At 65.4% G+C, this 114,040-nt stretch carries 119 protein-coding genes and 1 pseudogene (1 of these 120 cut by a window edge); 78 read left to right on the top strand and 42 right to left on the bottom strand.

Going from position 1 to position 114,040, the window contains the following annotated elements:
* Window positions 1-555 precede the first annotated feature (555 nt).
* A complete protein-coding gene (locus ACQP2U_RS42065; RefSeq protein WP_433716858.1) occupies window positions 556-2,196 on the top strand; it encodes a hypothetical protein in 1,641 nt (546 codons plus the stop codon).
* A 567-nt stretch (window positions 2,197-2,763) separates the two neighbouring features.
* Here the strand turns inward: ACQP2U_RS42065 and ACQP2U_RS42070 are convergent.
* From ACQP2U_RS42070 to ACQP2U_RS42115, 10 genes are all read right to left on the bottom strand, one after another.
* The gene (locus ACQP2U_RS42070) at window positions 2,764-4,884 is read right to left on the bottom strand and encodes an FtsK/SpoIIIE domain-containing protein (protein ID WP_433716860.1); all 2,121 of its coding nucleotides are present in this window, start codon (window positions 4,882-4,884) and stop codon (window positions 2,764-2,766) included.
* Between the two features lie 925 nt (window positions 4,885-5,809).
* Window positions 5,810-7,246 carry an FtsK/SpoIIIE domain-containing protein gene (locus tag ACQP2U_RS42075; protein ID WP_433716862.1) on the bottom strand — a complete coding sequence of 479 codons (1,437 nt, stop codon included), beginning with the start codon at window positions 7,244-7,246 and terminating at the stop codon, window positions 5,810-5,812.
* A gap of 231 nt (window positions 7,247-7,477) precedes the next feature.
* Window positions 7,478-7,978, bottom strand: a complete 501-nt coding sequence (locus tag ACQP2U_RS42080) for a hypothetical protein (protein ID WP_433716864.1) — start codon at window positions 7,976-7,978, stop codon at window positions 7,478-7,480.
* 59 nt (window positions 7,979-8,037) lie between these two features.
* Window positions 8,038-8,550: a hypothetical protein gene (locus ACQP2U_RS42085; RefSeq protein ID WP_433716866.1), complete on the bottom strand. Its 513-nt coding sequence runs from the start codon at window positions 8,548-8,550 to the stop codon at window positions 8,038-8,040.
* A 28-nt stretch (window positions 8,551-8,578) separates the two neighbouring features.
* Window positions 8,579-9,052, bottom strand: a complete 474-nt coding sequence (locus ACQP2U_RS42090; protein ID WP_433716868.1) for a hypothetical protein — start codon at window positions 9,050-9,052, stop codon at window positions 8,579-8,581.
* 59 nt (window positions 9,053-9,111) lie between these two features.
* Complete coding sequence (locus ACQP2U_RS42095; RefSeq protein WP_433716870.1) at window positions 9,112-9,315, bottom strand: hypothetical protein; 204 nt, start codon at window positions 9,313-9,315, stop codon at window positions 9,112-9,114.
* Between the two features lie 41 nt (window positions 9,316-9,356).
* Window positions 9,357-10,307, bottom strand: a complete 951-nt coding sequence (locus ACQP2U_RS42100) for a hypothetical protein (protein ID WP_433716872.1) — start codon at window positions 10,305-10,307, stop codon at window positions 9,357-9,359.
* Between the two features lie 81 nt (window positions 10,308-10,388).
* Window positions 10,389-10,736: a hypothetical protein gene (locus ACQP2U_RS42105; RefSeq protein ID WP_433716874.1), complete on the bottom strand. Its 348-nt coding sequence runs from the start codon at window positions 10,734-10,736 to the stop codon at window positions 10,389-10,391.
* Between the two features lie 89 nt (window positions 10,737-10,825).
* A complete protein-coding gene (locus ACQP2U_RS42110; RefSeq protein ID WP_433716875.1) occupies window positions 10,826-11,302 on the bottom strand; it encodes a hypothetical protein in 477 nt (158 codons plus the stop codon).
* Window positions 11,303-11,356: 54 nt separating this feature from the next.
* Window positions 11,357-11,905: a hypothetical protein gene (locus ACQP2U_RS42115; protein ID WP_433716877.1), complete on the bottom strand. Its 549-nt coding sequence runs from the start codon at window positions 11,903-11,905 to the stop codon at window positions 11,357-11,359.
* 117 nt (window positions 11,906-12,022) lie between these two features.
* Here ACQP2U_RS42115 and ACQP2U_RS42120 point away from each other — a divergent pair, with 117 nt between their 5' ends.
* The gene (locus ACQP2U_RS42120) at window positions 12,023-12,598 is read left to right on the top strand and encodes a hypothetical protein (protein WP_433716879.1); all 576 of its coding nucleotides are present in this window, start codon (window positions 12,023-12,025) and stop codon (window positions 12,596-12,598) included.
* Between the two features lie 566 nt (window positions 12,599-13,164).
* Here ACQP2U_RS42120 and ACQP2U_RS42125 read toward each other — a convergent pair.
* Window positions 13,165-13,437: a hypothetical protein gene (locus ACQP2U_RS42125; RefSeq protein WP_433716881.1), complete on the bottom strand. Its 273-nt coding sequence runs from the start codon at window positions 13,435-13,437 to the stop codon at window positions 13,165-13,167.
* Window positions 13,438-13,552: 115 nt separating this feature from the next.
* On the opposite strand from ACQP2U_RS42125, the gene ACQP2U_RS42130 reads away from it, so the two are divergent.
* The 3 genes from ACQP2U_RS42130 (at window position 13,553) to ACQP2U_RS42140 (ending at window position 14,699) form a co-directional block, all read left to right on the top strand.
* Window positions 13,553-13,816, top strand: a complete 264-nt coding sequence (locus tag ACQP2U_RS42130; protein WP_433716883.1) for a hypothetical protein — start codon at window positions 13,553-13,555, stop codon at window positions 13,814-13,816.
* 146 nt (window positions 13,817-13,962) lie between these two features.
* On the top strand, window positions 13,963-14,286 hold the full coding sequence (locus tag ACQP2U_RS42135) for a hypothetical protein (protein ID WP_433716885.1): 324 nt from the start codon (window positions 13,963-13,965) through the stop codon (window positions 14,284-14,286).
* Complete coding sequence (locus tag ACQP2U_RS42140; protein WP_433716887.1) at window positions 14,283-14,699, top strand: hypothetical protein; 417 nt, start codon at window positions 14,283-14,285, stop codon at window positions 14,697-14,699. The genes ACQP2U_RS42135 and ACQP2U_RS42140 overlap by 4 nt, the downstream gene beginning before the upstream one ends.
* Before the next feature lie 156 nt (window positions 14,700-14,855).
* Here the strand turns inward: ACQP2U_RS42140 and ACQP2U_RS42145 are convergent, their stop codons facing one another.
* Entirely contained in the window at window positions 14,856-16,052 is a 1,197-nt protein-coding gene (locus tag ACQP2U_RS42145) for a hypothetical protein (protein WP_433716888.1), read from the bottom strand.
* Window positions 16,053-16,811: 759 nt separating this feature from the next.
* Between ACQP2U_RS42145 and ACQP2U_RS42150 the strand changes: the two genes are divergently transcribed.
* The 22 genes from ACQP2U_RS42150 (at window position 16,812) to ACQP2U_RS42255 (ending at window position 29,535) form a co-directional block, all read left to right on the top strand.
* Window positions 16,812-17,345, top strand: a complete 534-nt coding sequence (locus ACQP2U_RS42150; protein WP_433716890.1) for a hypothetical protein — start codon at window positions 16,812-16,814, stop codon at window positions 17,343-17,345.
* 94 nt (window positions 17,346-17,439) lie between these two features.
* Window positions 17,440-18,162, top strand: coding sequence for a hypothetical protein (locus ACQP2U_RS42155; protein ID WP_433716892.1), 723 nt, complete (start codon window positions 17,440-17,442; stop codon window positions 18,160-18,162).
* Window positions 18,163-18,305: 143 nt separating this feature from the next.
* Window positions 18,306-18,950 carry a hypothetical protein gene (locus ACQP2U_RS42160; protein ID WP_433716894.1) on the top strand — a complete coding sequence of 215 codons (645 nt, stop codon included), beginning with the start codon at window positions 18,306-18,308 and terminating at the stop codon, window positions 18,948-18,950.
* A gap of 454 nt (window positions 18,951-19,404) precedes the next feature.
* Entirely contained in the window at window positions 19,405-19,599 is a 195-nt protein-coding gene (locus tag ACQP2U_RS42165; protein ID WP_433716896.1) for a hypothetical protein, read from the top strand.
* 53 nt (window positions 19,600-19,652) lie between these two features.
* On the top strand, window positions 19,653-20,597 hold the full coding sequence (locus tag ACQP2U_RS42170) for a phosphoadenosine phosphosulfate reductase family protein (protein ID WP_433716898.1): 945 nt from the start codon (window positions 19,653-19,655) through the stop codon (window positions 20,595-20,597).
* Between the two features lie 180 nt (window positions 20,598-20,777).
* Window positions 20,778-21,377, top strand: coding sequence for a hypothetical protein (locus ACQP2U_RS42175; protein ID WP_433716900.1), 600 nt, complete (start codon window positions 20,778-20,780; stop codon window positions 21,375-21,377).
* A 122-nt stretch (window positions 21,378-21,499) separates the two neighbouring features.
* Window positions 21,500-21,733: a hypothetical protein gene (locus ACQP2U_RS42180; protein ID WP_433716902.1), complete on the top strand. Its 234-nt coding sequence runs from the start codon at window positions 21,500-21,502 to the stop codon at window positions 21,731-21,733.
* 58 nt (window positions 21,734-21,791) lie between these two features.
* A complete protein-coding gene (locus ACQP2U_RS42185; RefSeq protein ID WP_433716904.1) occupies window positions 21,792-22,367 on the top strand; it encodes a hypothetical protein in 576 nt (191 codons plus the stop codon).
* Between the two features lie 112 nt (window positions 22,368-22,479).
* A complete protein-coding gene (locus ACQP2U_RS42190) occupies window positions 22,480-23,094 on the top strand; it encodes a hypothetical protein (RefSeq protein ID WP_433716906.1) in 615 nt (204 codons plus the stop codon).
* A 183-nt stretch (window positions 23,095-23,277) separates the two neighbouring features.
* Window positions 23,278-23,481 (top strand): hypothetical protein, encoded by a 204-nt coding sequence (locus ACQP2U_RS42195; RefSeq protein WP_433716908.1) that lies wholly within the window; start codon window positions 23,278-23,280, stop codon window positions 23,479-23,481.
* Between the two features lie 700 nt (window positions 23,482-24,181).
* Window positions 24,182-24,364: a hypothetical protein gene (locus ACQP2U_RS42200; protein WP_433716910.1), complete on the top strand. Its 183-nt coding sequence runs from the start codon at window positions 24,182-24,184 to the stop codon at window positions 24,362-24,364.
* Between the two features lie 40 nt (window positions 24,365-24,404).
* Window positions 24,405-24,674 carry a hypothetical protein gene (locus ACQP2U_RS42205; RefSeq protein WP_433716912.1) on the top strand — a complete coding sequence of 90 codons (270 nt, stop codon included), beginning with the start codon at window positions 24,405-24,407 and terminating at the stop codon, window positions 24,672-24,674.
* Between the two features lie 70 nt (window positions 24,675-24,744).
* Window positions 24,745-24,960 carry a hypothetical protein gene (locus tag ACQP2U_RS42210; RefSeq protein ID WP_433716914.1) on the top strand — a complete coding sequence of 72 codons (216 nt, stop codon included), beginning with the start codon at window positions 24,745-24,747 and terminating at the stop codon, window positions 24,958-24,960.
* 71 nt (window positions 24,961-25,031) lie between these two features.
* Window positions 25,032-25,259, top strand: a complete 228-nt coding sequence (locus ACQP2U_RS42215) for a hypothetical protein (protein WP_433716916.1) — start codon at window positions 25,032-25,034, stop codon at window positions 25,257-25,259.
* Window positions 25,260-25,351: 92 nt separating this feature from the next.
* Window positions 25,352-25,648 carry a hypothetical protein gene (locus ACQP2U_RS42220; RefSeq protein ID WP_433716918.1) on the top strand — a complete coding sequence of 99 codons (297 nt, stop codon included), beginning with the start codon at window positions 25,352-25,354 and terminating at the stop codon, window positions 25,646-25,648.
* A gap of 71 nt (window positions 25,649-25,719) precedes the next feature.
* Window positions 25,720-25,989 (top strand): hypothetical protein, encoded by a 270-nt coding sequence (locus ACQP2U_RS42225; RefSeq protein WP_433716920.1) that lies wholly within the window; start codon window positions 25,720-25,722, stop codon window positions 25,987-25,989.
* Complete coding sequence (locus ACQP2U_RS42230; RefSeq protein WP_433717413.1) at window positions 25,989-26,654, top strand: DUF6349 family protein; 666 nt, start codon at window positions 25,989-25,991, stop codon at window positions 26,652-26,654. Before ACQP2U_RS42225 ends, ACQP2U_RS42230 begins: the two co-directional genes overlap by 1 nt.
* Window positions 26,655-26,804: 150 nt before the next feature.
* Entirely contained in the window at window positions 26,805-26,978 is a 174-nt protein-coding gene (locus ACQP2U_RS42235; protein ID WP_433716923.1) for a hypothetical protein, read from the top strand.
* A 174-nt stretch (window positions 26,979-27,152) separates the two neighbouring features.
* Window positions 27,153-27,734 (top strand): hypothetical protein, encoded by a 582-nt coding sequence (locus ACQP2U_RS42240; protein ID WP_433716925.1) that lies wholly within the window; start codon window positions 27,153-27,155, stop codon window positions 27,732-27,734.
* A 42-nt stretch (window positions 27,735-27,776) separates the two neighbouring features.
* Window positions 27,777-28,286: a hypothetical protein gene (locus ACQP2U_RS42245; RefSeq protein ID WP_433716927.1), complete on the top strand. Its 510-nt coding sequence runs from the start codon at window positions 27,777-27,779 to the stop codon at window positions 28,284-28,286.
* Window positions 28,287-28,840: 554 nt separating this feature from the next.
* Window positions 28,841-29,245, top strand: a complete 405-nt coding sequence (locus ACQP2U_RS42250) for a hypothetical protein (protein WP_433716929.1) — start codon at window positions 28,841-28,843, stop codon at window positions 29,243-29,245.
* Window positions 29,246-29,346: 101 nt separating this feature from the next.
* Complete coding sequence (locus ACQP2U_RS42255; protein ID WP_433716931.1) at window positions 29,347-29,535, top strand: hypothetical protein; 189 nt, start codon at window positions 29,347-29,349, stop codon at window positions 29,533-29,535.
* Between the two features lie 884 nt (window positions 29,536-30,419).
* Here the strand turns inward: ACQP2U_RS42255 and ACQP2U_RS42260 are convergent.
* Window positions 30,420-31,793, bottom strand: a complete 1,374-nt coding sequence (locus ACQP2U_RS42260) for a hypothetical protein (RefSeq protein WP_433716933.1) — start codon at window positions 31,791-31,793, stop codon at window positions 30,420-30,422.
* Between the two features lie 425 nt (window positions 31,794-32,218).
* Here ACQP2U_RS42260 and ACQP2U_RS42265 point away from each other — a divergent pair, with 425 nt between their 5' ends.
* Together ACQP2U_RS42265 and ACQP2U_RS42270 are read left to right on the top strand one after the other, a co-directional pair.
* On the top strand, window positions 32,219-32,491 hold the full coding sequence (locus ACQP2U_RS42265; RefSeq protein WP_433716935.1) for a hypothetical protein: 273 nt from the start codon (window positions 32,219-32,221) through the stop codon (window positions 32,489-32,491).
* A 676-nt stretch (window positions 32,492-33,167) separates the two neighbouring features.
* Window positions 33,168-34,196 (top strand): hypothetical protein, encoded by a 1,029-nt coding sequence (locus ACQP2U_RS42270; RefSeq protein ID WP_433716937.1) that lies wholly within the window; start codon window positions 33,168-33,170, stop codon window positions 34,194-34,196.
* 587 nt (window positions 34,197-34,783) lie between these two features.
* Here the strand turns inward: ACQP2U_RS42270 and ACQP2U_RS42275 are convergent.
* From ACQP2U_RS42275 to ACQP2U_RS42300, 6 genes are all read right to left on the bottom strand, one after another.
* Complete coding sequence (locus ACQP2U_RS42275; RefSeq protein WP_433716939.1) at window positions 34,784-35,308, bottom strand: hypothetical protein; 525 nt, start codon at window positions 35,306-35,308, stop codon at window positions 34,784-34,786.
* A 544-nt stretch (window positions 35,309-35,852) separates the two neighbouring features.
* On the bottom strand, window positions 35,853-37,160 hold the full coding sequence (locus tag ACQP2U_RS42280; protein WP_433716940.1) for a hypothetical protein: 1,308 nt from the start codon (window positions 37,158-37,160) through the stop codon (window positions 35,853-35,855).
* A 1,195-nt stretch (window positions 37,161-38,355) separates the two neighbouring features.
* A complete protein-coding gene (locus tag ACQP2U_RS42285) occupies window positions 38,356-38,496 on the bottom strand; it encodes a hypothetical protein (protein WP_433716942.1) in 141 nt (46 codons plus the stop codon).
* A gap of 863 nt (window positions 38,497-39,359) precedes the next feature.
* Window positions 39,360-39,587, bottom strand: a complete 228-nt coding sequence (locus ACQP2U_RS42290; RefSeq protein ID WP_433716944.1) for a hypothetical protein — start codon at window positions 39,585-39,587, stop codon at window positions 39,360-39,362.
* 72 nt (window positions 39,588-39,659) lie between these two features.
* Window positions 39,660-39,911 (bottom strand): hypothetical protein, encoded by a 252-nt coding sequence (locus ACQP2U_RS42295; RefSeq protein WP_433716946.1) that lies wholly within the window; start codon window positions 39,909-39,911, stop codon window positions 39,660-39,662.
* 258 nt (window positions 39,912-40,169) lie between these two features.
* Window positions 40,170-40,436 (bottom strand): hypothetical protein, encoded by a 267-nt coding sequence (locus ACQP2U_RS42300; RefSeq protein WP_433716948.1) that lies wholly within the window; start codon window positions 40,434-40,436, stop codon window positions 40,170-40,172.
* Between the two features lie 97 nt (window positions 40,437-40,533).
* Here ACQP2U_RS42300 and ACQP2U_RS42305 point away from each other — a divergent pair, with 97 nt between their 5' ends.
* The 4 genes from ACQP2U_RS42305 (at window position 40,534) to ACQP2U_RS42320 (ending at window position 42,744) form a co-directional block, all read left to right on the top strand.
* On the top strand, window positions 40,534-41,112 hold the full coding sequence (locus ACQP2U_RS42305) for a hypothetical protein (RefSeq protein WP_433716950.1): 579 nt from the start codon (window positions 40,534-40,536) through the stop codon (window positions 41,110-41,112).
* A gap of 441 nt (window positions 41,113-41,553) precedes the next feature.
* The gene (locus tag ACQP2U_RS42310; protein WP_433716952.1) at window positions 41,554-41,721 is read left to right on the top strand and encodes a CopG family transcriptional regulator; all 168 of its coding nucleotides are present in this window, start codon (window positions 41,554-41,556) and stop codon (window positions 41,719-41,721) included.
* 229 nt (window positions 41,722-41,950) lie between these two features.
* On the top strand, window positions 41,951-42,544 hold the full coding sequence (locus ACQP2U_RS42315; protein WP_433716954.1) for a hypothetical protein: 594 nt from the start codon (window positions 41,951-41,953) through the stop codon (window positions 42,542-42,544).
* Window positions 42,545-42,549: 5 nt separating this feature from the next.
* Window positions 42,550-42,744, top strand: coding sequence for a hypothetical protein (locus tag ACQP2U_RS42320; RefSeq protein ID WP_433716956.1), 195 nt, complete (start codon window positions 42,550-42,552; stop codon window positions 42,742-42,744).
* Window positions 42,745-42,898: 154 nt separating this feature from the next.
* Here ACQP2U_RS42320 and ACQP2U_RS42325 read toward each other — a convergent pair whose 3' ends face one another.
* Together ACQP2U_RS42325 and ACQP2U_RS42330 are read right to left on the bottom strand one after the other, a co-directional pair.
* A complete protein-coding gene (locus ACQP2U_RS42325; protein WP_433716958.1) occupies window positions 42,899-43,324 on the bottom strand; it encodes a hypothetical protein in 426 nt (141 codons plus the stop codon).
* A gap of 16 nt (window positions 43,325-43,340) precedes the next feature.
* Entirely contained in the window at window positions 43,341-43,871 is a 531-nt protein-coding gene (locus ACQP2U_RS42330; protein ID WP_433716960.1) for a hypothetical protein, read from the bottom strand.
* Between the two features lie 639 nt (window positions 43,872-44,510).
* On the opposite strand from ACQP2U_RS42330, the gene ACQP2U_RS42335 reads away from it, so the two are divergent.
* Together ACQP2U_RS42335 and ACQP2U_RS42340 are read left to right on the top strand one after the other, a co-directional pair.
* Window positions 44,511-45,257, top strand: coding sequence for a GNAT family N-acetyltransferase (locus ACQP2U_RS42335; RefSeq protein ID WP_433716962.1), 747 nt, complete (start codon window positions 44,511-44,513; stop codon window positions 45,255-45,257).
* Between the two features lie 258 nt (window positions 45,258-45,515).
* Complete coding sequence (locus tag ACQP2U_RS42340; RefSeq protein WP_433716964.1) at window positions 45,516-45,911, top strand: hypothetical protein; 396 nt, start codon at window positions 45,516-45,518, stop codon at window positions 45,909-45,911.
* 115 nt (window positions 45,912-46,026) lie between these two features.
* Here the strand turns inward: ACQP2U_RS42340 and ACQP2U_RS42345 are convergent, their stop codons facing one another.
* A complete protein-coding gene (locus tag ACQP2U_RS42345) occupies window positions 46,027-46,515 on the bottom strand; it encodes a diadenosine tetraphosphate hydrolase (protein ID WP_433716966.1) in 489 nt (162 codons plus the stop codon).
* Window positions 46,516-46,558: 43 nt separating this feature from the next.
* On the opposite strand from ACQP2U_RS42345, the gene ACQP2U_RS42350 reads away from it, so the two are divergent.
* The 6 genes from ACQP2U_RS42350 (at window position 46,559) to ACQP2U_RS42375 (ending at window position 54,355) form a co-directional block, all read left to right on the top strand.
* Window positions 46,559-47,212: a type IV toxin-antitoxin system AbiEi family antitoxin domain-containing protein gene (locus tag ACQP2U_RS42350; protein WP_433716968.1), complete on the top strand. Its 654-nt coding sequence runs from the start codon at window positions 46,559-46,561 to the stop codon at window positions 47,210-47,212.
* Window positions 47,213-47,215: 3 nt separating this feature from the next.
* Complete coding sequence (locus ACQP2U_RS42355) at window positions 47,216-48,529, top strand: hypothetical protein (RefSeq protein WP_433716970.1); 1,314 nt, start codon at window positions 47,216-47,218, stop codon at window positions 48,527-48,529.
* A 209-nt stretch (window positions 48,530-48,738) separates the two neighbouring features.
* A complete protein-coding gene (locus tag ACQP2U_RS42360; protein WP_433716972.1) occupies window positions 48,739-49,113 on the top strand; it encodes a hypothetical protein in 375 nt (124 codons plus the stop codon).
* Window positions 49,114-51,128: 2,015 nt separating this feature from the next.
* Complete coding sequence (locus ACQP2U_RS42365) at window positions 51,129-51,839, top strand: hypothetical protein (protein ID WP_433716974.1); 711 nt, start codon at window positions 51,129-51,131, stop codon at window positions 51,837-51,839.
* Window positions 51,840-51,908: 69 nt separating this feature from the next.
* Window positions 51,909-52,352, top strand: coding sequence for a hypothetical protein (locus ACQP2U_RS42370; protein WP_433716976.1), 444 nt, complete (start codon window positions 51,909-51,911; stop codon window positions 52,350-52,352).
* A gap of 659 nt (window positions 52,353-53,011) precedes the next feature.
* On the top strand, window positions 53,012-54,355 hold the full coding sequence (locus tag ACQP2U_RS42375; protein WP_433716978.1) for a protein kinase domain-containing protein: 1,344 nt from the start codon (window positions 53,012-53,014) through the stop codon (window positions 54,353-54,355).
* An 81-nt stretch (window positions 54,356-54,436) separates the two neighbouring features.
* Here ACQP2U_RS42375 and ACQP2U_RS42380 read toward each other — a convergent pair whose 3' ends face one another.
* The 3 genes from ACQP2U_RS42380 to ACQP2U_RS42390 all read right to left on the bottom strand — a co-directional run bounded on the left by ACQP2U_RS42380 (window position 54,437) and on the right by ACQP2U_RS42390 (window position 58,610).
* On the bottom strand, window positions 54,437-57,061 hold the full coding sequence (locus ACQP2U_RS42380) for an SEL1-like repeat protein (protein WP_433716980.1): 2,625 nt from the start codon (window positions 57,059-57,061) through the stop codon (window positions 54,437-54,439).
* 17 nt (window positions 57,062-57,078) lie between these two features.
* Window positions 57,079-57,231 carry a hypothetical protein gene (locus ACQP2U_RS42385; RefSeq protein WP_433716982.1) on the bottom strand — a complete coding sequence of 51 codons (153 nt, stop codon included), beginning with the start codon at window positions 57,229-57,231 and terminating at the stop codon, window positions 57,079-57,081.
* A 419-nt stretch (window positions 57,232-57,650) separates the two neighbouring features.
* A complete protein-coding gene (locus ACQP2U_RS42390; protein ID WP_433716984.1) occupies window positions 57,651-58,610 on the bottom strand; it encodes a hypothetical protein in 960 nt (319 codons plus the stop codon).
* 971 nt (window positions 58,611-59,581) lie between these two features.
* Between ACQP2U_RS42390 and ACQP2U_RS42395 the strand changes: the two genes are divergently transcribed.
* The 8 genes from ACQP2U_RS42395 to ACQP2U_RS42430 all read left to right on the top strand — a co-directional run bounded on the left by ACQP2U_RS42395 (window position 59,582) and on the right by ACQP2U_RS42430 (window position 67,525).
* On the top strand, window positions 59,582-60,487 hold the full coding sequence (locus ACQP2U_RS42395; RefSeq protein WP_433716986.1) for a hypothetical protein: 906 nt from the start codon (window positions 59,582-59,584) through the stop codon (window positions 60,485-60,487).
* Between the two features lie 64 nt (window positions 60,488-60,551).
* Entirely contained in the window at window positions 60,552-60,728 is a 177-nt protein-coding gene (locus tag ACQP2U_RS42400; protein WP_433716987.1) for a hypothetical protein, read from the top strand.
* 141 nt (window positions 60,729-60,869) lie between these two features.
* On the top strand, window positions 60,870-61,145 hold the full coding sequence (locus ACQP2U_RS42405) for a hypothetical protein (protein ID WP_433716989.1): 276 nt from the start codon (window positions 60,870-60,872) through the stop codon (window positions 61,143-61,145).
* A complete protein-coding gene (locus ACQP2U_RS42410; protein WP_433716991.1) occupies window positions 61,142-61,858 on the top strand; it encodes a hypothetical protein in 717 nt (238 codons plus the stop codon). Before ACQP2U_RS42405 ends, ACQP2U_RS42410 begins: the two co-directional genes overlap by 4 nt.
* A 411-nt stretch (window positions 61,859-62,269) precedes the next feature.
* On the top strand, window positions 62,270-63,628 hold the full coding sequence (locus ACQP2U_RS42415; protein WP_433716993.1) for an RNA-guided endonuclease InsQ/TnpB family protein: 1,359 nt from the start codon (window positions 62,270-62,272) through the stop codon (window positions 63,626-63,628).
* A gap of 210 nt (window positions 63,629-63,838) precedes the next feature.
* Window positions 63,839-64,684: a hypothetical protein gene (locus ACQP2U_RS42420; protein WP_433716995.1), complete on the top strand. Its 846-nt coding sequence runs from the start codon at window positions 63,839-63,841 to the stop codon at window positions 64,682-64,684.
* A 442-nt stretch (window positions 64,685-65,126) separates the two neighbouring features.
* Window positions 65,127-66,197 carry a hypothetical protein gene (locus ACQP2U_RS42425; protein WP_433716997.1) on the top strand — a complete coding sequence of 357 codons (1,071 nt, stop codon included), beginning with the start codon at window positions 65,127-65,129 and terminating at the stop codon, window positions 66,195-66,197.
* A gap of 572 nt (window positions 66,198-66,769) precedes the next feature.
* Window positions 66,770-67,525, top strand: a complete 756-nt coding sequence (locus tag ACQP2U_RS42430; RefSeq protein WP_433716999.1) for a hypothetical protein — start codon at window positions 66,770-66,772, stop codon at window positions 67,523-67,525.
* A 271-nt stretch (window positions 67,526-67,796) separates the two neighbouring features.
* On the opposite strand, the gene ACQP2U_RS42435 is transcribed toward ACQP2U_RS42430, so the two are convergent.
* Window positions 67,797-68,207 (bottom strand): hypothetical protein, encoded by a 411-nt coding sequence (locus ACQP2U_RS42435; RefSeq protein WP_433717001.1) that lies wholly within the window; start codon window positions 68,205-68,207, stop codon window positions 67,797-67,799.
* A gap of 235 nt (window positions 68,208-68,442) precedes the next feature.
* Between ACQP2U_RS42435 and ACQP2U_RS42440 the strand changes: the two genes are divergently transcribed.
* From ACQP2U_RS42440 to ACQP2U_RS42450, 3 genes are all read left to right on the top strand, one after another.
* Window positions 68,443-68,988 carry a hypothetical protein gene (locus ACQP2U_RS42440; RefSeq protein ID WP_433717003.1) on the top strand — a complete coding sequence of 182 codons (546 nt, stop codon included), beginning with the start codon at window positions 68,443-68,445 and terminating at the stop codon, window positions 68,986-68,988.
* Window positions 68,989-69,047: 59 nt separating this feature from the next.
* Window positions 69,048-69,368, top strand: coding sequence for a hypothetical protein (locus ACQP2U_RS42445; protein ID WP_433717005.1), 321 nt, complete (start codon window positions 69,048-69,050; stop codon window positions 69,366-69,368).
* 449 nt (window positions 69,369-69,817) lie between these two features.
* On the top strand, window positions 69,818-70,243 hold the full coding sequence (locus ACQP2U_RS42450) for a hypothetical protein (protein ID WP_433717007.1): 426 nt from the start codon (window positions 69,818-69,820) through the stop codon (window positions 70,241-70,243).
* Window positions 70,244-70,300: 57 nt separating this feature from the next.
* Here ACQP2U_RS42450 and ACQP2U_RS42455 read toward each other — a convergent pair whose 3' ends face one another.
* Window positions 70,301-70,849, bottom strand: coding sequence for a hypothetical protein (locus ACQP2U_RS42455; RefSeq protein ID WP_433717009.1), 549 nt, complete (start codon window positions 70,847-70,849; stop codon window positions 70,301-70,303).
* A 488-nt stretch (window positions 70,850-71,337) separates the two neighbouring features.
* Here ACQP2U_RS42455 and ACQP2U_RS42460 point away from each other — a divergent pair, with 488 nt between their 5' ends.
* From ACQP2U_RS42460 to ACQP2U_RS42520, 13 genes and pseudogenes are all read left to right on the top strand, one after another.
* On the top strand, window positions 71,338-72,276 hold the full coding sequence (locus ACQP2U_RS42460) for a hypothetical protein (RefSeq protein WP_433717011.1): 939 nt from the start codon (window positions 71,338-71,340) through the stop codon (window positions 72,274-72,276).
* A 501-nt stretch (window positions 72,277-72,777) separates the two neighbouring features.
* Entirely contained in the window at window positions 72,778-73,956 is a 1,179-nt protein-coding gene (locus ACQP2U_RS42465; protein ID WP_433717013.1) for a hypothetical protein, read from the top strand.
* A gap of 195 nt (window positions 73,957-74,151) precedes the next feature.
* Window positions 74,152-75,324 (top strand): hypothetical protein, encoded by a 1,173-nt coding sequence (locus ACQP2U_RS42470; RefSeq protein ID WP_433717015.1) that lies wholly within the window; start codon window positions 74,152-74,154, stop codon window positions 75,322-75,324.
* Between the two features lie 276 nt (window positions 75,325-75,600).
* Window positions 75,601-76,776 carry a hypothetical protein gene (locus tag ACQP2U_RS42475; RefSeq protein ID WP_433717017.1) on the top strand — a complete coding sequence of 392 codons (1,176 nt, stop codon included), beginning with the start codon at window positions 75,601-75,603 and terminating at the stop codon, window positions 76,774-76,776.
* 288 nt (window positions 76,777-77,064) lie between these two features.
* Complete coding sequence (locus ACQP2U_RS42480) at window positions 77,065-78,141, top strand: hypothetical protein (protein WP_433717019.1); 1,077 nt, start codon at window positions 77,065-77,067, stop codon at window positions 78,139-78,141.
* 27 nt (window positions 78,142-78,168) lie between these two features.
* Window positions 78,169-78,558 carry a hypothetical protein gene (locus tag ACQP2U_RS42485; RefSeq protein WP_433717021.1) on the top strand — a complete coding sequence of 130 codons (390 nt, stop codon included), beginning with the start codon at window positions 78,169-78,171 and terminating at the stop codon, window positions 78,556-78,558.
* A gap of 446 nt (window positions 78,559-79,004) precedes the next feature.
* On the top strand, window positions 79,005-79,904 hold the full coding sequence (locus tag ACQP2U_RS42490) for a hypothetical protein (RefSeq protein WP_433717023.1): 900 nt from the start codon (window positions 79,005-79,007) through the stop codon (window positions 79,902-79,904).
* Window positions 79,905-80,723: 819 nt separating this feature from the next.
* On the top strand, window positions 80,724-81,986 hold the full coding sequence (locus ACQP2U_RS42495; protein WP_433717025.1) for a hypothetical protein: 1,263 nt from the start codon (window positions 80,724-80,726) through the stop codon (window positions 81,984-81,986).
* Window positions 81,987-82,139: 153 nt separating this feature from the next.
* Window positions 82,140-84,023: pseudogene (gene dnaG, locus ACQP2U_RS42500) on the top strand (DNA primase); the annotation flags it as partial.
* A gap of 383 nt (window positions 84,024-84,406) precedes the next feature.
* Window positions 84,407-84,712 carry a hypothetical protein gene (locus tag ACQP2U_RS42505; protein WP_433717027.1) on the top strand — a complete coding sequence of 102 codons (306 nt, stop codon included), beginning with the start codon at window positions 84,407-84,409 and terminating at the stop codon, window positions 84,710-84,712.
* A gap of 104 nt (window positions 84,713-84,816) precedes the next feature.
* Window positions 84,817-85,743 (top strand): hypothetical protein, encoded by a 927-nt coding sequence (locus ACQP2U_RS42510; RefSeq protein ID WP_433717028.1) that lies wholly within the window; start codon window positions 84,817-84,819, stop codon window positions 85,741-85,743.
* 52 nt (window positions 85,744-85,795) lie between these two features.
* Window positions 85,796-86,536: a hypothetical protein gene (locus ACQP2U_RS42515; protein ID WP_433717030.1), complete on the top strand. Its 741-nt coding sequence runs from the start codon at window positions 85,796-85,798 to the stop codon at window positions 86,534-86,536.
* Window positions 86,537-86,834: 298 nt separating this feature from the next.
* Window positions 86,835-87,629, top strand: a complete 795-nt coding sequence (locus ACQP2U_RS42520; RefSeq protein ID WP_433717032.1) for a hypothetical protein — start codon at window positions 86,835-86,837, stop codon at window positions 87,627-87,629.
* 90 nt (window positions 87,630-87,719) lie between these two features.
* On the opposite strand, the gene ACQP2U_RS42525 is transcribed toward ACQP2U_RS42520, so the two are convergent.
* Together ACQP2U_RS42525 and ACQP2U_RS42530 are read right to left on the bottom strand one after the other, a co-directional pair.
* Window positions 87,720-88,058, bottom strand: a complete 339-nt coding sequence (locus ACQP2U_RS42525; protein ID WP_433717034.1) for a DUF6907 domain-containing protein — start codon at window positions 88,056-88,058, stop codon at window positions 87,720-87,722.
* Window positions 88,059-88,172: 114 nt separating this feature from the next.
* On the bottom strand, window positions 88,173-89,783 hold the full coding sequence (locus ACQP2U_RS42530) for a hypothetical protein (protein ID WP_433717036.1): 1,611 nt from the start codon (window positions 89,781-89,783) through the stop codon (window positions 88,173-88,175).
* Between the two features lie 300 nt (window positions 89,784-90,083).
* Here ACQP2U_RS42530 and ACQP2U_RS42535 point away from each other — a divergent pair, with 300 nt between their 5' ends.
* Both ACQP2U_RS42535 and ACQP2U_RS42540 read left to right on the top strand, forming a co-directional pair.
* A complete protein-coding gene (locus ACQP2U_RS42535) occupies window positions 90,084-90,422 on the top strand; it encodes a DUF6247 family protein (RefSeq protein WP_433717038.1) in 339 nt (112 codons plus the stop codon).
* Window positions 90,423-90,428: 6 nt separating this feature from the next.
* On the top strand, window positions 90,429-90,683 hold the full coding sequence (locus tag ACQP2U_RS42540; RefSeq protein WP_433717040.1) for a hypothetical protein: 255 nt from the start codon (window positions 90,429-90,431) through the stop codon (window positions 90,681-90,683).
* Window positions 90,684-90,866: 183 nt separating this feature from the next.
* Here ACQP2U_RS42540 and ACQP2U_RS42545 read toward each other — a convergent pair whose 3' ends face one another.
* The gene (locus ACQP2U_RS42545; RefSeq protein WP_433717042.1) at window positions 90,867-91,073 is read right to left on the bottom strand and encodes a hypothetical protein; all 207 of its coding nucleotides are present in this window, start codon (window positions 91,071-91,073) and stop codon (window positions 90,867-90,869) included.
* A gap of 287 nt (window positions 91,074-91,360) precedes the next feature.
* On the opposite strand from ACQP2U_RS42545, the gene ACQP2U_RS42550 reads away from it, so the two are divergent.
* The 5 genes from ACQP2U_RS42550 (at window position 91,361) to ACQP2U_RS42570 (ending at window position 95,977) form a co-directional block, all read left to right on the top strand.
* Window positions 91,361-93,607 carry a hypothetical protein gene (locus ACQP2U_RS42550; protein WP_433717044.1) on the top strand — a complete coding sequence of 749 codons (2,247 nt, stop codon included), beginning with the start codon at window positions 91,361-91,363 and terminating at the stop codon, window positions 93,605-93,607.
* 79 nt (window positions 93,608-93,686) lie between these two features.
* Window positions 93,687-93,854: a hypothetical protein gene (locus ACQP2U_RS42555; protein ID WP_433717046.1), complete on the top strand. Its 168-nt coding sequence runs from the start codon at window positions 93,687-93,689 to the stop codon at window positions 93,852-93,854.
* 238 nt (window positions 93,855-94,092) lie between these two features.
* Window positions 94,093-94,581: a hypothetical protein gene (locus ACQP2U_RS42560; RefSeq protein WP_433717048.1), complete on the top strand. Its 489-nt coding sequence runs from the start codon at window positions 94,093-94,095 to the stop codon at window positions 94,579-94,581.
* Between the two features lie 32 nt (window positions 94,582-94,613).
* On the top strand, window positions 94,614-95,429 hold the full coding sequence (locus ACQP2U_RS42565; protein ID WP_433717050.1) for a transposase: 816 nt from the start codon (window positions 94,614-94,616) through the stop codon (window positions 95,427-95,429).
* A 140-nt stretch (window positions 95,430-95,569) separates the two neighbouring features.
* Window positions 95,570-95,977, top strand: coding sequence for a hypothetical protein (locus tag ACQP2U_RS42570; protein WP_433717052.1), 408 nt, complete (start codon window positions 95,570-95,572; stop codon window positions 95,975-95,977).
* 139 nt (window positions 95,978-96,116) lie between these two features.
* Here the strand turns inward: ACQP2U_RS42570 and mobF are convergent, their stop codons facing one another.
* Complete coding sequence (gene mobF, locus ACQP2U_RS42575; RefSeq protein WP_433717054.1) at window positions 96,117-97,691, bottom strand: MobF family relaxase; 1,575 nt, start codon at window positions 97,689-97,691, stop codon at window positions 96,117-96,119.
* 257 nt (window positions 97,692-97,948) lie between these two features.
* Between mobF and ACQP2U_RS42580 the strand changes: the two genes are divergently transcribed.
* The gene (locus ACQP2U_RS42580; protein WP_433717056.1) at window positions 97,949-99,016 is read left to right on the top strand and encodes a hypothetical protein; all 1,068 of its coding nucleotides are present in this window, start codon (window positions 97,949-97,951) and stop codon (window positions 99,014-99,016) included.
* 201 nt (window positions 99,017-99,217) lie between these two features.
* On the opposite strand, the gene ACQP2U_RS42585 is transcribed toward ACQP2U_RS42580, so the two are convergent.
* The 4 genes from ACQP2U_RS42585 to ACQP2U_RS42600 form a co-directional block, all read right to left on the bottom strand.
* Window positions 99,218-99,751 (bottom strand): hypothetical protein, encoded by a 534-nt coding sequence (locus ACQP2U_RS42585; protein WP_433717058.1) that lies wholly within the window; start codon window positions 99,749-99,751, stop codon window positions 99,218-99,220.
* A gap of 123 nt (window positions 99,752-99,874) precedes the next feature.
* A complete protein-coding gene (locus ACQP2U_RS42590) occupies window positions 99,875-100,297 on the bottom strand; it encodes a hypothetical protein (RefSeq protein WP_433717060.1) in 423 nt (140 codons plus the stop codon).
* Between the two features lie 157 nt (window positions 100,298-100,454).
* Window positions 100,455-101,612, bottom strand: a complete 1,158-nt coding sequence (locus ACQP2U_RS42595) for a hypothetical protein (RefSeq protein WP_433717061.1) — start codon at window positions 101,610-101,612, stop codon at window positions 100,455-100,457.
* On the bottom strand, window positions 101,599-102,741 hold the full coding sequence (locus ACQP2U_RS42600) for a hypothetical protein (protein WP_433717063.1): 1,143 nt from the start codon (window positions 102,739-102,741) through the stop codon (window positions 101,599-101,601). The genes ACQP2U_RS42595 and ACQP2U_RS42600 overlap by 14 nt, the downstream gene beginning before the upstream one ends.
* 354 nt (window positions 102,742-103,095) lie before the next feature.
* Here ACQP2U_RS42600 and ACQP2U_RS42605 point away from each other — a divergent pair, with 354 nt between their 5' ends.
* A complete protein-coding gene (locus ACQP2U_RS42605) occupies window positions 103,096-103,554 on the top strand; it encodes a hypothetical protein (RefSeq protein WP_433717064.1) in 459 nt (152 codons plus the stop codon).
* Between the two features lie 544 nt (window positions 103,555-104,098).
* Window positions 104,099-106,582, top strand: coding sequence for a hypothetical protein (locus tag ACQP2U_RS42610; RefSeq protein WP_433717067.1), 2,484 nt, complete (start codon window positions 104,099-104,101; stop codon window positions 106,580-106,582).
* 6 nt (window positions 106,583-106,588) lie between these two features.
* Here the strand turns inward: ACQP2U_RS42610 and ACQP2U_RS42615 are convergent, their stop codons facing one another.
* The gene (locus ACQP2U_RS42615; protein ID WP_433717069.1) at window positions 106,589-107,452 is read right to left on the bottom strand and encodes a hypothetical protein; all 864 of its coding nucleotides are present in this window, start codon (window positions 107,450-107,452) and stop codon (window positions 106,589-106,591) included.
* A gap of 107 nt (window positions 107,453-107,559) precedes the next feature.
* Window positions 107,560-107,745 (bottom strand): hypothetical protein, encoded by a 186-nt coding sequence (locus tag ACQP2U_RS42620; RefSeq protein WP_433717071.1) that lies wholly within the window; start codon window positions 107,743-107,745, stop codon window positions 107,560-107,562.
* A 636-nt stretch (window positions 107,746-108,381) separates the two neighbouring features.
* Here ACQP2U_RS42620 and ACQP2U_RS42625 point away from each other — a divergent pair.
* Window positions 108,382-108,573, top strand: coding sequence for a hypothetical protein (locus ACQP2U_RS42625; protein WP_433717073.1), 192 nt, complete (start codon window positions 108,382-108,384; stop codon window positions 108,571-108,573).
* Window positions 108,574-108,747: 174 nt separating this feature from the next.
* Here the strand turns inward: ACQP2U_RS42625 and ACQP2U_RS42630 are convergent, their stop codons facing one another.
* Both ACQP2U_RS42630 and ACQP2U_RS42635 read right to left on the bottom strand, forming a co-directional pair.
* Entirely contained in the window at window positions 108,748-108,984 is a 237-nt protein-coding gene (locus ACQP2U_RS42630) for a hypothetical protein (RefSeq protein ID WP_433717075.1), read from the bottom strand.
* 325 nt (window positions 108,985-109,309) lie between these two features.
* A complete protein-coding gene (locus ACQP2U_RS42635) occupies window positions 109,310-109,747 on the bottom strand; it encodes a hypothetical protein (protein ID WP_433717077.1) in 438 nt (145 codons plus the stop codon).
* Between the two features lie 248 nt (window positions 109,748-109,995).
* Between ACQP2U_RS42635 and ACQP2U_RS42640 the strand changes: the two genes are divergently transcribed.
* On the top strand, window positions 109,996-111,234 hold the full coding sequence (locus ACQP2U_RS42640) for an IS110 family transposase (protein ID WP_433717079.1): 1,239 nt from the start codon (window positions 109,996-109,998) through the stop codon (window positions 111,232-111,234).
* A gap of 44 nt (window positions 111,235-111,278) precedes the next feature.
* On the opposite strand, the gene ACQP2U_RS42645 is transcribed toward ACQP2U_RS42640, so the two are convergent.
* Together ACQP2U_RS42645 and ACQP2U_RS42650 are read right to left on the bottom strand one after the other, a co-directional pair.
* A complete protein-coding gene (locus ACQP2U_RS42645; protein WP_433717081.1) occupies window positions 111,279-111,524 on the bottom strand; it encodes a hypothetical protein in 246 nt (81 codons plus the stop codon).
* Window positions 111,525-111,553: 29 nt separating this feature from the next.
* Complete coding sequence (locus ACQP2U_RS42650; protein ID WP_433717083.1) at window positions 111,554-112,129, bottom strand: HD domain-containing protein; 576 nt, start codon at window positions 112,127-112,129, stop codon at window positions 111,554-111,556.
* A gap of 270 nt (window positions 112,130-112,399) precedes the next feature.
* On the opposite strand from ACQP2U_RS42650, the gene ACQP2U_RS42655 reads away from it, so the two are divergent.
* Window positions 112,400-113,749 (top strand): hypothetical protein, encoded by a 1,350-nt coding sequence (locus tag ACQP2U_RS42655; protein WP_433717085.1) that lies wholly within the window; start codon window positions 112,400-112,402, stop codon window positions 113,747-113,749.
* A gap of 225 nt (window positions 113,750-113,974) precedes the next feature.
* Here ACQP2U_RS42655 and ACQP2U_RS42660 read toward each other — a convergent pair whose 3' ends face one another.
* On the bottom strand, window positions 113,975-114,040 hold the end of the coding sequence (locus ACQP2U_RS42660) for a hypothetical protein (protein WP_433717087.1). 867 nt of this gene lie beyond the right edge of the window; only the last 66 of its 933 coding nucleotides appear in the window; the start codon falls outside the window, past its right edge; the stop codon is at window positions 113,975-113,977.

Here is a 114,040-nt window from a genome sequence, read left to right on the forward strand (position 1 = left end):
GGGACATGAGGATGATGGGGTGAGGGCTTTCGGTCGGGGGGTCATGGTGAGGAACCTACCCTCTCGGGGGCGCTTTCGTCAATTACCCCCGCTGACCTGGGGGTTTTCTGCGCTTTCGGCGGCTTTCCGGTCCTTCTGGGCTGCTTGGCTGCTGTTCATACTCCTCAGTCTACACCCATTATCCTCAGCTATCAACCTATTCTCCTCAGCTTTCTCCATTTTTCCTCGGCTCAGGTATTGAGGAGAGAGGTGCTTTCACGGTATATTTAGAGGAGAGAGAGAAACACAATAGTCCGTTGATGAGGAGAAAGGAGTACGGCGGTGGATTTGCCAGTGCAGGTGGACTTGCCGGATTGGGTGGTCGAAGCGGTACGGCTCGGAGCGACGCGGAAAGGCGGGCCTCGGGTCCCGGTGGGGGAGGTGGTGTCCTTCTGCCGCTGGCCGCTGTCGCTGACCGTGCAGCGGGCACAAGCGGGGGACACGCTGGGGTCCATCGCGGCGGCGGCATACCCGGTGCCGTGCATGGCCTGCCGGTCTGAGCATCGGATCGACGTGTTGGCGATCGAGGCGCGGCAGCACGGGGACGAGGATCCGCGGGTGAAGCTGGACAAGGTGGCGTGCTCGGTCTGCGGCACCGTGGGCCTGTGGCCGCCGATCACGACACGGCCGGCGCAGGAACTGGAGTGGGCGAACAAGAAGTTGTGGAGCTCCTACGGGGCCGATGCGCCGCTGCCGAAGGGGGAAGTGGTGCTCGTGCCGCAGCTGTGCGGGTGCGAGGTGAAACAGCTTCAAACCCACGGCCCTCAGCCAACCTATGACGGTGACCCGCACAAGGCGAAGAATTCGGACCGCTGGCGAGACAAGCTGGTGAGCAACGCCTGGGAAGAGCTGTCGAACGCCCGCGCGGGTGTTGTTGCTGAGAGCACCGAAGACTCAGGCTATGATGCTCTGGGCACGTCCGAAAATGCAGGTGATGACGTGTCGGATATCGGCGCGCCTGAAAATGCTGATATCTCCGAGATAGCTGATGATGCCGTCGAGGTGGTTGAGCCTGTGGCGGCCCCTGCGGAAAGTCCCGTGGAGAAGACCGTTGCGGCGGCCACGCCGTCACCCACGCGCTTCCCCCCGCCTGCGGCGCGGCGGGTGCGGCTGGATCGCGAGACGGCGGTAGCGGCGGCGTCGGTGGAGTTAGCGGCGGAGCTCGCCGTGCCGGAGTCGGCGCCTGTGCCCGTCGGCGGCGATGATCCGTTGGCGCCGATGCGGGCTGCTCTGGCGGCGATGGCGGCGGCGGTGGGGCAGGCCTCGCGGCAGGCCACCGTTGCTCTCGAAGGTTTCGAAGAGACCGATGCGGCGGTGGCGAAGCGGCTTGCCGACCTCGAGTCTCGTTGCACGGCTGCGGAATCGGAGGTGGCGCAGCTGCGCGCCAGCTTGGCCGAGGCCGAGCGGCGGATCAAGCAGGCCGAGCAGGACCGTTTCGAGGCCCAGGGTGCTGAGAAGGCGCTGGCGAAGCAGTTGGAGAGGTACACCGCGGTACAGCACGCTCCTGGCGCGGGTAGGCGGCCTGCCCGGGTGCGGCTGACCCCGGCGCAGCTGTCCATGCTCGGGGATCTGCATCCCGAGGCCCGCGGTCGCCTGTCGGTGACGGTTGTGGTGATCGACGCCGAGGCGGAGGAGTTCGACTGGTACATCGGGGGAAAGCGCGTGGGCGACGGCGTGGTCAAGACCTTGGAATCGTTGTTGCGGCACAAGTTCATCGCCTTCGGTAGGGCCAACCGCGAGGGTTTCGCGCCGGTGAAGATCACCGAGGCGGGTCTGCGGGCCTACAGCGCACGGGCCGAGCAGCCCGTGAAGGTCGAGGCGGGGGAACATGGCGGTGAGGCCGTAGCCGATTCGAAGGGCACCGCGCGGCAATTCAAGCGCGATCAGTACCGGCTGCTCGAGGATATCCGCGCCGATCGCGTCTCAGTGCTGAGTGCGCGCGGCCCCGACGGGGAACTCGGGGCGGGGCTTCGGTTCCGCAACACCGATCAGGATCTGTCGAAAGCCCAGACCAAGTTCGTTCGGGACGCCTTCGACGCGGGACTCGTGGGCTGGTCGTTCTCCGATCCGCAGACAAAGGAGGTCGCCGAAGGCGCGTCCACCCCGGTCCGGCTGACCGACTCCGGAGCCGCTGCGCTCGATCAACAGGCCGCATAGGAGCGCCCAAACGTCCCATACACACACGAAATAGGCTCGACCCCATAGTGATTCAAGGGCGGACCTATTTCGTGTGTTTGCTGGCCTACGTGCGGGGCCGCTTTCGATGAACGGTGACCAGCGCTCCAGGGCCGCAGAGCTTCGGTGTGCTGCTCGATATCCCGCTCGGCCTGGCAGTCGGGCCATCATCAGCTGTGCGGCGTCGCGGTTGTCGTCGGCCGATCCGAGGCGGGAGAGGAACCGCTCACACATCTCGTGCCCGATGCGCGCCTGGTGCGGGCGAGCTGCTGCAGGGCCGAAGCATGGCCACCGAGACCGAGGATGATCTGGCCCAACGCTTCCTGGGGTGGGTGTCGGGTGGTGGCAGTTGGCCACTGATGGCGCCGCTGTCGGGGTGGTCGGTCACGTGAGCGCGGTGGTCGAGTAGGGCTCGGCGGCACCGCGTGAGGGAGCACCGATTCTCCTCATGTGGTGCCCGCTTTTTCCCCTCGAACGAAAGTGCCAACGGAACGTCACGCAACGCTACGAAACATATTTGCTGGTAATGGCTTCGAGCGCTCGCGTCAGTCAGTCCTCGGTCGGTTGTTTGCGGTTCTTGTGGCGGTGGTGGATCTGGCGGCATCTCGGCGAGCAGAACTTCCCGGGACGGCCGGTGTGGGCTTGGGGGACCGGGTTGTTGCAGTCCGGTGCAAGGCAGTAGCGGACGCCGCGGAAGTCGTCGAGCAGCAAGATGTTGCCGCTGGCGTGCTGTTCGCTGGCCCGTTCGCGTGGTGCGGATGCCGGCGCGGTGCGGGGTTTGGGCGGCGTGCTGGTGGGCTTGGAGGAGGTTGCGGGGGTTTCAGCGGTGTCGGTGTCCTCGTCGTCTTGGTAGGGCAGGTCGCGTTCGGGTTTGCGGACGGCCAGGATCGCGTCGGCGATGTCGAAGCAGGCCTGGGTGGGCAGGAACAACCCGCGCATCCGGACGAAGTCGGATTGGCTGGCCAGCAGACCGATCGCCACGCCCTGGGGGACGGACAGTTTGAGGACTTCCTCGGCGTAGACGGCGGGGGCAGTGGGGAGCAGGACCCGGAAGTCCTGGGCGTCGTTCACGGCGTGGCTGACCCTGTTGGTCAGCTGGGAGCGTACGGCGGTGGGCAGGTTGTCCTCGGAGACCTTCTGCAGGGAAACGATCAAGACGATGCCGTATTTGAGGGCGATGGCGGCCACTTTGCCCAGCAGGTCGCCGAACCGTGAGTGCTTGCGGAACAGGGCGGCCTCGTCGATGGCGAGCACCCACAGCGGCAGGTCCTCGGAGAAGTCGGTGATCTTGTCGATTTTCTTTTGGTGGAAGATTCGCTTGCGGCGCTCGATCTCGTCGAGCACGTCCAGGAGGATTTCGCAGGCGGCGTCGCCGTCGTTTTCCTCGCACACCCGGTGCAGCAAGCGGTACCAGGGCGGGGTGGCGGCGCCGTTGGGGTCGATCATCAGCACCTTGGTGTCGCGCATCAGCATGGCCCGGGCGACGAGGTTGTTGAGCAGGATCGACTTGCCGGATCGGGTGCGGCCGCCGATGACGATGTGTCCGTGCTTGGAGAGGTTGAAGGTGACCATCTCGCCTTGGTCGCTGACGGCCAGGTCGAAGTCGTCGTGGCAGCTCAGCGAGTTGGGTGCCACGACGGGCCGGTATCGGGTGGTCACCGACCCGTCGGCGTCGAGCACCTCGTGGACCGAGATCAGCGGGCACCAGGCCAGCACGGCGATCGGGTCGACCACGCGCAGTTCCAAGATGAGTTGGTTTCCGTCGCGGGACTTCACCCGTACCGCGGGGACGTCGAGGGCGGGGGCGATCTTGTCGGCTTTGCTGGCGAAGTCGTTGGCCGAGCAGTTGTCGGGGATCGTCAGGCGCACGCAGGCGCCGACAGGGACCGTCCACACACCGGAGTCGGGTATGCCGTTGTGTTCTCCGGGCAGCACGGTGGGCCAGGAGCCGGGGTCGCCGGTGCGGTGGTTGGGTTCTCTGCCCAGCCCGAGCCGCGTCCACAGTTCGCAGGCGCTCCAGGTCTCGGCGATCCGGCCCAGCCCGGTGTGCAGGCGTTCGGGGAAGGGTTGCAGCCATTGCTGCCATTGCGGGGTGGTGAGGGGGTCGCGGGTGACGAGGTCGAGTACGAGGAGGCGGCCGGTGACGCGGACGATGCGCACGACGTCGACGCCGAGGTGGTTGGCGAGTTCGGGGAGTTTGCTGACGTAGGCGGCGGGATTGGCGAAGTTGCTGGGCATGAGCAGGTAGACCCGGCTGCCGTAGCTGGTTTCTTCGACTCCGCTGGAGCAGGTTTCGGTGTCGAGGGTGGGGTGGTTGCCGGGTTCGCCGAGGCCGAGTTCGCCCCAGATGTCGGCGGCCTGGATCGGGTTGTGCAGGAGATCGGCGGCGCAGCGTGCGACCTGGTCGGTGATGGTGGCCGAGTCTCGTTCCCAGATGGCGTCTCGCTCGGCCTGCTCGGCCTCCTGCCGGGCCAGGGTGCGGCGGGCGGTCTTCTTGCGGTGGAGAACGACCTGAACGGCCAAGGCGATAGCGCCGGCGAGGATGGCCACGACGACAGCGCCGTGGAAGAACTGCCAGAGGGGGTGGATGAAGAACAGCCAGAACGCGACGGGGATGCAGGCGATGCCGACGATGGCGACGTGTTCGATGCCGATGCTTTTGGGGTTCATTGGTGTGGGGTGGTGTCGGCGCGCTACGAACGCGGTGGCTGCGGGGACGGCTTCATGAGGGGTGGACTATCGGGTGTCGGGCAGGACGAAAAGACGATTGCGCTAGCATGCTCGCATTCTAGCGTTCTAGCACTCTTTGATGCGCGGTCAGGCTTTTCGACCCCACTTCCGCGCGGTCGCCAGCGCAGCAGATCCCCCCATCTCTCGCCGTTCCTCCTGGCGAATCCGCGAGCCCCACACACCTTTTGCACCATTTCGACCGGGGTCGGATGGGGTCGATGCGGGGTCGATCGCAACCGCCTCGCGGGGGTCGGGGGTTCGTGGCGGTCACCTCCGGGGGCCGACACCCAGGACGTGGCGACGTACCCCGGGGGCCACCCCGTCGGCCCCGGGGTACGGACGGGGGTCGACGAGGGCCGACCCCCGTCGACCCTGGCGGCGGCGGGGTGACGGTTGGGGCCGGTGGCGCGGACCGGGCAGGGCCGTGCGCAGGGCGGTTCCGGTGGTTGTGTGGGTCCGCGGGCGATGGCCTCGCGCCAGGTCTTCGTGGAAGTTGGTTCATTCGACGTCGTTCTCTCCGTGTTGGCGTTTTCGTACGCTGCGGCCCTCATCCCCGTCCTTCGTTCTCTTCGGCGGCGCCAACCGAATGCCAGCCACTGGCCCTGCTCCCCTCCCTCGAGGGCCGAACTCCACCAGCCCTACACACCTTTTGCACCATTTCCGGTCGGACTATCGGGAATGCGGCCCCCTCCGGGGTCGAGGGGGCCGGGGTCGGCCGCTCGGGGGTCGGGGTCGGCCGCTCGGGGGTCGGGGCCGGGTCGGTGGGGGTCGTCCCTGGGAATGCTCGGGGGTCGGGGCCGGGGTCGGGCCAGCTATCCGAGGGTCGACCCCTGGCGGCCCGCTCGACCCCGGGAGGTACGTCGGCTCAATGCGGAGGGGCGGCGGGGAGGGCGAGGGGGGTCGCAGTGGTGGGGTCGGCGGAGGGGCGGCTGGACTCGGCCCCACCGACCCCGGCGTCCCCCGCGGGGTCGGTGGGGCCGCCGGGGTCGGTGGGGTCGGGAGGGTCGGCGGGGTCGGACCCTGCCGAGGGGGCCAGTTCGGGGGCGGGGGTGAGGGGCACCCGGAGTTGGATGTAGCCGCCTGCGGGGGTCGTCATGGTGGCCATGTCGATGTGGCGGAATCCGGCGGGGTTGGCGGCGGGGTGGCTGCGGATCTTGGCGCCGAGCGCGTTGGTGACCTGCTCGGGGTCGCAGGCGAGGGAGATCGTCACGGTCAGGTGATCACGCAGGTCTTTGGGCAGGGTCTCGCCGGTGGTGAGCACGACTGCGATGCCGACCCGGGGGCCGTTGATGAGCAGATCGAGGACCGCGTCTCTGTTCTCCCGTGCCAGTGCGGTGCGGGCGCGAGCGGCGGCGCTGCGGCCCTGGGCGGGGGCGAGGAAGGTGGAGTAGCCGTCGATGACGACGATCCACATCGGCCAGTCGACGGTGGGGCCTTGCTCCCAGTAGTCGGGGGTCCCCAGTCCGATCTGGGGGTAGCCGATGGCGGCCGCGCGCTGACGGCGCTGTGCGGCCAGGCCGGTGAGCAGTTTGTTGGCGGCGGCCAGGTCGTCACCGACCAGCTTGGTGCAGCGGTCGGCCAGACTCCGGTATCCGCCGGTGCGGGGGTCGGGCGTCGAGCCGTCGAGGACGAAGAACTCGAGATCGGGGTGGGGGGCCAGGTGAGTGAGCAGATTGCGGACGAAGGTGGTGCGGCCGGAGCCGGTGCGGCCGTGGACGCGCAGGCCGGGGGTGGTGGCGAAGTCGATTTCGACGGGGCGCGCGAAGGTGTCGGTGCCACACCAGGCACGGGTCGGGTCGGGGTCGATATCGGCCGGGTCGAGCGCGGCGGGGATGCTCACCTGCAGGCGCAGCTCCCAGTAGCCGTCCTGCGTGCGTTCGAACAGCACCTGCGGGACATTCCAGGCGCGGGCCAGGCTCGGCAGGAGCAGGGTGGTGAACTTCCTCTCGCTGATTCCGGGTGGCGGGTCCAGGACGACGGTGACGCCCCAGGGGTCGGCGTGGGTGGCGACGATGCGGGGAATCCGGAAGCGGCGACCGAGCAGCGTCTCGACCAGGGTCGCTTCGATGATCTTGACCGACAGCTTGCTGTTTCTTGCCAGGTGCGGCCAGGTGCGGCGCACATGGGCGGCCAGGCGTTCGTGGCGGCGGCGGTCGCGGCCGCGGGCGGTCCATACCCGCCAGCCCAGACCCCAGTAGCTGGCGAGGGTGTAGGCGAGGAACCCGCCGATCAGGGCGGCGAGCGCGGTGAGGATCAGCCGGGTCTGCGGCGAAAGCGTCGGCAGGAGGTTGATGGTGGTCATCGCGTGCTCCGGTCAGGCTTGAGGGAGGTCGGGCGGGCTACTTCCAGCCTAGCCTTACGCGACATAGTTTCATAGATTTTCGCGAAACTATGTCGCATAACGTTCAGGTTCCCGGCCCCGCCGCACGATTCACATCTGTTGCGCGCCATAGCGTTCCAGCCGAGGACCGGAGCACCGCTCAGCGCGAGACCTCAGTCTCGAGGCCTCGCCTACGCCGGCGCCGCAGCCGGCTCACGCCGTCGTTGTCGCGCACCGGTGGTGCTCGATGATCGCGAGCGTCATGGCGGCCAGCTGGACCGCGTCGCGGGCGACCAGCCCGTACAACCAGGAGTCCAGGGCCAGGCAGCCCTGCAGGCTGTCGGCATCGGGATAGTGCTCGATGGCCAGATGAGTGCGGTGGTCACCGATCGGCCATGCGGGGCGGTGCTCGACACCGACGTGGACCTTGAACACCCCGCCCCCGTCGGCCTGCCACAGCGTGGAGGTGCTGCTGGCTTGCGGTGGCCGGGGCGCCAGGTCGCCTGGGCGGTTCGCCAGGAACGCCACCGCGGGTATCGCGGCCGCCAGCTCGGCGCGGAACGCGGCCGACAGTTCGCTCGCGACCTGGAAGTGCTCATCGCTCGAGGTGCCCCCGGGTGGCGCCCAGCTGCGATCGGTCTTCATCCGCTCGTAGTCACCGTCAGCGCCGGTGCCGTCGAAGCGCCATTGCGGTTCCCGCATCTGCATCCGCATCACGGCCTCCTCTCACATCGTGTGGTGGAACTTTTTCTTCGAGATATCGTCGGCGTCCATCACTTCTGCGAAGGAACTCCCGCATCGTCGAGTGCCTCCCGCATCACAGTGTCGATGTCGCGTTCGCGGTACCGCAGCGCTTCCTCGTCGACCTGTTCGCCGCGGCCGGGGCCGATCCAGCCATCGAGGCCTGCCGCGTTGCCCGCGTCCCATGCTCGACCGAGTGATTCCTCGAGCGCGGCGGCGTGCAGCGCCGCGACCCGGCGGGCGCCGGTTTCGTCGTAGACGGTCAACACTCGCCAATCGCCTGGCAAGGCCGGTAAGTCGTTGCGGGCAGAGGCCCGATCGGGCCACGGCGCACCGTCGTAGGCGATCATCCAACCCCCATCGCGATAGCGTTCTGCGACGATGAAACCGACGGGCAACCGCCGCGCCGATGCTTCCAGCTCGGTGACCCGAGCACGCAGGGCGATCACCTCTTGGGCGAGTGGTCGAGACCAGGTTCCGGGCGTCTCGGCGATGCTGCGCAACTCGGCGTCGGTGAGGCGGTGGAACTCGTCAGGGGTGGACATGACTTCTCCTTCCAGGGGAAATGGGGGATCAGGCGCGTTCCACGCGCACGACGAGGTAGCTGTCGATGTCGAGCTGGCTGAGACCGGTCATCCGCCAGCCGTGCTGTTCGAGGACCTCGGCGGGGTCGACGCCGAAGCGGTCCAGCGGGTTGGAGTGCAGCGTGTACGTGGCGACTGGCGGCCCAGTGTGGCCGTCGGCGGTGATCACGATGTCGGCGATCTGGGCCGGGCTGTCGTCGGGGTCGAGGGAGTCGTCGGTGACGATGCGGGCGGTGAACGTCGCGCCGGCGGCGAGGACGGGCCTCGGCGGTGCGGTCACCCGTGTCTTCTCCAGCGCGATGAGCAGCAGATCGACCAGGCAGGTCGGCATCGGGTCGGCGAAGTCCCCGCTCAGGGCCATGATGCCGTCGGCGCGCAGGTGGATCCGGCCCTCGGCCAGTGCGGAGCGAGCGATGACGACGCAGTTGCCGTTCTCGTCCTGGCTGGTGGTCACGTCGATCACGTCGAGTCCTTTCGAAAAATAAAAGCGGGAAACCGGTCAGCCAGCCGAGCCTCGGCGGCTCACCAGTAGCCGACCACGGGCACCCGGTGCGCCACCGGGCCGTACCAGGAACGCACCACCAGCCAGCGCATGCCATCGCGGCCGGTGATCACCCGGTGCCGGCCGAGGCGGGGCACCTCCACCGTGATCTTGCGGGGCTCGCCGAATCGGGACTGGCCGTGAACGAACCGCCGTCGCCCCTGTCGAATCCGTGTCTCGTGCATCCGTCGAATCTGACTCGCGCGCATGATGTTTCACCTTCATCTCAGTGCTGTTGGTCGTGGCGGCCGGGGTGGGTGGTGGGCAGCTGGTGCCAGATCACGCCTGCGGTGTGGAAGGTGCTGCGGTGGGAGTGGACGTGCAACACCGGGTTCAGGTCCGCGTCGCGGGCTTCGCGGGTGCAGGCCTGGTGTACCTCGCTGGTGAAATCCCCGGGTACCAGGTAGATCCCCTCTCGGGTGTCGCCGGTGGCCGCGATCAGGTACCGCATGCGCGGGTCGGTGATCTGCTCGAGGTTCTGTCCTGCCGCGATACGCGGGCCCAGGACCCGGTCGCGGGTGTCGTCCCAGTCGCGTACCACGTGGTCCTGGCAGCCGGTGAGATCGAGGTGGAAGGTGTGCCCGCCGGGGTGGTCGGCGCTGGTGGGGAGGTGGTCGATCAGCATCCAGCCGTTGCCCGAGCGCAGCACCATCGCCAGCCAGCGGTTGTCGCGGGTGCGGTCGACCGCGGCGGCGGCATAGTGGATGAGTTCCAGATGGTGCGGGTAGGCGCGGTCGGTGAGGCGCTGTCGGCGGGCCAGGCCCAGCGCGCCGGTGTAGAGCGCGTCGGCGTCGAGACCGTCGCGGGTGGGGCCGGGTTCGGCGGCGAACTCCGCGGCCCGCTCGCGGGCGAGTGCGCGTGCGGCCGTGGCGGATTCGGATCCGGTGGCGATCGCGGTGGCGGCCTCGCGTAGCGGCGCGGCGACGGGACCGGTCAGCGCGAGTTCGAGGTGCAAGGGCAGCTGCCGCATCCCCCAGGCCAGCACGGAATCGTGGAGCTGCTGCTGGGCGGACGTATCGCCGCCGGTGAGCTCACCGGCGGCGGTCAGGACGGCCGCCGACGCGGCCGGGCGGGCGTCGATCGGGCCGTAGAACGCGGCGGTGGCGCGCTCACGCAGCTGCTCCACCAGGGCCCGATGGGTGGCGAAAGCGCGGGTGATGGCGTCGGAGTCGGTCATGAGGTGAAGGTCTCCCTGATCGGTTCGGCAGTGGTGTGGCGGTCGGGCGGGTTCGGGCACGGCGGCGACGAGGGCCACCGTTTAGGGCAGACGATCACAGATCTCGTCGTGGCGGGCGGCGGCCGCGGCGGCGTCGGCGTCGCTGGGGTCGCGCACCACCTGGTCGCGGGGGTCCCAGGCGGTGCTGTGCCAGGTGAACTGTCCGGTGTTCCTGGTGGTGTCGCGGGGGTGCCATTCGACGGTGACGACCCACCGCCACACCGGATGGTCAGCGATGGCGAGCACCGTGTAGTCCTCATCCCAGTAGAAGTCGTGGTAGCGCCCACCCACCCGGCGCGGACCGAGCTCATCGGCATCGACTCGGGTGAGTGAAGTCGGTGGCGGGGCGCCAGTGCCTGTTCCGGATTCGTCGTCGGCTCTGGTGGTCATGTGAGCAATCTCCGTCGTATCGGCTGGTCGGGGTATACGGCGTGGCCCTGCATGGCGGAGGTGCTGGTCCGGTTGTGCCGCACCAGGGTTCAGCGGCTCAGGTGCTGGCGCTGTGATGCGCGAGCGGCATGGAAGGCGGCGGCGAACTCTGTGGCGATGCCCTCGGCGACCTGTTCCTCGGTGATGCGCTCGGCGTCGCCCTCGAGGGTGTAGATGCCGACATACCAGGGGCCCGCGACAGCGTTGCTGTTCTCCTCGACACGGCCGATCAGGCAGTGGTCCCCATTGGTCGCGTGCAGGTAGTGCCCGTCATCGACGCGCGCACGCAGCCCGCTGCACCCGTCGTGCCACACGATTTCGGAGTCCAAGCCCTGCTCGCGCAGAAACGTCATCTCCGGCTGGTAGCGGTCGGTGAGCTCGGCCAACGAGGCAGCTCGACGCAGCACGCTGCTGCGCAGACCAGGCCGATCGGCGCGCCGTTGCGCACGGCGGGTGCGGCGGCGCGCGCGGACCCGCACCGGGCGATCAGGGTGTTCCGCGCCGGTGTTGGAGTTGATGCCGGTCATGAATGGTGGTCCTTCCCAGGCGATTTCGGGATCGACGTCAGTGCGCGGGCGCGGCTACAGGTCCATCCGCCATGAGCTGTGGCCGCCGCTCGAGTCGTGACCGAGGGCCAGGTTCACACCGCCACCGTTGCCGTTGTGCCCGCTGCCCAGGTCGAGGTGGACCGGTGCCGCTGCCGTGCAGAACATCCAGCACCCCGGCGTCGACGGCGCGCCGGTGCCCTCCGGATCGACCGCCTCGGAATGGGCGGGATCGGTAGCGCGGGGAGAAGCGAAGGAGTGATCGGTGCAGAACATCGCGCACTTGCCGGACGTCCCCGCCGTCCCCGCCGTCCCCGCCGTCCCCGCAGTCGCCGTCGGCGCTTCGACGCCAGCGGTGGCGGTGGCGGCGGTGGCGGCGGCAGCGGCGCTGGCGGCGGCCGGGGTGCGGTCGCTGGTCAGCACCAGCACGCCGAGCACGCCCACGGCTATCGCGGCCAGCAGCAGCCACACCCCGAGGAACCGCAGTCGCGCCGGGCGACGAGGGGCGCGCCCAGGCCGGTTACGGCGCGTGCGGGTCGTGGTGCGGGACTGGGTGCGGTTGCGGGATCCGTTGCGGCGGTTCATGTTTCCTCGACTCCACGTTATGGGTAATAGTTTCGTGAATTACTACGAAACTATCATTCATAGTCGGTATGCGCCATAGTTTCGAAGGATTTTGCAAAACCTTGTACTATGTTCCGCATGCCCGACACCGCCTCCCTCCTGCGCGACGCCGGAGACCTCGACCGCCTCGCCGAGGCTTACGGCGAAGCGGTCCGCGCGCTGCGCGACGACCTCGCCGTGCAGGCGATCCGCGAAGGCACACTCAGCCGCGCCGAGATCGAGCAACTCGGGAACTTCGCCTACCCCCAGGTCCTGCGCGAGCTCGCCCGCCGCGAAATCGACCCCGAGCTCAGCGCCCCTCGGGGACCCCGCGAGCACCACTACTCCCGCCGCCCCAAGGTCCACGACCTCGCCACCCAGGTCGTGGCCAGCATCGACGCCGGCACCCTGCCCCCCGGCACCTCCCTCACCGCCGAAGACCTCGTCACCCTCTACGGGGTCCGATCCAGGACCGCGGACGCCGCGCTGCGCGCCCTGCACATTGCCGGACGCATCACCGACCCCGAAAACGAGACGCCCGCCGAAGTCCTGCCCACCACCCCCACCCCCGACTCCCCCCTGACCGAACAGGTCCGCGCCGCGCTCGCCGAACTCGACGCCCACCTCGATACCCAGGCCAGCCGCGTCGCCGAGATGCGCGCCCACCTCGGCTGAGGCGACCCCTCCCCCACCCCTCCCGATTCGGCTTCGACACGACGAAGCCGGACGCGGGAAGACGCCCCAGCGAGGGGTGCAGGTCGGCGAGTTCGACGATCAGAGCGGCCCTCCGGCCATCTTCAGATCAGTCGCGGCGGCTCAAGACGGGGATCGCGCCACCACACAGAGGGCGCCTCCGGGTGCTTCGAGTTCGGCGATGGTCATTTTCTGGAACCCCCTCTTGTGCAACGCTATTCAGCTGAGTTCTTCGCCGTTCTCGGCAACGCAACCGTCGGCGCACGGCCTAGTCGGTTCCAGGTGAGGGCGGCGGTGATCGCGGCCAGGCGAGCGACGCGGACAGCGAAAGCGATGAGCTCGGCTTCCGGCTCGAGGCCACCGAAGCGCGTGGCCAGCCCTATGCCATCGCGGCGGAGTACCCCGGACGCCCTCGTCACCGGAGAAGAACGTCAGGAGCTCGTCAACAAGGGCGGCCCGGGCAGAACCAGCGTGATGTCCATGGAGGTTCCCTTGGGAGAAGATCGCCGGTGCGGCCCCGCGAGTGCCCGGTACCGGCGGGGGTGGGATTAGTCGAGTTGGGCGAGCGCGTCGGCGATCTCGGCCAGGCGGCGGGCGCGGCGGGCCACTTCGGTGTACTCGTCGGCCCCTTTTCGATTGCTTCCGCTGCACTTGGCGATGCCCTTTCCAGCGAAGATGGCGGCGCTGGCGCGACCGATCACCGCGATACCCAGGCTGAGGAACGAACCCCGGCGTTTGGTGGGGTTGTACGGGGTGCGGTCCTGGAAGAACTCGGCGAACTCCGTGAGCAGTTCGTCGCGGTTGGTGTCGGCGTGCGCCATGATCCTGGCTGCAGACCAACCTACATGTATGCGACATAATTTCGTGAAGCTCTAGGAAACTATGTCGCATATAGGGTAGACTGATCTGCAGAAGCAATCGAGAAGGGGTTCCGAAATGACCATGATGTCGAACATGGACCGCCACGCGCAGCTCGCCGAACTCACCGGCCTCGTCCTGGATTCCGACCCCGCCGGCCTCTCCGACACCTGGCCCTCGCTGACCCGCGCCGGCATGCCGGTGATCAACGGCAATGGCAGCGACCCAGCTCGCAACGCCGAGCTGGCCCGCGTCGCCCGCCACGTCGCCGAGACCGAGGACAACGCCACGCTGGCCCGCGTCGCTCACCGCATCGCCGAGATCACCGAAGCGCTCGGTTGACCTGATCCCACCCCGAATAGGCCCCGCGATCACGGTGCCACCGGACTCACGCCGGTGGCACCGTCGCCATTTTTGCACCAGCGCGGAAGTTCGCTCACGGAGTCACGCTCTCGCGCTCGGCGCGCCATACCCGATACGATTCTGGTATGGCGAAGAAGACGCGGAAGATTACGGTCAGCGTTCCCGAGACCGTGGCATCCACGTTGGAGCAGTGGCGCGCGGACGGGCGCATCACCTCCGTGAGCGAGTACGTCAGCGACCAGGTGCAGGCCGGTATGGACCGCGACGCCTCACTGCGCGCCGTCGAGACCGTCCACGGCGGCGCCGCCGGGCCGAAACGGCCCCCGCTGGAGATCATCAACCACGGCCGCGCGCTGCAAGGACTCACACCACTGACCGAAGCCCAGGCCGACACGATCAGCGCCCAGGCCTGGGCCACCGCGCCTGAAACGCGGTCGGGCGCTGCGTGAACCAACCCGTGCCCGCGGTGTCGGGAATCGTGTTCGACACCGCCGCCGTACTCGGCTGGATCCACAACAACCCATATCCACAGGGCATTTTCTGGTCCATCGTCGAGCACGGCGGGACCGTCCTGGTGCCGGCCGCGGTGCTCGCCGCCGCCGAAGCCACCGACCGTGACCGCGATGCCCTGGCCGTGCTGCTCGACGCCCCGCACACCATGATCTCGATCCTGGACCGGACCACCGCCGCCGATCTCGGCGCGCTGCTGCGCCGACGCGGGCACCAGGACAACGCGGACGCGCTGGTCAGCGCTGCGCACGCGGTCACCGAGGCCACCGCCCGAGGCTGGTACGTGCTCACCGATCGCGCCGAGCTGCTGGCCGGTCTCGATCCCGAGGTGCTGCTCGACACCTTGCCGTGAGAGACCGATGCGCGGGGACGGCGCTTCCGTCATGGCCGAGATCCTCACGCGCGCACGGAATCCGGGGTCGGCAAGGCTCTCCCGCGACTGGTCGGCGCGATGGCGGGCCCACAGGGGTGGTGAACCGGATTTCACCCGGTCGTGTCGGCGCGCCTATCAGCTCACCAACACCGATTTGGCCACCTCGACAGGATGGCAGTCCGGGCAGCGGTAGGAGCGCGGTCGACCGTTTTCGCCGATCTCGGTGATCCACCTGTTGTCCGCGTCGCAGGCACCGCACCACGGGATCGAATCCCGTTGTCCCCCAACCTGTTCCTGAGCTGCGGAAACGGCGTGAGCAGTGAGGGGGATATCGCGCAGGACGTTACGCAGCACTCCCATGACATTGCCGATGTTGGCGGGCCCGCCGAAGGTGTCGACTTGTGTGCTGAACCGGGTGCGGATCGCGGCGGCCATGGCCTCGCAGGTCCATCCGCCCTCGTCCAGGCGTTTGTTCAGGGCGGCCGCTTCACCGCGGATCACGCTGTTGTCCACCAGCAGCACACCACCGGCCCCCGGCCACGGCAACGCCAACCCCGCCAGCAGCTGCTCAGCGGCACTCGCCTGCGGTCCCGCCGAGGCGGTGACATGGGCCGAAACCCCTGTCCAGCGCGGGTTTTTCCTGGTCGAAGCAATACCAGCAGGCAGGCAAGCAGTCGCTGTCGTGGCACGCCCGCGCGGTGCGTGCGCGTGCTGTCTGTTTGTTCTCTTCGCTGTCACTACTGATTCGGTCGTCGATCCGACGTGTTCGGTTACGTCGAATCGACGTGTTCGATTACGTGGATTCGACGTGTTCGGCTGCGGCGGTACCGGATCCGGCGCCGCGACCGGATCGGCGTAGCTGGTGGTGACCTGCGGTTGCTCGGTGAAGTCCACCAGCGGGCGGGCCGCGGCGGCTTCGGCCCGGCGCGCGGCCTGGCGGGCGGTGCGCTCGCGGGCGGTGCTGCGACCGGGAACGATCCAGCGTGAGGTGGTGTGCACCTGTCCCGACTCGTCCACGCCCGGCGCGGTCTTCTCGATCTGGTGAGCGCGCAGCCGGGCGACGTTGAGCCGGTAGCGGTTCGAGCTGCCCGGGCGGCGCTGACTGGTGATCCACCCCTTCTGCACGAGCAGCGTGGTGGTGTTGATGACCGCCGACTCGCTCATCCCGGTTTCGATCATCATCAACTCGACCCCGGGCCAAGCAGTGTCGCCGGAGGCTTCGCTGGCGTAACCAGCGATGCACCGCAGCACCGACTTGGCGGCGCACCAGCGCGTCGCCGCGATATCGACCAGATGCACACGCTTGACCAATGTTTCGTGGAGGTGGCTCACGCCCTGTTCCCTTTCGGTCGGGCCCAGAGCCGGGAGAGGCGACACGGTCGTGACACGCGTGCGGCGAGGGAGAGAGCTCGTCAGATGTCGGCCCTATCCGCTATCGTCATACACGTACATCACACCAGCTGTGTGGTGTCACCCAGCTTCTGGGGATACAACCCGCCCTCTCACATCGTTTGCCCGCGATGAGGGGGTGGGTTTCGTCTTTCTCGGTCACTCGCGCCGGCGCGCTCCACACACCCGGAACAGGGGCGTGAACCGTCGGCAGCCACACTCGCCGCAGCCGGTGACACGGCGGCCCGGAACCTCCGCTACCTGCTGCGATCTGCTGGCGTGCTCACACAGTAACGCCGATTCAACGCCCCCAGCAACCATCGAAAAACCTTCTCCCACACCAGAAAACACCCCTTTTCGCGAACGACGTTCGCGCGAGCACACACCGCTGCACGCATCACGCATGTACACGATCCTCGGCACCGGCGCAGCAAGTCGGCCGGTGCCATCACCGATGGGCGGAGCCGACCTCACGAGCCGTCACAGCGCGGCGCACCGGACCACGCCGACCGGAAGGTCGTGGCGCGCAACAGATGTGAACCATCAGGGGCGACGGCAGCCACCCGAGCGATATGCGACATAGTTTTGTGAATTACTGTGAAACTATGTCGCTAATAGGTAGGCTGTGGGCACCCGCCCAGCGGGCCGGGCGAGCCACCCGCTCTCACGCGCCACCACAACCCACCCCAGACAGGAGCCCTGATGAACGGCACCGCCTCCACCGATTTCATGACGTACTCCCTCCCCGACGGCGACAAGCCCTACCTGCGAATCAGCTTCGGCCGCAACGACACCGGCACCGTCACCGTCGACATGACCACCCCTCCCCTCGCCAGGGACGAGCCGGTGCGGATCACGCTGAACGGCGCGATGATCGCCGAACGCAACATCTCTGCTGCCCGCAAGCCCTGCGACTGCCCCGAGGACTCGGAATCGCTCGTCGGCGACGTGCACGTCCCCCACCGCCAGAACTGTCTGCACGGGGAACCACGCCAATACATGTGGCAGTACGAGGGCACGCTGTATGCCGGCAACCTCGCCGACTACGCCCGCCACTGGGAAAGCCTGGATCCCGAAGCCAAGCACGCGCTCACGCGCACCGGCGACGAACTGCGCACCTGGAGCCCCGACAGGTATCGGCTGACCATCACCAGCGACATGCACGACGACTACTGGTTCCGCCGCCTGTCGACGGGCGACGAATGGATCATCGTCGACGTCGACGGCCGCGGCTGATCCCGCCACCGCACGCGTCCCGAGTCCGTGTCAGGGCGCGCGCGGCAGACACCTCGCCAACACCGACCCCATCCAGCTTCGCGAAAGGACCGCTATGACCAGCGACATCGATTGCCAGACAGTCGATTCCGAAGTAGTCGACGTGCACGACAAAGAGCTGCAATCCATGCGCTATATCTGGCGCTCCGGTGGCAAGACCGCCGACACGGCGGCAGCTGAGCTGCGCGAGGTCGCCCGGACACTGAACCGGCTGCGCAGCCTGCCCCTGCCGCCCCTGCCGTCCTCCGACCCCACCGAATGGGTCGAAGAACGTGTGCCCGACTTTCCGTTCACCACCGACACTGTGGACCAGATGTTCGGAACACTCATCGGCCACGTCCAGCTGATGGCCTACCGCTATGAGGAGCAAGGGCGCGAGATCACCCAGTCCCTGGCCGAGCTGGACAAACCATTCCAAGCCCCGGCCGAGCTGCGCGGATGCATGCACGACGACTACACCTCCGAGAAGGTCTATTCGGTCCTCAGCCGACTCAGCGCTGTGTCCGGACTCCGGATCGTGTGCGTCTGGGACCTTCTCGACACCTACGGCTACAGCGGCGAGAGCGCCTTCTACATCCAAGCCAACAACGGCGAAGCGCTGCACTATCTCGCAGACCAGCCGTGGGAATGGCTGCACTCCCCCGCCGACGATCCCGACACCCCCGCCAGCCCGGGCGAGCCCGCAACCTGGGCCGGAGCCGTGGTCCCCGGGTTGACCTACACCGACCTCACCGGCGGTCACGACCTCCACAACTTCGCTGTTCACGACAACACATAACCCCTGGGCGCGCTGGCGGCGACACGTCATCGAGTTCACGACGTGCACAACAGAATTCGTGTGCCCGAACTACTCGCCGACACCGCTGCTGCCGCCGCCTTCGACTATCCAGGCCCCTCCGATTCGCCCGGCAGGAGAAGTTCATGGCGACCGCCTTGACCACCCAACAGCTGACCCGACTGCGCGAGGACGCCGACCGGCAGAACTGCCGGTTCGTCGACCCGGCCCAGCTGCAGCGGGTCACCGAGTTCACAAGCAGGAACTGGGCCTGGGCCAGCGCGGTGCTCGGCGCACCCTTCACCGGGACCAGGGCGTTGACCGGGTACGAACTGGTCCTGCTGGACCTGGCCGCGGCCGCCGAACCCGAACCGCCCGCCGCGCCGCGCCCTGCGCCCACCCGGTCGCCCCGCGAAGAAGCCGCCGCCGCGCACGCCCGAGCAGTCCACGACGCCTGGATGGCGCTGGTCGCCCAGCTCCCCGTGCCGGTGAAGGTCGCCTACAACTACTCCGGACCGCTGCACCTCGAGAACTACGTCTCCGGCGCCGACCACATTCTTCCTACCCGACCGGTGAGTGTGGGCCGTCTGCACCGCAGCGAGCACTCCTCGCTGTGCTGTACGCCTTCGCGGTCGAGGAAGCTGCTCTTCGAGCTGCCCGACCCTCCAGACCAGCGCACTCCCACCTGCAAGGCCTGCATCCGCACCGCCTACCGGATCGTCGGAGCCACCCCCGACCCGGCGCTGCTGACCGCGCCCTCCAAACAGGTCACCAGCCGCCGCATCCGGTGATCCCCCCACGGCTCCCCGTGGGGTGCGCACGCCGTCGATTTCCCGGATGCCGTGCGTGACAAGAGCTTCCGGATCCGGGTGATGACCGCTCAGGAGTCCGAGCACCTGGACGTGATGGCATGCACCGTGTGCTGCGACGGTGCTGTCATCCATCTCTTTGCGCGGCAACCGAGTTATTTCGGGGCACTCGCGCTTTCGGCCGACTCCGGCCCGATCCGGCTTGAGCCGTCACCGCGTGCGGCACTGCACGGCGTCGACCGGAAGTCATTGGCGCGCAACAGATGTGACCCGTCAGGGAGACGGCAGGCACACCAGACTTTTCGCGACATAGTTTCACGAAAGTCTATGAAACTATGTCGCATATAGGTAGGCTGGAGGTACGGCCCCGCAGCGGGCCGGGCACGCCACCCACTCCGGCGTGACCGTCAAATCCCCACTCTCGGAAGGGATTCCGATGACCAAGACAGCCACCTGCCGCAGCAAGACCTACGACGAGGGCCTGCCGTGGCGTTGCGACCGCGCCCACAAGCACCCCGGGCGGCATCAAGTCCATGCCCCGCGCTCGAGCAGGGTGCTCAAGTCGTGGCCGAGGAAGGGGATCAAGCGCCGCCAGGACGGCCCCGATCCCGGCGCCGGCGACCGCGACTGAAACCTTGCCGCGCGACACGCGAAGCACGACGACCCCGAAACCTGGATAGGCCGATGACCCAACTGCTTTTGGATCTGCCCGACGTCACCGCTCTGACGCCCCCGACCCCCGACCTGCGCGACTACGAGATCATCCTGGTCAACTCCTCCGGCGGCAAGGATTCCCAGGCGTCCTTCGAACTCACCATGCGCGCCGCACGAGCCGCCAGGGTCGCCGACCGCGTCGTATGCGTGCATGCAGACCTCGGGGAAATGGAATGGTCGGGGGTGGCGGCACTCGCGGCCGAACATGCCGAGCACTACCGTGTCCCGTTCATCAAGGTCCGCCGCAACGGCCCCGATTTCCTGGCCGCCATCGCCGCACGCGGTATGTTCCCGGATTCCCGAAATCGTTACTGCACTTCGGATTTCAAGCGCAGCCCGATTCGGAGGGTGATGACCGCACTCACCGCCGACGCGCGCAGCCGGTCCGGCCGCGACCAGGTCCGGCTGCTCAATGTCCTGGGCTTGCGCGCCCAGGAGTCCCCCGCGCGCCGGCGCCTGGCGGCCTTCGCCCACGACGGCAGCCCCACCTGTCCCTGCGTGCCGTGCCGGCGCAAGGCCGCCGCGCGCGCCGAGCTGAAAGCCCGCAAGGAAAAGATCCCCGCCGGTCTCACCGGCGGATACGGCGCGTCCAACGGCCGCCGCCACGTCGATACCTGGCTTCCGGTGCACCACGTGAGCACCGACGGAATTTGGGAACTGATCGCCGAGGCCGGGACCCGCCCGCACCCCGCCTACGGCTGGGGTCTTCCCCGGCTCAGCTGCTCGTTCTGTGTGTTGGCCTCACGATCAGCGCTCGTGCTCTCAGCCCAGCTGCGGCCCGATCTGGCCGCGCGCATCGCGACGCTGGAAACCACGATCGGACACCGCTTCCAGCACAAACTGTCGATGGCCGAGGTGATCGCCCTGGCCGAGCGCCAGCCGCGGGTCGAGATGGTCGAGGACTGGGCCGCGTGAGCACACCCTCGAGGACGTCGACCGAACCCTCACCCGTGTCGCAGACCTTGGGCGTACCGGTGAGGACACACCGAGTTGACCGCGCACACAACAGCATTCGCGTGCTCGAACTACGCGCCGACACCCCCGCCCCACCACCGGCAACCCTTTGCCGATCCTTCGAGTATCCAGGACGTTTCGATGAGCTTGCGCTGTCCGACCCACCGAACCGCCACCCCGCCGCGCCCGCGGCGCTCGTTCGATCCCGCCACCGGTTCCGGTAGGCCGTGCAAGGGGTGCGGGTCGCCGGAAGGCAGCGACGCCGAGCGCCGCGCCCACCATTGCCCCTGCTGCGGTGAGTATTTCGCCGACGGGTGCCTGCGGCCCGGCACCACCGCATGGTGCACCCATTGCGGCATCTACGACCCCGCCACCGGCGGATTCACCCCACCGCCGGACCCGCTGGCCGACCTGCTGGCGGGCACTCTGGCCCCCGACACCCGCCGCGACGCCTGGATCCGCGCCGTGCAGCTGTTCGGGATCGACGTGGGATATCACCTGCACCGCAACGACACCCACTCCGTTCCGCGCGGGCACGTCGCCTGGACCATCGCGGCCGGTCGGCGCGCCCTGCCGCTGCGCTACCTGCCCGCGACCGGCCAGTTCGACGCCGGATCCGCCTGCCCGCGCTGCCCACGCGGAATGGTGTGGACCCCCGTCACCACCCGCACCGAACTGCTCACCATCCACCAGCACGGCCCCGGCCCCAACGCCACCGGCTGCTCGCGCTGCCGCACCTGATATTCCAGGCTGGCGGCCTTCGACCGAACACTGCTGCCCGGCAAGGACATTCACACCCCCGCACCTCTGCCTCACAGCGAGGTACCGGAAGCATCCCGCCCGAACAGGAGAACCCCAAAGACATGGACACCCCGACCGACACACCGCAGGCATGGCGCGAGTTGCTGGCCGCGCTCACCCTGCTCAGCCGCCACCCCGCCAACCCCGCCAGCCCGCTCTACTGCACGCACGACACCCTCCACGTCTGCGCCGACGACACCGCCTTCACCCCACACGAGATCGACCAACTCGAGCAGTGGGGATTCCACGTCCACAGCGACGGCGGCTTCTACTCCTTCCAATTCGGGTCCGCCTGAACACCACCGCAACACCGTCCGCCACCCGCGGCATGAACACGAAAGAGGCCACCCCGCCATGAGTTGCCCCTACACCTACGAAGCCGAAATCCAGTTCCCCGCCCCCGCAGGCGATTACGACCCCCTACAGCGAGTGGCACGACTGATGCTGACCGAGAAGCTGCTGAATCAGTCATCATCCATCGACGACCTCGACCGAACCGCTCTCGCCCACACGGTGGCCGCCACGGTGGCCCGAGCAATCACCGACGACGCGCCCAGCGACTTCCGCGACTGGGATGACGACGGGGAGGAAGAGCGCCCCGGCGCCTGCGGCGCATGGATCACTCCCCGAGACGACGGCACCTTATACCTGCGCATCCAGACCGAACCGCTGTGGGACTACCCGAAGGTATTCGACCTGCTCGAAAAGGCAGGCTGCCACGGCACCATCCTCAGCGAAGGCGACGACGGCCCCGGCGCGCAGACACTGCAACCCCCCACCGATCTGCCCGCCCTCGACCAACGCCTGCGCACCGCACTCGACCGCCACGACACTGCGGCCCTCGCCGCGATCTGCGACGACATCGCCGCCGCCGCAGCCCCACTGCTCGCGCACCTCCTCCACACCCACCTCACCACGACCACCCTGTGACACCCGGGCGTGGTTCACACACCGGCAGTGCGAGCCGCGGCCCCACTTCCCCTCGAACCGGGCAACACTCGACCTGTTGTTCTCCGGCCCCGATCGACCGAAAGGCCCCCTCATGCCCAACCGAGACCACTACATCGGCGCCGCCACCACCGTCGCGGCCGCCACCGCCGTGCTGGCCGTCCTGGCCGCCCTCGACGAGCTCTACCATCGGCCCCCGATCCGAGCCGCCCTGACCCGCGCCCGCCTCTCGAGCAGCGAACGCGTCGAATACGACCGCCTCACACGCGAACTCGCCGACCACCACGACCGCAGCGCCGACCAGATCGCCGACTGGCGGCGCAAATACCGCGCCGGCTACGACCCGGCCCTGATCCCCGACAGCCCCGACCAGCTCGAAGACTTCACCATCGACGCCCTGGTCCAAGCACTGCACCACAGCCGCGCACAACGCGCGAACGCCTCCCGCACCCTCGACACCGACGCCTACGAACGCTGGGACGCCCACTGCGACGCCCTCGACGACGAAGCCCGACACCGCCGCTACGACTGGCGCGCCGTCCACCGGCTGCCCGCCCTGACCCGCACCCGCCTCGACCACGCCCTCACCCTCGATGCCCACCACAAGCCCCCTCACCCCCGCTACAACCCCACCCCACACACACCCGAGACGACCGGCGACACTAATTCCATTGCGGCACAACTGAAGTCCATACCGAAGTCCATGTAGCCGACACCTACCCCAGCATGACCGAGGTGAACCGGACTCCGCGACGGCCCCGCAGGCCGCGCGGGTGACACCCCGGCGAGCGCGACCTGGCCCGCCTCGCGATCGCTGGGGCCTGTTCGACCGACAAGGACACTCAACTGTTCGTGACCGATGCCGTCGCAACGACAACGCACCCGGGCCCCGATGACACGCGCAGCTGTTTTTCGTCCAGCAGCTCGAGCAGATCTCCCCCGCCTCGAGCTGCTTGAATCACACCCCGACGAGCCGTCCACGTACTACGTGCGCGACGCCCTGGACAAGGCCGCGAAGGCTCTAGTCCACACCCAGCAGCTCAGCGATCTGCTCGCCGTCGCGGTAGGCGGCGTCACCGAGTGGCGAAACCGCTGAATACCACAAGTGGCTGGTCGGAGGTACCGGCCCTGCCGATGTCTGGCTCCCGCGTAGCCCCTACGACGACGAGATGTAGATCCGCTCAGACAGGGCAGCGGCCCAAGAGTCGGCAAGGTGCCGCCGCCAAAGTGCCCGATTCGGGCCGATGGCTCGTGGGCACGCTCAACGCCCGAAAGCGCCCGCGACGTAGGCAGTTTCAATGTCGACCAACACCTGCGCAACGCCCCTGGATCGCTCACCGGTGACGGCACCTGTGGGGAAAGCGGTTGTGGCCGACGATGGTTCATCGGATAGAGGGGCGCGGCTACTCCCCACGCCCAACCCGTCCACGCCCAGCCCTTCCAGGGCCAGGCCGGCTTCCAGCGCCGGGTCGACAACCGATGGCCGAGAGGCCGGAACCTGCATCGCAGGCGATGCGCGAGAGCCACTGAAGCCGCGGGTGGCGGCCTGCAACGCACTCAGATCTACCTCACCCGCCGCAAACCCCTCTACCGAGCTCCCGGATGCCGACGCGGCCAGCTGACCGCGATGACGCTCGCGATCATCCAGAACCCATTCGATGCGTGACACCAGCGCAGCGAGGGGACCGGACGGCAACCACCCAATATGCGACATAGTTTCGTGAAAATCTATGAAACTATGTCGCATATTGGGTAGGCTGGGAGACAGCAGAGATTCGCTCAGAAAGGGCCCCGACATGGACACCAACACGCCCCACAAGGACGCCGCTCACCACGCCACCACCATCACCTCCTTCACAGCCCTGATCACGGCCCTGATCGTGATCACCAACGGCGAGCACCTGCCCATCGTGCAGACGACCATCGCCCTCCCGGCGCTCTGGATCACCTGCTACGTGGTCGACCGGTGGCTCTTCTGAGCCCCACCCGGCAACCCGGAACCTCCTCGAGGAGATACAGATGACCGCCACCACCACCCGCAAAGAACTCACCGAGAGCATCGGGCAGCACGACACCGCCGCCCTCGCCACTGCCCTCCAAGCATTCGCAGACCTCGACACGATCGGCGAACTCGACGAGGCCGAGCGACTCGTTCGCAACGTCATCATCGAAACCCTGTACGACCGTCACCCCGAGATCGTTGCGGCGTACGACATTTGGATCGATGACCTCGAGAGTGAGGACACCGCCAGCGACGTCGTCATCCGCGCTGCCCGCCAGCTGCCCTAGTCGTTTGCCTCGCGCCCGGACCACCCGGGCGCGGTGTTGACCACTAGACCACTCACGCAAGGAGATTCAGATGATGATCGGCGACTACACCTCGATGGCCGAGGTCGACGGGCAGTACCGCTCCCCGCTGACGTTCACCCCCGGCGTCGACTTCGATCCCTACGACCCGGAAGAAGTCGAGATCGTCATGGAGGCGTCCGAGTGGAGCGTGGCGGCGCGGATGCGTCATCTCGAAGCCGAGAATGCCCGGCTCCGCGCGGAGCTCGCAGAACTCGACGAGGACTAGTCATTTGTGTCGCGCCCACCCTGTGGGCGCGGTACTGACCACTAGAACCCAAACTCCGACAGGAGAATCCGATGGGTGACGAGCCCCACGAGTACTGGCAACACCTGAGCCCCGACGAGGTCGAACCAGGCAATTGGCTTGTCGAGATCGACGGGTACCGGGTGCGCGGCGGAATGATGGAAGTCCGCGAGGTCCGCAACCCGCGACCCGAGACGTGGGAATTCATGCCTACGCGCAAGACGCGATCATCTCGATTCGCCTACTCGGGTCAGGCCGTCAAGGTGTCTCGAACGCTGTAACCATCCCCCATCCCCCATCGCGCCCGCGCCGAGTTCGATTCCAGCGTGGGACACCGACCGCCACAACCACTTCCATCGAATGGAGACTACGAATGTCCTACGACTACCGGACCGAACACACACTGTCTGTGTCGCTCAACGATCAGGCGATCTACTCGAACACGTCGATGGGTTCACCCGACACGTTCCAACTCGAAACCGAGATTCACTACGCACTCATCTACGCGCGCATCCTCAACCCGAACATTCCCGCTGACACCCCAGTCGCAGTCGAGTCGAGAACCGTCTACGGCCGGATCGTTCGTGACCGGAAACTTTCCGCCCACCATCCACACAACGACTACCTGATTCCGGAAGTGCTCGCCAGGCACGGCAAACCCGCTGCGTAGCGGCAACCGATTTCACCGACCTCGAAACCCCCAGACCAGCAAGGGGCCCCGCCCCAAAGACAAGGGCGGTCATGCTCGACACCACCCCACCGCAGCATTGCCTCGTCACCGGCATCAACGACTCCGGCAACGTCCGCACCGACTCTTCGCAGGGAGACACCCTCTCCGACAACGGATTGCGCGCGGTGCTGACCGAACGTGTCCTGCGCGTCGAGACACTCCAGCTTCCGGACCGGACCGAAGAACACCTCGAGCACTGCCGCTGCACCAGCCAGCGCATCTGGTGGCCGTGCCGAGTGAGTGAGCACTGGCACCACACCATGACAGGCCTGCCGCAGTGATGGAGCAGATCGACATCTTCGACGAGCTGAAACGAATCGACGACCAGCGCCGGGCCGCCCAGATCGCCGCACACGGCCTGCCACGGCTCTACGCCAGCCCCGCCCGAGGGCTGCAGGCCAGAGCCGCCGAATACACCGACTGGATAGCGCGCTACGGCCGCTTCGGCTGCACCTATCGCGCACGAGCCTGGAGCGTCACGGTCGGCGACCCGGACCAGCCGACCAAGCACTGCCAAGCCACTGTCCTGAGCGCTGACCTGCGCTGCGTGTGCTATTCGCCGTGCCACTGCGTCGGCGCGCTGGTCTACCGCGGCGCATGCAGCCGATGCACATGGGAAGGCCCCACCACCACCAACCGCGAAACCGCGGTCCTCGCCGCCCTCGACCACGCCTGCCCCGGCTGGCGCAACGACCCATCTGTCGTCCCGGACCCAGGCGACCACACCGCGCACGCCCATCACCAATGGGCCGCATCCATCATCAGCCAACTCGGTGACCGGCCGAACGGATGGCCGATCACCACCCTGCGCACCAGCCTCGGCACCCGCGCCGTGCCAGGCCGCTCCCCCTGGGGCGGCTACGACATCGACGCCCGCACCCTCACCACCGCAGCCGCCACCCCCAACCAGCCGCCACAATCCTGTGCAGGCCTGCTGGGCGGCTGACCCGAACAGTGTTGAACCAACTGTGCTGTCTCATGAGGTTGGTTCCGCCTGCCGGGTCGGCAGAGCGTCTGAAGCTGGATACCGAACCTTCAGCTACCGAAAGGAATTCACACCATGATCGTTGGACCGAGCGAGAGGGACCTTGTGGAAATGCGCACTGCGATGCAGGGCGTCATCGACTTCGTTCCCAGCGACGACGAGTTGCGCAGGATCTGGTCCGACCAGCAGTTGATAGCGCTCGCACACGCCTGGGGCTGGTCTGACACAGAGGTCCGTGAGCAACTGGCCGCTGCGCTGGAGAAGAACCACACGGCAAATTCCTGAATCACACAATCACGACCGCCGCCCCGGCATCGGCCAACCGGTATCGGCCTCGCCGTCTCGGTCGGGGGCGCTGAACCCGATCAGCTGGGCCCTCGAATAACCAACCTCATGAGATAACACAACTAACAGTCACGCTCGACCACAGTGCTGACCCAATCGAAGGAGATGGCCCACGTGTCCGAGGCGCCACACACGAACACACGCAGCGACGAGCACAGCCGCCGCCTCGTAGGCCAGTGCCTGCACATCGCCGAGATCTACGACGAGGAGATCTCCTCCCACGATGCCGATGGGTACCGAATCGGTGGGGTCAACCCCTTCGGCCACCAAACCGAATCCGGCCTGTACCTGGAGATCTCCTACAACATGCCATCAAAACTGTGGACCCCGTGGGGCTATTGGCGCTTCGCTGGCACATGTGCAGTCGACGACGCACGATGCGAGAGGTTCCTGTCGCGGTTTTCGCTGCGTGTACACGAACAAGGCCGAGACATCCGGGACATCCGGCACCCTGGGGCCCATCTCGGGTACTTCGGCCCGGTCTACGCGATCCTGGACATCGAAGGCGATCCCGTCGAGACGCCAGGCCCAGTCCACTTCGAAGGAGTCGGCTTCGGTGAGAACCGTTCCGGGCAGGCCGAAGCGAACCAGGCCGCATGGGCCCGCTTCGGTGGCCCGCACACGCAGCTGACTCCCACCGGCCGCATCGGGTACCTCGGCCCTGGACGATCCATCCCGCTCACGGGCACGCAATAACCCCACCGGCCCGCACCCGCCACACACCCAAGGAGCACGACCATGAACGCCCCGCTGGACACCACCTCTCTCTTCACCGACACACCCGCCCTTACCGGGCCCGTGGTCACCTACGATCCCGCCCGCCTGACAGCGTGGCTCGACATCACCCCCGACCCCGACGCTCGGCCCGGCGCGACCTACCGCACCCTGCTCGGCCTCGACAACGACCTGCGCGTCTTCGAACTGCTCGACCGCCACATCGTCACCGACATGCTCGGCTGGATCAGCGACGACAACGACGACGGCGGCCGCGACGGTCTCACCGTCACCGGATGGGAACCCAAACCGGGAGTCACCATCTACCTCTATGCCACCTACGGCCGACGCGACCACCGCGATGGAGCCGACGGCCTGATATTCCACGCTGTCATCCCCGGCGGCCCCACCCTTGTAGACCGCCTCGACGCCAGGCACCTGCACGACACCGGCGCGGTCGGCGAGACCGCGCTGCACCTGCTGCTCACCCGCCTCGCCCACACCCTCAACACCTGCCACGACCGGCCATGGTGAGCACCCCTCAACACCCCTCAACACCCCCGCCCCCTTTGACATGAGGCCATGATGACCGCACCACACCCCTCTGTCGTCGGCGATATCTCCGAACGCGCCGCCCGCTATCTCGACCACACCGGTGACGGTTGGCAGCAGGTCACCACCGGCGGCGGGTGCGCGCTGATCGGACCGCCCGGATCCGGGAAAACGCAGCTCGCCGACGCCTACGCGCGCCGGTGGATCACCGGCGCACCCTCTACATCAACCTCGAACACATCCTCGAAACAGGCCGCGGGGCGTACCCCGCTGCCCCTGCGGCACAACACAATTCAATCCACCCCGTCGGCACCACGCCCTGCGCCCGCATGTCGAATCCGAAGTCATGATGACCTATCACTGCGGCGGCCTGGACGGCCACACCAGCGCCGGAGAACTCAGCACCAGGGTGCCGCGCGGAGTGCTGCAGATCAGCGCCACGCGATCAACGAGGCAGCAGGTCGCGCATCGACGGTGGCCGACCATGTCGGAGTACACCACTAGGGTCGAGCAAAGACAGCGATCAGGAGAAACCCATGCCCGCAGCTTCGGATCTGTACCTGTTCCTCGCCACCGGCATCGGACGCGCCATTACCTATCTCGAACGCCGCCGCGCCGACGAGAACGAACCAGACGAAACCCGAGCCTGGATCCCTCCACTCGTTGACGGCGAGATCGACCCGAACCCGATCACACTCGACCTGAGACCTTACGACCTCGCGCGACTGCTGTCGCCCACCTTCGCCGCCCGAGGCGGCCTCGTCCCCGGCACCAAACCCCACGAGGCGGGAGCCCTGGCACTGGCTGGTCTGATCCGGACCGCCGAACTCACCTCCGGGCCCACTGAACGCCGTGATCTGCGGCTCGCCTGGATCGACACCGAACTCCGATCCGCAGGATCCTCACTCGAGCAGGCGCGAAAGCTACTCGGCCGCAAGTAGACTCAGGGCAACGGCGCGCTACCTGCCATGGTTGGCGGCATCCACCCGAAACTGCTCACCGACCTTCTCGGCCCAGCACCGAAGCAGACAAAGGACACACCGTGACCGACCTGAGCGCCCTCGACGCCCGCCTGCACACCGCCATCACCAACAGCGACGAAACCCAGCGCGCCGAAATAGTCGACGCGGTCGAACTCGTCGGCCTGCCCGCAACCGCGCAAACCCTGCGCCACCGCAGCACCACAGAACTCAGGACGCTGCTGGACACCATGGGCCACCCTCTGCCCTGACGCGATCCGATCGCGTGGCGCAGGCATGAGCGCGATCTGCTGAAGGACCGCGTATGCCGCCGCTGTTCGCCTGGCGCGTGCTGGCCTACGACCTGGAGCCACTGCGGATACATGCGCCTCACCTCCACCGCCCGCCCGCGCCGACGGATTGTCCATCGACAGCGCTGAGGCATGATTGCCGCCATGGCGGCGCGCCGCCGCAGGCTTCACCGTCGCGACCCGCGACACCACGCCGTTCGGGGCGGCCGCAGTGCCATCATCGACCCGTGGCAGAGGGAAGGATTCCAACTATGAGCCCTACACAAGCGTGGTTGATCTGGGTCTTGCTCGCTCTCGGTGTCATCTTCCTGATCATTTCCGTCGTGAGACTGCTGATCGGAGCAGATTGGGGCTACCCCCGTTTGTTACGAGCCTCGCTCGTTGTCAGCGTGGCGCAGGTCGCGTCATGTATCGCCATCATGGCGACCTCAGCCTAAGTGCGTCCAGACAGCGAAACTTCCATGGTCACTCCGTTTCCGACGCTGAGCACAGTCCCGGCCCGATAGTGGGAATGACGATGTCCGACACAGCGCAGTAGTGGAAATCCGATCAGCACCTCCGGCGAACCGGTGACAACGCGGCCGAGTCGGGGCCTGGCTGGAACAGAACTCGATGGGAGCCCCGCTGCCCTGCCCCCAGGCCCACCACGCATCCGCCGAACCGGTTCGACCAGCCTCACGGAATCCGCCAGGGGCTGGTGCAGCCGAAGACAACGCGCTGCGCGGCGAACTGATCCTGCAGATCGCCGCCGTAGCCGATGCCGAGCGCGGCGAAGGGACAACCTGGAATGCTCCCAGACCCTACCGACAGACCGGGTCGTACCGAATTCGGTTGCGACGCAGCGGTTATGACTGTGGATTGCTGGGGCGGGTTTTCCTCTTGGTGCACGACCGGGACCAGCGGCGGTGATGCTCGGCCGCAGCGGTGTAGGCGTGGCGCGCTGTGAGGCGTCCGGTGAGCAGCCCCCTACCCAGTTCGCGTGCAGTGGTTGCGTTCTCGGCGCGCTGGCCGGGGTCGTCGAGGGTCCATGTCGGCGGGTAGCGGTGGCCCTCGGTGAAGGCGGCGTTGCCGATGATCCGCTGCGCGAACGCTTCCCGCACGCTGGTGGCCGCGGGCCGCTGCCCGTCCAGCCGCGGACGCATATCGGCGTACTCGTCGATGAACGCCAGCGCTTGCGATGTCGAACGCACCTGGACACCGGATTGCTGCAGAGCTCGACCGAGGATCCGGGTCGGGCTGTAACGGGCCGACATCAGATCTTCGACCGCCAGATCAATGGTGGCAGTGACCGATTCGGGTCGGGCCAGCACCGCCAAGTCGATCCCGGCTACGGCCTGCACGACCGTGTCGACATCGTGGGCGCCGCTCTGGGTGCGGGTGCGTTCGTCGAACCCGGTGCCCGCCACAATCCGGTGCACTCGCGCCGCGGTGTCGGGGTCGATATCCAAGGCCAGCGCGTGCGCGGCGGCCAGGTCCGCCGAGCGCAGTTCGTCATAGCTGGTCGGGTTGTTACTGCAGCGCCCATGCCCGTACACCACATCGCTGTAAACCTCTGCGGCCATCGCCGCGAGATGGTCGGCCGGGGTGGCACGCAGCGTGCGCAGATGCTGGTGCAGCCGCACCAGATCCGCCAGCACACCACCAGCGTGGTGATAGGTCGCGGCCACCTGGTAGGCGGGCAGCTCGACGGTGCCGATGATCTGGCCGACACGTCCGCGGCGAGGGTCGCCGTAGAGAGTCGACAACGTCAGCAACCCGTTCGCAGCCAACGCCAGCGCGTGGCCCGCCCCTGGGGCCTGGGCCACGCCGTCGGGCAGCGTCGCAGCCAGCGCCGCGTTCTCCCACGCCGCAACATAGCGAGGCAACGGGCCCGCTGCCGGGTCATGCAGGCGTTCCCGGATCCGCGCCGCCAGCCTCGCGGCGTGGTCGTCGTCGCTGTCGAGGATCTGGGCGTAGACCATGGGCAGCGCGGCCACACCCACATCACCGGGCAACTTCCACGCCCTGGCGGTGAGTTCGGTGTGCGACAGCCTGCCCCAGCCCATCTCGACCGACACCTCATCGCGCACCAGCCGGGACCCGGCGCGCACCCAACCAGGGTCCGTGCGCAGGTACCGGTAGGCGTCCTCACCGACCGATACCGCGATCGGCATGCTGGCGCGGCCGCCGAGTGCCGCGTCGATGGCCGCGGATCCGATCAGCACCGCATCGCGGGTCACCAAAGCACCGAGCCGTCGCGCGACGAGGCAAGATAAATCGTTGTCCACCAACAGAATTCGCCTCCGGAATGATGGGAATCGCTGAGAACCACGCCCGACCTTACGCAGCGATCCGCCCCACGACTGCGTATAAATACCGGTTCACGACAATCAGATTCGATCTCCGACGGCGTATCCGGACCCAACGAGCAGATCCTCATCGCCAACACCGGATCAGGATGCGAGTCCACACCGACAGTGGAAGTGCTCACCCCCGACGGCAACACCCGCAGAACCGACCTGTCCGCCGCCACACCCCGCGACGACGAATTCCCCGTCGGCGTCGGCATCCGCGACCTGTGGTACGGGCCCGACAACCACTTCTACGCCTCCATCGCCTCCTGGAAATGCACCAAAAAACCAACGGAGACAACCTGGTTCGAGGAATGCAGACACCGGTCACACCAGTATCGCTGTGGCGGCTGGAACCCGACACACTCACCTGGTCCGACCAGCACGCCCCACCAGCACGCATGACCCGGTTCATCGGCAACCAAGCCATGCTGTCGCTAGCCGTGCCCGACTGCATCGGCATCCACCCCTACATCGGCATCAACACCGACTACTGCCTGACCGGTCCCCTCTACAAAACCACTGACCAACAAAGAACCCAACTCGCCGACAAAGTCATCGAGATCTACACCGAACCACTCAACTAGACACGCCACCAGCGGCAGCGCGCACCAACAGCGCGACCGCTCGAAGCGGTGAAACCGCAACAGCCTGTAAGGATCTCACAGCCGAAGCCGGTCACACCGCATCCTGGGCGGTCTTCAACCGGTCGGCGACGTAGTCATAGAGCCGCCACACCGATTCCGACAACAGATCCTGATCAGCCGCAACACACCGTCACCAGCGACGATCGACCGTCGACGGCTGTCTCACGTCTCCCCGAACCGCCCCTCTGGCGGAGTTCTGGCAAACGCCGTGAGCACGTCATCGACTGTCGGGTTTCACACCACGAGTGCGAAACCCGCACGAAGCCCCGTCTCGGCGCGGCTACCCTCGCGCGCAGGAGGCCACCATCATGCCTGACCCCGATGTTGTGATCTGCTCTGCCGCAGCCAATTCTGTGCACCGGCCCCGTCTCGGCACCGTCACCGGACGCGTCGCCGTGCAGGATGCTACCCGCCACGGACGCCACGATGGCGGGCTCACCGCCACCAGCACAGACGCTCTCACGGTCACGATTCGGCCGTGCGTCTTCGCGGCCGCGGATCTTTCCGGTTCCGAATGTGGATTTTTACCTGGCTCTCCCACCCCGGCCGTGCGAACGTCGCCATGGGTCAACGAATCCCCCACCACACTGCACCTGTACTCGATCGGAGAGAGCCTGTGACCACTCCCCGCCCCTTGCTTGCGGTCGCCGTCATCGCCTGGAAAGACAAAACCTCGGGCGAAATCGACCCCGACGCCACCGCACAATTCGGCAGTTTCGAGCGCGCCGACCAATACTTCGGCCTTCTGGTCGGTGACTACCCACCTCCGGGCGCAGTGGAACTGCGATTCGCGCCCCCTCACGACCCCTCGCTCCGGTACGAAGTCACCGCGGACAGGCCCACGAGCGAAATCGACCATCACGCCACCGCCCGATTCGCTGTCCCCGAACGCGCCAACCAATACCGCAGACTCCTGATCCGCTCCGGCGACTACACCCGGTATGCAGTACCACCGATTGAATACCTGCCCCCGCCCGCCCCGGGAGCCACCACCAGCGCCATCAGCGCCGAGGTACGCGACGCGCTCGACGCGGCCGCCGCGTGCGCTCCGGCCCAGCGCAATCCCGTACCAGGCGCCGCCGGAAAGCCGGGGACATCGGCCACACCCACCGACAGCGCCTCGTCGAATATGGCACGCAAAGAGCCGTCGAGCACGACCGACGACATCGCGGAGTTCCGCACCGCCAACCTCGTGGTGGGAACAGCTCACGCCAATCGGGTGGTCGAGGGCGATCTCTACGCCGACCGCGACTACACCGGCGGTGCCCCCGCACCATTCCCGCTGCCCGACGCGGAAGCCATCATGAGCGCTGCCACTGCCGAGGTACGCGCCGCGCTCGCCGCCGCTGCCGCGGGCGCGCCGAGCCTGGGTGCCCACGCACACAGCACCGCCGAGAAGCCGAGGGCATCGGCCACACCGGCCGACAGCACCTTGTCGAACACGGCGTACGAAGAGCCGACGAGCACAACCGGGCACCACATCAAATTCGAACAGGGAGGAACTGTCTACACCGTCCACGCTCAAAATATGATCCCCGGCGATGCCGTCGGCGAAACCCTGACCGGCCGACACGACTACTCCCGCCCCAACCCCGAGCCATCCCCGCCGCCTGCTGCACCTGCGGCCGGCGACCTCGGACTGTAGAAGGCAACGTAGCCGCTGGCAACACCGCTACAGACTCGAGGCGTCCACACATTCATGCGAGATCCCCGACCGTGAACTACCGGGACGCGGTCAAATCAATTGAGATCCAACAGATTTCGTAAAAGACGCGCCGTCACGCATCGTCGGCCAGCGCGGGAAACCATGCTTCGCCATCAGCAGTAGCGTTGCCGGACCGACGGGCAGGTCGCCAAGGTCGATAGGCCGCGTGCGGCCCCACCATTTGACAGATCATCCCGACCGTCCCTTCCCACGTCTCGCAACAGCAACTGGTTGGCCGGATCGTCGCAGACGGCCCCAGCCCCAGCGAAGGTGAGCTCGTTCTCGGTTGCGAGTTGGCGAAACAGACCTGCCGGTCCTATTTACATAAGGGCCGTCCAACACGTATCCGGCGAGGGTGGTGACAACCGAGAAGCCACGGCGTGCGAGTTGTTCGACCCACCCGCGGCACAGCCCCGATCACCATGACCTACTCGTCGACCTCGTGCCACAGGTCCAGCCCAAGCACAACCGGGCGGTGGCGGGCACGCAGACACGACAAACCAGCCCGGCTGCGGTGGTGAGCGTTATTACGTGCCAATCCACATCGGGGTGCCCACGCAGATCACGTCCACATCACCTGTGCCAGGAAGCACGGCATGGACCGTCGCACCGAAATCGGCTGCCGTGTAATCGTTTTCCGGTGTACGTCCCGCGACGCTCATCGCCAGTTCCGCAACCTGGTGGGCGACCTCGATGTCGGCGAGTTCGAATGCCGCGGCCTCTTCGGTCTCGTCCTGGTCGACAGCCAGCAGTTGCAGCGCGCGCCGCGCAGAGTCACTCAAAGTAGCTGGAATCGCTACCGGCACCTCGATATCGGGGTCGGGTCCATTACTGGCCGAACCCCACAAACACCACGCCACACGCCTGGACCCCGCCCACCCGACACCCAGCACCAACAACAGCCGCGGATCGTCGAACACCTCGAAAGTGAACCGTGCCACGCCCTGAACCGGGCCCGGTGTTCCAGGCCCATGCGTCGACCAGCCCGCCAAGAACTCCTCGGCGGAGGGAAACTTCGCCGTCAACTGCTCGATCACCGCGTCTCGATCCACACCGATCATTCTCCGCCATCACCGAACACCTGCGGATCCTTCATTGACGCCCACAGGTTCGCCTGCGTCGATCAAGGGGACGGTAGCGGCGCCGACCGGGTGTCGGCGTCCTCGATCACCGCCCGACCGAAGACCACCGAAAAGCCCTGCGCAACACACGAATGTAAACCTGATACTTGGGGCGGGCGATCGCCACGACGTGCCAATCCTGATGGCATTCAAGGACTTGCCCGAACACCGCGACCGGCAACACCGACTCACACCACAATCGGCAAGGCCCATCATGGCGGTTCGACACACCACGGCAGCGCCGCGGTGACCTCATCGGTCGACAACGCCCGGCCCGCACCGTCCAGGACCGACAACACGGTCTCACGCAACCGAAACCGGGCTCGACGCGGGCCCATAGCCCCGTAGACGACACCACCCGCGAGCTGATCGCCGCCGACATCGCCGCCGACATCGCCGACGGGATGCTACCGCTGTGGCCAGGACTACCTGCCCGACAGCCCGAACAGTGCCGATCCCGGGTACAACGCACCTCTCACTCTATGAGTGCCTCACCGTAGTGGCGGTGGAAGAGGGTCAGCACGTCGAAGGTAATGGTTTTGCCCGAAAGGTCTGCGCAGTCGGTGTCTACGGTGGCGTGGCGCAGGTCCTGGATCTTGACGTCGGTGACGTTGACCGTGGGATCGTCGAAACCAAAGGTCACCTTGCCGGGTTCGAGGTCGGCGTCGTTGAGAACTTCGACCTCGAGACGGCTCCCTGTTGCTCTCGCAGTCGCATTCGGTAGCGGCAGCGGCATGTCCCACGTTTCGATGAAGACCTCGCCGGAGCGTGGTCGCCCGACCGCGTCGGCTTCCACAACGAGGTAGTCCATGCTGACCACGTTCGGTGTCAGGCCACTGCTGTAGCACTCCGACGCCGAGAAGTCGGAGACCAGGGGCATCTCGTGGTTGAGTAGTTGCGCTTCCGGGAAGTGCCCTCCACCGGCGGAGGAATTACTGGAGAACAGCTTTCCGTCCGTCGTGCTGACCACCATGATGAGTCCGTGGCCATCGCTGACGCCGTTGCCGAAGGTGTTGCCACTGCCCAAAGTACTGGGGAAGACTTCCAGATCGGTCTTGCCCAACTCGCCGGCCACTCTGATGGCTTCGACCATGATGTCGGACGCGACGACGTAGTTCAGCGCTAGAGCTTCACCTTCGCCCTGGAGCCCGATGGGCATGTGGAACGAGCCGCCCTTGTCCACAATCGGCTTCTGGTAGCCGGGGCACGGAACGAAGCCCTGTTCGAGCGCTGAGGTGAGGTCAATCGGCTGTGGTGGGGTGAAGGACCTGCCACCGTCGTTCGACGTCGACAGCGCTGGGATGAGCTGCCCGTCTCGGATGAGGTCCACACGGCAGACGACGTCGTTGTTGGAGATCCCGAACGAGGCTCCTCCGATCGTGTCCTCAGCCACAAGGATCTGTTCGGCTCCGGCGTCTGAGCCCTCGACGCGTCGCACGTAGATGCGGCCGGTGTCGCGGCACTTGTAGCCGAGGACTCCGAATGGTGGCTCCTCGGTCTGCACGAGTCCGATCGGCACCTGGCTGTAGGCAAAAAACGGAAAGTCGATGTTCTTTCCTTGTGTCTCGATTCGATGCCCGTCATGCCAGATTTCGCCTCGGCCGTTCGGGCGGGTCACCCAGGTGGGGCAGACCCGTCCCGTGTACTTGTTCAGGGTGAGGTGGGCGCGCCAGATAGCGCCCTCGGCGAGGGTCTGACGTCCAAGCTGCGGTTCAGAGGCAGCCGGGAGCAGGTAGCTGTGTAGGACCAGCCGATGGCGCTCGACACTAGCTGCCCAGGTCATGCGTCGCACGTCGTCGCGGAGGATGAGGACTTGCGGCCCTGTGAAGTACCGGGTGCTTTCTGTCGACCGGGAGATCCTTCGACCGCCGTGGACGTCGCCTTCAGGTCGCCAATGGCGCGGGAGGATCTCGCGGGGAAGTGGCTGGCCGTCGAAGTAGCTGTCGGATAGGGACCGGCTCGGCGAGGTCCGCCAATGGCCGTGTCGTTGTGTCATTTCGTTCTGCTCAGCACGAGTTACGAAGCGCATTGCGTCCTCCGATTACCTTGGGTAGTCAGGGATCTCGTCGACTATTGGACTAGTCGCCACACCACCCACGGCGTTTGTTGTGGGCGCGACTAGCGCTCTTTCGCGTGGCCGTAGCCCAGAAAGTATCACACGCGATTTGTGTTCGAAGGGACACTTTGAACGAAACCTCGATACTTCGTGAGGCTAGTTAAGACCGCTAATTGCCGGGCCATTCGATGAACACAACAAAACGACTTCGAAATGCGGGAAGGAATGCCAGGGACAAGTTCGGTGAGGTTGTCGATCGTTTGGACCGGCGCACCGCCGAGAAGAACCGGTCAGTGTGTCCAACGCCGTCGAATACCCTGTTCGTCGAAGGCTGATGCGAAACAGCTTCCGAATGCTGACGACGAGCGGCCGGAATTGCATTGGCCACGAAAGGAATTCCGCCGATTAGCGGTCCCTGACTGAGCCAGCGCTGCCAGCACTGCCAGCCGTGGACTTGATGCTGATCGTGCCCCGTCAGGGTCTTGTCGGTCTGGAGGTGTCTCGGCGCGGATCGCAGGCACGTTGGATGATCGGGACACCGACGAGGTCAATGACCCCGACAACCATCCCAATCATTGCGGGGACGGTTTTCCCCTGGGATAAGCAGGGCGGTGCCAGTAATCCAGCCTGTCGCCGACGCGATAAGTGCCGAAAGCTTCGGAAATTCGCGACTTACGGTGAGGATCACCAGTAAGGAGAAGACCACGAGCAGCAGCGCTCGCTCGCACCGCTCGCGCTTCATCTCATTCCGTGTCCGCACCATCATGGCCTGGGCTGGCTTGTTTCGCAGTGTGAGCCCGTTCTTTGTTTGAATCATCTACAGTCCCGTACCCAGCCACGTCGCGCCGACCACGAAATCAATGGCCGGGCCGGTCGGCGACGCCCGCTATACGCGCGCAGCGTGACCGTCGGCCGGTCAGGCTCACCGCTGCTCACCCCCGTCCTGGTCGATCGCGGCGCGCAGGATCTTGTCGACCTGCTCGAGGCAGTACTGACGGTCGCGTTCGTCGGGGCCCGCGTCCTCGGCGAATGCGCGGTCGATGCGGGCCAGCGCGGTGAGCACCGCGACACGAAACGGGTCGGCCCTGCCGGGGTCGGGCGGGGCGGGGCGGGGCGGTGGTCGACAGTGGTCGCGACGACCGAGAGCCGGAAATGGTTGCCGCTCAACGGATCCAGCATCACCGGGTACCGCTTCCCCTCGGCGTTGCCCAGAGCATCCGGGGCGACATCATCGACGGTCAGCTCGATCGACCCACCCAGCTTGAGCAGCACCGCCACCAGCATGTCGTGACCGAAATCCGGGTCATAGTCCTGAGGGCGCATCTCGCGATATCCCCTCTGTCGTGCTGTCATGGATCGAGCGGACCAGGGCTGCGCGCCGCGCGCGCCCTCGGTCCCGCAGAGGTTCGAAATCGGAACGGTTTTCACCACTGGCCATACATGCAGACCGGACCGCTCCCGCGGTTGCGGTGTTTGCCCGAGGCCAAATGCTTCCCGAGCCAGCGCCGTGAGCGCGCCCGGGCTTCGTCCCGCTCACGCATCCGCTCGAAACCCTCATGGCGGGCCCGGGGTGCCCAGCTGACGTTCAGCGGCGCGTTCGCCACAGCGAGCGCAGTTCTCGACCGCACGGCGCGGCTGGGCAGATAGCGGTCAACGCCAACATCCCTACCCCCAGCCCTGCTCACCGTTCGCCCCTGCGACACCACCCCCGGTCCGCTGAGCGGACCATGCAACAGTTCTCAGTGCTGAACGGTCCGTCGAGACCGGCGCGCGCCGGGGCATCGCTGATCATGGTGTGACACTTCGGTTTTCCATGTCCACGCCGCCGAGAGTTCCCGTGGCCGTTCGAAACGGCCCACTCACGGACCGGTGAGTGGGCCGTTTCGGCGGCCTGTGGTACCGGGCCGCGCGCGGGGTGCTGCGGGATCAGTCGAGAACCGAGCCGTGGCCGAACAGATCCAGCGCGCGGGCCATCTCCGGATCGGGCCGGCGGCGTGCGGTGTCAGCCAGCGTGCGATAACGGGCTCGGTGACGGTCGGACGAGGCGATCCACAGGTCGCGATAGGCGGGATCGGTCTCAGCGTTGCCGCGATGGCGCACCGAAACGGCCGCGCAGCGGCTGATCTCGCTGGCCAGGGATATCGCGTCGTGCATGGCGTTCTCCTTGATGGTGAATGGTGAATGGTGACGGTCAACGGTGTGGACGCGGGGGCTTTCCTCCCCCGACTATCGCCGCCGCGCCGTACGGGCGCGGCGCTGCTGCTCGTATTCGGCGAGGGTGATGCGCCGTCCGGTCAGGAGCTCATGGGCATGATCGCCCCAGACCTGGCAGCCATGGCAGGTGGCGCGATCATCGCCGTGCATGCCGAGGTCCTCGAGGTCGTCATCGAGTTCCAGCGCGCGCCGCAGATCGCCGCGCGCGAGCGCGTCGTCACGGCGTTCGAGCAGAAGTTCCAGTCGATTCGTCGAAGAGGTCATCGCAGTGCTCTTTTCGGTGTGGGGCTGATCGATATCGGCGTGGCCGATCCGGCGGCGACGAAACAGCGGCACTCAATGCGCGCAAGCCGTGAGCGGACAGGCAGCGCCGGTGGTGATGCTGGGGCGGCCCCATCCGCCGGTGGCGGACCAGGCACGCGGACAGGGATCACCTGCCGCCCGGGTGATGAGTCCGGACCCCGTTCGTCCTCTCCCGGGACTCGAACCCGGTGTGTCTGCCCGCAGAGAGCCGGTAGGCCGCTACGCGCCCTGTTCGGCGTCGCGGATCTCGGGGGCGAAATAGGTGCAGAAGTCCTCCCAGCCCTGCGGCCACATCCGCAGCGTGGCGCGCACGACCTGCTCGTCGGAGAAGGCCTCGACCTTCGCGATGAGCTCCTCGTTGTCGGCCGGTGCCATATCGGCACACGCCCACAGATACTCACGAGCCGTGCCGAGCTGCGCTGCGCTCGGCGTGATCGGCGAACCGGTACGAGGGTCGCCGACATGGGCGGTGGGCTGAATGGTCATAATCCCCTCCCGAACACAGTGGGTTGTCGGACACCACTGTAGCAACTACAGTGGTGTCCGACAACCCACTGTGTTTATTCTTTACGGAAGGAGCCCGATGGCGACAGCGAAGCGAGCCGACATCGCCCTGGTCGGCCCGACCGGCGCGCTGGAAATCCTCAAACCCCGAGTGCCGCAACGCAAGATCCCCGCACTGCTGGCCAGCGGACTACTCGGCCCCCGCTACCACCACAGCGCGGGCCTGCTCGTCGAACGCGACCAGGTCGAACGCGCCGCCGCACTGCCCGACACCGACATCACCCACCTGCACACACAAGTCGGGCAGGTGTTCGTGACCCGCCAAACCTGCCGCACCCCCGTCACCGGCGACCCCACACGACAATGGATGGGAGTCGACGTATTCGCCCCGCTGCCCGAACAACTCGCCGCGACCGAGGCCTGGTACACAATCGGCGCCCAAACCCGCGCCGCGATGCGCGCACGCATCCACCACAACGGATTCATCCCCCTGGTCTCCACCGTGTCCGGACTCGTCGGCCTGTGCCGCGACATCATCGAGGTCCCCACCGAACCCGGACTCGTCCGCTTCACCACCCGCCCCGCCGGAACCTGGTCGGACCTGGTCACCAACCACTGGCTACCCACCCGCCAAGGCGGCCCCTGGACCTGGACATAACCACCCCCAAACCCCCACCACGACAACCCAATTCCACCACTGATCTCACCGACAGCCTCGACGCCGCCTCGCTCTGCAACCCGCACACTCCCACCGCGGCACTACCCACAGCCCCCGACCACACCACACCAGCGACCGCCCCCACCCACGACACAAACACCACAGCACTAGTCGACAAGCCGGAACCGGACACAGGCTCCGACAGATGAAACCCCACACCACAACAAAATTCAAGCGGGCCAACACCGAGAATCCGTGAACGGAACCGCCCCAGCATGAACCTCATCAACGTGACCGACGAAGACGAAAAGTGCCGCCGCGTGTGAAGTGATGATTCCCCAAACACCCACCACCCACCGCCCGCACCGACCCCAAGCGACAGCCAGGCCAACACCACACCGCGCGCACCCCCGCAAACCGCAACAAACAAGGACGTTCCAGATGCCAACTCCAAGAGTCCAAACCGTCGCTCACCTGCCCGCAGACATAGACGAAGCACTCACCGAATACTCCCACCGCAGCGGCACAACACGCAGCGACATCATCACCGCCGCACTACGCCAATACCTGACCGACAAAACCCGCACCACAGACACCCCACGCACGTAAACCACCGCTACGCAGACCACCGCCACCGCCGAGCCGATCGAACCAGAAACGCCCACACACAACCGTCACGCCGGTTCCCGCCCACGTGGCCGCCGCCGCACACACCAGCGGTGTGAGTCCACGACGCCCACGTTCCTGAACGGACATAGCTTGTGACTGCTTCACCCCCTTCTGGACGGCACCTGCACCCATCCGCTGGAACCCCGACAAGCGCACCTGGGAGCCCCGTATGAACACCCGCGACACCTGGGGCTGTGTGACAGCCGCGATGACCGCCCGCACCCCGATCCCTCACCTGATCGACAACTATCTCGCCCGTACCGGGTGGGCCAAATCGAGCAAAAACGGTTGGACGACAACGCAATACGGCTCGACTGCCTGGCTGCCCGCCATTCCACCTGACGCCGCGGCCGAAATACCGGCACTGCCGCCAGGCACCCTCAACGGGCTCGTGCAACGCCAGCTCGCCCAGCTCGACATCGAGCGGGACAACACCGTGATCGACGTGCTGCTCCGGCTGGAATTACTCGAGGGGCGATCCTGGACCGCTATATGGACCGACATCGCCGGGCCGAGCGATGTCCCGAACCCGGCCCCGCCCACGCTGGCCGAGCAGGCCGCGCGGATCGCCGCAGATCTCAACGACCTGGACGCCTACATCGAAAAGCACAACAGCATCACCGGCCAGTGGTGGCCATCAGTCGCCGTCAACATCGATGCGGACACTGTTATCACCGCCTACCCCACACGCCGATCCGACGTGCCGCTGCGCTGCGCCCAGGGGATTGCTGGAGCATCGACGTCCGATACGCGCCCATGCTAGAGACAATGATCGGAGGGCACCGCGCAGCCCACACCCCGACCGCACTCACCGCGACGATCCTGCGCGCTCTACTCGACCACACCACCGCACTCACCGCAGCCACAGCTGCACACCCCTCCAACACCCTCTCAACCACCGTCGCCACCACCAGCAGCATCGACAGCGTCCCCACCAGCGCAGGTTTGGGCCACGGCCTCTGAACAACGGCACTCGCCGCCCACACCCCGACAACCACCATCAACTCGACCGGCACGACGACCGGCTGACGAGGTGACCCGCGTGCGGATGCTCCAGGCCCGTAACCAGTTCCACGCCGAGGTGTTCGAGATGTTCGGCCCCGCCCGGAATCCGGGATCACCCGACAGGAATGCGACCGTGGTGCACTGCGTGGAACCCGCCAGCAGCCAGGTATCCGTCCAGCTGGGCGGAGGTTCCGGACCATGCGCGCTCGCCGACGACGAGAACTCCCCACCCGGCCTGTGCCGCGTCCGCGAACTCCGGGCTGCTCGGTATCTCGGTGCTCCACTCGCCGATGCGCAGTCGAACCCAGCCGCCGGCAACCGTCACCGACGCAAGGCCGGGGGTTTGCGGGGGTGCGCCATCAGCACCCACGGCGAGGCCGAGGACAGACGCTAGCCGCCGCATGTCCGCCTCGAGCCCACCTTGCAGCGGATACAGCAGGACGAAGGGGACTTCGCCCTCGGGCGTCTGTCCGGCCCAGCCTGTCATGCCGATCAAGCGGTCGGTGTCGAGTCCCAGCCACCAATTCAGGTTTTCCATGGGCGGAGAACCTCCTTTACTGCTCGCGGGCGAAGAAACGGTTGTTCGCCACGCGGAGCACGCTATCGGGAAACCGGTCGATACCGGCCTGGTCGCGCCATCGGCCGCGTTCATCGGGTGTTGCCCATGCGGTGATCATGGCGTTGAAATTCTTGTCGCGGAAGGTGATCCACGACTGGGCTGTTGTCTGACTCAGCAGCATCTCCCGCACCGGAGCGACGAGCTCTCCCCCCTCGGGGTGGTGCGGATTACCGGCGGCCACCTCTGCAACCACGTCCAGCAGCGCCAGGGCGCGGGCGCGGAGGCTGGCCGCCCACGGGACCTGTTTCTCGGTGCCGGTCAGTGCGGGCCACTCCGCCGCGTCAGCAGCAGCGAGCGCGGCAGCGTTGGCGCCGTCGCGTTCGGTCTTCTGGTCGCGGGCGAAGCAGGCGTTACAGATCTGCTGTTCGAGCTGCTTGGCTTTCCAGTCGCGCTGAGATCGGTTGTCGCCGTGTACATGTTGGGGGACTTCGTGTGTGCAGGAGTGGGTGATGGTGTACCAAGTCATTGCGGAGGAATCCTCTCCGTCGGGGCTCCGGCCGGTGCTGACATCACCTGCCGGGGCCATTTCGGTTTCGGGGCAGACAGGGTGCGAGGGTTCATGGTGCATAGGCAGGAGCCATGGACGCATCCTGAATAACCCCGCAGCGGCGGGGAATCCCCGCATAGGCAGGGCCGAATGCTCACCTCGAGGTGAGCGATCCCCGCGTATGCGGGGAACAACACCGCCGACCTTACCGTGTCACCCGGCGATCCGTCTCCGAACCCGCGAGCCGCCGGGGCGATGAAAACTACCAACACAGTGACGAATCCTCATCCAGCCCCATCGATACCCCGAATACGGATTTGACCCAAAGGTTCTGGACGGCGATCGAGTGGTTCGACCGGTTCGGGGCAGCCTTCGAACAGGACGACACCGCGTGGAAGCGCGATCAGGCCGAGTTCAGGAAGGCGCCCCGAAACTCGGTACTGGACAGCCGCTCATCCAGGCCGATTCGACTGCGTCGGTCTGACGAGCTTCGAGGTGTCGGCACGTGGGGGTCCAGTGACGCGAAAAGCCCCACCTCACAACGATTTCCACGGGCAGCCCGCGTGCGACCCGGTAGCGTTCAGGAGTACAGTTCGCATCCGGCAAAGGGGTTGTGCGGTGCCGAAGTCCAAGGGGCGTAAGCCGAAGAAGTCCGTATCACCGCGTCGCGCTACGCGCCGCCGGGCGTCGGCACTGGGCGAGGTCGCTGTCGGGCCGTACCGCGTGAGACCCGCCCGGACCACGGAGGAATTGCGCGGGTTCGAACGGTGGGCGGCGATGGCGGGCGCGGGCGGGCCGAAAGTCACGGAGAATCTCGTCCACGCCCACGCTGACCGGTTTCTCGGTGAAGGCCTTCGCGATCCCGACAGCAGCCATCGGATGATGATGTCGGCGGTGACCGGCGGCGATCTCGACGCAGTGGCGTGGGCCCGGACCACAGCCCTGGTCGCCACCCTGGATGGACAGGTGGTCGGCGGCACGCTCGTCGGGCCCGCTTCGCAGTTCATCGCCGACCTCGCCGAAAAACACAACCTCGACACCACCGCAGTCATGCAGGCCCTGCTGTTCACCTCCAAACTGCACCTGGTCGCCGTCGACGAAGACCACCGCCGGCACGGCCTCGGGCGGGCCTTCGTAAACGCCGCGACCTCAGCCGCCTACCGGGGCGGAGTGGAGATCCTCTACGGCCAATTCCTCACCGAAGACCCCGGACTCGCCGAGTTCTACCGACAACTGGGTTTCATCCTGAAGGCACCCGCCGAACCGCTGAACTTCGCACAATGGCTAGGCGGATTCCCCGGCGGACCAGCACCACTAGCCAACGAGACATTCTTCTACCGCATCCTGACCACCGAGAAACACTAAGACGCAAGCCTCAACGGCAGCCACACCGCCCGACCGGGCCAGTCGACACCCCGCAGGTGCACCCCAGCCTCAATCGCGCCAAACAGCCAGCGCGGGACCCGACCGCTCGGAGATCGGATCGACCCCGCGGGGTGACACACCGCCCGTGCGGATGCTCGGCCGCGAGGCCCAAGTGATGGGCGACGATGACACCGGCGCATCGCCGTACGCGGAAACCAGTACGCCGCAGTCGTGTCCCCTGTTCCCCGAGGATCCACCATGCCCCACAGCAGTTCACCGCCCCACCCAGGCTCCGAGGAGCCCGCACCCGCCAGCTTCCGCGCCTGGACCCACGAGCTGAGCGTCGACGACCAAGGCGAGTACGGGCTCATACCCGCCATTGACGGCACCCGCGACGACGGCCGAAACTTCCACGTGCACGCCTACGAGGACGGCCACGGCGGGCTGGTCCTAAGCCTCTACGCCGATCCCGATGTCGCGGTCGAAGTCGTCGTCGACAGCGACAGCGCGCCAATCGACATCGACCTCCCGGCCCTGCGTGCCGCCCGCAGCGGACAACGACCACCCCAACACCAACCGACCCGTGCGGTCGAATCACCTACTCCCGCAACCTATCCGGGCTCCGACGCGACCGTGACCACCCCAACACCATGACGATGTTCGGGGGGCCTCACTCATGCAGAAGACCCGCGTTCGGTCCGACTCCGCCGAAGCCAGGGGCCATTGCCTACCCGACAGGTGACGCCGGAACAGCATGCCTCAGGCCGGCCTACTGCGCGAGGATCTCGCGCAACGCAGTGGCAATGGCGTCCCGCAGGTTGTCGTGTCTGGGGCCGAGCTGGTGCTCGGGTGCCTGACGATCCCGGCCGTAGAGGTGGACCGGGCCGATACGCAGGTGATCGGGTTCCCACTGGTAGCGAGCGTGGATATGTCCGTGCAGATGCGGCCACAGGTTCCCGAGGACCTCGTAGTTGATGCGCCAGAAAGCGGGATCCGCGGCGCGGCAGGCACGCTCGACCGCCTCCCCGAGCAGCACCATGTCGTGCATGAACGTCATGCGGTCCGGGCGTGGTAGGTCGGTGAGTTGATCGGCTGTGCCGTCGTGCATCAGCACGCAGTACCCGGGCAGATGTTGGGTGCCGCCGATGACGGCCCATCCACTGCGCATCCTGCATAGCACCGTTGGGTTGGTCCCTTGCCGGGCCGCTCCGATCGGATCGGTGCGGAAGTCGATGGTTGCGGAGCCGGTGTCGGACATGCTTTCCCATTTCTGCTGTGCGCCAAGGGATATAGTCGGGAGGGTGATCGTACGCATTGTGAAGCTGGCCCACTTGGCTGATGGCCAGTCTGGGTTGATCACGGGGGTTCAGGCCCGCGGGGCTGGTGTCACCGACAGCGAGCTCGAAGGCCTTGTCGATGCCGGGTTGCTGGAGCAGGTAATCCCGGGTGTTGTGAGGATGCGGGCCGGGGGACGGCATCCATTCCCCCGTCAGTTCGCTCGATGGCTTCTCCTCGAGCCCCACCTTCCCGCCTCACAGCGGTCCCTCCCCGCCGCCGGTGTAGTTGCCGGAGCCACCGCGTTGCGAATCTACAAGCTCGTCGATCTGCCTGGTCCCACCGAAATCACCACCGTTGGCACATCAAACTTGTCGCAGGTCCCCGAAACGGTAGTCACCGCTGGATCGCTGGACGCTGGCGACTGGAAAACTGTCGATGGCCTTCCCGTGGTCGTTGCGGGCCGCGCCTTCACCGATGTCGTCGGCTCGGGCCGACTCGATCCCATCGATTTGGGCCGTATCGCAGCACGGATACTGCAGTCCGGACTCGCCGATGACGAAGAATTGGCGACGCGCCTTGAGAAGACCCGCGTGGCGACGGGCCGGGATGGTGACGGGCGTAGCTGGCTGACCGGCCTGCTCGCCTCCAGTGATGAAGCCTCGGCCGCGGGAGCTTGAAGAGTGGCCCAACAGTGGGAGGACCCCGCCCCACATATCGGTTCGGACTTCATCGAGGCTTTTCCCACCTGGCCGCACTTTCATCGCTTCATCGATGATCACGCCGCCCCACCTGAAGTCGGCTCCGACCGGATCCTGCACCAGGTTCTCGCCGCCGACTTCGCACAACGACTTGCCGCCGTGGAACCACACGACTGGGTCCTGCTCGGGTCGCTGTCACTTCCGGCGCGTCCCGTCGACACCAAGTGGCCGACTGTCACGATCTCCTCGCCGCTGGACCCCGCCTACATCGTGGCGCGCGCCGCGTTCGATCTCGACTTGTCTGCCCGCGATCTCGACGACCGTGACCCCGAGCAGGCCGCCACACTCTTCAGCACCACCGTGGCCCGCCTACTCGACCACGTCGCCGCCGACGATCCCGACGTCCTCACCACTCGCGGCTTGGGGTTGGGTGGTCTCGTGCGCTACAGCATCGCGCACCGCACAGTGCATCCCAACGGCACCACCATGGGCGTCGTAGTCGCCCAGCCCCGCGATACACATCTAGGCCCGCACATGACGGTTCCAGTAGACGATCCGATCAACATCGAATTCGATATCAAACCGCCGGTCAAGGTGGGCTTCGAGGGACCATCCGAGCCGAGCTTGCGGCCGGTTGTGGCAATCACATTTCCTGGAATGAAGCCCTACACACCGGACTTGTTGCCCACGGCCCATCAGCTCGCCACGAAGATCTGCATGCTCAGTGGGCCACCATCCACGTCACGGATCATCGGGGCTGGCCCTTGGCACCGCTACAAAGACCTTTTCGACTGCTACTACCTGATCCGCAACTGTCGTTTCGATGCCCAGGGGATGCGTGAAGCGATCCGCACCAACCAGAACTTGGCCCGCTTCGGCCGCACCGACCTGCCTGACCCGTACCGCCTGTACCCCGGCGATCCCGGATCGGATCCGATCCCGTGGCTGCAAGGTGTAGAACTGCTGCGGTCGACACACCCAGAGCTTCGTGACTATCCCGCGTTCCCGGAACTCGAAGCCACAATAACCGAGTTCGTTGCCGCACTCCGGTCCTGCGGGCCGACCGCAGTGTGGGAAAGCCACCGATGGCTCGCCAAAGAAGCGGCCCCCACAGGCATCGATTCGCTGGAGGCCAGCGACGAACTGCTAGACGCGCTCGGTGCAGCCGCAGATCCTCACACCGACCACGATAAATCGGCGAACCCTCGTGCGAAATTGGCAGTAGGCGAGAATCCGTCGGCACCGAGCAGTGGACTCGATGGCCCCTCCGAATCTGGTTCGACTCTGGGCATCTAACAAGCCATCAAGTCCCTTTGGCATAACCGGTTGGCTGCATTTGTGGGCATGTCAGCAGGGCTGGGGGCTTCGGGCGGCAGCCTTAGCCGATCACGAGGTGAATCATCTGATGTGGCAGTGATTTCGCTTATCTCCCCGCTCCGGGTCCGGCATCCTGGGTTGGGCGGGTTTTGCCGTGCCAGCTGCTGCCGCACTACACCCGCGGCCATGTGACCTGGCGAGTCGACGCCGCCGCGATCACCACTCCAGGATCGTCCGGCGGATTCCACCTCGACGCGCCCCCGACCTTCTTTATCGAAGACGGCCCGTACGGCGCGGTCACGGTCTGGCTCTACATCCGTTACTTCCAAGCGCTCATCCGGGTGCCCGCCACCGCCGAGCACCACCTCGGAATCACCAATGCCCTCACCGACGAAGACCGAGTTCTCATCGGCCACATCACCGAAAATGGCCATCGCACTGTCCGGCCGCCCAGCCACGCCCCACACGCCGTGGCCCGTCGTCGAACTTCATCCCGGCCTGTCGGAAAGGCAATTGACAGCAGCACGGGGGGCCTCAATAGAGCTCGGATTGCGTTGCGATGATGTCGAATCAGTCGAGCTGGACGTCGATGCGCGATATGCGCCGCCTGCGCACCACCCTCGCGGCCGTGGAGGAGGAGCTGCAGGGCAGCGGAGACAACCACCGAGCCATAGCCCCACGGCTCGAGAAAAGGGACGCGAAAGAGAAACCTCCACGAGGCGAGCGCCAACCCGTTACCCCTCGCGGAGTTTCCCTATTCATCCAATGCAGCAGAAACAGGGGTCTGCATCACCCACCATAAAACGCAGACCCCCCACCACACCCACCCAACCCACACAGCCAGTGTGAAACCTCCACCGCACACACCCTGCCGCGCAACCGACCACAACGATCCAGCCGACGGGTGCCGGCCCGCATCTTCGCGCCGCGAGGTCACACCCGTGAGACACGACGCCTACACGCCCTACCCCGGCCCGCCACACTGAGAAACACACCGGCCCATCCCACACCGGACGCCTCGATCACCTTCTGCAACAACAGATCTGCTGCTCGAAATCAGCCAGGCAGGCGGGTCGACGTAGACGTGCAGAAGGAACACCAGCGGTGTGACTTCCCACTCTGCGCGCCGCGAGCCGCACCTATCGTTGCCGCCAACTTTGCACACGACTGGAAAGGGTTCCGCATCCGCTGCACCGGGCCGTTGGGGTGGCAACCACAGCATCCACGAGCACCCTGACACCAGGCGCCGTGACTAAGGGAGTCAAGCCCGGGTGAATCACCGTCCGACCTCTGGAGGTACGTCATGGGCTCGATCAGCATCCCCGTTGACCGCGACACTAACACTCACCACTTCGTCCTGGACTACCTGCACGAGAACCTGCTGTCTGGGCACCGGGTCATCGCGCACAACAAACTTGCTGAGGGTGATGAGGTTGGGGCCGCTCCGTCGTAGCGGGGCCTCGCCGGGTGCGCAGCAGCCGACAATGATCAGGGTCGAGATTGGCTCCACCGGCAACGGCACCGAATCGAGCCTGCAAAGCGCACCGGTTCCCACGAACATGGTTGCGGCCCAACCGGTTACACACCCTCAGAATCGGCGAGCGCTGCGAACCCCTTCAGCGCAAGCGGATTCACTTTGCCGAGGGTGGAACGAATCGGAGTCTTTGAACGCGGCCGGCAGATGCACTCAGCCGTGACCTACACCGAGCTGCCCGCCACCGAAGCCCCGAAGCCGGAGTCGAACCGTAACCAGTCAGACAACTACGGCACTGGCCCCTAGGATCGATTCCGTGACCAACCGAGACCAGGAACATGACGAAGACCTGGAGCTGCTCAACAACCTCCCCCTGCCCGTCGCATTCCTGCGACCAGCGATCGTCCCGGGCACGTGGACGGCGAAATTCCCACTTGAGCACTTCCAGACAGCCTTCCCGCCCCTGCGGACCACAGGACCCCGATAACGAGGTGGTCACACCCCGCCACCGTGCCGATGAGGCTCTCGATCACCACCTGTGTGAGCACCACGACACGCTCAGCACCCATCCGCGCTGGCAAATGCGCTACTCATTGATCGACAACCCGCCGCAACCACCCCCGGTCGAATCACGCTGGACTCGGGACCAACTCCACATCGGCACCTGCCACGACGCCCCACCCTTTTAACGGCTGGGCAAGAATGGCTACCGGGGCGCTTTGACCGCGAACGGGAATCCCAGCTGTCGATGACACCAGCCGGTTCCTCGAGGCCGAGCTGGAAAGTGTGGTCCAGCGCTACCGAAAGTGTCTGACCCCGGGGCAGGATCGCACTCCACGCGCACGCGGCCGTTTCCGGAAAGATTTGTCGGGGCCCAGCGTTAACATCGGGATCGACATCACGTTCACCGTGTCGCGGGGATGGCTCCGGGTCTTCCCACAGCGGCAGTGCCTTTGCTCCCCGCGCACGCGGGGCATTCCCCGCACGCGCGGGGCATTCTCCCCACCTCAGTGGGGTCACACGCTGGCGCATCCACACCCCGCCACCCACGATCCACCTATCCGAGAGAGACATGCCGTCTCTCGTCGCAGGAAGCGAAAACCAATGACCCGCAACGACACCGATTGGGCCGCCCGGATCGCGGCTGCCCGTGCTAACCGGGAATCCGCCGAGGCGGCCGAGCTGAGGCTGCTGCGCGACGCAGCCGACGCTGGCCAGAAGCCTTCCGACATCGCCGCCTGGTGGGGTTCAGGCAAGCCGCGCGTGTGGGAACTCCTGCGCCGCGACACCGAGGGACGTCCAGTCACCGAATCCCCCACCGCCCCGGTCACGGTCTACCTGCGCGGCGCGGGCCGCGGTGACCGCACATGGCAGCAGGTGCGAGAGGCGATGTGGGCGCGCGGCTGGCGCACCACCAGCGACCGAACCAGCGCGTGGCATCTGGCACGCGGCGGCTATCCCGTGGTGCAGTGCGACTTTTCCACCAGCCTCGACGAAACACCCGGCCCCTGGTACGGCTACGACCTGTACGTGATCGCGGGCGTCGTACGCGCCCGCTACGACACCACCGCGCACACCATCCAGATCCGCGACCTCCTGCCGACCCCAGCAGCGGTGAAGCACCACAACGCAGCGTGGGCCGACATCGAAGTCACGATGCCAGGCCAGGAGATGGACATCCAGCTGCTCACCAAAGTCAAACAGGCCGAACCCTTGTGTTACGACTCTGCACCTGGCGCTACCAAGAGCCTCGCCCGGGTCCTCGACGCCGCCGCGCTCGCCGACATCGTCGAACAGGCCCTCAAACTGGCCTGACCGCACCCACCACCACGAGTCCGTGCCACCTCACCAACCCGAACCCCCTTCACACACAAGGCACTTCCCATGGACAACGCCACCGTGACCGACGCCCACAACCAAACCGGGGACGAGGACCCTGCCGTGCCGCCCCGCCCCGCCAACCCGAATACCCGCTACCACACCCGCAAAGCTCGCGACGCCGAAGCACGCGCCGCGCACGCCGCAGCCTCCAGACAATGGCGCCGCGCACTGGCGGCCGCCGCGTTCAACCGCGACGACCAGAAGCGACTATTGAATGCGATCCGCAACGGCACCACCGTCGCCAACGCCGCCCGCGACCTCGGACTCACCCACCAAGCTATTTACAAACGCGCGAGCTGGGATACCCGATTCGGCAACCAACTCGAACGAGCACTAGCCGAAACATGCCCCGCCGGAACCCACTGCGGCAAACCCTCCGGCGCCAGGTTCTACCACGGCCACTGCCACGCATGCCGCATCGCCAAACGACACCCCACCACCGAATAACAAACAACGCGAACCGAAACCACCACCGACGGCCACGGCGGGCCGCAGAACACGCCACCCGGCTCCACAGCTGCCCCACACACGCAAGCGATGACCGCCGACCGGAGAATAGGAGACCAACCATGGGCCAGGACAGCGGTGAGATTCGTCAGTTCCCGCCAGCAGGAGCGTGACCACCACGGACAAGCGTGATACGTGCGCGGCGTGCGGGCAGCCCGCCACCGACACCGACCCACATACCCTGACTGACACCGGATTTCGTGTCCACTACCGCCACACCACTACCCCCGAGTCAGGGCTGTACGGGCACGAACAGTAGGCCCCCAGCGATCGGGCAACCGATCGCGACCGCACAGCCCCGCCAAACCAACGACAACACCGACAACGATTCGCGCCCAACAACTCCGCAACAACGACAATGCGCCTCTCCCCCATCCCCGACCAGATCGCCACCTGCCTTGAACGGGAAGCAGCCTCATGGGTGCACTGGTGCAACACCCACTGCCTCCACCCGGTGATCGGGTACCGGCCGCTGGTCGAATACGAACACCTCTACCATCAACGGACCATCTCAGCTGAGGTGGCCTGAACCCGAGTCTCCATCGGATACAGGACGGTTCACAGTGTCACGGCACGCACCTCGGCACCGAACTATAGGTATGCCCAAACTTCAACCCGGACAGCGTCGTGGCAAGTGGACCCTGACGGAAGCGATAACGAAACACGTCTGGCACGTGACCACCGACGACGACACCGCCGGCGTCCTGAAGACACCGCGCAATGGCTACCCGACGACCCTCAGCAGGTTCTGCGATGAGGTCGAAGGCCTGCAATCCCTGGCCGGCGTACATGGCGTCCTGCCCGTAATCGACCGCGACTGCGAGACCCCAGCTCGATGGTTCGTGATGCCACCCGCGCAACCGTTGGCCGACCACCTGGCCACCGCGGACTTCGATGTCACCGTAGCGGCGTTCGCGCAACTGGCGGCAGTCTTGGCCGATCTGAAGAACCGGCCGGATCCGGTCGCTCACCGAGATATCAAGCCAGACAACTTGTTCTGGTTCGACGGCCAGCCGGTGTTCGGCGATTTCGGTATCGCAGCATGGGCAAATTCCGCCGGGGTCACCCAGGACCGGGAGAAGGTCGGCCCTATTGCGTTCCTGGCACCGGAAGCGATGCGCGCCGCCCGCGTTCTGAACTGGCATGCCGCCGATATCTACAGCTTGGCGAAATCCCTGTGGGCGCTTGCCGCACCGCGCCAGATATGGCCTGATCACAGAATCACCTGCGAGTATCCGCCGCCCGGACAGATCAAGGACTCCCGGTATTCACTCAAACACTTCGGCGGACCTGCGGCACGCGAGCTGGATCCGGTCATTCAACAGGCCACCGCCGATCTGAACGGTCAACGCCCGACCGCGGCGGCGTTCGCCGAGGAACTGCGCTCATGGCTGCGCCAGCATCCCGGCCCGCACCCACGGCCGCCGGAAAACGGCGGCCCGAGACTGCTGGGCCATGGCGACATCCAACTCCTGCTCCAAGAGCACACCGCCACCGCCAACGCGTTTCTATGGCGCCTGAGTACTGAGTTGCGCGCCGCACTCGGCTACGTTGAGCTCGACGACAGCGTCGACGACAGTCCCCGCGGCACACGCGACGCGGATGGAACACTCAAGAGCGCTGCCATCATGGACCGCCACGGGCGACCTCCCGAGGACGAGTGGGACGGCTCGCTGATCCTGCGGTTCCAGCCACCTAACGCTGATGTTCGCCTGATCGTGGGGGCCGTGATCAACTCTCGCACCGACATGGACCTCATCGCCGAACGCCACCACCGCCTCCCCGATGGAACGTGGACCCTGGTGTTCACCGACGACCTGCAGAGCCTGCATCCCGCATTCCCATCCACCACTGAGCAATTGCGCCAGTTGATCACTCGGCTCACGGCCGACCCCAAAGTCCCCAGAACCGACCAAACCTGGACCGGCGACCGCGTGCTGTGAGCATCCGGCATTCCAGCAGCCGCACGTATCCCGAACCCGAATAGTCCTGGCGCACCGATGGAAAGCGTAGATGACCCGGATCTAGTAGTTGGTGAACCAGCGACCACGTACTCGAGGGATGCCTGGACGAACCGAACGCATCTGCCGGAACCATGCCAGGACTCGGGGATCACCCGCCACACCTGCGCGGTGCCACCACTTCGTCGCTTCTTCGGTGGCTCCACGACTCTGCAGGAGATTCGCCAGCGGGAACATCGCATTCCCTACACCGCCCTCCGCAGCTTTGCGGTACCAGTCCTCCGCTTCACGGTCTCTGCCCCCACCTTCGAGCAGCACCGCGTAGTTGAGCACTGCTGCGAGCCCTCCCGCGGCGGCGGCCTGATGCAGCCAGGGTTCGGCTTGTTCAGAGTCTCCAGTGTCGTGGAGCAAGGCTCCGAGGTTGTTCATGGCATCGGCATTGCCCGCGGCGGCCGCTTTGCGCCACGCTGCCTCGGCGTCCTCGAGATGCCCGTTGGCCTTGAGCAGATTCCCCAGGCTGTACATAGCGTCGGGATGGCCGCCGGCATCTGCTCGGCGGTACCACTTTTCGGCCTGCTCGAGGTCGTTGCTGCCCTCGAGCAGAATCGCAAGATTATTCATGGCATCGACGTTTCCGAAGGTGGCTGCCCTGCGGTACCACTTCTCGGCCTCCGCGAAGTCGCCTCTACGTTTGAGCATGACCGCGAGGCTGTTCATGGCGGCGGCATGATCGGCCTCTGCAGCCTTGCGGAGCCAGTTTTCGGCGTTCTCAAGGTCGCCACGGTGTTCGAACAGAAGCGCGAGAGTGAACATGCCGCCCACAGACCCCGCCGCGGCGGCCTTGCGCAACCACTGATCTGCATCCTCGGTGTCCCCGTACTCCCTTAAGCGCACCGCGAGGTTATGCATTGCCTGGGGGTCCCCGCCTTCGGCGGCCCTATACCACCAGCCCTCAGCCTCATCGAAATCCCTGTCGTCGTCATTCAGCAGGATCGCAAGATTGTTCATCGCCCCGGGATGTCCGGCCTCTGCGGCCTTGCGCCACCAGTATTCGGCTTGCTCAGGGTTTCCGCTCGCTCTGAATCGGATGCCGAGGTTGTGGCTAGCGACAGGATCTCCGGCGACGGCAGCGCGGTAAAGGATTCGTGTCGCGTGCTCGATCTCATCGCGAAGAAGCGCCATGGAACCGACAGCGGCGAGTGTTTTGGGGTCAGCGCTGTGGGTGGCGACGTCCCAGAATCCGTCAGGGATGGGTCTTTCACGACGTCCATGTTGGCCGTCGTCGGCGGCGACAAGATAGTCGAACGCTCGGTATCCGCAGTCTGTGTCGGAGAACCAGACAGTATCCAGGGCCGCGATACGGGCGGTTGTCTCCACGGATTCCCGCGCGGTGACAATCGCAGCAGCAGTTGCACCTGGGTCGAGGCCGAGGTTGCGTTGCAGGGTTCTCGCCCTGCGGTCGGCGAGGTCGATGAGGACCGGTTCAGGTATCGGGTCCGAGCGGCCGATGCGTCTCCAGTCCACAGACACCTGAATCACCGCGCGCAACCGTGGGTCTGCGTCGTCGTAGCGTTCGAGTAGGGCTGGTGCTCCGGCAAGGACTTCCCCAAGTCCGTAGCCCAATTCTTGGTATCGCTCCAAGTGCAGGTCGCGATATCCCCTAATAGCCATAGCCCTTGCCAGCTCATCATGATCGTCGCTGGTCGACTCAAGGGTGATCCGTGTCGCATGGTTCAGCAGCGTGCGGGCATCTCTGGTGAGTTCGCCTGTGGCGTCGCGCAAGCGTTTATAGGCTTCCCGGCGCAGGGTGGCCGCGACCACGGTGCGGCCTGGATGAGCCGCGCGCATGTGTGTCAGCCACGTCGGACCGAGTGCCTGATCTTCCTGGAGGTATTCGTCCAGGTCGTCAAGCCAAACGACGATTGTCTCGCTACTTCGCGTGTAGGCCGCGTGCTGCGGGATCTTGTGCAGTGCAGTGGGTTCTGGCACCAGCACCCGGGCTTCTGGCAGCTGTCTGCGGACCGCCTCGAAAAGGGTGCGGGTCTTGCCGACCATCGACCATCCGATAACCACCACCATCGTCGGCCCGGTCAATGCCTTGGCCAGCCGGGCGTCCACATCGCTTGCCGTGCGTTGCACATACGGATCGAGGCTCGGGCCCGAGTGTCCCACCGAACCGAATTGCGTGGGCACTGCACCAAGTTGATAAGGATCCAAGTTCGAAACCCGTGGCAGGTGACCATCGGCACCGAGCTGCTGGACCAAACCCACCCAGGGTTGCAGGTCGTCAGCATCGGAACCGTGCACCCGCGGAATCTGGTGCGAAGTTGGCTGGCCTGCAGATAGTCCCGGCGACGGCGCATCGCCGAGGGGAAGTGGCTGTGCGTCGAGGGGTACAGCCCGCTGCCACAACTCTCGCCATCGTTGGCTGGCAAACAGGGCCTCATCGAGGGCGATGTGGTTTTCCCTGGCGATAAGCCGGCAGGCGGAGACGAATTGCGTCACTGTGTCCAGCCTCGGGACTCCTGTGCCCCATGCCGCATTACGCAGCGCAGTGGGTCCGACCGCATCCTTGCTTATCGCCTGCAGCTTCGACACCATGCGCCGATAGGGTGGCTTACCCACTTTCAGGCGCAAATCGGTCAGGGCAGCAGCCAGTTGCGCACGCGGGTCGTCTCTGTCGTCCATCACTGACATCGTTCACTTCACCCGATGTTCGCCACAGCCGAATGCAGCGCCGACACCCACAACACCGCCACCACGGCGAAAGTGAGAACCAGCACGCACACTGTGAACCGTGCTACCGCACCCCACTCGCCCATCGCCTTGCGCACCGTCTTTCCAATCTCAGACCACATCACCGGATCTCCGTATCTTTTCGCTTCAGTGGAGTCGGAAACCAGTGCAACATAGCCAAACTCGCAGTTCAGCAAAGCTGATCAGGAATGACCAAAGGGGACCAGAACAGATCAGCAGTGACGGTGATCCTCTCCAGCCTCACCACCAAGCCATAGACAGCTCGTTCGGGTGTGTGGTGGGGATGCAGGAAAGCTAGACGGAGAGACGTCGAGCCGTTGCGGCAGTGCACTATTCCCCGTTCGGCCGTGCCCGGGCCTGCTCGGGGCCAACTTGTCTCTGCGATCCCTCAGCCGCCGCCCCAACTCCGGTGACGGCAAGCCCCGCGTGCGCGGTGCATCGGAATCCGGCTGTCCCCGAGGGCATTTCTTGGCCGCGGCAATTCCGCGTCATGCCGCGCCCGCCCAGGAACCGAATAGTTTCAGGCGGTGGGGTGCGGGCCGGGCAGTGCCCGCCAGACCACGGCATCGGTATCGAAGAGCCGCCGGTTCGAATGCACCTGCAGCGTCGGCGCGAGGTCGGCGCTGAGCGCTTCGAAACAGCATGCCTTGTACTCGACCTCGGTGAAGTCACCCGGAACAAGGAAGACACCAACACCAGTGTCGACGTCGACCGCGATCAAGTACCGCAGATACCGGCCGGTGATCGGCTTAAGGTTCTGCCCCGCCGCGATCTGCCTACCGATCACGCACAACCGTGCCGCACGCCAGGCCGCCAGCACATACTCCTGCGCACCGATCCGGTCGAAATGGACAGTGATACGCCGACCATCGCCGATGCGGAGGTGGTGGTCGGTCAAAACCCACCCGTTGCCCGAGCCCAACTGCGAAACCGTCCACCGCGCATCAGCGCTGCGATACACGGCACCAGCCAGCCACAACACCAGTTCACAATGCTTCGGGCAGGCGCCAGCAGTTAGTGCCCGCTCGCGGGCGCGGGCCAGCGAGCCGAAGAACACCCCACCAGCTGCGAAACCGGTTACGGCCCCGGGGTGCGCTGCGGCCACGGCCACCGCCCGCTCGAAAACAGCCATCCACCGGTCCGCGCCAGCAGCGGGTTCGGTCAGAACGCACTCTTCAGTGGCTACGACTGCGGCGACCGCATCACACAACGGCGCCGCCGCAGCACTGGCCAGGAACCGGTCCAGCACGGCAGGAACCTGCCGCATCCCCCACCCCAACGCCGCATCAAAGATCTGACGTTGAACGGCGGCATCGCCACCAGAGAGCTCACCAGCGAGAACCCATGCCAGCGTGGTGGACTCGACGCCGCCACCACCCTCACCAGACGGGCCATAGAAGACAGCGACAGCGGTCTCACACAGCCGCGCCACCACATCACCTCGAGCAGCGAACGCAGCGGCGACAGAATCAGTCAACACAAGCAGATCTCCGGGTCTCCGATATCGCATGGACGGGAACTGCTGCGCGGCTTACAGATTCGCCTCCAACGCCCCCCACCCCTCTCACTTTCTGTATATCCGCAACTGCCAACACCTTCGAACCAAGCCCACCGAAGTGACACAAACCGTGCAACACCCCATCACCCAGACCGACAACCCGTCGCCAACCACGCGGACACGGCAACCGCTCCATCACCACACGGAACTCCTGTCGGTGACAACTCCTGCATCAGCCGCAACCGCACTCTCCCCGGGCCATGGATCAGCTCATAGCGCTGAACATCCTCGACTGCCCCGGCGACCGACTCGGCGAGGCGCACCCGCAAGCGAGCGGACCTTGCGAGGCGTGAAGCGCGGAGTCCGCAGCAGCGCAAGTGCTTTCAACTGATGTGCGACAACGATCCGATCCGCCTTGAAGAAGCCACACATCAGCAGCGGAACTCACGCGATGCCCGGCCTGACCCGCGAGCCCGGGACAGTCCTCGACTTTGGCGGGGTCGGCAGCCGCGGCCAGCGGCGCATCCGGCCGCACGCTGTCGATGCGTGGGCACCGCCCCCGACCGAGGCATCGAGGCCCATCTCGGCCAACGCTTTTCGTGCCATGTGGCGCCGATGAGGCACACATCGTGTGTGGATGCCCGCACCACGACGCGCACCGCAGCCCTACCGTCACAGGCACTCACCCCACCGACGCTTTCGATTCCGGAAGGCCTCCCGATGACCGCCCCTCGCCCCCACCCAGTCGCCTCGCCGACGACACGGCCGCCGATGAACCTTCGCCGCGACCGAGGTGCCGCACTGGTTGGTTCGCCTGCGCAAACACCGCCACCGGAGATTCGCTGCAGGCGCGCTCCGAAGACGACGCGTTCTGGCTTGTGCGCACCCAGACCAGACCCGCCGGGGTCACCGACAGCCGCTACACAAGCTTCCACAATGTGTACCAAGCCGTCATGAGACGCTGGGTCGACAACGAAAACACCGCCACCCCAGGCAGATCCGTCACGACACCGCTGAGACGGTACGAAGTCAGCCAGACCTGGCGGACCCTCGAAGTCATCGACATCCTCGCCACCCATGCCATCACCCCGATACCCCGAGATATCGGCTTCCGCAGCGACGACGACGGGACGACCGAAGGTGCCCGAGGGCTTCACGAAGCGTTACAGCGTGCACCGCACTTCACCGGTCAAACTTTGAGTGGACTTCTCTGGACCGATGAGGCATTGGCTCTGCTGGATGGATACGGCTGGAATGACGGTGGGTGTGTCATCCTGGCACGCGCGTTGTCAGCGTTGCTCGAACCGGTGCCCCACGAGTTGGTAGCAGTGATTTCCGATAAGAACCCTCGATTTGTCCAGCACGCTTTGGTGAGCTTTGAAGCGGGCGGAAAGGCCTGGTTTCTCGACGCGAATGGCACTTCAACCCTTGATGAGGTGATGCGCGCGGACGAAAGGATCATCGCCCCACGCATAGTAAGGCTGGCAGAAGCAGCCCTCGACCCAGAAATTCCGCAGGATCAACATTCAATAGAACGTGTAGCCGAATACCTCCGATCCAAAGGTGAATGGGGACACCGACAATCCCGCTTTACGGCCTCGCCGGGCGTGTCGAGTTTTCTCGCAAGCGATCTCACCCCGTCCACTCTCGCCGAGCAGACCGCCGAGCCCTCCCCCGCATCAGTGCCATTAGATCTGCTGGACGCGCTCACCGCCGACCCAGCAGATACGGCACTGCTGCTCCCAGATTTCCTCGACCGGCTCCACCGCAACGGCTGGCCCGAACCCGACGACGGGGCCGCCGAATTCGCCACCGCAGCACCCGCACCAGACGACCCGACCATCGATGCACGCCTGTAGAGGCCGTGCCCCTCTCGCAGCAGGGCCTCACCGCCCCCGGATCCGGCAATCGACGATGCCGGGGGTGAAGCCCCAGTTGGCGATCGACACGCGCTGGGTGTCGCCGTTACAAGGAAATTCGGGCCATCTCACCCTGGCCCGTGATCAGCAGCGCGAGCACGCCGTCGCCGACGACAACGCCCACCTCCGAACCCGAGCTGCTCAGCATCACGACAGCCAAATCACCGACCTCGCCACCTGAATTCGTCTGCTGCTCGACAACATTCAGGATGCCCACCACGAGTGTGGAACCCGCTGAACACCCCAGCGACGTCGCCATACGATCGAATCGGCCCCTGGCTATACGGTCAGCACCGGCGCACCCCGATTCGGAAGTTTCCACATGGCCAACGACGAGTACACCAACAAATCACGCACCCTCCGTGTGGCTGTAAATGCCACTGCGACCCGACCGCCGGGACGTGGTCGCCTCTGGACCGTCACCGCCGGCGAGGATGACCGGTGGCGCGTCGAGGCGCGTTCGGAGAAGGCAGCAGCGGATCTGCTGGCAACGAACCTGCAAGCCTTCGTAGCCGCCTACCGCCCGCCCCAGGTGCTCTCGTTCCGCGGACACGTCGCCGTGCTCTCGATCGACATCGGCAACGACAGCGCGACTTGAAGTGGCGGCAAGAAATCATTCGTCCCGACATGCGACGCACCTCAATCAGCTTCTTATCCGCCAACGATTGGGACCAGGCCGAGGCACTCACCCGCAGTGATTTGGCGCATCTGTCCACCGACTGGCATGTCGACGCCTCCGTCCACGAAGCCGCCGCTTATGTGACCGGCAATCGGAGATCCCGAGAAAACGATTCCGTGGCAGACACGATCTACAGATATGCCGCCTGGCAGCGCGCCGCCAAAGCCGCCACGGACTCCGGACGCAGCGACTGGCACGAATGGGCCACTCGACACGCAGCCCAATACGACATCCGCCGAGAAGAAGGCGTCAACCACGACCACACCACAACCACAGCAGCTGTCGAATCCGGTTTTCCCGCAGGCAATTTAACACCAGCCACTCTCGCAGAGCAGACCGCCGAGCCCTCCCCCGAACCCGTGCCATCAGAATTGCTGGACGCGCTCAACGCCGCCACCATCAGCGAATCCACATCCCTGCGCCAGCTCGGCGCCACGCCGACCACCACCACCGAAAGCAACAGCAGCACAGCCGATCTCACCGCCGATCCCGCAGATGCGGCGGCACCGCTGTCTCCCGAATTCCTCGACCGGCTGCACCGCAACGGCTGGCCCGAACCCGACGACCCAGGTGCCGAGTTCACCACCACAGCGCCTGCACCAGCCAACCCTGCCATCACCACCGGCCTGTAGAGGCCGCGGCGGCAAACATACACACCAATCGGTCTCGTCAGAGGCTGATAGGAGGGAAGAGCCACAACTATGGCGCCTAGAACCTCGCACCACGAGGTGAATTCATGACCGACCCGAAACAGCCTCACTGGGATTGGCCGTCTGTCCGGGATCGAACGACTGGGTGATGGACTTTTCGACAGACGCGGCTTTCTGATCGAACCCCGCGACCGCGGCCTGCGCCTGAGCGCAGAACCCATGGCAGGGCCGTAGCGCCAGGTGCTCATCCTGGATGTCGCGCACTAGGCCACCGCCTTGACTACCCGTCGTTATTGTCTTTGAGCGTGTCTGAGAACTCGGGATCGGAACCGTGTGGCACCGTCGGTCACCCGGGGTCGGCAGGGTCGGTGGCCTGTGTCACACTCGCCGGTGATGAGCCGCCACACCACGTTCCGGTACTGCCTCGACCCCACCATCGAGCAGCAAGCCGTGCTTGTCCGTCATGCCGGAGCGGCCCGGTTCGCGTTCAACAAGTCGCTGGACTTCGTGAAAACCGCGCTCACCCAACGGAAATCCGATCCCGACCATTCGGTGCCGTGGACCGGATTCAGCCTGATCAACGCGTTCAACGGGTGGAAGAAAGCCGAAGATGCGGGACGCGTGTTCGTCGTCGCCCCGGGCGGGGCCGCCGAGGTCGCGGTGACTGGGTTGGTGTGGCGCACCCAGGTGTGCCAGCAGGTGTTCGAAGAAGCCGCCGTCGACTGCGGGCGCGGTTTGGCCGCGTTCTCCGACTCCCGCACTGGAAAGCGCAAAGGCACCAAGGTCGGGTTTCCCAAGTTCAAAAAGAAACACACGACCACTCCGTCGTTTCGGCTGCGCAACAAGCTTTCCAACACCGGTCGTGCCGGGATACGCCTGGGCGACAACGACATTCCACGCTCGATCACCCTGCCCGGTATCGGGATGCTGCGGGTGCGCGAGGACACCCGCCGCCTGCGTCGCCTGCTCGCGAAGCGCCGGACGAAAATCCTGTCCGCCACCGTCACCTACCGGGCGGGCCGATGGCCGATCAGCATCACAACTGAGGCCGCCGACCTGCACCCCGCCTGCCACCACCCGCCGCGCACAGCCGACGAAGACGGTGGCTGGGTGGGGATAGATCGTGGGTTGTCGGCGTTCATCGTCGCCGCCACCGCCGACGGCACCGAAGTCGCCCGCATCGACGACCCACCCAAACCCTTGGCTACCGGGCTGCGCAAGCAGCGGCGGCTGGCGAGGGCGTTGTCGCGCAAACGGAAAGGATCCCGCAACCGCAAAGACGCTGCCGCTCGACTGGCGCGGCATCACCACCGAATCGGCAATATTCGCCGCCATTTTCTGCATCAGGTCACCAACAGTCTGGTCAAAACCCACGACCGGCTTGTTGTCGAGGACCTACACGTGGCGGGCATGCTCGGCAACCACCGTCTGGCGCGCGCGATCAGCGACGCCGGATGGGCCGACTTCGCACGACTGTTGCGCTACAAGCAATCCTGGCGCGACGGTACCGTCGTCACCGCCGACCGCTGGTACCCGTCGAGTAAACGCTGCTCGGCCTGCAAAACCGTGAACACCGAGCTGACCTTGTCGGATCGGGTATTCGCCTGCGACTGCGTCATCACCGACCGCGACCACAACGCCGCAGTCAACCTCGCCGCCTGGCCGACAATCCAGCATGAAGACTCCCCTCGATCCCCGGACCCCCCAAGCAGGAGGCCGGGTCATCAATGCCCGCCGACGGGAAGGCGCTGACCGGCACCCTACGGGTGCCGGTGAAACCGGCCCGGACGACGCGGGAACCGACGTTCACACCTTCGTGGCGTGAACCGACGACGCCCGAGAAGGGCGGTGCCTGCAACACCCACAGTGGTTCTCAGACACGCTGTTACAGAATGATTCGACTCACACAACGAGTGGGACCTGGTAACCCAGCGCTGCCAAACCTCCATAGCGTGGGTACCCATGAGGTCAACTACCCCCGCCAAGATCCTGACTCGTCGCGACATCGCTGTTGCAGTCTTTACCGCCATTAGTCTCGCTGCCGCCGCTGCCGCCTACATCACCGTCGCAGAGATGTACATCAAGACCTCGTTATCGCGCAGTCTGGAACGGATCTGCCTGCGAGCTCGCCTACGAACTCGGCTATCCGCTGGCGAGCTCGCCGAATACGATGCGTTGACTGCCGAAAATGATGCCGAAAGCGCACGCCTGCACTATGACGTAGAACGCCGCGACGCAGAAGACCGGGCCAAATATGCACCCAGCATGTTTCCCGGTGCCCCGACCAGGCTCGAGGAATTCACTGTGGCGGGGCTGATGTCGGCCCTAGACCATGCCGTCGACCAGCGCGACGCCACCCGCGAGGTGCCCCACCAACACTATGACCCGGCTATGTTCACCCGCTGGGACGGGCAAGTCGAGGCCCTCGAATCCGAGATCTACCGCCGCGGTCGTTGGGAATATGCGCAACACCTGAGCCCCCTCGATAAGGCTCGTATTGATCACGCACGCCACCGCCGATGGCGCACGCGAACTGCGCCTTCAGCGCCAGTGCCGCCCCCACCGGACACAGCGGCAAAGCCCCAGCCCAGCATGTCTACCCCGTCACCGGGCCGCACAGTGTTTCTACCCGAAGCGCTGGACAATGCACTGCGTAGCGACTCTTCCGCCGTCGCCCCTGCCGACGGGGACTTCCTCGACCCTGGACATCCACTGTTCTCGTCACTGCGCGACCTGCAGACCTGGCTGCACCTCTTCGACCCCGAGCAAACTCCACGCCCACCCGCATACACACCACCCACAACCTAACGACCATGGGGAAATACAGTCGGCCTTCAATCCGCACCGCTCACTCACGGACAGACAGAACCGGAACAGATGGTGAGACGACCAAACAATGCTCGCAACAGCTTGCCACCGTCAGTCGAGGAGTTCCGCCAAGGCCGGAGTGCCCGACATGGCCCAATCCTGCGTGGACGGACCCCCGGACAACTTGGGTGCTGCTCGACATGCGCCAACCGATCAACGGGAAGCTGTCGGTACACCGGCATAGAGTGCCGGCAATGGTTCGGTCGGGCTGTCCCGCAGTCACATTCACCTGACCAACCGGCTTTCTAGCGATGGGATCGCCTGTGATCACCCGAACACACCGCAAGTCCTCACCATGTTGGTCTTGCTCATCCATGCCGATGCACCTGCTGACGATTACCCAAATACCAGCACAGCACCCAACGAAAGGGCCAATCCTGCCATGACGACAAGCACCCCGGATGCGGTGTGGGCGCTGGTGAAGACCCAGACTATGCGACACGGCCACACCAGCCTGGAAGTCGCCTACGCCGAAACCCACCTGCTCGAGCTGCTGTGCGCGCACCCGAACATGGTGCCTGCCAGCAGTCGGTGGGGATGGTTGCGTGCGGCCGCCGACCACCTCAATGCTCGTTACAACAGCGACCACACTGTCTTTTTCCGGGTCGGGGAGCGCAGTTTCGCGCAGGGAACTCCCGCCGCGACCCGCGCCGCCGCGATCCAAACCGCCCTCGACCACACCGGCTCGGTCGGCCCCGACACTCGCGTAGGGCTGAAAGTCACCACCGACGCTGCCGGGCCCCACACTGACTACACGACCGCCGTTGTGATCGATGTCGACAACATCACTGCCGCCGACCTCACCAAGTTCCTGACCGCCGCACGCGCCGAACAAACCCCACCGATACCAGCGACATCACCACGCCACCAGTCCATGCTGATCGATCCCGCCGCCGAGCTGACCGCGCTGGCCGACCGCTGGTACGACCGCGGCGGACACACCGCCACACGCGCGGAGGCCGACCTGCTCGCCGACATCGCCCGCGCCGCCGAACACACACTGCACTCGCTCGACTATCCCGGCGACTTCGCCGAATACATGGCATCAAGCGACGCCGACGAACACACTTACGACGCCGAACACGCCGCACGTAAGCAACAAGCCCACCGCGCCAGCGCCGCAGCCGCTGCCGCCCTCGACAATCACCTGATCAACCACCTCGAACTCCGTGACGATCCCACTTGGGGACCCGTCATCGCCCCGCACCGATTCACCCACATCAACGACCCCGGCGGTATCGACACCCTGCTGCGTCACGCCCACCAACACCGCCACGCTGCCATGCTCACCTACGGTGAAACCCTCACCAACGACGGCCTCACGGCCGCGGCCACCTGCGGCCATCTCCACGGCACCACCACGACACCGACCGACGATCCCATGAGCACGACCCGCGGCCCCCAGCCAGTGAATCTCCCTTCGACCGTCGACGCGCCGAGCCCCGCCCCATGACCGTCACCTCCTTCGCCGCTAGCTTCCCCGACACCGTCTTTGGCTGGAACGGGCAGTAGAGCGCTGTCCCTGGTGAAGGAGGGTCTTGGACTGGTCTTCCCCTGCCGTGCCAGTCGTGCTCGAGGCACAACAGATGTGAGCAGCTGATGGTGGGTGCTGGTCACTGGTGCGGCGCGGTTCTTGCCGCGCACCGCGGCGACGTCGTCGCGATGGTGTCCTCCGACTCACTGACCAGTCGGAAGCCCGCCCGCTGGTGGGCGTACCCGGAAGCCCGTGCGGGGCTCAATGTTGCGACAGCAGGTCTTAGTTGTCACCGCCGCTGGCTGTCGTGCACGGCGTTGGGGGAGAGTTGCATGCGAGAGACGAGAGTTGTCACCGATGGCAGGTTGCTGCTGCGCTGGGCAGAGGTCTGCTGACCGGTGGCCTGCCTTTGCCGCGAGCATTCGGAAGCGCCGATGTGCGTGAGCCTTTCACCGTCAGCTGCATGCATCGTTGCCGTAGGCCGTCAGGTTTTTTGTCCGCAGTCGCGCCATTTCAAACCGTTGCTGTGCGCGTTCGAGCAGTATGCGAGAGTGTCCGAAGAGTTCAAGGAGCGACGCTGGCATTGGTGGCTCAGCCGTGTCGTGGTTCCTTCCCTGGTCGCAGTAGTTGCGCTGGGCGGCCTACTTTACGTCAACCGCGACAAGCCTCGCGACGACGAAGCGCCGACATCGATGGCCAGCTCGAACGAGCGGTGCTCGTCTGACCACAGCGGCGCGGACGCAGTCTGGGGCCCGGACCGCCCGACCGTCGGTCCCAGCGATTACTCGCAGACACCGAGCTTCAACATCGAGCGTGACAACCCACACCATGGTGACGAGCGGAACTTCGTTCAAATCAAAGAGTCATCGCACGTTCAAGCAGGTGCATGGGCAGATCAGCTTGAGGTTCGGGCAGGACACGAATACTTCGTGCGCGTGCTACTTCACAACGGAGCTCGCGATGGCGACGAGTACGTAGCGAAAGACACGAGGGTGGAGATCGACCTGCCTCTTTGTTCCGGTCGAAGCATTGCCCTGCAGGCTGTCATTTCGTCGTCGAACGCGTTTCCGCAAAAGATCTGGGACGGGGTGGTGCTGCGTAGCGCGGAGCCTTTCAAAGTGGACATCGTTCCGGGCTCCGCGAGGTTGCTATCGAACAAATATCCGAATCCTGGACTGCTCCTCCCTGATCGGGTTGCGACGGCTGACGGAACTCTGGTCGGAAGCCAGGCTGCAGACGGCAACTTCCGACGCGACTACGCAAACGACGCCGATGTCGTCATCACAGTTCGGGTTCTGTCGGCCTGATCCGCCGCACCTTGAGCCACACGGTCTCGCGCTCGCGTCGGCCGACAGGATCGGCCACTTCGGTTGCTCGAAACCTGTTGCCAGGCATCACAAATTCTCCTCATCGATGTAGCCGAGGATGAACCGGCCACCACAAGAGCAAACATGCACGCTGGAACTGACCAGCCCGGCGGAATCGACCCTGCCACGGTGTGTGGTCATCTGCGCGTCTCCATTCCGATCGCGTGACCCATCCTCACCACTTTCAGAATGCGAGCCGATGGTGCCGCTCTCAGGTACGAGGCTTGACCTTCACCAAACGCACCAGCTCACCCTCGAGCAACAGCCGGTTGACACAGCTATCCAGGTCTTCACCCGGATCGCACTCCTCTCCGCGCGGCAAGCCCACGGTGATATGGAAATCACGCAACGCCGCCCGCACCCGCCATGGAAGCCCGGGATAGTCCTCCACCTCGGACGGGTCGGCAGAGGCGGCCAAAGTCGCATCACGCGGCACAACTTCGAATCGCGGCAAACTGACCCCGACCACTGCCCCGAGCCCGGCCTCGGCCAACGCCTTTCGAGCCGTGTCGGCGATCGCTACACCGGCCAGATACCCCATGACAACATCGCGGCCGAACGCGGGCGAGACCTCCCGCGCGATCACCCGAGCTGCTGTGCCACTACGGAACTCGCGCGTCATCGCCTCGACAAGCTTTTTGCGCCCCCCAGGAAATTCGCCAACTCGGTATCGATGTCCACAACCCCATCCTACTCACATGAACTGAAATCAGGTCACACTGATATCAGTTCATACCGGAATTCAGGCAAACCACGATGAGGCACACACCGAGCATGAATGGGACCGCGTGCCCAGCAGGCGGTTTCAGGATGCTTCAGCGCACGGACTGGTCGTCGACACAGCGCATAATGGCGGAGTGTCCGCCTTCGCGTCCCTCGACCCGTCCGACGACCTATTCTTTTTCGACAGTGCGACGCTCGCGATGCGCATCCACGGGACTGGACTGACCTACGACGAAGCGGCGCGGTTGCTCATTGAGTACAACCCACACCGCGACCCTGGCGAGCTGATCGACGACCTCGACAACTACATCATCGAACGCCACGTGCTCTACACCTGCAAACCCTGGACCCGCCGCTTCGACCGGGGGTGCTGCTTCATCGCTGAACACACCGCTGGCGCCGCTTTCCTGCTGCTGGGCATAGTGATAATGCTGGCGCTCCTGCTAGTTGTTCCCGCGCTCACCGGTCACCTCGCCATATCCGGGATCGTCCTGGTCACCACAGCCGCATGCTGGGGCGCCCTCGATCTGGCCGCATGGCGTCGTCGCAACCTCTCCTTGCGCTATGCCCCCGAATTCCTCGACCCGGGGTCTCGAGCACAGAGTATTGCCTTCGCGTTCGAACAGCAGATGAGGATTGGCCGCAACACCTCCACCCATCGGACACAAAACATGGACTAGCGTGCCGAAACCGCTGCAGCACTGACCAATTCGAATGGGGCAGAACAAGGAGTAGAGACATGAGCGTCTGGTGGATGTGGCTGGCAACATTGCTGCTGATCGCCTTCGTGGTCGGTCTGATCGTGGCGTCCGGGCTCGGTCGCCTCGGCACCAACCGTCATGCTGATCGCCTCGTCCGCCGCTTCTTGCCTGTTGGGGTACTCGCCGCGGCGGCATGGCTGATCGGAACCATCAGCGCCGAGGGCCGACTGATCGTGAAGGCTGTCACCGTTGCATCCATGACATCGTTGGCAGCGGTGTGCCTCGCAGCGGCCAAAGTCATCCGCCGTAGCGAACAACTCGACCACCTGCTCAGCAGCAGCTCGAAGACCACCACATGAGCGACTCCGAGCAACAACGTGTGGCTCCCCGTTCTTCCTTCGCTGGCCCCCTGCGGTGACCTGTTCGGACTCGCCGAGGAGTCCACTTCCTGGCCACTACCCCAGTGCGGAACGGGCCTGCACCCTAGAGCGAAATCAGTCACCCACCGCATGTGGGAATCGGGGTCGCACCCCGTTGCTTTCACAACTACCGTTCGGCGTGCCAGACGAAAGGGCCCCAGCGGTTGGACACCGCACCCCACCGCGTAATTCGTCGTCGAACCGAAAGGCCCCTGTTCCAGCAAGTCCGCATCCTCGTTGTGGTCACCAGCGTTCTCACCCGCTTAGCGACCTGTCCGAAGCTGCATATACCGAACCCATCCACAACATCCGCGCCGCAACCGCAACCGACCACCTGTCGTCGCACCAGCCACCGGCACCGGCCTGTGATCAGCACCTGTTAGGAAACCATGGCCATCGGCACTGAGATCAACATCGACCCCTTCCACACACGCGAAGAAATGATCACACGGGCGATCCGTCACGCCCGCACCATGGGCATCGACCGCGCCACGTGCGACAACCCCGACATGCCCAACGAGCGGGACCGCTCAGTGACGGTCGAGCGCGCACCCAGCCAACATCGGGAAGTGTGGCGCGACATCGCCACCGGGCAGCACTGGACTCTCACTGCCGCTGGCCTTCTTCCCGAAGACGCCCTCCCCGACCTGGGCGCGATCGCTGCCGTAGCGCCAACCCGTATCGCTCCCCTCACTCCAGGTAAAGCCGAAACCTTGCCTGCCACAACAGATTCCGCAGCCACACCCCACGACGGGGTGCCCGCCACCCCACTGGCCACCCACACCACCACACTCGACACTGGAACCGCGCTGTAACCAGTCCCCAACCTGCACTCACCGAAACCTCCTCGCCCGCAGCGCAATAGCGCGGGCTCACATTGATGCGGCCACGCCCCCGGATGGCGTGTCAACCGACGGGGGCGCGGGTGCCAGGTCCGGTCCGGCTGATCCCAGTTCAACCTGCGGCGAGCCAGGAACCGGATTCGCGTCGGAGACCGAACGCCCGGCAGTCGCCGCGTCCAAGCCCTCGACGCCGCTCTCGGATACCGCCGGCCGTTGCGTGGGATAGAACATGTCGCCGAGGCCGAGGTCGACGAACCGCTGCCGCAAGCCGTCATGGATTCCGGTATCGATGTGTGCGCCCCACCCGCGCCTGTTGTTTCCTGCTTGCCGCTCACGGACTTGTTCGACGAACTCGTCGTCACTGTCGCAGGCGATGACCGTGACGTCGCCTTCGGCGTACTCCACGATCTTCCGCGCCGCCGGACTACACCACAGGCCGTAAACCTCTGAGTCCTGGGTGGATTGGATCGAGGCGTAGCCCCGTGCCAGCGAACATGGGCCGATGCTGTCCCAGGGATCGAAAGAGTAGCGGTTGATTTCGGGATCCTCGACGCGGATCTCGGTGCGTGTCACAGCCATCGCTGCCCTCACTTTGCTTCGATGTCGGGAAACGGCGCGCCCTTGATGTCGCGCTGCACACCCACCACCCCAGCACTGCCGAGCCGAGCCTGGAGCGCTCACACACACCGCTGGTGTGTACTCCCCAAGAAACTCATTGCCGCCACCAGCCGGGCACCCGCCCCGAGGCGCACCGAACACCGTGAGCGTTCACCGCGACCCGCCCGGCGCGCGGGGGAGATATCGCGGGGATTGCCAAATCGGAGGCCTATGGCAGGCCCAAAGGCCGCCGCAACGCACACAATCCGATGGCCGGTGGCAACGAGCAGGCACACAACGCGTGTGAAACCGCGGCCATAGTGTCGTGGCTGGCGGTGACGATGGGGCGCAGTGCGCTGGTCGTCACCTATTCGATCCCGCACTCCTGCAGCCGAAGCCGATCCCACTTGTCCAGCGAGCACACCATGAATGCACCACCGCTGTATCTCACCCCACCGACCGGTCCGCGGGTGAAGTGGGCGATCCGCTCCGGAGCTCTCGGCGCGATCACCACTCCCCGCTCCCGGCACGCGATCCACGATGACTACGCCTTGTGGTGTGCCGACAACGCCGTGTGGGGCGAAAATGGTGGGTCCTACCCTGGCGATGAGAAGTTCCTGGAGTGGCTGTCGGGACTGCGCCCGCATGCCGAGAGTTGCTTGTTCGTCCTGGCCCCCGACGTCGTCGGCGACCATTTCGCCACCCTCGCCCGTTCACGCCCGCTTTTCTCTCGCATCCGGGAGATGGGGTTTCCGGTCGGTTTCGCCGCCCAAAACATGATGGAGCTATGCGCTGACCCAGACCTGTGGGAGGAGATCGATTGCCTCTTTATCGCTGGTGATACTGCCTGGAAGCTCGGGCCCGAGGCCGCCAACCTAGCTGCTGTTGCCTCCAGCATCGGCAAATGGGTGCATATGGGAAGGGTTAACTCGGAACTGCGCTACAACTATGCCCGCTCCATCGGCTGCGACAGTGTCGACGGCGGCTATATCACCAAGGCCCCCAACATCAACCTGCCCACGGTTCTGTCCTGGAGCACCCGCGCGCACGCAGAGTCCGCCATCCTCGCCTACGACCCTGCACTCGCCAGAGACTGCGACAACGCCCACAACACCCGCCGGGGCCGCCCGCGACCAGAACGCAGGATCCACACGCCCGACCCCGACCAGTTCACCCTGTTCACTCCACCTCCACTCACCGTCGTTGCCGACATCAACACGCACCATCAGATCGAAACCGCGAGCGACGAACTCGAAGTCATCGACGACTTCACCACCGAATGCCTCACCGCCGCCGCCCTCACCGCAGTCACTCCGACGATCACACACACCGACCCACCCCACCCAACAAACCAACCCACGCCCCTGACGACCAGCATCGACACCACCGCCGCCGTCCTCGGCATGTAGCCCCCAACGGCAGCCCAGCACCGCGGCAAAGGCATCTGCAACGGCGAAGCCAGTCCAACCACAACGGAATTCAACAGGGGTCCCCAGGACAATCGCCGCCAGTCCGGCCCACACACCTCACCCCGCCCAGCCTTGGGAGACCTCACCGGCTGCGGGAGGGGTGTCGACTCGCCGGCTGCGGCGACGGCCTGCGCGATGGAGCTGTCCACCCGGACAGCTCCATCGCGCCTGGGTCCGCATGCCCCTGCGTGAAGCAGATCGCGTCACGCGAAGCGCTTCACACCACCAGCAGCGAAACCATCACGCCTGCAACGGAATTACCCACCGCCGCTTCAGCACTGACTGCTGCGCCGAGCCAGCCCTTGCGGGACCCCGGCCACTCCGGCCACTCCCCCAGCCGGTGTGCCCCCAGCCCGGGTGAACACGCCCCCAACACGCCCTCCCGCAGCCATAGCTTCGAGCGTGACCACCGTTCCCTGACTTCCGAGAGCCGAGCACGAAATGTCTGATCACGAAGCTGGTATCGCTGTCCTGCACCACGACGGCCGCGTGGAGTTCGCCCAGCGCGCCCGCGGCGAAGGTGTAGTGGACATCGCCTCCCGATATCTACGCGAAGCGCTCGGCACCGACGTCACCGACCAGGATCTACGCCTGGGCCTACTCACCCGCGGCGGTGGCGTGGACTCCCAACGCTTGTGGTGCGTGGGCCTGGAATCAGCAGACCTTCCCGACAATGTGCTGCTCCCCACGATATTGCGGGAGCACCCACTCCCTGTCGGCGATCAGTTCCCGCGCTGGCGCGGACCGGTCGTGCTGACACCGCTACTCGACGCCGACACCAACACCGTGGCACCCTTCACTCCCGCGGTCCGCGAACTGATCGACGACGCGGTCCGCGAGGCGATCGATGACGCGACGACCACCGCCTACCGCCACCGAAATCAACCCACACAGGCAGACAGCGAGGCCACACAACGGGAAATCCCTGACAGCGAAGCCGAAATGAACGCCACCCGCGCGGATTGGGCATGCGCGGCCGTGGAGGCCTTCACGGCGGCTGCGGGGTACTCCCGGCCTATTCTCGGCCCCGACCTGCACAGCCGCGCGTTGTTCGAGCGGGTAGTCGGGGACTTCGTCGATGCACTGGCAGAACTGGCCACCGACAAAGGCAGCGACCTTTACGCCGTCACCGGCCGTGGAATGGACCGCTTCCGCGAGGAGTGTGTGAAAGAGATCGACGAGCGCCGGCATCCGGGAATCGATCCAGACATCGGCCTGCCGCAACTGCCCGGGGTGACCACTGCCAACTCACAGCACAAACCGGTGGCCGACCCCGGAAGTACCGCTCCTGCGGATATCAGCGCCGATCGGCGCGCATTCGCTGCGGCCGCCGCCGCGGGACTCGAAACCTACGCGGGCCACACCAACCCGGCGCACACCATATTCAGCGAGTTGGACTGCGATTTCTTCGAGGAGATCGCCAGCGATTTCATCGCCGACCTCGCGCATCTGGCCCGGGCTAAAGGGCACGTGATCATCACCGACCTGGACGTGGAGGCGGCGGGCCACGCCGTGGTGGCACGCCCTGCACACCTCACCACACCCGACACCAACTCACCCCACCCCACACCATTGACGACCAACACGCATACGACCGCCGCTACTACTCTGGGCGTATAGGCCCCCACAACAATCGTTCGCGGCCAGCGACCCACGCAAACGACCATCCCAGTGTCGCGTCGATCCCGCGCAGGCATCCGATGCCAGCAACCGAAATCGCCCCCGCATAGACCCTTTGGGTAACCCCGCCCTCGGCGGCACCTGGCCGGCGGGGCCAACCCTCGCCCCCGTTTCAATCGCCGTCGAGCAGGCGCGGTGCCTGAACCGATTGATATCGACAGGACCTTTGCCATGATGTCTCTCCCGACACCGACCCACGACCGGCTGCTACTGCCATCGGGCACCCTCGTCTGGGCCAAGAACCGGATAGATTTGGGCTCGACCGATCCCAACACCAACCGCGCAGTTGGCGTAATCCGGCCGCTCGGGGTCGGTGCTGTGCACTCGCATTCGACCATCGATATCGGTGGCCGCCGCATCAGCGTGATGTCAGTTGCACCACCCGATCCCGAGTGGGTACTGGTGGAGTGGCCTGGCTTCTTCAACTGGGAACCCGACACCGCGCTCGACCCCGTGCCGCACCACCTGGTCGCCGAAGCCGAGAGCCGCAGAGCCGAGGCTTTCGCCGCGAAGATCGTGCAGTGGCGCTTGGCTGGTTACCTCGCCGATCCGCGGCAGATCACTGCCTTCCTCAGCGAACTCGGCTGGCAGCATGTCGACGACACCGAACACGTCACCTGCTGGGAACGCTTCCGCGATCGTGTGTGGCTACCGCGCCCTGGCAACTCCACCTCCACTGACCGTGTCGTGACCTGGGCCGCGCTCACTCACCTGATGGGCAGCCTCGAGATGCCGATGACTCGGCTGATCCGCGCCATCGATGCCACACCGCCCTCGCCCGCGACGACCACAACAAGTTCCCGCACCGTGACAGCGGCACCGGACCGCGCTGAGTACGAGGCCGCGGCGTTGCGGGCTTTCGAGATACTGGCGCGCCGCCATCTGACCAATAGCCCCGACCAATGGACGGTGCGCGAAAAACACGCGGGCAACATCCGCTCTTGGAGCGTGGTCCATCCCGACGGCACCACCATCGACAACTGGGGCAGCCGCGGGCAAGCGCAGCACGCCCTCACCCACGGCTGGAAACGCCAGATGTGGGAACACACCCGAGCCTGGCTCCTGGGAGGCGAAGACCCGCAACGACGAACCCTGACCGATGCCGAACGCGCGATCGTGGCGCGTATCGTCGCCGAAACTCCTGCGGCCGAACCACATACAGCCACCGCACCGACGATCGACCTTGGCCCTGCAGTCGCCGGACACACCGACAAGGCCCCAGCCCGTGCGCCAGACGCGTCCACCACGCCCAGACCACCGCTGCCGGTCGACGCTGAGGCGAGCCCCGCACCCAGCACTGCGCTATGACCTGATCACCGGCCTGCTTCGCAGCATCGCCCGCATGGGAGCTGGCTGACCTCATCGAAGCCGTTGTGCTATAGGGCCTTTCGTCATCCCGCTCCCGTTGCCCCGAGGTCCCCGCTCTGCTCGAGCCTGCTGCGGACACCCACTGCCGGTGTGCCCCCGGCCAGGGTGAATAGCTCCCCGTCGCGCCCCATCGCGGCCATAGCTTCGAGCATGGCCCGGTTTTCCGAAATCGACAGCCACGCACCAAATGTCTGATCACCAATTGAGGAGGGCGCAGTGGCGAAACTGACCAAGGCGGAGGAAAAGCGGCATGAGCTGGCCCTTGAGCTCGTTGACCTCGACCGCGAGTTGGACGAGGAGGAGAAGTGGTTTGTCCTGGAACATTTCCAGGAGGTGTCGACGGCGTTGAATAGCACACACGGTGCGTTCTTCACACCTGCGGGACTGGCAAGCGACTTCTCTATCGAAATGCCTGACTGGGGAATTCGTGTGATTGATCTCGGTGCCGGGATCGGGAGGTTGAGTTTCGCCTGCCGAGACTTGCTCCGCCGCCAGAACGGTCTTCCACCGCGCGAATTCGTATGTGTCGAACATAATCCCGAGTATGTGCGAGTCGGCAAGAAGGTCATGCCTGAAGCCACCTGGGTGTGCGGCGACATTCTTGATGTACCTGATATGGGACTGGGCCGGTTCGATGTCGCGATCGGCAACCCTCCATTCGGGTCGATCAAACGCAGCGGCAACGCTCCCGGCTACACCGGTCGCAAGTTCGAGTACCACGCAATCGCTGTCGCCGCCCAGGTCGCCGACTATGGGCTCTTCATCATCCCGCAAATGTCGGCACCGTTCACCTACAGCGGTAAGTGCCACTTCACACCCAATACCGGGGACGGCGAATACCAGAAGTTCTCCCAAAGCACCGGTGTCACATTGAAAATGAACTGCGGCATCGACACTGCGCACTACAACACTGATTGGCATGGTGTCAGCCCGTCAGCCGAAATCGTGAAGGTGGACTTCACTGAGCGGTCGACAACGGCCGCACCAGACGAGGATCACCAACAACCTGTGAAACAGGCTCTGCACAACAACGCCACTACCGCCCTTGAGGTACCCCCACCAGCCGCCCGGCCGGACAGCGTCGAACACACCGGATACAAGAGCGACGCACTCGGCCGCGCCACCCACGACAGCACGAGAAGTACTGGGCAGAAACTACTTCGCGCAGTCACCGACACCATCCCAGCTGGCCACCCTCAGCTGGCGCTGTGGGCCGATGACAATCAGCACACCATCGGATCGCCAACCGATCCCAGCAACGACAGCATCAACGCAGTGTTCCTCAACCCAACCACCCCAGCAACCAGCAGAAAACCCGCATCCGAGCCGAACCCGCCGCAACCCGGGTTCATTGACCACCTCACCACCGACGCCGCAACGGCAGGCCTCTAGCTGACCGCACCCAAACCCATTGACTCATCACCGATTCCAGGGTGCGCCGCGACCGCCCGCCGCACCACGCGGGTCTCGTAGCGTGGCACTCAAACGAGCGCTGTCGACCAGGCGCGCTCACACACTGCCGGTAGTCGCGCGCATCGCCAACTTCACCCTCACACCGAGCGGACACACACCGTGCGTGCGGATCGCCCGTCGACATGGCGCGCTCGGCCGTGATGATCATCGCAGAGCACAAGCCACCAACCGGTGGTCGACTCGACGCGGCCAGGACGGAGCCACTTGATGACCACCCCTGAACTGACCAGCACACCGACGCCATGGGAAGATGTGCGCCCCAGCGGGTTAAGCCCAGCTCCCGGCAGCCTGCTCGGCGAAGTGCGCCGCCGCCCTGAAGGCTGGATCGCCGTCCGAATCCGTGAGGACCACAACAAAGGGTGGCAGTTCATCGGAAAAATCCCCAGCGGGCCAGGACACCGGAACGGAATCGCCGAAGACTGGCTCCTGGATCCCGGGCAGCTCGTCGCCACCATCCCTGGCACCCCGGCCGCTGCCGCGCTGCGAATCGACACCCACGATCGGTCGACGTCCACCACAGAAACCGGCCTCGTCACGATCCCCGACCGCCCTGGGCGGGGGTTCGCCGGTGGCGAAGTTCGCCGCACTCCAGAAGGCTGGATCGCCGTTCATATAGGCCGCGAAAGCCGCGATCCCTGGCGGCTGATCGGCGCTCCTACGACCGCCGGAGACCGCGGCCGCGCCTTCCGCCACGGCTGCGCCACCGATGAAGCCATGGCCGACGCCGAACCCCTCGGCGCCCTCCCCCACACCCCCGCCGCCATGGCGCACCTCGTCGCGCCGGTCGACCCGCACTTGGCTCGTGCCCACCACATCACCGTGATCATCGACCCCGACTTCGCCGCCGTCGCACGCTGGCTCGACGACCACCACAAACTCGATCGACTGCAACGCCGATCCGGCGGCCGCGACGGCTACGCCAACGAGATACTCGACGAACTGCACAACTGCGGCTACGACCTGATCTCCCACCACGCCGCACGCAGCGGCGAAACCGAATACATCACCAGCGACCCCACTCGGCTGCCGCAATGGGCCGCCCAACACCTCTACCCGAGTGTCTTCGCCGGCGGGGCGAACCCAGCAACCACACCTCAGAACACCACCTCGACGGTGCCCGCCACCACAGCGCGTACCCTCACCGATCCCCCCGACGCACTCACCGTCCTCCTTGTGCACCCCAACCCTGCAGCACCTGCCCGGGTCGAGGGCCACCAGATCACCAACCCCGCAACGGAATCCGCGCCACCGGTAGCCGACATCGGCGCCGCCACCGCGCTGTAGCCCAGAACACCGAGCGCGGAGACTCCGATGATCAAAGCTGCGGAAGACTATGTCGGCCAAATCGTGCATTACAACGGCCACAACTACACCATCACCGAAGGACCCGAGTACGAGTACGCTGCCGCCGCCGTCACGGTCAACGAACGCCGCCAGGCCGCCCTGCTGCTTCTGAAGCTCGACGAAAGCGGCGATATCGTCCGAGCCGCCACCCGCCACGGACCATGGAAAGACGTCACCATCACCCAACCCGACGCTGCCACCACCACACTCGACGAGACCGGCCTCCCCGAACTACATGCCGATACACTGCGATGCACACTGCTCACGCATGCCAGCACCGGCTCCAGCAAGATCACACCCCACGACGCGCCGCCCGCACCCGATGCTGGCCTCGATGCGGCCGCGACCTTCGCGTAAGCAACCGCCCCACAATGACAGCTGCGCAGGGCGATCGAAAGCCATTGCAGTACAGGGGTAGTGAGATGGTGTGCGGGCCGATGAGTTTCGTGCGACCCCGCCGCGCGGGTATTCGCTGGCATCGCTCATGTCGACTGACAACGAGGGCGACAGCACCGGGCCACAAGGCCGATCTCGAGGTGACCAAGAAACGGTGCCACATCGGTGGTGTGGTGAGCTTGCCGCCAATGCTGTTTGCGCGCAGTAGGTTGCCCCGCAGCTAACCGAGCGATGTTGCGCAGCTTGTTCTCCCACACGCTGTGCGAACTCCGGGTCCCGATTCGCCCTGCCCGGGGCTAAATGAATCGGTGCCGATATTCCGTGCAGAGCAACGAATTCAGACAATCCGCCATCGCCGACTGATCACGACTGCGTTCAGCTCCCATGATGCGCGCGGGTGGAGCGCCATGGGGTTGATGGTGCTTGCGACGACTCTGTGGGGCGCAGCGAGCGCTGGGATCGCCCACCTGGCCGCCGATGGTGGCGGTCCGGCGACAGTGGCGGCCGGGGGCGGAGCCGCGACACTGCTCGCACTCGCCGCGATCCGCGGTTCTCGCCCGTGGCGGGCGCTTCGCAAAGACTGGTCACTGTTTTTACGGCTGGGGCTACTCGAAGTCCTCAACCTGGCGTTGTTCGTTACTGCGCTGCGGCTGGGACCCCTTTCGCCGGTGGTGGCGTTGCACCTGACCTCACCGGTGATTCTCCTCGGCTTCGCGCTCGTGACCCGGCGACGGAAGATCACCTGGACCGTGCTAACCGAACTGGGTCTGCTCGCCACAGCGATCACCCTGATCAGTGTGCGCGCCTCCACGAACGGCAGCGGCACCGCAGCCAGCGTGACGGCTTGCGTGCTGGCTGTCGCGAGCGCTGGGTGCGTAGCCGCGCTGATTTCGATCGTCGCCACCAGGTCCTCGACCATGGATGCGATGACATCGGCGGGACTGCAACTGGGGGCGGCCTCGTGCCTGGGTCTGCCGCTGCTGGCGTGGACACCGCTACCGGGCTCGGCGATCGTCGAACTCGCGGCGATTGGAGCGGGCTTGCTCGGACCAGGATTCATCTTCTTCTGGTTGGCTTTACGCAGGCTGGACGCGCCCACAGCCGGAGTCCTCGGACTCAACGAGGCCGTGGCGGCCCCGGTTATCGCTGCGATCGTTTTCGGAACCGCGATCACCGCGATTTCCGTGGTGGCGACAGCCGTCATCCTCGCGGCGGTCGCGCTCGAGGTGCGCTCTACTCGGCCCGATCGGCGTGAAATCCTCAGTGGCACAACCACTGCGGATCTTGATGGCACGCCGGTGAGTTGACCGGCGGTCGCTGTGGGATCATGTGGCGAACGCCGAGAACAACGTCGACTCGCGCCTTCAGCGACCGACCAGCCGCGCAGCGGATTCCCACAGATCACCTGATATCCAAGCGCATCGTTTGATACATCTCCCTGTGGCGATCTGGATACGAACTACTCGACCGCTGGACCCTTACCGATCCAGCCCGGGACCAATCGCAGCCCGCGCGCCGGTGTCTGCGGCCAGGCGCGCCGCGCTCGGATCCGCGGGAAGTGCGGTAAACGACGGCCTTCCAAAGGGCAGTATTCGCGTTGCCACGGACCGATTCCGACGGGGATCGAGTCCACCGCGGCCGACCACGTGGGCATAGGCAGCAATCAGCGCGCTGGACGCCCCACCTCACGCCCGGTCCCATCTCCGCTCGCAACTATGGCTGCCTCGACCAGGCTGACGTCGAATTGCGGGACGCCGCACTGGGATAGTCAGCGCCCTGGGTTGGAGGCTGCGCACAATGCTGGGCTGGCTGGTGGCTGCGAGTTCATTGCGCCGTCGAGTTTTGGCCCGGTTCAGCTGATCCACACATTCGCCGAAACGCCCCCAGCGCGCCGCAAAACCTGCCCTGCCCACCGAAGTCGTCGGCGTGACTAAGGTTGTCGAGTGCACATCGGTTCCGCGCTGGGACAGCCGACCTCGCGATCTTCTCGCGCGGCAGCGGCATTGACTGTGGCGGTTGATGCTGTGGCGGACGCGGTCTGCGACTTCACCGCCCGACCCCGACCCACCGGGACACTGGCCCAGACCTTGCTGCGGCAGGCTATTGAGAGGCTCGATCTTGCGCCGGTGGGAACTTTGCGTACGGTCGGTGATCTCTATGACGCTGCGACGATCGCCGACCTCAGCGCTGTTCACGACCCGCCCATCCCTGAGTCCCTGACAGATGCCGTCGCGTATTTCGACGTGCTCGTCTCGCGGTTGAAGCCGAGCGAATTGTTCACTGCTGTACAGCAATTCGGGCTCTCACAGCGTCTCGCTGTGCTGGCGTGCCGTTTGACCACGCCGCGGGAGGGTGCCGGGATGTATCAACCGCTGTCGGAGACCGTCGATTCGATCTCCGACCGTCACGCGTGGGCCGACGCCACTTTGACCATGCTGACCACAGTCGGCCCCGATCAATGGCGGCAGCGCGAACTGGGTGTGTTGAGGATGGCGCTGCGGCTGCACCTGGCGTTGCTCGGCGAAGGATTCCTCCGCGTCAGCGAATGGGCGACATCACCACTGCGGTGGAAGGAAACATCACCAGGTGTGAACGTCGCAGTCTGCCCGGTGGCGGGCGCGCCTCGACCGCTGGAGGCGCGCGTCAGCTTGTACGAAGGTGATAGACGCGTAGTGGATTCGGAGACCGAGTTGTTTTCGCCTCATCGCACCGCACCGGTCCTGCTGTACCAGTGGCAGGTGGGATGGCGCGACGACACCGGCACCTTCCTTCCGTACACAGGCAAGCTGGAGCGATCGATCGCCGCCGCTCGATTCGCGGTCGAAGCCACGGTGCCCGAACTCGCTGACGCCGTGGACACGCTGCGCGCCACCAGCACGGGCGAACTGTTTGTCCCTCATGCCAGTGGTGCCGCGATCCGAATCGGGCTGTGGGACATATTGATGGCAACCATGTGCGAGCATCGCGGCAGCGACGCCGACCAAGAGCTGTTGTGGCCGATGTCGCCGCACAGTCTGCCCGATGAGGCCGCGGCCAGTGTCGTGGCGGTTCTGTTCGACCAACTGTCACTGCCGTGGCCCCGTGTCGGTGACCCTGCCTGCGACACCGCTGTGAACTCTGGCGAGTTCGCTGAATTCCTCAGCCGCCAGGCTGTCGAGTTGACCGACTTGGTGCGCAACTATTTGATCGGGATGTCTGAGGCTGGGCCTGGAGACCGCAACCTTGGCGATCGGCATGCCACCGGATTTCGTGCGGCGATGCTCAATGACGCTGACGCGGCCGCAGTGGCGTCCGAACTGCCCGCGCCGACGTTCGGTTATTCGCTTATGACGAACGTCGAAATGCTGGCGCCCTACTTCGACGAATATCCGGACGGTCCCACCATCTGACCAGGATTCGCTGTGCACCGGCTCGAAGATCAACCTGCCAGTTCGTCCGCGATCCGCTGGCGTTGGACTTGACGCCTGTCGGAGCTGGAGTTTCTCGTCGGTCCTTGTGGCTATGGTGAGCGGCACTGGCTCGTCGAGACGTTGGGAGCGATGGTGGCTGGACGACTTCCTGATCGCGATGTCGCGGCAATACGCGATCGCGTCCGGATCGAGGATGTGGTGGGGGAGTATGTCGCGCTGAAGCGGGCGGGTGCGGACTCCATGAGGGGCCTGTGCCCATTCCACGATGAGAAGTCGCCGTCATTCCATGTGCGGCCCAACCACGGCCTGTACCACTGCTTCGGCTGCGGTGAGGGCGGTGACGTCTTCGCCTTCCTGCAGAAGGTCGAGCACACCGGTTTCGTCGAGGCGGTGGAGCAGCTCGCCGATCGGATCGGCTACCAGATCAACTACGAAGGCGGCGGCACCTCGGTGCAGCGCGACCGCGGCACCAGGGCCAGGTTGGTTGCCGCCAATGCCGCCGCGCACGAGTTCTACATGGCCAAATTGCGCGAGCCCGATGCCGAGGTGGCGCGCAAATTCTTGATCGACCGCAACTTCGACGGCAATGCCGCCCAGCAATTCGGCTGCGGCTACGCCCCGGCGGGCTGGGATACGCTCACGAAGCATCTGCTGCGTAAGGGTTTCGACTTCAAGGAGCTCGAGGCGGCCGGGCTGTCGCGGCAGGGCCAGCGCGGCCCGATCGACCGCTTCCACCGGCGGCTGCTGTGGCCGATCCGCAATCTCGGCGGTGATGTCATCGGCTTCGGTGCACGCAAGCTCTTCGACGACGACACCATGCCCGGCAAATACATCAATACGCCGGAAACCTTGCTGTACAAGAAGTCTCAGGTGCTCTTCGGCCTGGATCACGCCAAGCGCGAGATCGCCAAGGGCCATCAGGCGGTTGTGGTCGAGGGCTATACCGACGTGATGGCCATGCATCTGGCCGGGGTGAAAACCGCCGTCGCCTCCTGCGGCACCGCCTTCGGTGACGAGCATCTCGCCCTACTGCGCCGACTGCTTATGGACGACAACTTCTGGCGTGGCGAAATCATCTACACCTTCGACGGTGACGCGGCCGGACAAGCGGCGGCGCTGAAGGCCTTCGCGGGCGACCAGAAGTTGGCCGGACAGACCTATATCGCCATCGCCCCCGACGGCCAGGACCCGTGCGAACTGCGCCAGCGCTCCGGCGACGGCGCCGTGCGCGACCTGGTGGCCCGGCGAACCCCGTTGTACGAGTTCGTGATTCGCGGTCTGCTCGCCGACCACAACCTGGATACCGCCGAGGGACAGGTGGAGGCGCTGCGCCGCGCCGTGCCGGTGGTGGCGCAGATCAAGGACAACGCGCTGCGCAAGGCGTACGCGACCAAGCTGGCTGGCTGGGTCGGCTGGGACGACATCCAGACCGTGGTGCGCAGAGTGGGAGACGCCGCGCGACGAGGTCCCCGCGGGGCGGGTACCTCGGTCCGCGAACCTGTAACCGCCGCACCGGTTTCCAGGCATCTCGCTGCCCGGCCTGCCGCGAACGACTCAGTGCTGGTGCCGCAGCGGCAGCTGCTTGCGGCGGCGCTGCAGTATCCCGCGCTGGCCGGGCCGGTGTTCGATGCGCTGGAGCCGGAGGCATTCACCGATCCCGCGTATGTCACCGTGCGGGCCGCTATTGCTGCGGCCGGGGGCGCCACTGCAGGGCTCGACGGAGCCGAATGGGTGAACCGAGTCTGCGAACACACCGCCGATCTCACGTTGCGTGACCTGGTTTCGGAGTTGGCCGCCGAGCCGCTGCCGGTGCAGTCAGTCGACGGCATTCAACGCTTCGTCAGTGGTGTCCTGGCCCGCACCCAGGAGGCGTGGGTGGGTCGTCAGATCGCGGAGTTGAAGTCCAAGTTGCAGCGGGTGTCTTCGACCGAACATTCCGACGAGTACATGGCCCTGCTCGCGGACCTCGTGGCGCTCGAGCAATACCGCAAGAGCCTGCTGGCGCAGGCAATGGGCAACGGCGATGAACAGAACGGTCGCGTCGATCTACACACCGAATCTGCTGGGCATGCCCACCCCACTTCAAACCCGTTGCCGTTCCCGCCCCTTGATTCAAGCTCACCACAAGAAAGTCCCATGGACACGGCGGGGCCTGGGATTGATGTGTAGCACCGTCAAACCGCTCGGCACCGATGCTCAGACGACACGTCCACTTTCAGTCCGTGTTCCCACACTCGGGCGGGCGCGCCGCTGTCGCTCAACGGCATCTGCGGCGGCCACGCGAGTTTCGAGCACAACGAGATCAACATAGCCAATCCCCCATGTGGTGCACGGTTGCCTCCTAGGCTGGTTACGAGTCCAACGTGCCAGGTCCCAATCTCCGCGCGGAGAGATGCTGTATGTCGCCGCAACCCGTTCGGTATTACGTCACCGATGGCCCGCTTGCTGTCTCGGTGCGTGAAGAGAAGAAGGACTACTTCTTGGAAGCCGCGTTGTTCGCAGAAACCGGTGTGGTCCGGGTTGTTCTGCGCGACGGGAGCATCGACCTGATCGCTGGCAGCCGCTACCTCCAGGGAGGCACCAGAATTCGTGCAGAGGTCGACGGTGACCAGTTGCGAGTGCTGTATCTGGGTGTCTGCCTCCGAGAGTACGACGACTGGGTCGACTTCACCGATCCGCTTCCGGAAAGCGAGTTTCCACGCTGAGAATGACTGCTGCTCGTTGTCATTTCAGGCGATGTTGCACACGCGCATACGTGTCTTGGCAATATCCAATGCGCTGCCGCAGGTCGTCCACGTACCCTGCCACGATGCGCTACACGGTGTCGACGGATATGCACGACCGGTTGGTCGAACTAGCCGAACTGCTGCGCGCCTGCCGCGAAGCCTTCCTGCGGATCTCTCACGACCACCACTGGAAGCCAGCCGAGACCTCACTTGCCGCAGCCGACCTGGCCGCGTTCAACAAAGTCTCGGACATCCGCGACGATGGCATCGTCCTGGAAACCGTCGCCGCCTACCTCGAACTCGCCGCAGGCAATTGCGGCGGCCTCGCCGGGCTGTACGAAACCGACGAGGTCCTTACATCCCCGCCACAGTTGGCTCGGTCAATTCTTGAGGACTGCGCCCGCGCATGCTGGCTACTGGGTTCCAATCCCGCCTCACAGCCTGCGCTGGATCGGTTGGCGCGCACCTACATTGATCACGATCTGAGTGCTGTGGACAAGAAGACCACCGCTCAGCGGCTCGCGGGCAAGACCTCGCCCGGATACCTCGCAGCCAAGCGCGAATTCAACGAATTGCGTGCCGAGATCCAAGCGGTGTTCCCTTCGACCGTCGGCACCGATTTCAATCGGCCGGCAATCCTCAACGGTCAACGATGTCTTGGCCTCACCGATACGGCCAAGTGGTTCTTCGCGCTGCTCCACGACAACGGCGCCGCAACCGTCGACAGCCAGGCTGGCGAGGGGATCTACATTCGCCTGTGTAACCAGACCCATCCGACCATCTCGGCGATCCGAGAGCGGCGACGTTTCATCGCCCATGGTGAGCACTTCGGCACCAAGCTGGTGGTAACCCAGGCCGAGATCGAAACCCTTACCCGCCTGGCCGTCTCGTGCATCTACAACACCTTGGCGTGGGTCCACCAGTACTGCGGCTGGGACTTCGACCCCGACCACGAGTTCGAGAACCGCATCGACGCAACGACCCCTGGCTTGTTCAGCTCGGTCGATTGATGATCTCCTCGACACCACCAACACCGAACGCTCCCGCCGAAGGCCACAACCGATGACGCTCAACAACACCGTATGGGAATACGTGACCGCCGTGATGACCACCGGCACCCCAGTGTCGCACCAGGTCGCGGCCTACCTGCACCGCACAGGCTGGAACCGTCAGCCTGCAGGAGGGTGGGAGACGACGGTGAACGGTGCACGAGCATGGCTGCCCGACATCCCCGCCGACCCCGAGGCAGGGGTGCCACCACTGCCCGCCGGTGCCGTCAACGGCCTTGTGCAACGCCAAATCGCCCAGCTGCTGATCGAACGCGACACCACGATGGTGGAGATACTGCTGCGCTTGGAAGTCCTCGAAAACCGCTCCTGGACGCAGGTGTGGTCCGACATCACCGGCCCCCCGGCGCGCGTTCCGACACCTGCCCCACCCACCCTGCTGGAACAAGCCGCCCAGATCACCTTCGAACTGGCCGACCTCAACGCTTACAGTGGCGTCGACGGCAACACCACCGGCCACTGGTGGCCATGGGTGGCCCTCGACCTCGGCGACACCGACGTCATCACCGCCTTTCCCACCCACCCCCGCGATGTCCCCACCGCGATGGCCCCGGGCGACTGCTGGAGCATCGATCTCCAGCTCGCGCCGACACTCGCTGCGATGACCCGCGCGCACCGCGCCGCCCTCACCCCCACCACATTCACCGCAACGGCACTGCGCGCCCTCACTGGCACCCAGCACAGAACAACCAACCCCGGCTACACCGACACGCCACCACGCGACAGTCAGCGTTAAAACTATGGGCCGGTTGTTTCCCTTTCACCGGCCCATACACCAGCAGTGCGATTTCGACACCGCCCACTCCCAAACGAAATAGTCGGCCGGTAGCCACTGTCGCAACGGCCGATTTCGCCGATCTTGCCACCGAGAATTGTCAGCCCTCTGTCATACGCTCGGATGAACCACATGCCCCGGCGGCAAGACCCGATTGGCCCGACCACATGAACGCCTACTCGACCCCACCAACGGCCCCAACAAGCAGGCCATGCCCATTCCCGGCGATCGCGTCTCCCAATCGCGAGGCAGAGACCGAGTGACCCGTTGGGGAAAGGCAGGCGAACGACTCACCGATGATGAGGCCGCCCGCCGCGCACGAGCACACAACAGCGGAAAGAACGCGACCGCCGCGGCACAAGCCGCCGCCGAAGCCGAAGGCCGGCGAGGGTGGGAAGCAGGACTCGTCACTCCGTGGCGGATCACCCATGCCCTCGATATGCGTGAGCTGTATGGCCCCGAAGTCGACAAGGCGTGCGGTGTCGAAGAACCTGCCGTCGACCACTGGGAGCTGGGAATTCTCTACCCGCGCTGGAAACAATTCACAGCGTTGGCCGAGCTGACAGGGTTCGCGGTGGACTGGTTCAGCCTGCCTGGCGATCCGATTCGGGTCGAGGAAACCTCGATGTGGTGGCACCTCAAGCCATCTGAGCGCGCCGCAATCGACGACCGGATCGTGCTGCGCTTCCAGCCCGGAGCCATCACAGACACACTTCGCGCCGAAGGCGTATTGCGGCAGGCATCTGCACGTCGGCCGTGCCGCGAGCAGCGGGCTACCGCCCTACCTTCGCGCCGGCAACGGCCCACAAGCAACAATCAACCCGCTCAACCAGAAACACGATCGGAGTCAGCACAGATGGAGCAGACCGAAGGCGACCTAGACGCCACCCAGACCTATGTCGAGAACGGCGCACCAATCGCCGGAGGCCGCTGGCACATCCTCTCCGACGACTCCGTCATCTACGAACGCCCCACCGGCGAGCGCGAGCCTTCCGTCATCACCGCCGAGCTACTCCGCACCTCCCCCACCTGGACGAGGCAGCCCACAGCCTGAAACTTGTCGGCAAAGCCAGATGTGGGGTTGCTTTCTGATTGAATCGCGCTGTCCACTCGCGTGCCACCGAGCTCGGGGCGCGGCGGGGCGCTATTGCTGACGGGCCTGATCGATCAACTTGGCCATGCTTTCGACGAAGCTGCTCGCTTCATCGAGCGTCCATACGACACTGGCGACTTGGCCTTGAGTGAACATGATCTCGTGTTGGCGGGCGGATCCGTCGGCAGGATCCTCAGCGACGAGTTCGAGGGTCGAGCCGCCGCTGGAAACGGTCCCGAAGACCGGGAGGTCGATCTTCGGGCTGTAGTGGGTATGTCCAGCGTCAGGCTCGTCCGGATCGAGGTGGCGATCGCACCATGGCGGGCAATTCCGCTCCAGATTCGCATCGTCACCGGCGGTCGATTGCTGAGCTCCGCTCCACTCGCCCATGCGCGTGCCCCTCCCTGTTCGGTCGACATTGTTGCGCGAATCTCAGCGATTGTCTCACCGAGGTTCTGCCTGCTTGTCGGCCACGGCCGCCCAACTCCACAAGAGATATGAGGACTACACAGCAGTTGAGCGCCATAGGATTCGCCGTTTCCCGGTTGGTGCGGTGATTGCTACTCCAACCGCGGTATAGCTCTGGGACTTGCGGCCGTTGGCTTCGCGGATGCGCGCCAGCCGAGGGTCGCTGACGGTGGTTCCATCGCAGATCTGGCGTACTGCCTGTAACGCTTCCAGGTCGGTGGCGGTAGGCGCGGGTACGTCGCCAGCCACCGACTGGCCTGGAAGCAGGAAGTGAAAGTCCGCCGGGCCGTGGGCGAGTTGCCACTCTTTCTCACACGCGGCGAGCCAGGTGCCGTGCTGTACCTGCATCTGCAGCCCCTCGCTGCCGCATTTCTGCGCCCACTGGCGCATCACCTCGACAACAGCGTCCTTCTCGGCTCGCTCGCGCGTGACCCGCTGTTGGAGGGCGGTGTGGGCGGCGGCTTGGCGGCGGGAGTTCTCCGCAGCCAGTTCGGACAGCCACTCCCCGGCACCCGCAGCCTCCGCTATGTCTGGTTCGCCGAGAACGAATCCTGTCTGATCAAGATCCAGGCAGTCCGGGACGAGGATCTCGTACGACATCGTCTGCCCCTCGTAGGTGACAACCTTGGTCCTAGTCGTGGTTCGTCGCTCGTCGACGATGGCGCGGGCGCAGTCGATGCGTTCGGCCCGATCGTGGTCGCGCTGTTCTCGCCACTCACGTTCGGCGGCGTGGCGCGCGTGTAGCGCCTCCAGCAACTCCGCAGTCGTTGGGGCTGTAACCGCGACGCGCCGCTTGCCGCCGTAGTGGGGCTGGCTGACCTGTTCCAGATAGACGGCAAGTAGGTCTCGGTCGTCTTGGGTGACGCTGCCGAGGTCGACGGCGATGGTGTCCGTGGACGGGTCGAAGCCGTGCCGCACGTACGCAGCACGATCCGGGGCGACGGGAAAGGCGACTGTTTCGGCATGCAGGAGGGTGCCATCGATGATGGCGCGGATCGTGCGGGGCAGCTCGGCGGTGTGCTCGGTGGGCAGGAACACCAACCCCATTGGGTGGCTGAACCTCAGCGCGCGACGTTCAGCCATTGTCGGTGAACGGAATCCCGCCAGTTCATAGCGTGCCACGAGGGCGGGCACTTCGACACGAGCCACGAGCACAGTTCCCGTCGCCAGCGCCATCTCCACCAGATCCGCGCCGAGTTCGACCGCGGCCTCACGGGAAGCATCGGTCAGCGGCCAACGCATGAATCCCTGGACCGATACCCCACCGCCGACTGGGCGCCGCCACAACACCAACGCCGCACCAGCATCCGCGTTTCCGTGCCACAGCATCCGCGGCCGGTACACCACACACAGCAGCCCAGTCACCACCACCGCTGCGGCCGCTATCGCTGCCCACCACGCCGGTGTCGTGACCGTGAAGACGATCGAGACAGCCGCTCCCGCAACGAGATACAGCACAAGCATCGCTGCCGAGATAGCCGCCGCGGCGCGGCGACGCCAGCGCCCGACATGGCGTGGAAGCACTGCACGCGTCCGAGACTTGCTGGACTTCGCCGCCGCACGATATATCCGCCACCGCAACGCGCCGGAACCGATCGCTGACGCATGCCGGGCGTGGTGCAGGCGGATCATCAGTCTCAACGGCATCTGTGACTCCCCTTCGTAGATCAGGACCACCCACATCCGGGACAGACCTGTCCGAACTCGACCTGGAGCCGATACTGCCATCGGCCACCGACGCTCCCGTTCTCCGCGGACCGGGCGCTCGCCCGTCGAGGATCGGTTTGGCCAGGTACAGAAAACACGGGCTGTCGGGACTCGCTGCGTGCTCCCGCACCCGGTGGCTGATGGACAGGACCGATCAGCAAGCCAGATATATCGACGGCGACTTCGAATGACGAATATCGAACCTGCGATGAAGGCCGGTGGTCGGGTTATGGTGTCGGTATGGCATCACCCGAGTTGTCCAGTTCGTCGGCACATCCCGCGTTCCTGGCTGCCTCGACTCCGCGCGCTATTCACGATGCCTTGATCGGCGACGAGCAGAAGGAGTTCGTGCGCCGCTACGGCGAGGAAATGTCGGCGGCGGCGCTGTCCCTGGACCTGACGGGTGTGCTGGCGGTGCTGAACACCTTCCGCGAGATCGCTGAGACCACTGAACGGCACGGTCCCGACGCCCATATCCGGATGCTCGCGCAGGTCGCCGATCTCCAGCACGGTCGCGCCGTGCCCACGATCGGCGCTGCCCAGCATCGAGCCGAGATCGACGCCAAACTCGGCCGGTAGGGGCGGGTGTACCGCTACGAGATCGTCGCTGACGCACGAGCACAGGTCGATGGTCTGCCCACCGAGGCGTTGGTGCACTACGCCGAGCTCATCGCTTTTCTCGAGTTGACACCGAACGAAGGGCCGCCCTACCGGGACGACAATCCGGACAGCGGCATGCGACGGATGATCTTCGGCCACGACGGTGAAGGCTTGGCGGTTTATGTCGTTTTGGAGCAGGATCGCCGCGTTGTCGTGGTCAGCGTGACCTGGGTCGGCTGAGGCCTACGGCTGAGATCTGCACGACGCGTGGGCATTTCCGGCTGAACTACGACAGCGTCACTACACGCGATTTGATGTCAGGTACGAGCGTGTGCAATCTTCAGTGGCTGTTGCTGTTCGCGGACAAGCCCGTGCATTTTGTCGAGATCAATTCCTATTCCAGCTGTGGACGAGACGTGCCGATCAGCGATCGGTGAAGGCGAAACGAACGCCCAAAACAGCCCCATAGAGGCCACTCAAGGCCGTCGCGACCAGCATTCCGATCCAGGTAACCGTGCCGGGGCGACACAGGACGCCGGCGACGGCCACGGCCGATACAGCCGCGACGATGAGCCCCGTCGCCGCCAAGCCCCGCCAGCTTGTCGTCAGCCATACGTCGATTGCCTTCATCTCATCTCGTTTCGCCCCGAAGCCAGTTCTTTTGCGGCCCAAGTCTTTTGCGACAGCAGCAGTCCCAACCGCTGCCTGTGACGAGATCGCTCGTGGGCCATGTCGGCTCATCCTAGGAGCACGCTCAGTGCGACAGGTCTGCGATCCGCACGGGCGGTGTGGAACACCACTCGGGGTGCCCCACCAGCTGTGGGTGAGACGCCCGAGATCACCTTGTGGCGGCTCTAGCCTCGATCCGAAACCCGCCTAACGCTGGGCGGTCACAGGCACCTGCTGGAGAACCCGTCATGACCTTGCCACTCGATCACCCGGTGAACGCTTCCTCCCCCGAGGCGCACACGCTGCGCATCTCGGCGTGGACCCTCTACTACGGCACCCCAGCCACCGACACCACGTTCCCCGACTTCCGCCGCCGATATTTCGAGGCAGTCGCGCAAGCCGCAAAGGCGTTACACCCCGACGATCACGACGCCGCCGACCAGATCGCCCGCGACGCCCGGCAGCAGGCCATGGCGCAGGTACCCGACCACATCCGCGAAGCGCTGCTGGCCGACACCGAGGCGGCCCGGGCGCTGCGGAACTCCGCGGGCCTGGGTGACCGGTTCGGGATCTTCGCCCACGAGCGAGCCTGGTCGGACGCCTGCGATCTCGCCGCCGAGACCGATCTGCCCGCCGAACATCTGCACACGGGCGCGCAGGCGTTCGGCCGCCTCGCCACACAGGCGCGAGCCGATGCGTGCGCCGATGAGCACATCCTCCTTGAGGCCACGGCCGCGCCGGGAATGTGGCGCACCCGCGATGGCCGCTGGCTGACCAGTAAGCGCTCCGAAGACGAAGGCTGGGATCTCACCGACACCCGCGCTACCGGCCCGGCCGCTTTCCATGGCCCCTACCCACACCGGCCCGCCTGCGCGGACCGCATCCGCGAGGTCATCGTCGAGGAAGCGATCCACGCGATTCCTCGTCAGCTGCGGCTGTCGTCTCGAGGCGGCCCCGACCAGCGCATGCGGCCCGCCGATCGGGTCGCCGGGCCGCATGGGTATGGCGTCGTGATCGAGTACCCGCGCAGTGAGAACGGTTGGCCCTCTTCCACCTACACCCGCTACGACAGCGGGTCGGTGGCACCCACACGCAGCAATGAGTTGCGGTTGCTCGAACCCACGGCGGTGGCGTTACCGCTGCGCTACGCCCGCTCTGATCTCGGGCTGACCTTCACATGGGATGGCGGCATGCAGGTGAAGATCAGCCCGTACGAGTGGGGACGCGCCGACCGATTCGACATCCGTGAGGGAGATCTCGGGCAGGTGGTGTTCGTGCCATTGACCGTCGATGCCCTGGCTATCGAGTGTGAACGGTGGCTGGCCGATCCCGACTCCATCATTGCCGGACACCGTGACTTCGCCCGCCACCCGCTCGAAGTCCGTTCCTGGGGGCCGAGTAGAGGGTTTTTCACCTACACCTACAGCGGCGGCGACGACATCGAGGTGCGCGTTGCCGACGAGCACCGCAGCGCCCGCACCCGGCACGTGAATACGCGGATCTCACTGTCCGACCATGGCTACAACCCACATGACATGAGCTACATCCGCGTCTATCACATGTTCGATGACTGGCTTATCGAATGGGCCAGCGATCCTGAGCATCGAGCGCTGCTGGATTCCGATCGGGGACAGGGGATGGTTTCCTTCATCGAACCGCGTCGCGTCGCGTGGCGTGGCGCCATCGCCTCGGCAGTGGACTATCTGCGTGCCACCCCCGCACCGGTGCTCACCGCGACACTGGCCGAGGTGTACACCTTCAAACATCTCGCACGCGATCGTGGTGCGCTCCTGTCCGTTCTCGCTGAGGGCTACAACGGCACTGCCCCACTGTTCCCCGCCTACAGCAGTGCCCGCATGATCCTCACCGCCGCTGCGGAGCCTTTACCCGCCAAGTACCCGATCGACATGAGCGCGATCGAACGCATCGAACGCCAGATCACCAAGGCCGCACACTTCACCGAAAACACCGCACACCCGCAGGTGGATGGTTCCCGCGGCCGGCTCGTCGACGTACCCGAGGCCGCGTCGGAGGCGACCTTGACGGTTCTGCGCAGCATCGAACTCGCGCCTTCGCTCATCCCGGAGCATCGAATGGTGGTACGCGGCCTGCGCGACAGCCTCGGCAGCGGGGAAATGCACCCGAAGCTCGCGGCGGCCATGCGCCAGTACATGCCCCACCAAATGTGTTCTGCCGCAGCCTATATCGTTCACAGTATCGACGACTCCACTCTGCGGGCGCAGGGGGTGACTGTCGATTGGATCAACCAACACCGCACCGCCATCCACCACCACGCCACCAGTGCCTTGCTCGAGGATCCTCGTGATCTGGCAGCTGCTGCGGACAGCAACGATGAAGCCACCGCGCTCAGTGCCGTCATCCCGCGCAGCACATCCACACTGCTTCCGGCGATGCGGCACGAACCCATCACCCCCACAACAGATCCCGCGCCGCCAGCGACCGATGTCGCCACCGCACCGTCGCTGGGGGTCTAGATTCTGGTTCCCCGACGCGCCACCGGGAGTACCTGCCATCAACGGAATCCCATATCCAGGTGAGCCTGGAAGCACGCGCGTGCCCAGGAATCGGCTGGCTGAAGGCAGTGTCCCTCGCCAGCTTGCCGGTGATCCCTACGCCGTCCCGCTGAAGGTGCTCGGCAATGGCATTCAGCCAGCCAATCCGCAGCGGTTGGCGTTGGCCGACGGTGCCGAACACGACTTGGCAGCCCTGATTCCAGCGTGATGGCCTGCGCACACAGGAATCGGGAGGCGCTCGAGCGCATTTGAGACCGTAATTGCGCGGACCTAGCACGCCGATCCTGGCCATCAGTTCGGTGTTACCAACTCCAATGCCTTCAAGCCCGACTAATATGCCTACTGCCCGCGCCCATCCGGTGCGCGGCTCATTGTCCCTTCGAGGGTTTGGTTTCACAGGCGTGGATGTGCCGCGTCCGAACTGACCGACGCCGAAGGATACGCGAATGTCGAATCGTTTCTGGCGGTTCCATTGGGCCGAATGCCCCGAGTTCTCTGCTTCGAATGCGTGGTCGGCGTTGTGGGGTCGGGAGCGCTCCCCCGATGGATCGCAGACCCGTTGCGGGTGTGACGGTGTGCCGCAATTCGATTGCCGAGCCTGCCGCGACTGCCGCGGCCTGCCGGACTGGGATGTCGCGGAGTGCAGCACATGCGGCGACACCGGCCAGGAAGCGGTCGACTGCCTGCTCTGCGACGGCACGGGGTGGCAGGACTGTGTGCGCGGCTACTCGTGCTGCGCCGATCCCGAGCAACTGGTCGCCTACCTGCACGCACGTGTCGGCACGGTGAGTGATAGCGACGGCGCGGTCATCGTTTTCGACGGCTACCAGATTGACACTGGTTTCGATGACGAGCCGACCGCGATCCCCGAGACCATTGTGCGACGGTTGACCTGGACGCAGTTGTTGACCGAACTGCGACAGACAGCGGCGTGACGACCTGAGCGCAGATCCTGGCCCATCACGCGATGCTGACTCAGCGTGTTGCCGAGGTCTTCGACGAGTTCGACGGCCGGGCGGGCGCGGCGCGGATCGCGCAGGTGCTGACCGACCGCGGACTGAAGACCAACAAGCAGGCGGTGCGGTCAGCGATGCGTAAACAAGGCCTGCGCGCTGCACGGCTGCCGCTGTCCCGCGAAGAGCTCACCGAACGGGTCATCGCGATCTTCCACACGCACGACGGCCGGTTCGGAGCTGAACGCGTCGCGGTCGAGCTCGCGCGCGCCGAGGTAGCGGTCAGCGAAGCCACGGTGGCGAAAATCCTGCGCGAGAACGGGTTACGCGCAAAGTGCTATCGCGGGCCGGAAAAACCATCGCCACTGCGGGGACCGGTGAGATCGACTGCGCACCCGCTTCAGCGGGTCGGCGCATTCGTCCTGATGGCACTGGCTGGCGTCGATGATCTGGACCGGGATCCGGAGTCGTTGACACAGGCGGAGTTCGACGCCGCGATCTCGGTGATGCGTGCAGATGTGGCAGCAACCGCTGACCTGCCGAACACGAAGGCACCGGGATCGTTCTGGCTGGCGGCGTCGTATCTGCTGTGGCCGAACTCGCCCATGAACAATTCTGGTCGCGCCAAAGCTGCACCAGCGCAGCGTCGTGAACGAATCGAAGCGTGGCGCACCTACCCCACCGGCCGGATCGGGGTGCCCTGCTCGCTGTGCGGGTCCGACGCCTGCGGCTGGTACGGCAAGGCCGACATTCCCTTGGGCGCGGCCATTCACCATCGCAACACCACTCCACCGGGCCACGAGGCCAAGCCCTGTGCACAGGCTGTCTGAGCAGCCTGCATGCGCTGGCCTACGGCTGCCACATCAGCCCCACCGCCTACACACTGCACAGCTGGGATGACAAATTCTTCAAACGCGCGGTGACCCACCAGGTTCCACGCACGCGGGGACGAGCCGGGGTTGACGACCGATTGAAGGAGCCTGCGCGGGGTGAACGCGAAGCCGCCGCGCTGAGCCTTGTCGCCCAGCATGATCAGCCATTCACTGCCGACGTCGACCTGATCGGGTTCAGCAACAACAATCGTGACCCGCGCTTGAGGACCTGGACGTTGCAGCAACCAGTGGCGGAGTGGTTGCGATGCACATTGCGCGATCCCGTGTCCGCGGCAACGCTCGACAAACTACGTCGAGCTATTGCAACACCTGAGTTCGGCGTCAATCATCTTGCCTATTGGGTGTTTCGGGCGCCGGCGCAAATCCTTGCCGCTGCCGCCGACCACCTCGCCGAGGCCAGCCTCGGCAATCGGATCGACATCCCCGAGATGGCCAGGATGGCGGGCCTGTGTAACTCGCTCGCCCGAGTCCTGGAAATGCCCTGAACCCGAATCTCCTTGGTGGAGTGGGTCCTTGTACCGCGATGTACCTGCTCGAGGGATGCACCGCGAACCCACCCACTGCCCTTGGATCCCCAGCTGAACTCTGCTGGTTGGGCAGTGAGTGCCAGGCTGGTTCGCAAGGTCAGTCCGCGGTTTTGGCGGAAAGCTTAGCGCTTGCAACAGCAATCAGACGGTCAACGGCATCGGGCCATTGCTGAGGGGCAATGGTGCCGCGTAGGTGTCGTTCGGCCTCCGCGCGCAGGTGGTAGGGCTGCACGACGGTATGCGCCTCGGTTACATTCTGCGCCACGACTGCTGCGTGCTCTGTGATCCATTTGTCAGTGATCGTGGGCCGCAGCGGGGTTGGTTGGTGCAGCACCGCCGCGACCATCGTTTGCACGGCTTCGGCGCTGCCGAGTACCCGCGCGGCTTCGGCTGCCCAGGCGATACGACTGTCGGTGTCGGATCGCGGTGTGGGCTTGGAAGCGCGGGTGATGTCCGCGGCCCGGGCGACGAGTATCTTCTTCTCTGCCGGTGATGGTGGTCGTTGGTGGGTGATCTCGAATTCGTGTACAGCGGACGCGAGTTCGGCCGCAACCTCGGTGCGCCGGGACGACCAGAGGACATTCAGTCGTGGATCGACACCTTGAATCTCGCGCACAGGACGCTTGTCAGTCGTGGACTCGCGTGGGGCGAACACGACACCGAGCCTCAGCTCGAGGTGGTGTTCGAGCCTGGTGTTGAAGATCTCGCTGGCAGCGACGGCATGGCAGTGGATCGGCCAGCCGTCCAACGCTCCCCAGCCTCCTTCGATCCGGTGCACCTTGTTCGAAATCGTCACAGTCGTATATAGGTTCGGGTCACCGGCCCAGGAGTCTCCGTGGTCGCTCATCACCGCGATCACCCCATCGACAGCGATCCGGCGGTGACCGTCGGTCCCGCCACGAGTGCGGACAGCATGTGTTTCGAGGTAGGCCAGGGTGTCATCGATCGCGGCGTGCTGCGCTGCGAGGATCTGCTGCCTGATCAGGTCGGGTGCCAGGGCCCAAAAGGTGGACACCGACTTCACTGGGGAGCAGCGCAATCGATATGCGGCGGTCGCCTTGCTGGGCGGGGTTCGCAATGCCCGTGCGACCCATTGGGTCAGTTCACGATCATCCTTCGGTGGTCGGCCAGCTTCGTCGGTGAACATGCGTCGAGCCACTGCGGCGCGGATGAGTGCGCGTTCATCCTCGGGTATCTGTGCGTCTGGGGGGCGACCCTGATCGACGTTCCAGCTAACGTATGCGCGGGCGGTTTCGTTTCGGTAGGTGTCGTCGCGGGGAGTGAACTTGCTATAGGGCCGTCCCAATTGCGCGCCGAGTTGAGCAGAGCGCAGTGCCGCGGCGGGGTGTTCTCCCCGGGCGAGATACTGGGTGAGTAGATCGTCGATGACGGCGTCGGCATTGGGATGCAAACCATGTCCGAACAACGCCTGTAGCTGTCGCTGTGACACGGGGTCACCAACGGTGAGACCGAGTGCTGTAAGGCCGGATCCGAGCCACCGCCCGGATGTTGGCCCGCCAGTGGCGGCGTGGCCGGCGTGGCCGGGTCGGTTCGAGTTATTCGCCGACCGAGAAGTGAAGTGACGAGCGATCATCCGATATCCCGCCGAGGTGTTCGCTTGATCTGCGGTCAATTTATGCAATGACATCATCGTGCCGATGTTAGGAACCATCTCAGCGCGTGAATTGCTGTTCCGCACAGCAGGTGTGCCCCCACGAAGTGTGAATTGCGGATATTGACATCATTCGGTCAGGACACCAATAACTGCATCACCTGGGCGTATTGGTGAAATCAGGCGCGGTGGGCCGCCGCAGGAGATTTCACAACTCTGGTCAGGGCAAGGTTGCACCGCTCCCCTGCACGACCAATACAGGCATCCCGGATTGTTGGTCGGTTCTGATGTCGGAGACGGCCCCTACACTTCGCCGTGTGCAGCGAGATGAATACCGATACTGGTCCTCGGACAAGCGATTTCGTGATTTGGTCGCCCAGCTCACCTCACTTCAGTTGGGGAGCTGGGATATAGCGGAGGTCGAGGCGGCGGTATCGACTCTGGGGTGGCAGCTGCGGCCAGTGGTTCCGGCCCGCGCTGTGGACCCCGCGCTGTGGACCACACAGATCGTCGATTGGACGCTCGACCCGGGGCCACGGGCCGGTGTCGCTACCGTCATGGCCGCGAATACTGATCCGCGGCAAGCTGTCCTGCTGACAGTGAATCTCTCTCAGGGGATCGACTTCGATATGGATTACAACGACGGTCCAGAGTTCGCCGATGTCGAGTTCACGCAATCCGCGTGGTCGATCCTCGAGGAGATGCTCGGCGCGCCGGCGACGTCGTGGAGCGGACTCGGCCCGCGCATGCTGTGGGAGCGACCCGACACCAACCTGGCATTGCGACTGGATCGCGACCAGGTGGTATTGGAGATGATGTGCATGGCCTTCGACAGCGACGCACGACAGGAGCCCCGCCCGCTGTGGCACGCCGTCGAATCCGCAACGACCGCACTGCCCGCTGCTCGCGCAACGGTCACCAACTGGGACCATCTGCGCGACCGCTTGAGCGCCGGATTGCGCGCGCTGTGCAGCGATGCACCTCGGTTTCCAGCGACATTCAGGGTGCATCTGCGCTCGGCGGCTGATCCGACGCGGTACGTCAGCGCATGGAATGTCCATCACGTTTTGGGGATCGAATGCCCCGTGAACGCCACCGATAGTACGGAAACGGACCAGTTCGCCGCGCTTGGATGGATGCGCTTTGGCGACGTGTGGCGGCAGTGGTTCGACAACGCCAGATTCGAGCCGCAGCAAGCCAAGTGGGCGGCGGCCCGGCTAGTGGGCGGTCTCCGTACACAGCGGGTGGAACTGGCCGACATGTCCTGCCACGGATTGATAGACGGCCGTGATCGCGTGCTGCCATTGGACCTACCCGAACTCGGCATCGCCCGCTATACGCCGGACGCCTGTGCGGGTGAGATCAGTGATGTGGGGTTGGTATGAGAACGCGCCCGGTGATCATCGCCGAAACACTCTGGGACGGTGCGGTGCACGCGCGGGAACATCCGGAGCTTGTCGACCCCGTGATTGTGGCGAGAGCCTGGATGAGGTGCAGGGGGCCTGCAGCGCGCCGGGATGGCACGCGGACCCGCAAGCACACGAGCTGTACGGGTGGCTGAAACATGCCTCGCGTTGCCGCACCAGTCACCACTCGTATTTGAACAATCGCCCTATGAGAACGCCGAGTGCCATCATCCCCGTCGCGATCCAAAGGATCCACAATTGCTGTTCCCGAAAGCCCTCCAAGAACAGCGCCACGCCACCAAACACAAGCGCAATGCAGACCCATATCCACCTCGCGGCCCTGCGTGAACGTCGGCTAACCCTCTGCTCGGCCGCCTTCTCCTCCATGGTCGCCTCCTCATTCCCTGCCTCGTCGGCGGCGAAACGGATTTGCGCGAGTAAGTCGGCGATGGCGTGCTCGAGCGTGGCCTTGCCTTCCAGCCCATCTGGCCATGCGTTATAGACATTGATCAAGGTCTCGAGGTTCTCGAACCAGGGCTTGAGCACGTTCCGTCGCGCGACTACGGCAGTAATGATCGCAGCAAGCAAGACGCACGCCGCAGCTGCGGCCGGAAGCCAGTCAACCAACGCAGAGCCACGCGGTTGATCCGCAAGCCACGTGATCATGCCGAGAATCCTGCCAGCACCACCGGTTTCACGCTCGGCTTTCACCACGACACCGAACCTGGACGAAACCTGATGAACACCAACATCACTGAGGTCCGCGAATGGGTTCGCGACGCCGGACGCGCCGTCCAGGGAAGGTCGAGGTCGTGTCGGTCGTCTCGCTCAGCGTCCCTACAGCTCCGGCAGATCGTTAGTGCCGTAAATCCCGAAATCCTCGCCCCGCAGATACGCGGCATGTTGGGCGTCGGCACGGGCCGCGATCTGGGCAGCGGCGGCGGCCCGCTCCCGCGCCAGCTGCCACCACAGCAACCCGCCACACACCGCCACAGCGACGACGCCAGCAATCGAGGCCGGGAAGTTTTCGCTCGGGTTATTGGCGAGGCCCCCGATCACGAGGCCCAAACCGACCGCAATCCCGATGCCCGCGGACAGCTTCGGGAACGTCTTCACTAATTCGATCAGTTGCCGCACCCACTGCGGGCGGGCGTCCGGATTCGCCCACCAATACAGCACGAAAAACGGCCATGCGAACAGGAATAGCAGTATCGCCCCGGTGCTCGGCCCGCTACCGCTAGCCGGAGGCACACTGCGCATCGGGGCCACTGTTCTGTTGCGGGGCCTGCGGTTTCGCCGCCGCTGTGACTTTCTGGACTGCACCACAAAATGCTATTCCCGGCGGGCGTAGGGCGTACCGAATCTGTGGTGTTCGCTCCGCCGCGCCGTAGCACAGTCCGGCTCATGCCTAGAGGGTTCACTCCCCGCCGATCGCCGGGCCCTCTGGCCACAGCGCCATCAGCTCCGCGGGGGTATGCGGGGCGCGGTACACCGCGTGCAGTATCCGTCTGGCCGGTGCCCCCTTGGTGTCGGCCAGACGCACGAACCAGTCACAGCCCGCCGGGTAGGACCACAGGTAGGAGCGCAGAAGGACATCCGCGCTGCGATCGGTCATCAGGTCCGAGATCTGGGTGTCGGTCCAGAACGGGACCCAGCGGCGGGCCTGGTCGGCGATTTCGAGGATCGGGACCTCTGCGGCGAGTGCGATGTGCAGCTTGGCACGCACCAGTTGCTGATAGTGATCGAGCCGCACGCGCGCGATGAGCTGCTCGTCGTCAGCTGCGACGAACAATGGCAGCGCTTGGGCGAGGCCTTCGAACAGGGTCTGGCTGGGTGTGTGCACCGAGAACAGCCTGATCCACGGAACGTCCTCGGTTGCGCAACGGTCGGCGATGCTCGCGAATTGCAATGCGTGGCCGAGGATTTCGTGCAGCGCGAATTGTCGAGTGGCGACCTTGGTGTAGCGGGCGCGGCGCCGGTTCATTCGCAGCCTGGCTCGTCGGCCGACACCATCGAGCCAGTAGCTCCAGTAGGCGTCTTCGTCGACGGTGAGGATGTCGAGTTCGTAGGGCGCTGTGGTGCCGGTGGCCTCACGGACAGCCGGTTCGTACTCGGCGGCGGCGTCACGGATCGCGCCGGCCAGTTCGTCGGGGCTGAGGATGCCTTCGGCCGCGGCGAGGTCATCGGCGGTGTCGGGGCCCCATCCGACGCCGACTCGATCCATCATGTCGATCGCCAGGTCCCGGCGAGCGGTCAGGTACTCCTCGCTCCAGCCTGTCGGCACCGACCCCTGGGTGCGCGAGACATACCATTCGAGGGATTCGCGTTCCCCCAGCAGAGCGCTGCAGTAGGCGATGTGGGCATCGAGGCGGGTGGCCAGTGCGATGTCCCCGGCCGCGGTTGCGGATTCCTTGAGGGCGGTCAGCTGACGCAGAGCGTCGAGCCGGTTGGGCAGAGCGGGGATTTCCTCGGAGCTCGGGTAGCAGTCGTAGTCGATGATCGGTGGGGCACCACGGTCGATTTCGTAGCGGTTCCATGCCCGCAGGACGGTTTCAGCGGCATCACGCGTTGTCATCGTCTGGGGCAGGCTCCAAACCACGGTCGAACTCCCAACGTAAGGTCACGGACTGGGTGGGCTGTAAATAGTCGCGGGTCAACGTGATTTCAACATCATCGTCGCCGCTGTAATCCCACAATAAGTCTTCGGTCGCCCCGACCTGCGCGCCGCTGGGTTTGACTTCCTCCCCGGAACAGGTGACCAGCCGGTAGCCACCGGCCTGGCGCAGACGCATCGTGAATGCCCGTGTGAACCGGACGATATCTTGGCGCCAGTACAAATGGTCGACGAACCGGCCGCCGATGCAGGTGTAGCTGAGTGTTCCTGTCTCGCCTGGCTCGATTGCGGGCGAGAGTTGGCATGAGAACTTGGCCAGGGTGCCTGTGTCGTGGGTCCGGTCGATGGTGACCTGGCGGTGATCGCGGCGCAGCGGTTCGATGCGTAGCCCGCCGGGGTCGGTGTGTTCGAACCACAATTGGCGCGCGACCCGGGTCAGTGGGGCGTTGGACATGTTGAACATGTCGTGGGTGTAGGTCAGGCGAGCGCGACCGGTCTTGTCGACGTCGATCTCGATCCGGTGCTCAAGTTCGACGACGTTGCCGACAAGACCAGCCAGTTGCACGGTCTCAATGTTGTCCAGGCGCAGCACTTTTGACAATGCCGCCAGCTTCTTCCCGATCAGTCGTGTGTGCTCGGGCAGGTCAGCGTCACCGAGGCCGCTCGCCGTGACAGGCATCGGCGGGGTGTTCGGCATGGAATCCGCGGGCGGCAGTCGCGGTCTTCCCCACCCGGTCACGTTGATGTCGCGGATGGCCATTGCGTTGGCGACGGCGCCAGCGAAGCGGCTGTCGCCGAATTCGTTGTGGGTGCGCTGTTTGAGATGGCCGGCCACGTTATCCACAGGCGAGAACAGTTCCTCGACCGTCCATCCTGGAAACATGCTGGTCAGCACGCGACAGAAGCGTGATCGTGGCAGTCCGCCCTCCCCTCGAAGCCATCGGTGATATTGGGTGCGGCTCGGAGGCGCGGCTTCTGTGCCCTGCATCCCCAGACCGGTGGCGTGGCGCTTGTATGCGATGACGAAATCGGAGTACTCGTTCTGATGGTTTTCTTGCAGAAGAGTTTTGAGCGCGATGGATTCCGACACCGGCGAGACCGCCCTTCCCGCAGCATGAATGGCGTGTTGGTCAACCAACCCTAGCAAAATGGCACTAAATGGCACTCGACGGCACTAAGTCGGACTCGATGGGCGCAAGAAGGCACTGCGACCTGCGGGAGCATTCCGGTATGACCGCACAATCTGCTTCAGGTCGCCGCGATGTGACCTCGCTGCAGAACGCAGTCATGCCGCCATCGCCCAGCGGCACGCCAGCCACTCGAGGTGGTCGACCGAAATTGTGCTGCCCCGCCGCGCGAACGCTGCGGCAAGGCATACGACGAACCCCTCGTCCCTCAGCGAACTCCATTCACACCAAACAGATCTCACTTTAGGAGAGCCTCGATGACTATCGTGCCCGAGCTTCGACCGGCGCTACCGGACTGGACCGATCTGCTGTCTGCACTCTGGGAGAACACCACCGCACCGAGCGGCCACGATCATCCGATAGTCCGGGCAGGTCGTAGGTTGGCACAGCTGCACCGCGACCGTGAAACCAGTTGCGACACGGTGCAGTTCAACAGTCGTCGTGCCGAGCTCGTCAGCGACATCAATGGTCGCGTGCCTGTGGAGGTCCACAGCGCCCGGACTGTGGGAGCGACCATCGACAAGATCGCCGAAACCGTGGTCTTCGTGCAGAACCGGCTGCGCATCGAGCCCGAAGCAGCCCCCACGGTGCAGCAGTGGCTTGCCCAAATGAGCGACGCCTGGACCGAATTGGTCTCCGTGGTAGAGAACAGCTACCCCGTGAGAGCCGCCTACACCATCGCGCCGCTTGCGCTGGCATATGCCGCCGCAAGCTAACGTTCACTGCCTCCGGCAGGTCACACAACATGGTGGCCTGCCGGAGGTGCTCCACCTGCAGTGCGCCGCCGATTCCTCTGTCGCAGAAAGCATCCCAACAGCAGCAATCCCCAACAGGGTGACAGCAGCGGACATCACGATCGCCATGAGGAACCACACCGCACCCGCCCACGTCGAATCCTGCATGGATGAACTCGCGAAGGTCCTCCCTATCTGGCCCAGCCCGAGCACCGTCGCTGCGCGCTGGGATGCCGCGCGTCTGCGGATCCAGCTCCAGATCATTTATGGCCGCCCTGGACCTCGCCGCCGCGTGCAGCGGCTTTTACGTCAGGCAGAGCGGGTCAAGCCGACCAGTGTGTAGCCACTCCGGGGCGATCGGTCAGCGTCGCAAGAAGCTCGCACGAGTCACACAGGGCGCAAACCCACACAGCTGGTGTGCCCCCACGGCGTGTGAACGTGCAGCTCAGAACACCTCTAGCGCTCATACCGTCAGCGACACGGCGCACGTTGTCGCCGACCTTCGTACTGAGCCAGGAGGCATCCATTGGCCGCCGATGTCAACGCAGTTCAACTCACCACCACCTTGGTCGCTGCCGCTGTCCACTTCGATCTCATCACCGACGAGAACGCCGAAGAGACCGCGCGGATGCTGTGGACCGCGAACCACACGACCAGCGATCCCCGCGCGCTCAGCACAGCCGTGCGCGAGGGCGTGACCAGCCTCGTCAACGACGATGTGGATCCGGCCGCCGTATGCCTGGCAGTCGATGACTACCTTGCTGCCCCCCTCGCGACCGATCATCAATCACAAGCAGTCGTGTGGTGCGAAGCCCTGCGCAGTGCCGCAGAGCACGCGATGCTGATTGTCGACCGACTGTGGCGGCTCGACCGCGACGGGCAGCTGAGACCGGCATATCAGCTGATGCCGCCCTATCGTTCGGACAACACACAGCCTGAGATCGACAACGACGGGGCTCACGATCTCGAAGGCGATGTCCTCGGCGAACGCATCGACAGTCTCGACTGGGAGGGCTGGCTGTATACGCGGTTCGTACGCAAGCATGCCATCGACGCGCTGATCGATCTGCAGACATACCTCGCCGCAGCTGATGTGGTGGCCGTGATGGATTCACCAGAAGTAGCCGATGCGGTGGCTGTGCTGCGCACCGCGCTGTCGGAGCCCGGTGCCTTCGATCAGAGCGAGCGCCACCGCGGCGAGGAGGTCCTCAACGACTTGCTCGGGGTCGGTGACCACAGCGAACTGGTGGCGCGAGTCCTGGACGCCACAGCATTTGGTGTGTGGGCTAACGCCCACGCTCGCGGTGCGGACACCGGCGAGTGGGTCGCCCGCCTCAGTCCTGCCGACGGATTCGCCGACATGCCATGGCTGCGGAAGGTCCCCGCGGCCGATCAGCAGCCACTGTCCTCACCCGCGAAGCTGCTCACAACCTTCGGCTCGTTGGCTACGCACCTGGACACCCTGCCCAGGCCGGGCGCCGGGCAGGACAACCACATCGTGTGGGCATCGCAGGTTGTCATGTTGTCGGGTTCCATTGCAGCGACCTTGGAATCCGATCTTGTGAGCGCGGGAGATGCCTACCGTGGGCAGCGGATCCTGGCGGCGCTGACCCAGCAGGTGGTGACTCTATCGCCGTCACGGGTGCGGTCAGCGTTGACCGACTCGGTCGAATTCGACCTGCTGCGCCGCGACATAGTCGCAGCGATGGCCGTGACAGCACAGGACCACGACCTGCGGCGTGGCCGGATGCTCCGCGATGGATCTGTCCGTGACCCCGGATCAGTCGTCGGTGACGATCCGTTGGCTTCCCCTGTCGCGGGCAGCTTTTCGCGGCAGGAGCCGCTGCGTTCGCGTGATCAGATGCGTGCGTTCCTGGATCGTTTGGCATACATGACGCGAATGGCGCCTCCAGGCACAATGTTCGACGAACTCGCCGGTCCGCTGGTGGTCACGGCTCGCTGCACCGAGCTTGTGAGCCTCAGTGAATGCGACCGTCTCGAACTGGTTGTTGCCGCGCTGGCCTGGGGTGACCGGCTCGATGCCATCGGTGCCCGCAGTGCATGGACAGCGCTGGTGTCCGACAACCCGCTCAACGTCTTCGATCAGTGGTCGCATGCGCGTGGCCCGCTCGAGATGATGAGTGAGGTGAACGGTGCCGGGGCTCGGCTGCTCAACGCAGATGGCCGGTTCGTCGCGGCCCCGCGGCTGGCTCCGGGGCGCATCACCAACCTCGACTCCGCGCGCACCCTCACTCGCGCCGAGGTCGCGGACGTGCTGGACGTTATAGCAGCGGTGCCGCACACCCACCGTCACGTGCAGGCGCTCATCGGCGATGTACTCAACACCGCCCGCCACACCAGCAGCGCCTTCGATGCCGACGAGCGTCTCCGTTTGGAGCACACGGTCGCAGCGATCGCGGACGGGCAGCGTGTCAACCCGTGGGCGATGGTCACCGACGAGACCGGTGCTCACACACGGTGGCGGATCCGCGACACCGTTACGGCCATCGGCGCGGACCTCCGCGCAGGCCTGGGAGTCGATGCGCCCCTACCCGATTCCGAGTTGAACCAGCCTGTGCGCCCCGCAAATATCGATGTTGCCCACGACATCGACCCGACGGGTTTGGCGCGCTATCTCACCAACACTGGCTGGTCGCCGACGGCGACGTCGAGAGGTGCTCCGGTGTGGAAGCACCGCGATCACCCCGACATTCACATCACGGCACCCACAGAAATCGGGTACGACGGCGATCGCGAGATCCTTCAACAGGCGTTCGAAACCCTCGCTGGGCTGCGCAAAGATCAGGTCGTTGCCGAAATCCTCACAGAGATCGGCGAACTCGCCGCGCCCGCACCCGAACTCACCGGGCTGGAAGCAGTCGCGGCAACACGCTACTGCCCCACCCTGCCCACCCGCGACACCGTCGCGACGGCCGACCACCACCCGATCAATCCGACTAACACCGCGGAGGTGGCCGTTTCTGCTGCCGGCGCGGGCCATGGCATGTGAGAGGCCTCAGCCGTGACCGGTACACGGGCCGGTGTAGGTGCCCCGCTCTGGCTCCTGTTGTCGGTTGATGTGGTCGGCGAACGTGAGCACCGAGCCGGCGTCGGAATGGCGCTGCGCTCGTTCGATTTCGGGATCGAGAACTTCGAGGTAGACACCGACTGCTGCCTGCAATAGGTCGCGCAGGCACTGGTGAAGGCTTGCTGGCTGCCAGATCAGGTCGCCGTGGTCGTCGAGTCGGGCCAGGGTCAGCGACACAGCCTGCTCCACGGTGAATTGGGGAGCTGTTCGCGGAACGATCCCTCGGATCAGGTCAATGGCGTTGCGTTCTCCGTAATCATCGACCTCGATGAGGTGCCCACCGTGGGGATCGAGTACGGCGACAGCGAACAGCAGTCCGAGTTCGGTGTCGGGGGTGGCGGTGGATGTGAGGGTGAGGTTGTCGCCGTCGAGGCCGTGGACAAAGAACCCGAGCAGCAGTCCAGACCCACTGCGTGGGAGCGCGACCTTCGGGGGGCGAGAAAACACGATCAGCGGGTTGGTGGCTGGCAGCCGGTCGAACAGAGTAGTGGGCAGAACTTCGTCGAGGTCGACTGCGTCCTTGGCCATTCCAGGGTGGGCTACGGAGATTGTGCGGCCGTTCCACAAGCGGGCCACTGCGGCAGTGACGATGCTGCTGATTGCCGTCTGGGCTGTTTGGCTGTCGATGCCTGTGGGTAGTTGGATTGGAAGGCCTTCGGTGGCGTCGACCACTTGGTCGTTGAGGCCCATGGCCTGGATGCGAGCCTCATGGAACGCCCAGGTCCCTTCGATCTGTTCGTAGACGGGTTCGGCGGCCGCGGCTAGGTCACCGACCGGATCTGTTGAACTCATAGCGTCCCCTTTCGCATCAACAGTTCGAAGCGATACTCTTCCACATCGCTCAGTGATGCGCGGCAAGGGCTTTCGCGTGCTATCGGGCCTGTCCCGGCGAACTCGGATCACGCGCGGCCGTCACGGTCGGTTTGCGCGATCAGCTCGAGTAGGCGGACGGCGGCGTCATCGTCTGATTCGTCCGGTCTTCGAAACTGACGCACATGAGCGAGCGCGTCGCCGTAGGTCACCGCCGCGCCGTCTTCGGTCCGTAGTCGCATCGACAGTTGCACGATATGCGGGTTCGCCGGCATGAATTCTTCCTCCAGTCAGAGCCGAAAACGATTGCACCAGTACGCTATCCGACAAATCCGATTCATCGATCGTTCGTGGCGCGAACCACTCGCATGCCCCGCCATCGGCGGTGAGCCTCCCGCCGATGCGACCATAACGGCCGCGCCATTGGCAGCCGTAGCCGCGGCGAGATCACCTCTGTTGTCTCGCGGCTCAACGCCGATCCACTTCCACACCAAGCGTGTGGAACGGGGCCGTTGACGCACTGTCGCGCTCGTAGCGTCACCAGGCGTGATGCCTCGGCTCCACCAGCTGAATAGCCAAGCTGGATACGCAAACCACTACTCCCCCGCCCACCCAGTCCTGGCTGCCTACGAAATCGAGGCCGCCATCACCCGCACCTGCCCACGATGCAAGGCCGAACCCTTCGATGCCTGCTCTAACCCGATCACCGGCCAGCCCAGCAGGATCCCGTGCCTGGTCCGCATGGCCGACCGACGGGCCGAAACGCCTATCACTCAGAGGTGATGGCGGCGGCAAACACGCATTCGACAGAACGTGCGCGCGATCGATCAGGAACGATCGCGACGTCTCGGCAGCGGCATCCCTCGCCGCCGCGCGCCGGTAACGTGTCGAAAGCACTCGACCACAGCGGAATGTCGGCCCTCGAGCGTGGGCGAATCGACAATCAGTTGGCCGATGTCGTCGGGCGGGTTGTCGTGCGGCTGATAATCGCGCTCAGCGGCGGAGTGCAGTTCCCGCACCACGCCAGCGGCGTCGGTCAAGTCGTCGTCGAGGAGTCGGATCTGTTGGACTACCAACTGCATTTGCCGTGTCAGTTCGAATGAGTCGAAATCGCTCGGCCGCCGCGCTCCTCCACCGATCCCCGTCGTCCAATGGTCGAACTCGGCATTGAGATGCCCCTGACGACGTTGCGAGAGCTGCAGCAACGAGCTGGTCAGCTTGAGCGGCTCCTCACGTCGCCATTTTTCGGTTCCTCGCCGATCGGTTCGCCACTGCGTTTAGAAGAAGTTCGAGGCGGCCACGAAGACGGCCAGCCCAGAAAGAACAGTCGCCCACACCTTTTGAGAAGGCACCCGCCTTCTTGGTTGGCCGAGGAAACAAGCGGCGGCCTGCCCGAGCTGCTGCCGCCGGTCGATGTGGCGCAGGCGCGAACCCTGACCAGTGACCTGCGGGACATGAACGCAGATGTACAGCGAGCGGGTGCCGTTCTTGCTGAACAGGTCCGCCGGGCGCACCGTGCCCGGGTGCGGCCGGCGCTCACTTACACCTCGTGGGCCGACTCGCCCACGCTGAGCTCGGAATCAGCCGCGCCCAGGCGTACTGGTCCACGCCAACACCCTCGGCGACGTCGGGGTGGGCTCGAGGTGGGTTCGGAAGCTTCGGGTTCCGCAACTACACAGCGCCTGCTGGAGGCGGCTGCGGCGCCACGGCTCTGCCGCGACGAGTTCCAGCCCGGGACTCCTCATTTGCTGTTGGTGCCTCGTGGCAGTCTCGCCGTTGAGGCTGGGGTCCTGAGTCCGTATCTCGGACGGTGGTCGAAACACCGCAGGTCCAGCCCTTTTAGGGCTGGGCCCTGCGTGGTTGTCCGGTCAGCGCTGCCGTTCGATCGCCGTCCGGAATTGCTCGGCATTTGGGTCCGGACAATTCGTAGTTGACCGTGACCGGTCGCGACGGCCCGTGCTCATCATTGTTCGGTGTCGGGATTATCTGCGCGACAAGGGTCTTCAACTCGTCGAATGTCAGCGCCCGTTGTGGTGCGCTCGGGTCGAAATCGTTGATCATCCCGCGCTGGATCGGTGGTGTGCCCTCGCGCGGCCACCACACTTCCAGTGCCGAGAGCGGACCGGCCTCAAGGATCGCCAACAGCAGGTCTTCGGTGCCAATGCAGGTATCGCCGCGGTCGGTGACCCGCTTGGCGGCGCGATGTAGCGCGCCGATCAGCGCGGGCGCGACGCTGGTCACGGTCACCGAGGTTTCATCGCGTTCGGTGGTGGTCACTAGTGGACCCTCTTTCTTGCAGACGCCAATACGGCGTGTGTGGTAGGAACCAGGCGGAAGCCGGGGTGACGGCCCGTGGTGATCGCCCTTCGAGGGCCTCCATGACACTGCCGCCCCCGGCTTCCCCGAAACCGTGAAGCGATGACAAAGGGACGCGCCGCAGAGCGCCGGTTAGTGACCACTCCGCTGTCGGTTTCCTCGCCTCCGCCTGGTCCCTGCCTCGGGTTTCGAACAGGAAGGCGACGTAGTTGTCGCAGCAAGACGGACCGTTGTTCTTCGTCGGAATCGACTGGGCCGCAACCGAACACGCCGTGTGTGTGCTGGACCAGACCGGACGAAAGATCGCCGCGTTCACGATCGAGCACACAAAGGCCGGGTTCATCCGGCTGGCAACCCGGTTGGGCAAGCTCGGCCACGCCGAGCAGGTGCCGGTGGCGATCGAGCGCCCGGACGGGCGACTGGTCGACGCCTTGCTCGAGGCCGGGCACCCGGTAATGCCAGTGAAACCGACCGCGATCAAGACCTGGCGCGAGTCCGAGGTCCTCTCCGGCGCGAAGTCCGACCCCGGTGACGCCGAGGTGATCGCCGATTACCTGCGTGTGCGTATCCACCGACTGCGCCCGGCCGCACCGATGTCTGGTCACACCAAGGCAATTCGGACCGTGACCCGCACCCGCGGCGACCTGGTGGCGGCCAGGGTGGCCGCGACCAACCAGCTCGCCGCCCTGCTCGACGCGCACTGGCCCGGAGCCAAAGCCATCTTCGCCAACATCGAATCCGCTATCGCACTGGCGTTCCTGACCAGATACCCCACCGCCGCGGCCGCGGCGTCGCTGACCGAGAAGCGGATCGCCGCGTTCTGCACCGAGCAGGGCTACTCGGGCAAGAAACCCGCCGCCGTGCTGCTGGCCCGGCTGCGCTCGGCCCCGACCGGCACCAGCGACCCCGCTCTCACCGAGGGCGTGCGTGATGCGGTGCTGGCCCAGGTCAGCGTGCTGAGTGCGCTCAACACCGCGATCAAGACCCTGGAACGCTCCATCACCGAGAAGATGGACACCCACCCCGACGGCGAGGTGTTCCGCTCCTTCCCCCGCGCCGGCACGATCAACGCCGCGCAGATCCTGGCCGAATGGGGCGACGCCCGCGAGGTATTCGACCACCCCGACGCGATCGCCGCGCTGGCCGGAATCACCCCGGTCACCAAAGCATCCGGCAAACAACGCGGAGTGTCGTTCCGCTGGGCCTGCAACAAACGCCTGCGCCAGGCGATCACGACCTTCGCGGCGAACAGCCGCTTCTCCAGCCCCTGGGCCGCCGACATCTACAACCGCGCCCGCGCCTCGGGCAAAGACCACCCCCACGCCACCCGCATCCTGGCCCGAGCCTGGATCCGGGTCATATGGCGCTGCTGGCAAAACGGTACGACCTACGATCCGACCCTGCACGGCGGTGCCCGCGAGCGGGTCGAACAACAGGCCGCAGCCTGACTTCGATCTCGAGGTTGACACAAGGGGTGTCATGGTCGTCCACGCTACCGGCCGTACTTGGAATTGCAGCCAGTGTCGAACACTTCCATCGGCGTCCCGTCGGGCATGGTGTAGAACGTCGTTCCGACGCACCACAGTCGGATCGTCTTGCCTGGTGCCGGGCTGACAACTTTGTCTTTGTTGGTGACCGGTTGCTCGGCACAGCGGATCACCATGCTCCCGGCCTGCTCACACTGCTGAACCGTGACCGCGCCCGCGGGGCCTGCAGCCACGACGAGCGCGGCCAGCATGCCCGAGATCCCGATCATTGCCCGTCTGGTCAGTATTGCCGACATGGCGTTTCCTCCGATTCGGTTGTGGTGGAACGGTTGTGAGTTCCGATCGCTTCCGCGCGGGTGATCATCGCGTCGAGCAGTTCGGCGAGGGTGTCCGGCAGTTGCCCTGTGCCGGTGGTGTGCAGGGCGCGGGCCGACCCGACCAGCGCTGACAGGTGAGGATGAGTCGACCAGTAGGTGGCTTCGTCGCCGCTGGCGGCGGCGGCATCCAGCGCGGCGGTGAGGGTCACTGTGGTGTTGGCAGACGAAACCAGCAATGCGTCAGCACCTTTCGGTTCAGTCGCGGTCACCAGCTGCGCGACCTCCGCCGAGCAGCAGTCGGTGAGCATCGTGGCGAGATCGCCAGTACCGACCGGTGGTGCGAGCTCACGGGCGCGGTGCAGCAGCGCCGCCGCGATCAGTTCCGGCCCGGACCCCGGGGCGTGCGCGCTGATCGTGTTGGCCACCGCCACCGCATGCGCGAGGGCTGTGGTGCCGGTGGCGGAGGAGTGGCCGTCGTACCAGGTGCGGGCCAACCGCAGGGCGGTGGCGACGATGGGGTGGTCATGCAGGGGCAACATGGGCATTAACTACCGGCCTTTCGAGGGCGTGAGTGTGAACGGGTGCCGGTATCCGGCGCCGGGGGCTTTCGCCACCGGCCGTGTGGCTCACTGCGCGGGCTGGTGTGCCTCGAAAGGAAGGGGATGTGGGTGAGGCATCAGCCCGGCGCCGGATACACGCCTCAAGCCTCACCCTGTCGAGGAGCCCAAACCACCGACATCGCCCGCACGGTCGCCGTACGCTGACCGACACACCCACCTGCACACGAGGGCTCTCGGGGGATGAAGCCGATGATCGTGGTGACTATCTGGACCGGCGCGACCATCAAGCTGATGCGCACGGTCGCCCTACGTTGCACCCAGAAGGAACTCGCCGAACTGCTCGGCTACAGCGAGGACGTCGTCACGAAATGGGAACGCCGGGGCCGTGCTGCGGAATTGGAGGGCGAATACGCGGCCGCGATGGACACCCAGTTGCGGCGTCTCGACGAGGAACAACGGCAACGCTTCGCCCAGGCACTCGAGGAGTCCGCACCGGCCCCTCCGGTCAGCGTCGTCCCGGCAAATCAATCGCTGCCATCAGCGCTTGTCTCACCCACGGATCCGGCACAATGGTCCGAGTGGGTGGCGATGAATAGGCGTGAGTTGTTGTGGCTGTTCGGCGGCGCGGCAGGCCTGCCGGTGGCCGCGGCCGTGTACGGACTGGCCCCGGATTCCTTGGACCGCTTCGACTCCGGGATCCGGAGGCGCGTGGATGCCCGCTCGGTGCAGGACATCACCGAGATCGTCGCTCGTGCGTTTCGCCAGTACGAAAGCTACGGCGCCAATATCGCCTGGCACACCATGCGCGCCCAACTCGGCCTGGTCGACAAACTGCTGCCCAGCTGCCCGGAGCACCTGATGTCCCGTTTGCTCTCGGCGCGCGGAGCATTGACGCGCGGGCTCGGATGGATTGCCCACGACACCGGGAACACCGACACCGCCGCGGACTACTACGAGCAGGCCCGCCGCGCCGCGCACCAGGCCGGGGACACCGACCTCGCCGCCGTCGTCCTGTGCAGCATGTCGTGGCTGGAAACCACCAACGGTCAGCCCCGCGTCGGCATCGATCACGCTGTCGCGGCGATGAATTGGGCGACCAAAAGGCCCGACCACTACCTCGGTGCGTACTGCGCGGACATGGCCGCCGAGGCATACGCCAACCTCGGTGAAGACAGCGAATGCCGGTCCCTGCTCGATCGCTCGCAGGCCCTGACCGACACCGCCAGTGGCCCCTCCACGCACGCCTACTTCTACGACCCGGGATTGAACGCCTCGATGCGGGCGGGCTGTTTGCTCAAGCTCGGTGATGGCGCGGCCGCGACCACGGCCGCCGAACAAGCCGTCGCCCTGGTCGACGACGAATTCGCCATGATTCGCGGCTACGCGATGATCAACCTCGCCAACGCCCATACCGTCCTCGGGCATATCGACGCCGCCGCCGAAACCCTCACCCGCGCGTGCGAACTCGCCGCTGACTGCCCCTCTCCGCCGTTCACCGCCGAAATCCGGACCGCCCGCGACAACATCGACCACGTCGCGCCCGGATCGGCCGTTCTGCGTGAGCTCGACAAGGCTCTAGCCGCCACCGTGCTGGCCTGAATCCCGGGACGAGGATTCGATGGCGCGGCGGCTCGAGTCCGCCTCCCGCTACAGCCGCGGTGCTCGTCCGTGCGCTCAAGGCGGGGCTGATCCGCGCGAAGTTCGACGCCCTCTACCGCGAAGCGGACTGGCACGACGATGGGGTCCGGACTCCGCGAGAAAAGTCACGCTATGGAGTTCGACCTCACCAGGAGAAAGTTGCCGTCAGCACCGACAAACCGTCCGCTATGTGGTGGTGAGCATTTCATCGACCCGGACGTGGGTTCCGGGTGTGGTCTCGAAGAACCAGTC

It is taken from the genome of Nocardia sp. CA-084685 (assembly GCF_050955785.1).
GTDB lineage: Bacteria > Actinomycetota > Actinomycetes > Mycobacteriales > Mycobacteriaceae > Nocardia.

Excerpts from the sequence above, each read along its gene's own strand:
- ACQP2U_RS42625 (WP_433717073.1), top strand. The coding sequence starts at position 108,382 with ATGTCGGCCCTCGAGCGTGGGCGAATCGACAATCAGTTGGCCGATGTC.
- ACQP2U_RS42205 (WP_433716912.1), top strand. The coding sequence starts at position 24,405 with ATGACCGCCACCACCACCCGCAAAGAACTCACCGAGAGCATCGGGCAG.
- ACQP2U_RS42590 (WP_433717060.1), bottom strand. The coding sequence starts at position 100,297 with ATGCGCAGTGTGCCTCCGGCTAGCGGTAGCGGGCCGAGCACCGGGGCG.
- ACQP2U_RS42105 (WP_433716874.1), bottom strand. The coding sequence starts at position 10,736 with ATGACCACCAGAGCCGACGACGAATCCGGAACAGGCACTGGCGCCCCG.
- ACQP2U_RS42100 (WP_433716872.1), bottom strand. The coding sequence starts at position 10,307 with ATGACCGACTCCGACGCCATCACCCGCGCTTTCGCCACCCATCGGGCC.
- ACQP2U_RS42155 (WP_433716892.1), top strand. The coding sequence starts at position 17,440 with ATGACCAGCGACATCGATTGCCAGACAGTCGATTCCGAAGTAGTCGAC.
- mobF (WP_433717054.1), bottom strand. The coding sequence starts at position 97,691 with ATGGTTCCTAACATCGGCACGATGATGTCATTGCATAAATTGACCGCA.
- ACQP2U_RS42380 (WP_433716980.1), bottom strand. The coding sequence starts at position 57,061 with ATGGACGACAGAGACGACCCGCGTGCGCAACTGGCTGCTGCCCTGACC.
- ACQP2U_RS42235 (WP_433716923.1), top strand. The coding sequence starts at position 26,805 with ATGCGCACTGCGATGCAGGGCGTCATCGACTTCGTTCCCAGCGACGAC.
- ACQP2U_RS42315 (WP_433716954.1), top strand. The coding sequence starts at position 41,951 with ATGAACACCCGCGACACCTGGGGCTGTGTGACAGCCGCGATGACCGCC.
- ACQP2U_RS42095 (WP_433716870.1), bottom strand. The coding sequence starts at position 9,315 with ATGCACGAGACACGGATTCGACAGGGGCGACGGCGGTTCGTTCACGGC.
- ACQP2U_RS42215 (WP_433716916.1), top strand. The coding sequence starts at position 25,032 with ATGGGTGACGAGCCCCACGAGTACTGGCAACACCTGAGCCCCGACGAG.
- ACQP2U_RS42450 (WP_433717007.1), top strand. The coding sequence starts at position 69,818 with ATGGCCATCGGCACTGAGATCAACATCGACCCCTTCCACACACGCGAA.
- ACQP2U_RS42170 (WP_433716898.1), top strand. The coding sequence starts at position 19,653 with ATGACCCAACTGCTTTTGGATCTGCCCGACGTCACCGCTCTGACGCCC.
- ACQP2U_RS42325 (WP_433716958.1), bottom strand. The coding sequence starts at position 43,324 with ATGGAAAACCTGAATTGGTGGCTGGGACTCGACACCGACCGCTTGATC.
- ACQP2U_RS42245 (WP_433716927.1), top strand. The coding sequence starts at position 27,777 with ATGAACGCCCCGCTGGACACCACCTCTCTCTTCACCGACACACCCGCC.
- ACQP2U_RS42515 (WP_433717030.1), top strand. The coding sequence starts at position 85,796 with ATGACGCTCAACAACACCGTATGGGAATACGTGACCGCCGTGATGACC.
- ACQP2U_RS42110 (WP_433716875.1), bottom strand. The coding sequence starts at position 11,302 with ATGACCGGCATCAACTCCAACACCGGCGCGGAACACCCTGATCGCCCG.
- ACQP2U_RS42545 (WP_433717042.1), bottom strand. The coding sequence starts at position 91,073 with ATGAAGGCAATCGACGTATGGCTGACGACAAGCTGGCGGGGCTTGGCG.
- ACQP2U_RS42225 (WP_433716920.1), top strand. The coding sequence starts at position 25,720 with ATGCTCGACACCACCCCACCGCAGCATTGCCTCGTCACCGGCATCAAC.
- ACQP2U_RS42485 (WP_433717021.1), top strand. The coding sequence starts at position 78,169 with ATGATCAAAGCTGCGGAAGACTATGTCGGCCAAATCGTGCATTACAAC.
- ACQP2U_RS42300 (WP_433716948.1), bottom strand. The coding sequence starts at position 40,436 with ATGACCATTCAGCCCACCGCCCATGTCGGCGACCCTCGTACCGGTTCG.
- ACQP2U_RS42395 (WP_433716986.1), top strand. The coding sequence starts at position 59,582 with ATGAGACGCTGGGTCGACAACGAAAACACCGCCACCCCAGGCAGATCC.
- ACQP2U_RS42210 (WP_433716914.1), top strand. The coding sequence starts at position 24,745 with ATGATGATCGGCGACTACACCTCGATGGCCGAGGTCGACGGGCAGTAC.
- ACQP2U_RS42375 (WP_433716978.1), top strand. The coding sequence starts at position 53,012 with ATGCCCAAACTTCAACCCGGACAGCGTCGTGGCAAGTGGACCCTGACG.
- ACQP2U_RS42085 (WP_433716866.1), bottom strand. The coding sequence starts at position 8,550 with ATGTCCACCCCTGACGAGTTCCACCGCCTCACCGACGCCGAGTTGCGC.
- ACQP2U_RS42130 (WP_433716883.1), top strand. The coding sequence starts at position 13,553 with ATGACCATGATGTCGAACATGGACCGCCACGCGCAGCTCGCCGAACTC.
- ACQP2U_RS42195 (WP_433716908.1), top strand. The coding sequence starts at position 23,278 with ATGACACGCGCAGCTGTTTTTCGTCCAGCAGCTCGAGCAGATCTCCCC.
- ACQP2U_RS42405 (WP_433716989.1), top strand. The coding sequence starts at position 60,870 with ATGGCCAACGACGAGTACACCAACAAATCACGCACCCTCCGTGTGGCT.
- ACQP2U_RS42125 (WP_433716881.1), bottom strand. The coding sequence starts at position 13,437 with ATGGCGCACGCCGACACCAACCGCGACGAACTGCTCACGGAGTTCGCC.
- ACQP2U_RS42345 (WP_433716966.1), bottom strand. The coding sequence starts at position 46,515 with ATGTCCGACACCGGCTCCGCAACCATCGACTTCCGCACCGATCCGATC.
- ACQP2U_RS42165 (WP_433716896.1), top strand. The coding sequence starts at position 19,405 with ATGACCAAGACAGCCACCTGCCGCAGCAAGACCTACGACGAGGGCCTG.
- ACQP2U_RS42075 (WP_433716862.1), bottom strand. The coding sequence starts at position 7,246 with ATGACCACCATCAACCTCCTGCCGACGCTTTCGCCGCAGACCCGGCTG.
- ACQP2U_RS42480 (WP_433717019.1), top strand. The coding sequence starts at position 77,065 with ATGACCACCCCTGAACTGACCAGCACACCGACGCCATGGGAAGATGTG.
- ACQP2U_RS42185 (WP_433716904.1), top strand. The coding sequence starts at position 21,792 with ATGAGTTGCCCCTACACCTACGAAGCCGAAATCCAGTTCCCCGCCCCC.
- ACQP2U_RS42530 (WP_433717036.1), bottom strand. The coding sequence starts at position 89,783 with ATGCCGTTGAGACTGATGATCCGCCTGCACCACGCCCGGCATGCGTCA.
- ACQP2U_RS42655 (WP_433717085.1), top strand. The coding sequence starts at position 112,400 with ATGATCGTGGTGACTATCTGGACCGGCGCGACCATCAAGCTGATGCGC.
- ACQP2U_RS42505 (WP_433717027.1), top strand. The coding sequence starts at position 84,407 with ATGTCGCCGCAACCCGTTCGGTATTACGTCACCGATGGCCCGCTTGCT.
- ACQP2U_RS42645 (WP_433717081.1), bottom strand. The coding sequence starts at position 111,524 with ATGCTGGCCGCGCTCGTCGTGGCTGCAGGCCCCGCGGGCGCGGTCACG.
- ACQP2U_RS42535 (WP_433717038.1), top strand. The coding sequence starts at position 90,084 with ATGGCATCACCCGAGTTGTCCAGTTCGTCGGCACATCCCGCGTTCCTG.
- ACQP2U_RS42455 (WP_433717009.1), bottom strand. The coding sequence starts at position 70,849 with ATGGCTGTGACACGCACCGAGATCCGCGTCGAGGATCCCGAAATCAAC.
- ACQP2U_RS42385 (WP_433716982.1), bottom strand. The coding sequence starts at position 57,231 with ATGTGGTCTGAGATTGGAAAGACGGTGCGCAAGGCGATGGGCGAGTGG.
- ACQP2U_RS42135 (WP_433716885.1), top strand. The coding sequence starts at position 13,963 with ATGGCGAAGAAGACGCGGAAGATTACGGTCAGCGTTCCCGAGACCGTG.
- ACQP2U_RS42620 (WP_433717071.1), bottom strand. The coding sequence starts at position 107,745 with ATGCCGGCGAACCCGCATATCGTGCAACTGTCGATGCGACTACGGACC.
- ACQP2U_RS42220 (WP_433716918.1), top strand. The coding sequence starts at position 25,352 with ATGTCCTACGACTACCGGACCGAACACACACTGTCTGTGTCGCTCAAC.
- ACQP2U_RS42310 (WP_433716952.1), top strand. The coding sequence starts at position 41,554 with ATGCCAACTCCAAGAGTCCAAACCGTCGCTCACCTGCCCGCAGACATA.
- ACQP2U_RS42330 (WP_433716960.1), bottom strand. The coding sequence starts at position 43,871 with ATGACTTGGTACACCATCACCCACTCCTGCACACACGAAGTCCCCCAA.
- ACQP2U_RS42415 (WP_433716993.1), top strand. The coding sequence starts at position 62,270 with ATGAGCCGCCACACCACGTTCCGGTACTGCCTCGACCCCACCATCGAG.
- ACQP2U_RS42290 (WP_433716944.1), bottom strand. The coding sequence starts at position 39,587 with ATGCACGACGCGATATCCCTGGCCAGCGAGATCAGCCGCTGCGCGGCC.
- ACQP2U_RS42265 (WP_433716935.1), top strand. The coding sequence starts at position 32,219 with ATGCAGACACCGGTCACACCAGTATCGCTGTGGCGGCTGGAACCCGAC.
- ACQP2U_RS42565 (WP_433717050.1), top strand. The coding sequence starts at position 94,614 with ATGCTGACTCAGCGTGTTGCCGAGGTCTTCGACGAGTTCGACGGCCGG.
- ACQP2U_RS42445 (WP_433717005.1), top strand. The coding sequence starts at position 69,048 with ATGAGCGTCTGGTGGATGTGGCTGGCAACATTGCTGCTGATCGCCTTC.
- ACQP2U_RS42370 (WP_433716976.1), top strand. The coding sequence starts at position 51,909 with ATGGACAACGCCACCGTGACCGACGCCCACAACCAAACCGGGGACGAG.
- ACQP2U_RS42150 (WP_433716890.1), top strand. The coding sequence starts at position 16,812 with ATGAACGGCACCGCCTCCACCGATTTCATGACGTACTCCCTCCCCGAC.
- ACQP2U_RS42340 (WP_433716964.1), top strand. The coding sequence starts at position 45,516 with ATGCCCCACAGCAGTTCACCGCCCCACCCAGGCTCCGAGGAGCCCGCA.
- ACQP2U_RS42425 (WP_433716997.1), top strand. The coding sequence starts at position 65,127 with ATGACGACAAGCACCCCGGATGCGGTGTGGGCGCTGGTGAAGACCCAG.
- ACQP2U_RS42115 (WP_433716877.1), bottom strand. The coding sequence starts at position 11,905 with ATGAACCGCCGCAACGGATCCCGCAACCGCACCCAGTCCCGCACCACG.
- ACQP2U_RS42365 (WP_433716974.1), top strand. The coding sequence starts at position 51,129 with ATGACCCGCAACGACACCGATTGGGCCGCCCGGATCGCGGCTGCCCGT.
- ACQP2U_RS42420 (WP_433716995.1), top strand. The coding sequence starts at position 63,839 with ATGAGGTCAACTACCCCCGCCAAGATCCTGACTCGTCGCGACATCGCT.
- ACQP2U_RS42180 (WP_433716902.1), top strand. The coding sequence starts at position 21,500 with ATGGACACCCCGACCGACACACCGCAGGCATGGCGCGAGTTGCTGGCC.
- ACQP2U_RS42295 (WP_433716946.1), bottom strand. The coding sequence starts at position 39,911 with ATGACCTCTTCGACGAATCGACTGGAACTTCTGCTCGAACGCCGTGAC.
- ACQP2U_RS42615 (WP_433717069.1), bottom strand. The coding sequence starts at position 107,452 with ATGAGTTCAACAGATCCGGTCGGTGACCTAGCCGCGGCCGCCGAACCC.
- ACQP2U_RS42435 (WP_433717001.1), bottom strand. The coding sequence starts at position 68,207 with ATGACGCGCGAGTTCCGTAGTGGCACAGCAGCTCGGGTGATCGCGCGG.
- ACQP2U_RS42080 (WP_433716864.1), bottom strand. The coding sequence starts at position 7,978 with ATGCGGATGCAGATGCGGGAACCGCAATGGCGCTTCGACGGCACCGGC.
- ACQP2U_RS42510 (WP_433717028.1), top strand. The coding sequence starts at position 84,817 with ATGCGCTACACGGTGTCGACGGATATGCACGACCGGTTGGTCGAACTA.
- ACQP2U_RS42490 (WP_433717023.1), top strand. The coding sequence starts at position 79,005 with ATGGGGTTGATGGTGCTTGCGACGACTCTGTGGGGCGCAGCGAGCGCT.
- ACQP2U_RS42650 (WP_433717083.1), bottom strand. The coding sequence starts at position 112,129 with ATGTTGCCCCTGCATGACCACCCCATCGTCGCCACCGCCCTGCGGTTG.
- ACQP2U_RS42175 (WP_433716900.1), top strand. The coding sequence starts at position 20,778 with ATGAGCTTGCGCTGTCCGACCCACCGAACCGCCACCCCGCCGCGCCCG.
- ACQP2U_RS42560 (WP_433717048.1), top strand. The coding sequence starts at position 94,093 with ATGTCGAATCGTTTCTGGCGGTTCCATTGGGCCGAATGCCCCGAGTTC.
- ACQP2U_RS42070 (WP_433716860.1), bottom strand. The coding sequence starts at position 4,884 with ATGAACCCCAAAAGCATCGGCATCGAACACGTCGCCATCGTCGGCATC.
- ACQP2U_RS42250 (WP_433716929.1), top strand. The coding sequence starts at position 28,841 with ATGCCCGCAGCTTCGGATCTGTACCTGTTCCTCGCCACCGGCATCGGA.
- ACQP2U_RS42550 (WP_433717044.1), top strand. The coding sequence starts at position 91,361 with ATGACCTTGCCACTCGATCACCCGGTGAACGCTTCCTCCCCCGAGGCG.
- ACQP2U_RS42595 (WP_433717061.1), bottom strand. The coding sequence starts at position 101,612 with ATGACAACGCGTGATGCCGCTGAAACCGTCCTGCGGGCATGGAACCGC.
- ACQP2U_RS42190 (WP_433716906.1), top strand. The coding sequence starts at position 22,480 with ATGCCCAACCGAGACCACTACATCGGCGCCGCCACCACCGTCGCGGCC.
- ACQP2U_RS42200 (WP_433716910.1), top strand. The coding sequence starts at position 24,182 with ATGGACACCAACACGCCCCACAAGGACGCCGCTCACCACGCCACCACC.
- ACQP2U_RS42305 (WP_433716950.1), top strand. The coding sequence starts at position 40,534 with ATGGCGACAGCGAAGCGAGCCGACATCGCCCTGGTCGGCCCGACCGGC.
- ACQP2U_RS42280 (WP_433716940.1), bottom strand. The coding sequence starts at position 37,160 with ATGACCTGGGCAGCTAGTGTCGAGCGCCATCGGCTGGTCCTACACAGC.
- ACQP2U_RS42230 (WP_433717413.1), top strand. The coding sequence starts at position 25,989 with ATGGAGCAGATCGACATCTTCGACGAGCTGAAACGAATCGACGACCAG.
- ACQP2U_RS42465 (WP_433717013.1), top strand. The coding sequence starts at position 72,778 with ATGTCTGATCACGAAGCTGGTATCGCTGTCCTGCACCACGACGGCCGC.
- ACQP2U_RS42120 (WP_433716879.1), top strand. The coding sequence starts at position 12,023 with ATGCCCGACACCGCCTCCCTCCTGCGCGACGCCGGAGACCTCGACCGC.
- ACQP2U_RS42525 (WP_433717034.1), bottom strand. The coding sequence starts at position 88,058 with ATGGGCGAGTGGAGCGGAGCTCAGCAATCGACCGCCGGTGACGATGCG.
- ACQP2U_RS42320 (WP_433716956.1), top strand. The coding sequence starts at position 42,550 with ATGATCGGAGGGCACCGCGCAGCCCACACCCCGACCGCACTCACCGCG.
- ACQP2U_RS42605 (WP_433717064.1), top strand. The coding sequence starts at position 103,096 with ATGACTATCGTGCCCGAGCTTCGACCGGCGCTACCGGACTGGACCGAT.
- ACQP2U_RS42160 (WP_433716894.1), top strand. The coding sequence starts at position 18,306 with ATGGCGACCGCCTTGACCACCCAACAGCTGACCCGACTGCGCGAGGAC.